Source organism: Streptomyces sp. SLBN-8D4 (genome assembly GCF_049739545.1).
GTDB lineage: Bacteria > Actinomycetota > Actinomycetes > Streptomycetales > Streptomycetaceae > Streptomyces > Streptomyces canus_C.
The window spans coordinates 10,144,021-10,257,918 of the sequence record NZ_JBMGQC010000001.1 but is presented as its reverse complement, the minus strand read 5'-3'; the positions used below and the strand labels follow the sequence as shown (position 1 = coordinate 10,257,918).

Annotated in this window: 100 protein-coding genes and 12 pseudogenes (2 of these 112 cut by a window edge); 59 read left to right on the top strand and 53 right to left on the bottom strand. The window is 69.2% G+C overall.

Annotated features, from left to right (window positions below; all coding sequences use genetic code 11):
- Together RKD20_RS46680 and RKD20_RS46675 are read right to left on the bottom strand one after the other, a co-directional pair.
- Positions 1-955, bottom strand: the start of a protein-coding gene (locus tag RKD20_RS46680; RefSeq protein WP_424883072.1) for an RICIN domain-containing protein. It extends 1,100 nt beyond the left edge of the window; 955 of the gene's 2,055 nt are visible here — the first part of the coding sequence; it begins with the start codon at positions 953-955; the stop codon falls past the left edge of the window.
- 208 nt (positions 956-1,163) lie between these two features.
- Positions 1,164-2,201, bottom strand: a complete 1,038-nt coding sequence (locus RKD20_RS46675; RefSeq protein WP_424883071.1) for a LacI family DNA-binding transcriptional regulator — start codon at positions 2,199-2,201, stop codon at positions 1,164-1,166.
- Between the two features lie 510 nt (positions 2,202-2,711).
- Between RKD20_RS46675 and RKD20_RS46670 the strand changes: the two genes are divergently transcribed.
- The 6 genes and pseudogenes from RKD20_RS46670 (at position 2,712) to RKD20_RS46645 (ending at position 12,321) form a co-directional block, all read left to right on the top strand.
- Positions 2,712-4,022 (top strand): ABC transporter substrate-binding protein, encoded by a 1,311-nt coding sequence (locus RKD20_RS46670; protein ID WP_424883070.1) that lies wholly within the window; start codon positions 2,712-2,714, stop codon positions 4,020-4,022.
- A 38-nt stretch (positions 4,023-4,060) separates the two neighbouring features.
- Positions 4,061-5,045, top strand: a pseudogene (locus tag RKD20_RS46665) (carbohydrate ABC transporter permease).
- A complete protein-coding gene (locus tag RKD20_RS46660) occupies positions 5,042-5,935 on the top strand; it encodes a carbohydrate ABC transporter permease (RefSeq protein WP_424883069.1) in 894 nt (297 codons plus the stop codon). The pseudogene RKD20_RS46665 and the gene RKD20_RS46660 overlap by 4 nt, the downstream one beginning before the upstream one ends.
- A 47-nt stretch (positions 5,936-5,982) precedes the next feature.
- The gene (locus RKD20_RS46655; RefSeq protein WP_424883068.1) at positions 5,983-7,998 is read left to right on the top strand and encodes a beta-galactosidase; all 2,016 of its coding nucleotides are present in this window, start codon (positions 5,983-5,985) and stop codon (positions 7,996-7,998) included.
- 1,097 nt (positions 7,999-9,095) lie between these two features.
- A complete protein-coding gene (locus RKD20_RS46650; protein WP_424883067.1) occupies positions 9,096-10,532 on the top strand; it encodes a ricin-type beta-trefoil lectin domain protein in 1,437 nt (478 codons plus the stop codon).
- 376 nt (positions 10,533-10,908) lie between these two features.
- On the top strand, positions 10,909-12,321 hold the full coding sequence (locus tag RKD20_RS46645; protein WP_424883066.1) for an RICIN domain-containing protein: 1,413 nt from the start codon (positions 10,909-10,911) through the stop codon (positions 12,319-12,321).
- 425 nt (positions 12,322-12,746) lie between these two features.
- Here the strand turns inward: RKD20_RS46645 and RKD20_RS46640 are convergent, their stop codons facing one another.
- Positions 12,747-13,394, bottom strand: a complete 648-nt coding sequence (locus RKD20_RS46640; RefSeq protein ID WP_424883065.1) for a TetR/AcrR family transcriptional regulator — start codon at positions 13,392-13,394, stop codon at positions 12,747-12,749.
- 142 nt (positions 13,395-13,536) lie between these two features.
- Here RKD20_RS46640 and RKD20_RS46635 point away from each other — a divergent pair, with 142 nt between their 5' ends.
- The 4 genes and pseudogenes from RKD20_RS46635 to RKD20_RS46620 all read left to right on the top strand — a co-directional run bounded on the left by RKD20_RS46635 (position 13,537) and on the right by RKD20_RS46620 (position 17,888).
- The gene (locus tag RKD20_RS46635) at positions 13,537-14,475 is read left to right on the top strand and encodes an MBL fold metallo-hydrolase (RefSeq protein WP_424883064.1); all 939 of its coding nucleotides are present in this window, start codon (positions 13,537-13,539) and stop codon (positions 14,473-14,475) included.
- Positions 14,476-14,601: 126 nt separating this feature from the next.
- Positions 14,602-16,203: an MFS transporter gene (locus RKD20_RS46630; RefSeq protein WP_424883063.1), complete on the top strand. Its 1,602-nt coding sequence runs from the start codon at positions 14,602-14,604 to the stop codon at positions 16,201-16,203.
- A complete protein-coding gene (locus RKD20_RS46625; protein WP_424883062.1) occupies positions 16,200-17,144 on the top strand; it encodes a fumarylacetoacetate hydrolase family protein in 945 nt (314 codons plus the stop codon). Before RKD20_RS46630 ends, RKD20_RS46625 begins: the two co-directional genes overlap by 4 nt.
- A gap of 65 nt (positions 17,145-17,209) precedes the next feature.
- Positions 17,210-17,888 (top strand): annotated as a pseudogene (locus tag RKD20_RS46620) (CoA transferase subunit A).
- 149 nt (positions 17,889-18,037) lie between these two features.
- On the opposite strand, the gene RKD20_RS46615 reads toward RKD20_RS46620, so the two are convergent.
- Positions 18,038-18,442, bottom strand: coding sequence for a DUF2202 domain-containing protein (locus RKD20_RS46615; RefSeq protein ID WP_424883061.1), 405 nt, complete (start codon positions 18,440-18,442; stop codon positions 18,038-18,040).
- 438 nt (positions 18,443-18,880) lie between these two features.
- On the opposite strand from RKD20_RS46615, the gene RKD20_RS46610 reads away from it, so the two are divergent.
- From RKD20_RS46610 to RKD20_RS46600, 3 genes are read left to right on the top strand one after another with little or no spacing between them, the layout of a single operon-like run.
- Entirely contained in the window at positions 18,881-19,036 is a 156-nt protein-coding gene (locus tag RKD20_RS46610; protein ID WP_424883514.1) for a hypothetical protein, read from the top strand.
- Entirely contained in the window at positions 19,009-19,404 is a 396-nt protein-coding gene (locus tag RKD20_RS46605) for a response regulator transcription factor (protein ID WP_424883494.1), read from the top strand. Before RKD20_RS46610 ends, RKD20_RS46605 begins: the two co-directional genes overlap by 28 nt.
- Positions 19,350-19,568: an ATP-binding protein gene (locus RKD20_RS46600; RefSeq protein ID WP_424883493.1), complete on the top strand. Its 219-nt coding sequence runs from the start codon at positions 19,350-19,352 to the stop codon at positions 19,566-19,568. Before RKD20_RS46605 ends, RKD20_RS46600 begins: the two co-directional genes overlap by 55 nt.
- Positions 19,569-19,721: 153 nt before the next feature.
- On the opposite strand, the gene RKD20_RS46595 is transcribed toward RKD20_RS46600, so the two are convergent.
- Entirely contained in the window at positions 19,722-20,378 is a 657-nt protein-coding gene (locus tag RKD20_RS46595; protein ID WP_424883060.1) for a DUF1707 SHOCT-like domain-containing protein, read from the bottom strand.
- 505 nt (positions 20,379-20,883) lie between these two features.
- Here RKD20_RS46595 and RKD20_RS46590 point away from each other — a divergent pair.
- A complete protein-coding gene (locus RKD20_RS46590; RefSeq protein WP_424883059.1) occupies positions 20,884-21,693 on the top strand; it encodes a DUF1963 domain-containing protein in 810 nt (269 codons plus the stop codon).
- A 145-nt stretch (positions 21,694-21,838) separates the two neighbouring features.
- On the opposite strand, the gene RKD20_RS46585 is transcribed toward RKD20_RS46590, so the two are convergent.
- On the bottom strand, positions 21,839-24,700 hold the full coding sequence (locus tag RKD20_RS46585) for a glycosyl hydrolase (protein WP_424883058.1): 2,862 nt from the start codon (positions 24,698-24,700) through the stop codon (positions 21,839-21,841).
- Between the two features lie 867 nt (positions 24,701-25,567).
- Between RKD20_RS46585 and RKD20_RS46580 the strand changes: the two are divergent.
- Positions 25,568-25,885, top strand: a pseudogene (locus tag RKD20_RS46580) (hypothetical protein); the annotation flags it as partial.
- Here RKD20_RS46580 and RKD20_RS46575 read toward each other — a convergent pair.
- From RKD20_RS46575 to RKD20_RS46560, 4 genes and pseudogenes are all read right to left on the bottom strand, one after another.
- Positions 25,776-26,735, bottom strand: a complete 960-nt coding sequence (locus tag RKD20_RS46575; protein ID WP_424883057.1) for an integrase — start codon at positions 26,733-26,735, stop codon at positions 25,776-25,778. The pseudogene RKD20_RS46580 and the gene RKD20_RS46575 overlap by 110 nt on opposite strands.
- A gap of 93 nt (positions 26,736-26,828) precedes the next feature.
- Positions 26,829-26,987: a hypothetical protein gene (locus RKD20_RS46570; protein WP_424883056.1), complete on the bottom strand. Its 159-nt coding sequence runs from the start codon at positions 26,985-26,987 to the stop codon at positions 26,829-26,831.
- A 413-nt stretch (positions 26,988-27,400) separates the two neighbouring features.
- On the bottom strand, positions 27,401-27,562 hold the full coding sequence (locus RKD20_RS46565) for a helix-turn-helix domain-containing protein (RefSeq protein ID WP_424883492.1): 162 nt from the start codon (positions 27,560-27,562) through the stop codon (positions 27,401-27,403).
- Positions 27,563-27,665: 103 nt separating this feature from the next.
- Positions 27,666-27,839 (bottom strand): annotated as a pseudogene (locus tag RKD20_RS46560) (transposase); the annotation flags it as partial.
- Between the two features lie 348 nt (positions 27,840-28,187).
- On the opposite strand from RKD20_RS46560, the gene RKD20_RS46555 reads away from it, so the two are divergent.
- Both RKD20_RS46555 and RKD20_RS46550 read left to right on the top strand, forming a co-directional pair.
- Positions 28,188-29,066: a glycoside hydrolase family 16 protein gene (locus RKD20_RS46555; RefSeq protein WP_424883055.1), complete on the top strand. Its 879-nt coding sequence runs from the start codon at positions 28,188-28,190 to the stop codon at positions 29,064-29,066.
- 168 nt (positions 29,067-29,234) lie between these two features.
- Positions 29,235-31,379, top strand: coding sequence for a glycoside hydrolase family 9 protein (locus tag RKD20_RS46550; RefSeq protein ID WP_424883054.1), 2,145 nt, complete (start codon positions 29,235-29,237; stop codon positions 31,377-31,379).
- 84 nt (positions 31,380-31,463) lie between these two features.
- Here the strand turns inward: RKD20_RS46550 and RKD20_RS46545 are convergent, their stop codons facing one another.
- Positions 31,464-31,703 (bottom strand): MFS transporter, encoded by a 240-nt coding sequence (locus RKD20_RS46545; RefSeq protein ID WP_424883491.1) that lies wholly within the window; start codon positions 31,701-31,703, stop codon positions 31,464-31,466.
- A gap of 110 nt (positions 31,704-31,813) precedes the next feature.
- On the opposite strand from RKD20_RS46545, the gene RKD20_RS46540 reads away from it, so the two are divergent.
- Positions 31,814-32,101: a hypothetical protein gene (locus RKD20_RS46540; RefSeq protein ID WP_424883053.1), complete on the top strand. Its 288-nt coding sequence runs from the start codon at positions 31,814-31,816 to the stop codon at positions 32,099-32,101.
- 160 nt (positions 32,102-32,261) lie between these two features.
- On the opposite strand, the gene RKD20_RS46535 is transcribed toward RKD20_RS46540, so the two are convergent.
- From RKD20_RS46535 to RKD20_RS46525, 3 genes are all read right to left on the bottom strand, one after another.
- A complete protein-coding gene (locus tag RKD20_RS46535) occupies positions 32,262-32,594 on the bottom strand; it encodes a hypothetical protein (RefSeq protein ID WP_424883052.1) in 333 nt (110 codons plus the stop codon).
- 432 nt (positions 32,595-33,026) lie between these two features.
- Positions 33,027-33,383, bottom strand: coding sequence for a hypothetical protein (locus RKD20_RS46530; RefSeq protein WP_424883051.1), 357 nt, complete (start codon positions 33,381-33,383; stop codon positions 33,027-33,029).
- Between the two features lie 204 nt (positions 33,384-33,587).
- The gene (locus tag RKD20_RS46525; protein ID WP_424883050.1) at positions 33,588-34,286 is read right to left on the bottom strand and encodes a hypothetical protein; all 699 of its coding nucleotides are present in this window, start codon (positions 34,284-34,286) and stop codon (positions 33,588-33,590) included.
- A 377-nt stretch (positions 34,287-34,663) separates the two neighbouring features.
- Between RKD20_RS46525 and RKD20_RS46520 the strand changes: the two genes are divergently transcribed.
- The 4 genes and pseudogenes from RKD20_RS46520 to RKD20_RS46505 all read left to right on the top strand — a co-directional run bounded on the left by RKD20_RS46520 (position 34,664) and on the right by RKD20_RS46505 (position 38,200).
- Complete coding sequence (locus tag RKD20_RS46520; protein ID WP_424883049.1) at positions 34,664-35,173, top strand: AMIN-like domain-containing (lipo)protein; 510 nt, start codon at positions 34,664-34,666, stop codon at positions 35,171-35,173.
- Between the two features lie 805 nt (positions 35,174-35,978).
- Positions 35,979-36,617 (top strand): LysE family translocator, encoded by a 639-nt coding sequence (locus tag RKD20_RS46515; protein WP_424883048.1) that lies wholly within the window; start codon positions 35,979-35,981, stop codon positions 36,615-36,617.
- A 281-nt stretch (positions 36,618-36,898) separates the two neighbouring features.
- Positions 36,899-37,057, top strand: coding sequence for a hypothetical protein (locus RKD20_RS46510; RefSeq protein ID WP_424883047.1), 159 nt, complete (start codon positions 36,899-36,901; stop codon positions 37,055-37,057).
- 97 nt (positions 37,058-37,154) lie between these two features.
- A pseudogene (locus RKD20_RS46505) lies at positions 37,155-38,200 on the top strand (hypothetical protein).
- A gap of 152 nt (positions 38,201-38,352) precedes the next feature.
- Here the strand turns inward: RKD20_RS46505 and RKD20_RS46500 are convergent.
- From RKD20_RS46500 to RKD20_RS46490, 3 genes and pseudogenes are all read right to left on the bottom strand, one after another.
- A complete protein-coding gene (locus tag RKD20_RS46500) occupies positions 38,353-38,574 on the bottom strand; it encodes a hypothetical protein (protein WP_424883046.1) in 222 nt (73 codons plus the stop codon).
- 166 nt (positions 38,575-38,740) lie between these two features.
- Positions 38,741-38,896: pseudogene (locus RKD20_RS46495) on the bottom strand (helix-turn-helix domain-containing protein); the annotation flags it as partial.
- Between the two features lie 246 nt (positions 38,897-39,142).
- Positions 39,143-39,298, bottom strand: coding sequence for a hypothetical protein (locus RKD20_RS46490; protein WP_424883045.1), 156 nt, complete (start codon positions 39,296-39,298; stop codon positions 39,143-39,145).
- Between the two features lie 451 nt (positions 39,299-39,749).
- Here RKD20_RS46490 and RKD20_RS46485 point away from each other — a divergent pair, with 451 nt between their 5' ends.
- From RKD20_RS46485 to RKD20_RS46470, 4 genes and pseudogenes are all read left to right on the top strand, one after another.
- The gene (locus RKD20_RS46485; RefSeq protein ID WP_424883044.1) at positions 39,750-40,652 is read left to right on the top strand and encodes a helix-turn-helix domain-containing protein; all 903 of its coding nucleotides are present in this window, start codon (positions 39,750-39,752) and stop codon (positions 40,650-40,652) included.
- Positions 40,653-40,874: 222 nt separating this feature from the next.
- Positions 40,875-41,075 (top strand): annotated as a pseudogene (locus RKD20_RS46480) (IS5/IS1182 family transposase); the annotation flags it as partial.
- A 445-nt stretch (positions 41,076-41,520) separates the two neighbouring features.
- Complete coding sequence (locus RKD20_RS46475) at positions 41,521-42,162, top strand: DUF4142 domain-containing protein (RefSeq protein ID WP_424883043.1); 642 nt, start codon at positions 41,521-41,523, stop codon at positions 42,160-42,162.
- Between the two features lie 1,066 nt (positions 42,163-43,228).
- Positions 43,229-46,069, top strand: coding sequence for an AfsR/SARP family transcriptional regulator (locus RKD20_RS46470; RefSeq protein WP_424883042.1), 2,841 nt, complete (start codon positions 43,229-43,231; stop codon positions 46,067-46,069).
- Between the two features lie 32 nt (positions 46,070-46,101).
- On the opposite strand, the gene RKD20_RS46465 is transcribed toward RKD20_RS46470, so the two are convergent.
- Positions 46,102-46,617, bottom strand: a complete 516-nt coding sequence (locus RKD20_RS46465) for an RICIN domain-containing protein (RefSeq protein ID WP_424883041.1) — start codon at positions 46,615-46,617, stop codon at positions 46,102-46,104.
- 657 nt (positions 46,618-47,274) lie between these two features.
- Here RKD20_RS46465 and RKD20_RS46460 point away from each other — a divergent pair.
- Entirely contained in the window at positions 47,275-48,099 is an 825-nt protein-coding gene (locus tag RKD20_RS46460) for an IclR family transcriptional regulator (RefSeq protein WP_424883040.1), read from the top strand.
- On the opposite strand, the gene RKD20_RS46455 is transcribed toward RKD20_RS46460, so the two are convergent.
- Positions 48,081-48,470: an RICIN domain-containing protein gene (locus RKD20_RS46455; protein WP_424883490.1), complete on the bottom strand. Its 390-nt coding sequence runs from the start codon at positions 48,468-48,470 to the stop codon at positions 48,081-48,083. The two genes, RKD20_RS46460 and RKD20_RS46455, sit on opposite strands and share 19 nt — an antisense overlap.
- 168 nt (positions 48,471-48,638) lie before the next feature.
- Between RKD20_RS46455 and RKD20_RS46450 the strand changes: the two are divergent.
- From RKD20_RS46450 to RKD20_RS46440, 3 genes and pseudogenes are all read left to right on the top strand, one after another.
- Positions 48,639-49,196, top strand: a pseudogene (locus RKD20_RS46450) (hypothetical protein); the annotation flags it as partial.
- A 143-nt stretch (positions 49,197-49,339) separates the two neighbouring features.
- Positions 49,340-49,768, top strand: a pseudogene (locus tag RKD20_RS46445) (hypothetical protein); the annotation flags it as partial.
- 191 nt (positions 49,769-49,959) lie between these two features.
- Positions 49,960-50,886, top strand: a complete 927-nt coding sequence (locus RKD20_RS46440) for a S41 family peptidase (RefSeq protein ID WP_424883489.1) — start codon at positions 49,960-49,962, stop codon at positions 50,884-50,886.
- A 66-nt stretch (positions 50,887-50,952) separates the two neighbouring features.
- On the opposite strand, the gene RKD20_RS46435 is transcribed toward RKD20_RS46440, so the two are convergent.
- Positions 50,953-51,351 (bottom strand): transposase, encoded by a 399-nt coding sequence (locus RKD20_RS46435; RefSeq protein ID WP_424883039.1) that lies wholly within the window; start codon positions 51,349-51,351, stop codon positions 50,953-50,955.
- Complete coding sequence (locus RKD20_RS46430; protein WP_424883038.1) at positions 51,348-51,908, bottom strand: helix-turn-helix transcriptional regulator; 561 nt, start codon at positions 51,906-51,908, stop codon at positions 51,348-51,350. The genes RKD20_RS46435 and RKD20_RS46430 overlap by 4 nt, the downstream gene beginning before the upstream one ends.
- 63 nt (positions 51,909-51,971) lie before the next feature.
- On the opposite strand from RKD20_RS46430, the gene RKD20_RS46425 reads away from it, so the two are divergent.
- Positions 51,972-52,358: a VOC family protein gene (locus RKD20_RS46425; RefSeq protein ID WP_424883037.1), complete on the top strand. Its 387-nt coding sequence runs from the start codon at positions 51,972-51,974 to the stop codon at positions 52,356-52,358.
- 383 nt (positions 52,359-52,741) lie between these two features.
- Positions 52,742-53,125, top strand: coding sequence for a WhiB family transcriptional regulator (locus RKD20_RS46420; protein WP_424883488.1), 384 nt, complete (start codon positions 52,742-52,744; stop codon positions 53,123-53,125).
- A 212-nt stretch (positions 53,126-53,337) separates the two neighbouring features.
- Here the strand turns inward: RKD20_RS46420 and RKD20_RS46415 are convergent, their stop codons facing one another.
- The 5 genes and pseudogenes from RKD20_RS46415 to RKD20_RS46395 all read right to left on the bottom strand — a co-directional run.
- Positions 53,338-53,718: a hypothetical protein gene (locus RKD20_RS46415; RefSeq protein ID WP_424883036.1), complete on the bottom strand. Its 381-nt coding sequence runs from the start codon at positions 53,716-53,718 to the stop codon at positions 53,338-53,340.
- 34 nt (positions 53,719-53,752) lie between these two features.
- Positions 53,753-54,954 (bottom strand): IS3 family transposase gene (locus RKD20_RS46410; RefSeq protein ID WP_424883035.1). Its coding sequence is split into 2 segments (ribosomal slippage): positions 53,753-54,663 and positions 54,663-54,954, totalling 1,203 coding nucleotides; the frame shifts between segments, so codons are not numbered across the junction.
- A 159-nt stretch (positions 54,955-55,113) separates the two neighbouring features.
- Positions 55,114-55,710, bottom strand: coding sequence for a hypothetical protein (locus RKD20_RS46405; RefSeq protein WP_424883034.1), 597 nt, complete (start codon positions 55,708-55,710; stop codon positions 55,114-55,116).
- A 132-nt stretch (positions 55,711-55,842) separates the two neighbouring features.
- On the bottom strand, positions 55,843-58,080 hold the full coding sequence (locus RKD20_RS46400) for an ATP-binding protein (protein ID WP_424883033.1): 2,238 nt from the start codon (positions 58,078-58,080) through the stop codon (positions 55,843-55,845).
- Positions 58,081-58,419: 339 nt separating this feature from the next.
- Positions 58,420-58,880, bottom strand: a pseudogene (locus RKD20_RS46395) (transposase); the annotation flags it as partial.
- 96 nt (positions 58,881-58,976) lie between these two features.
- Here RKD20_RS46395 and RKD20_RS46390 point away from each other — a divergent pair.
- Both RKD20_RS46390 and RKD20_RS46385 read left to right on the top strand, forming a co-directional pair.
- Positions 58,977-59,909 (top strand): transposase family protein, encoded by a 933-nt coding sequence (locus tag RKD20_RS46390; protein ID WP_424883032.1) that lies wholly within the window; start codon positions 58,977-58,979, stop codon positions 59,907-59,909.
- A 41-nt stretch (positions 59,910-59,950) separates the two neighbouring features.
- Positions 59,951-60,460, top strand: a pseudogene (locus RKD20_RS46385) (flavin monoamine oxidase family protein); the annotation flags it as partial.
- A 319-nt stretch (positions 60,461-60,779) separates the two neighbouring features.
- Here RKD20_RS46385 and RKD20_RS46380 read toward each other — a convergent pair.
- From RKD20_RS46380 to RKD20_RS46365, 4 genes are all read right to left on the bottom strand, one after another.
- Entirely contained in the window at positions 60,780-61,259 is a 480-nt protein-coding gene (locus RKD20_RS46380) for an AbfB domain-containing protein (RefSeq protein ID WP_424883031.1), read from the bottom strand.
- Between the two features lie 761 nt (positions 61,260-62,020).
- Positions 62,021-62,446, bottom strand: coding sequence for an arsenate reductase ArsC (locus RKD20_RS46375; protein WP_424883030.1), 426 nt, complete (start codon positions 62,444-62,446; stop codon positions 62,021-62,023).
- Positions 62,447-62,477: 31 nt separating this feature from the next.
- Positions 62,478-63,212: an aquaporin gene (locus RKD20_RS46370; protein WP_424883029.1), complete on the bottom strand. Its 735-nt coding sequence runs from the start codon at positions 63,210-63,212 to the stop codon at positions 62,478-62,480.
- Positions 63,209-63,583, bottom strand: coding sequence for an ArsR/SmtB family transcription factor (locus tag RKD20_RS46365; RefSeq protein WP_424883028.1), 375 nt, complete (start codon positions 63,581-63,583; stop codon positions 63,209-63,211). Before RKD20_RS46365 ends, RKD20_RS46370 begins: the two co-directional genes overlap by 4 nt.
- Before the next feature lie 107 nt (positions 63,584-63,690).
- Between RKD20_RS46365 and arsM the strand changes: the two genes are divergently transcribed.
- Positions 63,691-64,584 (top strand): arsenite methyltransferase, encoded by an 894-nt coding sequence (gene arsM, locus RKD20_RS46360; RefSeq protein ID WP_424883027.1) that lies wholly within the window; start codon positions 63,691-63,693, stop codon positions 64,582-64,584.
- A 215-nt stretch (positions 64,585-64,799) separates the two neighbouring features.
- Here the strand turns inward: arsM and RKD20_RS46355 are convergent, their stop codons facing one another.
- The gene (locus RKD20_RS46355; protein WP_424883026.1) at positions 64,800-65,357 is read right to left on the bottom strand and encodes a hypothetical protein; all 558 of its coding nucleotides are present in this window, start codon (positions 65,355-65,357) and stop codon (positions 64,800-64,802) included.
- A 216-nt stretch (positions 65,358-65,573) separates the two neighbouring features.
- Between RKD20_RS46355 and RKD20_RS46350 the strand changes: the two genes are divergently transcribed.
- The gene (locus tag RKD20_RS46350; protein ID WP_424883025.1) at positions 65,574-66,209 is read left to right on the top strand and encodes a hypothetical protein; all 636 of its coding nucleotides are present in this window, start codon (positions 65,574-65,576) and stop codon (positions 66,207-66,209) included.
- Positions 66,210-66,659: 450 nt separating this feature from the next.
- On the opposite strand, the gene RKD20_RS46345 is transcribed toward RKD20_RS46350, so the two are convergent.
- Together RKD20_RS46345 and RKD20_RS46340 are read right to left on the bottom strand one after the other, a co-directional pair.
- Positions 66,660-67,211: an RICIN domain-containing protein gene (locus RKD20_RS46345; RefSeq protein WP_424883024.1), complete on the bottom strand. Its 552-nt coding sequence runs from the start codon at positions 67,209-67,211 to the stop codon at positions 66,660-66,662.
- A gap of 618 nt (positions 67,212-67,829) precedes the next feature.
- The gene (locus RKD20_RS46340; protein ID WP_424883023.1) at positions 67,830-68,759 is read right to left on the bottom strand and encodes a helix-turn-helix domain-containing protein; all 930 of its coding nucleotides are present in this window, start codon (positions 68,757-68,759) and stop codon (positions 67,830-67,832) included.
- 515 nt (positions 68,760-69,274) lie between these two features.
- On the opposite strand from RKD20_RS46340, the gene RKD20_RS46335 reads away from it, so the two are divergent.
- The gene (locus RKD20_RS46335; protein WP_424883022.1) at positions 69,275-70,042 is read left to right on the top strand and encodes an ArsR/SmtB family transcription factor; all 768 of its coding nucleotides are present in this window, start codon (positions 69,275-69,277) and stop codon (positions 70,040-70,042) included.
- Positions 70,043-70,166: 124 nt separating this feature from the next.
- Here RKD20_RS46335 and RKD20_RS46330 read toward each other — a convergent pair.
- Positions 70,167-70,334, bottom strand: a pseudogene (locus RKD20_RS46330) (sulfotransferase); the annotation flags it as partial.
- 664 nt (positions 70,335-70,998) lie between these two features.
- Here RKD20_RS46330 and RKD20_RS46325 point away from each other — a divergent pair.
- The gene (locus RKD20_RS46325) at positions 70,999-72,120 is read left to right on the top strand and encodes an IS630 family transposase (RefSeq protein WP_424875765.1); all 1,122 of its coding nucleotides are present in this window, start codon (positions 70,999-71,001) and stop codon (positions 72,118-72,120) included.
- Between the two features lie 233 nt (positions 72,121-72,353).
- Here RKD20_RS46325 and RKD20_RS46320 read toward each other — a convergent pair whose 3' ends face one another.
- Positions 72,354-72,512, bottom strand: coding sequence for a hypothetical protein (locus RKD20_RS46320; protein WP_424883021.1), 159 nt, complete (start codon positions 72,510-72,512; stop codon positions 72,354-72,356).
- A gap of 693 nt (positions 72,513-73,205) precedes the next feature.
- On the opposite strand from RKD20_RS46320, the gene RKD20_RS46315 reads away from it, so the two are divergent.
- The 4 genes from RKD20_RS46315 (at position 73,206) to RKD20_RS46300 (ending at position 76,146) form a co-directional block, all read left to right on the top strand.
- A complete protein-coding gene (locus RKD20_RS46315; protein WP_424883020.1) occupies positions 73,206-73,643 on the top strand; it encodes a GntR family transcriptional regulator in 438 nt (145 codons plus the stop codon).
- A gap of 47 nt (positions 73,644-73,690) precedes the next feature.
- Positions 73,691-74,581: an ABC transporter ATP-binding protein gene (locus tag RKD20_RS46310; RefSeq protein ID WP_424883019.1), complete on the top strand. Its 891-nt coding sequence runs from the start codon at positions 73,691-73,693 to the stop codon at positions 74,579-74,581.
- On the top strand, positions 74,578-75,672 hold the full coding sequence (locus RKD20_RS46305; protein ID WP_424883018.1) for an ABC transporter: 1,095 nt from the start codon (positions 74,578-74,580) through the stop codon (positions 75,670-75,672). Before RKD20_RS46310 ends, RKD20_RS46305 begins: the two co-directional genes overlap by 4 nt.
- 237 nt (positions 75,673-75,909) lie before the next feature.
- The gene (locus tag RKD20_RS46300) at positions 75,910-76,146 is read left to right on the top strand and encodes a hypothetical protein (protein ID WP_424883017.1); all 237 of its coding nucleotides are present in this window, start codon (positions 75,910-75,912) and stop codon (positions 76,144-76,146) included.
- 529 nt (positions 76,147-76,675) lie between these two features.
- Here RKD20_RS46300 and RKD20_RS46295 read toward each other — a convergent pair.
- The 4 genes from RKD20_RS46295 to RKD20_RS46280 form a co-directional block, all read right to left on the bottom strand.
- On the bottom strand, positions 76,676-77,614 hold the full coding sequence (locus RKD20_RS46295) for a GNAT family N-acetyltransferase (RefSeq protein WP_424883016.1): 939 nt from the start codon (positions 77,612-77,614) through the stop codon (positions 76,676-76,678).
- Between the two features lie 412 nt (positions 77,615-78,026).
- On the bottom strand, positions 78,027-78,296 hold the full coding sequence (locus RKD20_RS46290) for a hypothetical protein (RefSeq protein ID WP_424883015.1): 270 nt from the start codon (positions 78,294-78,296) through the stop codon (positions 78,027-78,029).
- Between the two features lie 150 nt (positions 78,297-78,446).
- Complete coding sequence (locus tag RKD20_RS46285) at positions 78,447-78,779, bottom strand: RRQRL motif-containing zinc-binding protein (protein WP_424883487.1); 333 nt, start codon at positions 78,777-78,779, stop codon at positions 78,447-78,449.
- 354 nt (positions 78,780-79,133) lie between these two features.
- On the bottom strand, positions 79,134-79,367 hold the full coding sequence (locus RKD20_RS46280) for a hypothetical protein (RefSeq protein ID WP_424883014.1): 234 nt from the start codon (positions 79,365-79,367) through the stop codon (positions 79,134-79,136).
- Positions 79,368-79,487: 120 nt separating this feature from the next.
- Here RKD20_RS46280 and RKD20_RS46275 point away from each other — a divergent pair, with 120 nt between their 5' ends.
- Positions 79,488-81,941 (top strand): tetratricopeptide repeat protein, encoded by a 2,454-nt coding sequence (locus RKD20_RS46275; RefSeq protein WP_424883013.1) that lies wholly within the window; start codon positions 79,488-79,490, stop codon positions 81,939-81,941.
- 869 nt (positions 81,942-82,810) lie between these two features.
- Here the strand turns inward: RKD20_RS46275 and RKD20_RS46270 are convergent.
- Positions 82,811-83,683 carry a WD40 repeat domain-containing protein gene (locus RKD20_RS46270; RefSeq protein WP_424883012.1) on the bottom strand — a complete coding sequence of 291 codons (873 nt, stop codon included), beginning with the start codon at positions 83,681-83,683 and terminating at the stop codon, positions 82,811-82,813.
- 90 nt (positions 83,684-83,773) lie between these two features.
- Complete coding sequence (locus RKD20_RS46265; RefSeq protein WP_424883011.1) at positions 83,774-84,991, bottom strand: acyl-CoA dehydrogenase family protein; 1,218 nt, start codon at positions 84,989-84,991, stop codon at positions 83,774-83,776.
- Between the two features lie 119 nt (positions 84,992-85,110).
- Between RKD20_RS46265 and RKD20_RS46260 the strand changes: the two genes are divergently transcribed.
- From RKD20_RS46260 to RKD20_RS46235, 6 genes are all read left to right on the top strand, one after another.
- Positions 85,111-85,953 carry an enoyl-CoA hydratase/isomerase family protein gene (locus RKD20_RS46260; protein ID WP_424883010.1) on the top strand — a complete coding sequence of 281 codons (843 nt, stop codon included), beginning with the start codon at positions 85,111-85,113 and terminating at the stop codon, positions 85,951-85,953.
- Positions 85,954-86,047: 94 nt separating this feature from the next.
- Positions 86,048-86,680 carry a hypothetical protein gene (locus RKD20_RS46255; RefSeq protein ID WP_424883009.1) on the top strand — a complete coding sequence of 211 codons (633 nt, stop codon included), beginning with the start codon at positions 86,048-86,050 and terminating at the stop codon, positions 86,678-86,680.
- Positions 86,677-89,256, top strand: a complete 2,580-nt coding sequence (locus RKD20_RS46250; RefSeq protein ID WP_424883008.1) for a putative PEP-binding protein — start codon at positions 86,677-86,679, stop codon at positions 89,254-89,256. The genes RKD20_RS46255 and RKD20_RS46250 overlap by 4 nt, the downstream gene beginning before the upstream one ends.
- Positions 89,253-90,374 carry an acyl-CoA dehydrogenase family protein gene (locus RKD20_RS46245; RefSeq protein WP_424883007.1) on the top strand — a complete coding sequence of 374 codons (1,122 nt, stop codon included), beginning with the start codon at positions 89,253-89,255 and terminating at the stop codon, positions 90,372-90,374. Before RKD20_RS46250 ends, RKD20_RS46245 begins: the two co-directional genes overlap by 4 nt.
- Positions 90,375-90,392: 18 nt before the next feature.
- Positions 90,393-90,836, top strand: coding sequence for a Zn-ribbon domain-containing OB-fold protein (locus RKD20_RS46240; RefSeq protein ID WP_424883006.1), 444 nt, complete (start codon positions 90,393-90,395; stop codon positions 90,834-90,836).
- Positions 90,833-91,987 carry a thiolase family protein gene (locus RKD20_RS46235; protein WP_424883005.1) on the top strand — a complete coding sequence of 385 codons (1,155 nt, stop codon included), beginning with the start codon at positions 90,833-90,835 and terminating at the stop codon, positions 91,985-91,987. Before RKD20_RS46240 ends, RKD20_RS46235 begins: the two co-directional genes overlap by 4 nt.
- 162 nt (positions 91,988-92,149) lie before the next feature.
- Here RKD20_RS46235 and RKD20_RS46230 read toward each other — a convergent pair whose 3' ends face one another.
- Positions 92,150-92,815, bottom strand: coding sequence for a TetR/AcrR family transcriptional regulator (locus RKD20_RS46230; protein ID WP_424883004.1), 666 nt, complete (start codon positions 92,813-92,815; stop codon positions 92,150-92,152).
- Positions 92,816-92,958: 143 nt separating this feature from the next.
- Here RKD20_RS46230 and RKD20_RS46225 point away from each other — a divergent pair, with 143 nt between their 5' ends.
- Positions 92,959-93,564 (top strand): TetR/AcrR family transcriptional regulator, encoded by a 606-nt coding sequence (locus tag RKD20_RS46225; protein ID WP_424883003.1) that lies wholly within the window; start codon positions 92,959-92,961, stop codon positions 93,562-93,564.
- Positions 93,565-93,572: 8 nt separating this feature from the next.
- Here RKD20_RS46225 and RKD20_RS46220 read toward each other — a convergent pair whose 3' ends face one another.
- The 4 genes from RKD20_RS46220 to RKD20_RS46205 all read right to left on the bottom strand — a co-directional run bounded on the left by RKD20_RS46220 (position 93,573) and on the right by RKD20_RS46205 (position 97,485).
- Positions 93,573-94,913: a dihydrolipoamide acetyltransferase family protein gene (locus tag RKD20_RS46220; RefSeq protein ID WP_424883002.1), complete on the bottom strand. Its 1,341-nt coding sequence runs from the start codon at positions 94,911-94,913 to the stop codon at positions 93,573-93,575.
- On the bottom strand, positions 94,910-95,923 hold the full coding sequence (locus RKD20_RS46215; protein WP_424883001.1) for an alpha-ketoacid dehydrogenase subunit beta: 1,014 nt from the start codon (positions 95,921-95,923) through the stop codon (positions 94,910-94,912). The genes RKD20_RS46220 and RKD20_RS46215 overlap by 4 nt, the downstream gene beginning before the upstream one ends.
- Positions 95,924-95,928: 5 nt before the next feature.
- Positions 95,929-96,933 carry a thiamine pyrophosphate-dependent dehydrogenase E1 component subunit alpha gene (locus RKD20_RS46210; protein ID WP_424883000.1) on the bottom strand — a complete coding sequence of 335 codons (1,005 nt, stop codon included), beginning with the start codon at positions 96,931-96,933 and terminating at the stop codon, positions 95,929-95,931.
- Positions 96,934-97,029: 96 nt separating this feature from the next.
- Entirely contained in the window at positions 97,030-97,485 is a 456-nt protein-coding gene (locus tag RKD20_RS46205; RefSeq protein ID WP_424882999.1) for a VOC family protein, read from the bottom strand.
- A 155-nt stretch (positions 97,486-97,640) separates the two neighbouring features.
- Here RKD20_RS46205 and RKD20_RS46200 point away from each other — a divergent pair, with 155 nt between their 5' ends.
- From RKD20_RS46200 to RKD20_RS46185, 4 genes are all read left to right on the top strand, one after another.
- The gene (locus RKD20_RS46200; RefSeq protein WP_424882998.1) at positions 97,641-98,945 is read left to right on the top strand and encodes an aromatic ring-hydroxylating oxygenase subunit alpha; all 1,305 of its coding nucleotides are present in this window, start codon (positions 97,641-97,643) and stop codon (positions 98,943-98,945) included.
- A 26-nt stretch (positions 98,946-98,971) separates the two neighbouring features.
- Positions 98,972-99,763: an SDR family NAD(P)-dependent oxidoreductase gene (locus tag RKD20_RS46195; RefSeq protein ID WP_424882997.1), complete on the top strand. Its 792-nt coding sequence runs from the start codon at positions 98,972-98,974 to the stop codon at positions 99,761-99,763.
- A 52-nt stretch (positions 99,764-99,815) separates the two neighbouring features.
- A complete protein-coding gene (locus tag RKD20_RS46190; RefSeq protein WP_424882996.1) occupies positions 99,816-101,552 on the top strand; it encodes a PEP-utilizing enzyme in 1,737 nt (578 codons plus the stop codon).
- Positions 101,553-101,644: 92 nt separating this feature from the next.
- Complete coding sequence (locus tag RKD20_RS46185; protein WP_424882995.1) at positions 101,645-101,959, top strand: putative quinol monooxygenase; 315 nt, start codon at positions 101,645-101,647, stop codon at positions 101,957-101,959.
- A 55-nt stretch (positions 101,960-102,014) separates the two neighbouring features.
- Here the strand turns inward: RKD20_RS46185 and RKD20_RS46180 are convergent, their stop codons facing one another.
- Genes RKD20_RS46180 through RKD20_RS46165 form a run of 4 tightly spaced genes read right to left on the bottom strand, consistent with a single transcriptional unit; the run spans position 102,015 to position 104,985 of the window.
- Positions 102,015-103,040: an NADP-dependent oxidoreductase gene (locus tag RKD20_RS46180; protein WP_424882994.1), complete on the bottom strand. Its 1,026-nt coding sequence runs from the start codon at positions 103,038-103,040 to the stop codon at positions 102,015-102,017.
- Positions 103,041-103,045: 5 nt separating this feature from the next.
- On the bottom strand, positions 103,046-103,261 hold the full coding sequence (locus RKD20_RS46175; protein ID WP_424882993.1) for a transposase: 216 nt from the start codon (positions 103,259-103,261) through the stop codon (positions 103,046-103,048).
- 6 nt (positions 103,262-103,267) lie between these two features.
- Positions 103,268-103,594 (bottom strand): 2Fe-2S iron-sulfur cluster-binding protein, encoded by a 327-nt coding sequence (locus RKD20_RS46170; protein WP_424882992.1) that lies wholly within the window; start codon positions 103,592-103,594, stop codon positions 103,268-103,270.
- The gene (locus RKD20_RS46165) at positions 103,579-104,985 is read right to left on the bottom strand and encodes an aromatic ring-hydroxylating oxygenase subunit alpha (RefSeq protein ID WP_424882991.1); all 1,407 of its coding nucleotides are present in this window, start codon (positions 104,983-104,985) and stop codon (positions 103,579-103,581) included. Before RKD20_RS46165 ends, RKD20_RS46170 begins: the two co-directional genes overlap by 16 nt.
- 368 nt (positions 104,986-105,353) lie before the next feature.
- Here RKD20_RS46165 and RKD20_RS46160 point away from each other — a divergent pair, with 368 nt between their 5' ends.
- From RKD20_RS46160 to RKD20_RS46145, 4 genes are read left to right on the top strand one after another with little or no spacing between them, the layout of a single operon-like run.
- The gene (locus RKD20_RS46160; RefSeq protein WP_424882990.1) at positions 105,354-106,496 is read left to right on the top strand and encodes a substrate-binding domain-containing protein; all 1,143 of its coding nucleotides are present in this window, start codon (positions 105,354-105,356) and stop codon (positions 106,494-106,496) included.
- Positions 106,493-108,004, top strand: coding sequence for a sugar ABC transporter ATP-binding protein (locus tag RKD20_RS46155; RefSeq protein ID WP_424882989.1), 1,512 nt, complete (start codon positions 106,493-106,495; stop codon positions 108,002-108,004). The genes RKD20_RS46160 and RKD20_RS46155 overlap by 4 nt, the downstream gene beginning before the upstream one ends.
- A gap of 1 nt (position 108,005) precedes the next feature.
- The gene (locus tag RKD20_RS46150) at positions 108,006-109,076 is read left to right on the top strand and encodes an ABC transporter permease (RefSeq protein ID WP_424882988.1); all 1,071 of its coding nucleotides are present in this window, start codon (positions 108,006-108,008) and stop codon (positions 109,074-109,076) included.
- Positions 109,036-110,079, top strand: a complete 1,044-nt coding sequence (locus RKD20_RS46145; RefSeq protein WP_424883486.1) for an NAD(P)-dependent alcohol dehydrogenase — start codon at positions 109,036-109,038, stop codon at positions 110,077-110,079. The genes RKD20_RS46150 and RKD20_RS46145 overlap by 41 nt, the downstream gene beginning before the upstream one ends.
- Before the next feature lie 41 nt (positions 110,080-110,120).
- Here the strand turns inward: RKD20_RS46145 and RKD20_RS46140 are convergent, their stop codons facing one another.
- Genes RKD20_RS46140 through RKD20_RS46130 form a run of 3 tightly spaced genes read right to left on the bottom strand, consistent with a single transcriptional unit; the run spans position 110,121 to position 112,951 of the window.
- The gene (locus RKD20_RS46140; RefSeq protein ID WP_424882987.1) at positions 110,121-110,891 is read right to left on the bottom strand and encodes a ThuA domain-containing protein; all 771 of its coding nucleotides are present in this window, start codon (positions 110,889-110,891) and stop codon (positions 110,121-110,123) included.
- Between the two features lie 3 nt (positions 110,892-110,894).
- Positions 110,895-111,659: an SDR family NAD(P)-dependent oxidoreductase gene (locus RKD20_RS46135; protein WP_424882986.1), complete on the bottom strand. Its 765-nt coding sequence runs from the start codon at positions 111,657-111,659 to the stop codon at positions 110,895-110,897.
- Between the two features lie 53 nt (positions 111,660-111,712).
- Positions 111,713-112,951, bottom strand: coding sequence for an acyl-CoA dehydrogenase family protein (locus RKD20_RS46130; RefSeq protein WP_424882985.1), 1,239 nt, complete (start codon positions 112,949-112,951; stop codon positions 111,713-111,715).
- A 197-nt stretch (positions 112,952-113,148) separates the two neighbouring features.
- Here RKD20_RS46130 and RKD20_RS46125 point away from each other — a divergent pair, with 197 nt between their 5' ends.
- Positions 113,149-113,898: the 5' portion of an AMP-binding protein gene (locus RKD20_RS46125; RefSeq protein WP_424882984.1), read on the top strand. The gene runs 789 nt beyond the window's last position; only the first 750 of its 1,539 coding nucleotides appear in the window; the start codon lies at positions 113,149-113,151; its stop codon lies off the right edge, out of view.

Below are 113,898 nucleotides of genomic sequence, written 5' to 3'. Positions count from 1 at the left end.
TCGGACCGCCGGTGGGCAGCCACGTGATGTACGGGGTGCTGGTGGGTATCGTGCCGTCGGTCGCCTGCAGGGGAATGCCCGTGACGGAGTTGAAGGCCTCCGGGTCGGCGGAGATCTTGTAGTAGACGGCGAAGTTGCCCGAGGGCGAGCCGCCGTACTCGTACGTCATGACGTACTTGCCGTTGGGCAGCTTCGCGACGGTGGGCATGCCCGGACGCTGGCTGTAGGTGGGCATCGCCACGTCGTCCACGACCGGACCCCAGGTGTGGAGGTCGGCGGTGACCTGGTGCACGACCTTCTGGCCGTGGGCAGGGTCCCGCTGGTCGGAGTAGTAGACGATCAACTTGCCGTTGGCGTAGAGGAAGAACGGCTCCCATACGGGGGTATTGCCGTTGGTGTCGTACGCCTGGCCGCCGGTGGCGATGTTGCCGGCGAAGGTCCAGGTCTGTCCGCGGTCGGTGCTGGCGTAGACATCGATCTTGATGGCCGAGCGGTCGGAGGGAACCGAGGCGCCCGCGGCCAGGATGGTCCCGGCCGGGAAGTCGCCCACCGCTGCGGGCAGTTCGAACAGCTCGGGCTCCCAGCGCATGCCCCAGCCGTTCTGCGTGTCGGCGACCTCGGAGATCTTCGACCAGGAGTTGCCGTTGTCCGTGCTGCGGTAGATCGGGAGGACCGGCGTGCCGGTGGTGTACTGCTCGAACGTCGCCAGGACGGTGCCGTTGGCGGAGCCGTTGTGCTGCATCCGCACCGCCCGCGGATAGAGCGACCCGGGCGAGGGTGCACCCGAAGGCGGGGTGTACATCGTCTGCGAGGGACGGGCCAGGGCGTCCGCCCGGCCCGTGGGCACCACCATGGTCATCACCGAGACGAGCAGGATGAAGGCCAGGGACAAGAAGGAGACGGGACGGGAACGCGGAGCGACGCCGGGTCTGGCGCCTGTCTGCGCAGGGGACATTGCGGCTCCCAGGGGAAGGTGTGTTTCGGGGTCCGCCGGCTCGGAACGGCTCGGAGTGACGCGGCGGGGTTTGTGGGACGCGTGGCCCGGAGGGCAGCCGGGCACGACTCGCACGCGCAGGGCGCGCGGCGCGACAAGCGCGGAACGAAGGAGGTGGAGCGCCCCGGCGTGTGGGTGTGCCGGAGCAGTGGCACGAGGGTGGAGTGGGTCAGAGGGAGGGCGGGGGTGCCGTCGAGCCGCGGACGACGAGTTCGACGGGTGGGTCGTTCGCCGGCGGCAGTTCGGTGTCAGGCTTCTCGATGGCGTGCAGGAGCAGCCGGATTCCTTCGCTCGACGCGGCCTCGAAGGGCTGACGGACTGTGGTCAATGACGGGGAGACGTAGGCGAAGACGGGGTTGCCGTCGAAACCGACGACACTGACGTCTCCCGGCACCCGACGACCGCTTTCCCGCAGGCCGTGGATCAGCCCGATGGCCATCTCGTCGCCCGCGGCGAACACCGCGGTCACCGAGCGGTCCGAGGCCAGCCCGAGGCCCGCGGCGTACCCGGAGGCCGCCGACCAGTCACCGTTCAGCACGGGCGGTTCGTGCACGCCCCGGGCCGCCAGCGCCGCCTGCCATCCCTCGATACGGTCTTTGGTGGCGTACCACCGGCGAGGCCCCGCGAGGTGATGGACAGTCGAATGGCCCAGGTCGAGCAGATGTTCTGTAGCCGCCCGTGCCAGTTGATGGGCGCCCACACCGACGGTCAGTGTCCGGGCGGCGGTGAATGCGGGTGGCGCACCGACGAAGAGGACCGGCACGTCGACGCCGAGCGGGACGTCACCCTCGACGATCGGTACGGAGACGACGATGCCGTCCACGCCCTGCTCCAGGAGTGATTCCAGCGCGCCGGCGATGCTTCGCGGGTCGCCGTCCGGGGTGTTGACCACGCGCAGCGCGTAACCGGCGTCCCGTACGGCCTGTTCGATGCCCACCAGCAGGGAGGCGGTTCCATACCCGGCTGTTGCCAGAGCGACCACGCCGATGGACCGTGTACGGCCGGAGGCCAATGCCCTGGCCGCGTTGTTCAGCCGGTATCCGAGCTCCTCGGCGGCCGCCAGGACCCGTCGGCGGGCCTCGTCGGAGACGTATGGCTCGTCGTTGAGGACCCGGGAGACCGTCTTGCGTGAGACGCCGGCCAGCCTCGCCACGTCCTCACTGCGTGGCGCGGAGGAGCCCGCACCGCGCTCCAGCCCTGTTGTCATGAAGTCTCCCCATGGCCGTATGTTCTCCATCGAACGAGGTCAAATTACATGACCGCGCGGTCTGACCGCGCGGTCAATGTCTACGCACCCGCCGAACGCACGTCAAGAGCTCCCGCAACGTCGATTGCCTCCGGCGCGACAAACGCCGAGACCTGCGCCCTGACGTAGAGAGGCACCGGAAGCTTCCGAGGAAGACCCGACCGGAGTACATTTTCGCAGGTAAAACAGCATTCATCGGGAGCGTGACGGTTCGACGGCCAGCCATGTCAGCCCCATCCGTCCGGCGCGACTGCCGGCAAACGCGTGACGGATTCCCAGACGGAAAGCCTTGACAGCGCGCCAACGGAGCGTTCACGCTTCCTGGCGTCCGACGATCGCGCTTGTTTGGTCGTGTTGGATTCTGGTTCTCGACTGACCCTCAGATGGTCCCTCGACGACCCACCTCCCGTCACACCCCCGTCCCACTGACGTGTGCCATACCTGGGCACCGACAGCCCAGTAGGAGCCGAAATGCACCGTTCCTCCCCCGGTCAGTTCATGCCTGGAACCAGCCGCCGCTCCGTGCTCCGCGGACTCGGCGGAGCCGCGGTACTGAGTGCCGGCATCCCCCTGCTGAGTGCCTGCGCCGGCAGTTCCAGTTCGTCGGACACCAAGACCGTCACCGTCGGCTCCAATGCCTCCGACGCCGTCCCGAAGAAGGCGTACGGCGACGTCTACGCGGCCTTCACGAAGCAGTCCGGGATCAAGGTCGCCCTCAACACCAAGGACCACAACACCTTCCAGGAGCAGATCAACTCCTACCTCCAGGCCACGCCGGACGACGTGTTCCAGTGGTTCGCCGGCTACCGGATGCAGTTCTTCGCGGCCAAGGGTCTGGCCACGCCGATCGACGACGTGTGGAAGACGATCGGCGGCAACTTCCCGCCGGCGATGCACGACCTGAGCAAGGGCCAGGACGGCAAGTACTACCTGGTGCCGCTGACGACGTCGCCGTGGGCGGTCTTCTACCGCAAGAGCGTCTTCCAGAAGTACGGCTACGAGGTCCCGACCACGTGGGACGCGTTCGTGGCCTTGTGCAAGCAGATGAAGAAGGACGGCCTGGTCCCGATCGCGTTCGGCGACAAGGACGCCTGGCCGGCGATGGGCTCCTTCGACCAGATCAACTTCCGCCTCAACGGCTACGACTTCCACGTCGAGCTGATGGCGGGCAAGGCGTCCTGGACCGACGCGAAGGTCCGCAAGGTCTTCGACACCTGGGCCGAGACCCTCCCCTACCACCAGGAGGGCGCGGTCGGCCGTACCTGGCAGGACGCCGCCCAGACGCTGGTGGCGAAGAAGGCCGGCATGTATATGCTCGGCATGTTCGTGGCCCAGCAGTTCACCAACAAGGCGGACCTGGACGACCTCGACTTCTTCGCCTTCCCCGAGATCGACCCGGCGTACGGGCAGGACACCGTCGAGGCGCCGACCGACGGCATCATGCTCAGCAAGAAGCCCGAGAACCACGCCGGTTCCGTCAAGCTGCTCGAGTTCCTTGGCACGCCGCAGGCCGAGGAGACCTACCTGAAGGCCGACCCGAGCCTCATCGCCGCCTCCTCCAAGGCCGACACCTCCGCCTACAGCGCCCTTCAGAAGAAGGCGTACGAGATGATCAGCGGCGCGAAGCACCTCACGCAGTTCATGGACCGTGACAGCCGGCCGGACTTCACGTCGACGGTCATGCAGCCCGCGCTGCAGAAGTTCGTCCGCGACCCCAAGGGGATCGACAGCCTGCTGTCCTCGATCGAGCGCCAGAAGAAGACGATCTTCGCGTCCGGCTGAGACCGACCCTCCTTCCGAAGCGGATGAACACCTACACCATGAGCTCCGAAACGACCACGAAGACCCTGGAGGCGGCCGCGATGCCGCCTTGGGGCACCACCACGACACCGAAGAAGCGGCCGCCGCGCGGTCACAAGCGCCTGCTGACCCGCCGTGACCGCATCACGCTCGCCTTCATGGCGGGCGTGCCCACGGTCCTGCACGTGGCCCTGGTCTGGGTCACCGCGCTGGCGTCCATCGCGCTGGCCTTCACCAGCTGGGACGGCATCGGTTTCGGCTCCATCAAGTGGGTGGGGCTGGACAACTTCAAGCAGTTGTTCAGCGACAACCCGCAGTTCTGGCCCGCGGTCGAGCACAACATCATCTGGTTCGTGGTGCTCATCCTGATCCCCACGCCGTTCGGTCTGTTCCTGGCCGTCCAGCTGGACAAGAACATCCGCTTCTCCCGCGTCTACCAGACGGCGTTCTTCCTGCCGGTCGTGGTCTCCCTCGCGGTCACCGGGTTCGTGTGGCAGCTGGTCTACAACCCCGACACCGGCCTGATCAACAGCCTCATCGGGGCCAACAAGCCCGGCCACTACATCGACTGGATCGGCGACCCCAAACTCAACCTGTGGGCCGTGCTGATCGCCGCGTCCTGGCGGCACACCGGCTACATGATGATCCTCTACCTGGCCGGCCTGAAGGGCGTGGACCCCTCCCTGCGGGAGGCCTCCTCGCTGGACGGCGCGAACGAGTGGCAGACGTTCAAGAACGTCATCTTCCCCACCCTGCGCCCCACCAACACCGTCGTCCTGGTCGTCACGATCATCGAAGCGCTGCGCGCCTTCGACCTGGTGTTCGTCTTCAACAAGGGCGCCCCAGGGCACCGAACTGCTGTCGATCCTGATCACCAACAACATCATCGGTGAGTCCAGCCGGATCGGTTACGGCTCGGCGATCGCCGTGGTCCTGCTGGTCATCTCCCTCGCGGTCATCATCCCGTACCTGATCGCGACCTTCCGCAAGGAGCGCCGCGCATGAGCACCCTGACCGCCGGCGCCCCGGCGAAACAGCGCACCCCCATCCGCCCCGCCCGCGTCCTGCTGCACACCTTCCTGGTCGTGACGGCCCTCGCCTGGCTCGCCCCTCTCCTGTGGGCTGCCTTCTCCGCGCTGAGGCCCTACTCCGAAACCAGCGAGAAGGGTTACGTGTCCTGGCCCGACCAACTGAGTCCGGACAACTTCACCAACGCGTTCGAGCAGTCCGACATGCTGCACTACTTCGGGAACACCCTGCTCATCGCGGTCCCGGCCGTGCTGATCACCCTGGTGCTGTCGTCGATGGTCGCCTTCTACGTCAGCCGTTTCGACTTCCGCCTCAACATCGCGCTGCTGCTCGTCTTCACCGCCGGCAACCTGCTGCCCCAGCAGGTCATCATCACCCCGCTGTACCGCCTGTACCTGCTCATCGACCTGCCCGGCATCACCATGAGCGGCAAGCTCTACGACTCCGCGCTCGGCCTGGTCCTCATCCACGTCGCGTTCCAGTCCGGGTTCTGCGCCTTCGTGCTCGCCAACTACATGCGCTCGCTCCCGCACGAACTGACCGAGGCCGCCCTGGTCGACGGCGCCTCCGTATGGCGCCTGTACTGGCAGATCGTGCTGCCGCTGTGCAAGCCCGCGATGGCCGCCCTGGCCACGTTGCTGTCCATCTGGATCTACAACGATTTCTTCTGGGCGCTCGTGTTGATCTCGACCGGCGAGAACATGCCGATCACCTCGGCCCTGAACAACCTCTCCGGCCAGTACTTCACCGACCCCAACCTGGTCGCCGCCGGCGCCCTGCTGACCGCGATCCCCACCCTGATCGTGTACTTCGCGCTGCAGCGGCAGTTCGTCAGCGGCCTCACCCTGGGCGCCAACAAGGGCTGACGCACCACCACTTGCCCCTCCCCTACACCCCTCCCGGAGCACCACCAGTGAGTACCGCACGCCGTCTTCGCATTCCTGGAATCACCTACGGCGGTGACTACAACCCCGAGCAGTGGCCCGAGGAGGTCTGGGCCGAGGACATGCGCCTGATGCGCGAGGCCGGGGTAAGCATGGTCAGCGTCGGCATCTTCTCCTGGGGGCTGCTCGAACCGGCGGAGGGCGTCTACGACTTCTCGCGCATGGACAAGATCCTCGACCTGCTCCAGGAGAACGGCATCGCCGCCGACTTGGCGACACCGACGGCGGCCCCGCCGGCCTGGTTCTTCCACCAGCACCCGAAATCGCTGCCGGTCGACAGGGACGGCAGGAGACTGTCGTACGGCAGCCGCCAGACGTTCTGCCCCAGCAGCCCCGCCTACCGCCGAGCGGCGCTGCGTATCGCCGGCGCACTCGCCGAGCGCTACGCCGACCACCCGGCCGTCGCCATGTGGCACATTCACAACGAATACGGCTGCCACAACGACGCCTGCTACTGCGACACCAGCGCCGCCGCCTTCCGCACCTGGCTGCGCGCCCGCTACGGCGACGACCTGGACGCCCTCAACGACGCCTGGGGCACCACGTTCTGGAGCCAGTGGTACTACACGTGGGACCAGATCCTGCCGCCCCGCACCACCGCGGCTCCCCCGAACCCCACCCACCAACTCGACTGGCGCCGCTTCTGCTCCGACGAACTGCTCTCCCTGTGCACCGCCGAGCGCGACGTACTGCGCCGGGCCTCTCCGGACACCCCCGCGACCACCAACTTCCTGGTCCTGCGCACCATCGACGCCCTCGACTACTGGCGCTGGGCACCGGAGCTGGACATCCTCTCCAACGACCACTACCTGCTCTCCGACGACCCGGAGGCCGAGGTCGACATCGCCCTTCACGGCGACCTGATGCGCTCGCTCGCGGGCGGACCGTGGTTCCTCATGGAGCACTCGACCGGCGCCGTCAACTGGCAGCCCGTCAACCGCGCCAAGCTCCCCGGGGAGATGCGCCGCAACGCGCTCGCACACGTGGCGCACGGCGCCGACGGCATCGCGTTCTTCCAGTGGCGGGCGGCAAAGGCGGGCGCCGAGCAGTGGCACTCGGCGATGCTCCCGCACGCCGGAACCGACAGCCAGATCTGGCGGGACGTCGTCCAACTCGGCGCCGACCTGCGGGCGTTGGCCGAAGTACGGGACTCCACCAGCACGGCACAGGTGGCGATCGTATGGGACTGGGACGCCCGCTGGGCACTGGAACTGCCCTCCCAGCCCAGCGGTGAACTGCGCTACCAGGACCTGGTACGGGACTGGTACACCCCCCTGTGGCGGGCCGGGGTCGCCGTCGACTTCGTACGCCCCGACGACCCCGGACTCGACCGCTACAAACTCGTCCTGACACCCTCGCTGTACCTGGTCGGCGAGGCAGCCGCGGCGAACCTCACCCGGTTCACCGAACGCGGGGGCACGCTGGCCGTCGGCTTCCACAGCGGCATGGTCGACGAGAACGCCCATGTGTACCTGGGCGGCTACCCCGGCGCATTCCGTGATGTCCTCGGCGTGGTCACCGACGAACTCTTCCCCCTGCTGCCGGGCGAGACGACCGGCCTGAGCGGCGCCGTCACGTCGGGCGCCACGGCCGACCTGTGGTCGGAACGCATCCGGCTCACCGGCGCACAGGCCGTCGCCTCCCACGCCGACGGCCCACTGGCCGGCCTCCCCGCCGTCACCCGCCACCGGCACGGCGACGGCACCGCCTGGTATCTGGGCACCCACCCCGACCAGGACACGCTCGCCACCCTGCTCGACCGCATCCGACAGGAGGCCGGCGTGACGCCAGAGCAGGAGGCACCCGCCGGGATCGAAGTCGTCAGGCGCCACGGCACGGAGGCCGACTACCTGTTCCTCATCGACCACACCGGAAACGGCGCCGAAGCGCCCGCCGAAGGCGTCGAACTCCTCACCGGCAAGCCGATCTCCGGTACCGTCAGCATCCCACCAGGAGGCGTCGCCGTCATCCGAGAACCACACTGACCAGAACGCAGGTTGTGGGCCCGACAGCTCCGGAATGCGAAGGGTCCGACCTGACGGGATACACGGTCGTGCTGAACACGGTCTCCGGCACCACCACACCCCAGTTCTGGCCCGACGCTGCCCACCCGGCCTCCACCTTGGAAGTGACCAACACCGACGACTGGCTGGCCGCCATCGCCGCCGGTCGAGGCGTCGGCGTGAGCAGCGCCGCCACCGCCGAGCTACACCCCTACCCCCACGGGGTCGCCTACCGCCCGCTCGCCGACGCCCCCGCCTTGCGCTCCACCTGGTCTGGAACGAGCCCCCCGCCCATGCGACGATCACCGAACTGGCCAGCTTCATCAGCGAGTCCATCCATCAGCCGCCTGCAGCACCCAACACTTCGGAGTAGGACTCGCTCCCGCATTCGACCACGAAGCGGCCACGGCGTGTCCGGCTGGGGTCAGCCGGACGCGAACCCGTCCTCGTCATCGTCCAATTCCGGCGCGCCCGGGTCCCGCAGCGGTGCGGGTGGCACGGCATGGTGCGGGCGGCCACGACAACGACGGCGGCCCCATCGCGCAGAGCGTCACTTTCGAGGGCGAGCTGCCCTTTGGCCGTGACGTTGGGGTGCGGGGTTTCGGCCGGTTTATTGGCGGCAGCCGGTTGTCCGGCAAGGCTGTTCTCGATCGGGGTGCCGGAACACCACGTTGCGGTTCGGGGCGATGCTGACCTGCGGCGTCTCACGTCGCCCGCCTGACGTTCACATCGAGCCGTTCGGCACGCCCGCAAGGGCGGTGCTGCGGCCGCGGCTCAGTGACGGTGCTCTCAGGGCACCATCGGCCATGACATGGGATCTCCGTGGGGCAGATCGACTGTCCTGATCGCCTTCCTCGTTTCACTGCGAGTGTGAACAGTCCATTGAAGTCGACGCATTGCTATGGCATCTTCACCCCGCAGTGGACACGGCGCGCTATACATCCCATCACTGACGTGCTTGTTCAGACACTCTCGCCATTCCCATCGGGAGGTTCACCATGCCGATGTCGAGATCAACGCCAGGACGCGCCGAAGCGGGGAGGGCGGGAACGAGGCGGTGGCCGCCGTGGATGGCGGCGGTGGCAGCCGTCGCGGCGGTCGTCACTGCGATGTTCTTGGCAGCACCGGCGTCAGCCCTGCCGGCGTCAGGCGCCGCCGCGCCGCGGGCTGCCCAGAGCAATCCGTACCAGCGCGGCCCTGATCCCACCCTGACCGGTATCGAGGCGTCGCGCGGTCCGTTCGCCACGGCGCAGATGGGTGTGGCGCCGGGCAACGGGTTCAACGGCGGAGTGGTCTACTACCCGACGGACACCAGCCTGGGCACGTGGGGAGCGTTGGCGATCGTGCCGGGGTACACGGCGCGGTGCGCCGACGAGGAGGCGTGGATGGGGCCGTGGCTCTCCTCATTCGGGTTCGTGGTGATCTGCATCGAGACCAACAGCCGTACCGACGGGGCCGACGCCCGGGCCGCCGAACTGCTGGCGGGGCTGAAGTGGCTGACCACGCAGAGCCCGGTCAAGGCGGAGATCGACCCGAATCGGCTGTCCGTACTGGGGCACTCCGCGGGCGGAGCCGGAGCGATCATCGCGGCGGAACGCCAGCCGTCGCTGAAGGCGATGATCGGCCTTGCTCCGGGGTTCCCCGGCAATGGCCTGAGCATGGCCACCGACAGCGTGCCGAGTCTGGTCATCGGCGGCCAGAACGACACGGTCGTCACCCCGTCGTATCTCAGCGGTCTGTACGCCACGCTGCCGGGCACCACGCAGAGCGGTTTCGCCCAGATCGCCGGAGCGGACCACGTGTACTACACCCGTCCGAACAACGTGGAGATGAAGCTTCTGATCCCGTGGCTGAAGGTGTTCGTGGACAACGACACCCGCTACACGCAGTTCCTCTGCCCGGTCCTGCCGGACCCCTCCACCGTCTCGGTCTACCAGCCTAAGTGCCCCTACGTGCCCCCGAGCGGCCCGACGCCGCCGCCTGCCGGCGGTGAGCCTGTCCACGCGGTGGGTGCGGGCAAGTGCCTGGACGTACCGGATCAGCGCACGACAGCGGGCACGCAGGTGGCGATTCACACCTGCGACGGCGGGGCCAACCAGTTGTGGACGCGTACTCCCTCCGGTCGGCTGACGGTGTACAGCGGTAGCTCGACCATGTGCTTGGACGCCGACGCGCAGGGCGCCAGTCCGGGTACGAAGGTGCAGATCTGGCCATGCAACGGCGGGTCGAACCAGCAGTGGAACGTGAACGCGAACGGCACGATCACCGGGGCACAGTCCGGGCTGTGCCTGGACGTGACCGGCGGGGCCACCGCGAACGGCGCCTTGGTCGAACTGTGGACCTGCAACGGCGGGGCGAACCAGCACTGGACACTCGGACAGCCCGATAATCGGCGCCGCTTCACCCAGGCAACCCAATGGCCCGGGCAAGTTCCTGAAGACATCACGACCCACGACCGGCAGAGACCTGCGGCCGTACTTCGACAACCAGCGCGCGCTTTCGTGGGTTCCGCCTGAGTGACTTCTCGGCGGCCAACACCACGACGGTCCGCGACGGGTCGATCGTCGCCGGGCCGGCCTCCTTGGTGGCCGCGGCGATCAGCCCGACGCAGACACGGGCCATCGACCCTGCCGCGGGCCGGGGGGGGCGAGATGTGTGCGTTCGGTGCGGGAAAGAGGCCTGGCCATATCAGGTGCGGTACCACGGCGGGCACGCTGCCGGCCCACCTGGAACTGCAATGTACGGACCAAACAGATGTGGACCCTCGGGTGGACCGCGGGAGACACGGATCCGCCCCATGACCCGGCGGCAGGCCTCCGAAGGGACTACACGCGCAGAAGGGAGAACCCGATGGGAAACCCCATCGCCAATACACGTGGAAAGCCGGCCACGATGACCAGACTGCTGGCGGTGTTCGCACTCGCCGCAGGAATTCTGGCGGCCGGTCCGAACCAGGCACACGCTTCCACATCGCAGTTCAGAGGAGTGAACTGGGCCGACCAGAGAGACAACTTCGTCAACGGCGTACTGCACCCGTCCGGGCTCGGTGCGTCGGACACCTACTCATCGGCTTCCACCGTGGCGGACCAGGTTGTTGGCCAGATGTACGCGGCGACGGGCGCCAACACCGTGCGCATGCCTATCAACGAGCCCACTGTCGCCGGCTACTGGAACACCTACACCGGGGCGATCGACACGGCCCTCACCAAGGGAAACGTGATCATCGCCTACTGGGCGTACAGCGGCGGCAAGCCGGCGAGCACCGCCGGGTTCAACCAGATGTGGGACAAGGTCGTACAGAAGTACGGCTCCAATCCCAACGCCTACTTCGAGGTCATCAACGAGCCGTACGGTTACAGCACGACCAGCCTGGACGACTTGTACAGCGGCTGGTTGGCCAGGTACGCCTCCGTGCCGCGCTCCAGGGTGATCCTCGACGGCGCCGGGCTGGCCCAGGACGTCGCGGCAGTCGGTCGCGACAGCCGCCTGGACGGCACTTTCCTGGCGGTGCACGACTACTCGTTCTTCGCGGGATACGAGGACGAGACCGAGTGGGCGAACCACCTCGCCGGCTACATCGGCGGATACGCCGCCCGCACGATCGCCACGGAGTGGGGCGGCCCGATGGGCCCGGGCAGCAAGAACGGCGTCCACTACAACACCATCGACTACAGCATTCCCAGTGGCTCGTTCTTCGCCGACTACGTCCGGGGTGTCAGCAGCGAACTGCGCAGCCTCGGCATGGGGAGCGTCTACTGGCCGGGCCTGCGTGACGGCGACTGGTACAGCATGACCAGCAAGAGCGGCACCGGCTCGGGCATCAAGCTGTCTTTGGTGAACGCCTCGGGACTGACCCGCCTGCAGTACGCCTGGGGGATCGGCAACGGCGGCGGCACATACGTGCGGATCACCAACGCCGCCACCGGCCTGTACATCGACGGAGAGGGCCGCACGGCCGGTGGGGCCACCGTCGGCGAAGCCAGCGGCAGCAGCAACCGGTACGAGCAGCAGTGGACCGTCGAGAACGATGGGCCTTACGTGCGCATCAAGAACCGGGCAACCGGCCTGTACCTGGACGGGGCGGCCCGCACCTCGGACGGATCCGCGCTCACCCAGTACGGTGACAGCAACAGCACGAGCCAGCAGTGGTCGGTGGTGACCGTCGCCGACAACGTGCGCATCAAGAACCGCACCACCGGCAAGTACATCGACGGCATGGGCCGCACCGGCAATGGATCTGATCTGGGCCAGTGGAGTGACAGCAACAGCACAAACCAGCAGTGGCGGATCGTAGCCGCCGGTTGACCACCACCCGCATCGCCTGCCGCGCACCAACGGCGAGCGCTTCAACCGGCGCCGGTACGTGGCAGGCGATGAACGCATACCACGCAGGCTTGTCCATGATCAGCTTGATCCTCGCCCGGTGAGCCGCACGCCCGTACGTGGCCGGTGTCCTTCCGACCGCACGACCGACCCCGAGCGCACTACGCGTAGCGCGCTCGTCGCCGGGCTGACAGCGGCACGGCGCGGCGGCCCCGGGGCGGCGCGCAACCGGCTGAGCGCGCCCCGATCCCCGGCCGCGGCCGTGCCGCCCATCCCGCCCGTCCCTTACTGGCCCTGACAAAGCCTTTGGACGTGGCGGACGCAGAACGATCACGCAGGAGCCACGAGCTTGCTTGATTGATGGGGCCCACCGGCCTTCTGCCTCAAGGCGGCGATGAGGGGAACCGTCAGGGTTCCCCGGCATGCGCTTCGTCGGCAAGAAGGCCCAGCAGGATGATGTCGAGCGCCCCGGCGAGGCGCTCGTGCAGGTCGAACGGGGCCGGTTCCTCGCGGATCCAGCGCAGGATCGTCGAGAAGTAGCAGGCGGCCAGCAGTTGGCCGGCCTGGTCGCAGTCGACGCCAGCCCTGATCTCCCCGCGTTGCCGCCCTTGCTCGACGATCCTGGCGAGTTCGATTTCCAGGGATGGGTCCTGCAGGAGGTGCCCGTACCGGGCTGAGGCGTCCATCAGGACGGTGGTCTCCGCGCGGGAGGCGACGTTGAGGTCGCCCATCTCCTTCAGGTAGCGGCGCAGCCGGTCGCCGACCGGCAGGTCCTCGGCGTGCTCCGCGCCGAGGATCTGAGCGACGCGGGCGCGGCGGCGGACTCCCCATTCCTCGAGGAAGCCGACCTTCTGCGTGAAGTGGTTGAAGACGGTGGCCCGGGCGACATCGGCGGCCGCGGCGATCTGCTCCATGGTCGTCGCCTCGTATCCCTGGGCGACGAAGAGACCGACCGCCGTCTCATACAGCTGGTCGTGCAGCTTCCGACGCCTGCGCTCCTGGCGCCCGACGGCCGCGCCGCCCTCGGAGGCGGCTGCCGCGTCCCGGATCTTCATGGCCCCCAGTACAACACAGGGCCGCACGACTCTTGACCCCTTCCCGGCATCTATCTAGATTCCTCTCCATCACTGGACTCAAGTCCAACAGTAGATGAAAGTCTCGCGCTGCTTGATCGCGGGACTCGGACGAGGAGGCAACGTGGCTTCCGTGACCTCCCGGACGGGCTGTGTCGAGCTAGGACACGGCTGTTACGCCTGGATCGCGGGCGATGTCGGATGGGGCATGAGCAACGCCGGGCTGATCACCGGCCGGGGCGCGTCACTGCTCGTCGACACCCTCTACGACCTGCGGCTGACCAAGACCATGCTCGACGCGCTGACGCCCCTGACCGCCCCGGCACCGATCTCCACCGTGGTCAACACCCACGGCAACGGCGACCACTGGTTCGGCAACCAGCTCGTGGCCCACGCCGAGATCATCGCGGCCCGCGGGTCCGTGGCGGACATGCGGCAGGTGGGCCCCGCCGAGATGCGGGCGCTGACCAGCATGGACAGCCCAGCTGGACACTTCGCCCGCCGGCTCTTCGGCCGCTTCGACCACACCGACATCGAACCCGTCCTCCCGAACCGGGTCTTCGACGGCGAGACCGTCCTCGACATCGGCGGGACGGAGGTCCGCCTCATCGACGTGGGACCCGCGCACAGCGCCGGCGACACGATCATCCACGTGCCGCAGACCCGGACCGTCTACACCGGCGACATCGTCTTCGCCGGAGCAGCGCCGGTCGTCTGGCACGGTCCCTTCGCCCGCTGGCTCGCCGCCTGCGACCTGCTGCTGGGCCTCGACGCCGACATCGTCGTACCCGGCCACGGCCCCGTCACCACCAAACAGGCCGTCCGCGAGATCCGCGACTACCTCGAATACGTCCACGAGCAGGCCACCGCCCGCTTCACCGCCGGCATGCCCGCCATGGACGCGGCCCGCGACATCCGCCTTGGCCGCTTCGCCGACCTGGACGAGAGCGAACGCCTGGCCGTCAACGTGCACACCGTCTACCGGGAGCTCGACCCCTCACTGCCCCCGCTGGACGGCCCCGGACTGTTCGGCTGCATGGCCGAGCTCTGCCCCCGCGTCTGAGAGCGCTTCCCGCCTGCCCTGACGAGGCCCCACCCTCCGCCGACCGGCGCACCGCCCCTCCGGTACGCGCAGCTCCCCACCATCCCTCTCGGGCCGTACGTCCCGCCAACCCTCCAAGGAGAAGACATGGTCTCCACCCCTGCCTACGACCCACCCGCCGCCCCGCCGTCCGATGTCGCACCGGCCGCTACGGCACGCCACACCGGCACGATCATCGCCGGCTGTCTGACCGTCTGCCTGGCCCAGATCGGGCTGGTCCTGCCCGCCGCGATCAACGGCGTCATGCAGCGCACCCTCCACACGTCCGGCGGAGAACTGACCTGGATCAGTGACGCCTTCCTGGTTCCCGCCGCCGTCCTCGCGCTGACCTTCGGCGTCGTGGGCGACCTGTACGGCCGCAAGAAACTGCTGGTCGGCGCGGCGCTGCTGTCCGCCGTCGGCTACCTGGTGTCCGCCACCTCCCACTCGGCAGCCCAACTGATCACCGGGCAGGCGATCTCCGGCATCGGAGCCGCCGCGCTCTTCCCCGCATCCCTGTCGATGGTCACCGCCATCACGCCGACACCGGCCGCGCGAGCCAAGGCCCTGGCCTCCTGGACCACGGCCCTGTCGCTGGGTGCCCTGATCGCCCCGCTGATGTCCGGCGGCATCGTCGAGCACGCCTCCTTCCAGTGGGCGTTCGGGGTGACCGGAGTGCTCGCCGTGATCACCGCGGTGGCGGCCTGGCTGCTGGCCACCGAGTCCAGCGCCCCCCAGGGCCGCTCACTCGACTGGCCGGGGCAGGTCGCCATCGCCGTGGCCATGCTCGCCCTGCTGTACGGCATCATCCAAGGCCCCTCCGACGGCTGGGGCTCGGCACCCGTCGTCGCGTCCTTCGTCGCCTTCGCCGTGTTCCTCGCCGCGTTCGTGACGGTGGAGAGCCGCAGCGCAGCCCCGATGCTGCGCCTGGAGCTGTTCCGCATCCCGGCCTTCGCCGCGTCGGCCGCGATGGCGGTGATCGGCATGTTCGGCTTCCTCGGCGGCGCGTACGACCTGAGCATCCGCCTCGGCGTCATCCAGCACCAGAGCCCTTTCCACGCCGCGGTGCCCTTCCTGGTCATCCAGGGCATCACCCCGCTCATCTGGCCGCTACTTGTCCGGCTGCTGCACCGCATGGGCCCCGGCCCCATGCTGGTCACCGGGTTCGTCTCACTGGCCGGCGCCCAACTGTGGCTGCGGGCGGTGCCGATCCACGAAACGGGCCTGGTGCCCCTGCTCGGGCCGCTGGTGCTCAACGGTATCGGCTTCGGTCTGGTCGTCGCCGCCCTCACCGCGGCTGCCGTCAACGTCGTACCGCCCACCCTGACCGGCATGGCCAGCGCCACCACCAGCCTGGTCCGCGACCTCGGTCAGACCCTCGGCCCGGCCATCGTCGGCGCCGTCGCCCTCGGCATGGCAGCCAGCCAGCTCACCAAAAGCCTCGCCGCCGCGGGCCTTACCCCCAAGGAGCACGGCATCGCCTCCGCCGTCCTGCACGAGGGCGGCCCGCTCGCCCTGCACACCGCCGACCTGGGCCCGTTGAGCGCCAAGCTTGCCCCGCTCACCGAGCACGCCCTGGCAAGCGGCTACAACAACGGGCTGATCCTCACCGCCGCGGCCTGTGTGGCCGCCGCTGTGATCGCCGCCGTCTTCGTCGGCTTCCGACACAGCGGCACCGCTCCGGCCGAGGCGGAGGGGAGCTCGGCGTGAAGTTCGCAAGCTTCGTCCACGACGGGAAACGGCAGTCGGCAATCGTCGCCGACGGCCAGCTCCACCCCTTCCAGCACCCCGCCGACCTCCTGGACCTCATCGCCGAAGGCGAGGAGGCCCTGCGCGGGGCAGGAGAACGCGCCCTCACCGCCTCCCTGCCCGTGCCACTGGCCGACGCGTACCTGCTGCCTCCACTGCAGCCGCCCACCGTCCGCGACTACATGACCTTCGAGAGCCATGTCGCGCGCGTCGCCCGGGGATACGGCGACACCGTCCCCGAGGAGTGGTACGCCGCACCCGCGTTCTACTTCACCAACCCCTACGCGATGATCGGCGCCCACGACGACGTGCCGGTACCGCCGGGCTGCAGCCGCTTCGACTTCGAACTCGAAGTCGCCGCCGTCATCGGCAAGGCGGGCCGGGACCTGACGCCCGAGCAGGCACACGACCACATCCTCGGCTACACGATCCTCAACGACTGGTCCGCCCGCGACCTCCAGGGCCGCGAAATGAGGGTCAAACTCGGCCCGGCCAAGGGCAAGGACACCTCCACCACCCTCGGCCCCTGGCTCGTCACCGCCGACGAACTCGAACCCCACCGTGACGCTGAGGGTTTCCTCGACCTCGCCCTCACCGTCGCCGTCAACGGGAAGACGGTCGGACAGGACCGACTGTCCAACATGGCCTGGACGTTCGAGGAGATGGCCGCCTACGCCTCCCGCGGCACCTGGATCCGCCCCGGCGACGTCCTGGGCTCCGGCACCTGCGGCAACGGCGGCTGCCTGGCCGAACTCTGGGGCCGCCACGACATGCTCGAGCCACCGCCCCTCGTCCCCGGCGACAGCGTCACCATGACGGTCGAGGGCATCGGCACCATCAGCAACACCGTCGTCGAGGGCGTCGCCCCGATGCCTCTGCCACCTGCCCGCCGCAGGCGATGACCACCGTGCGATGAGCTCTGGCACCACCCCGGTGCCGGACACCGCGTCCGGCACCGGAGAAAGGCATGGACAACGCGGACAAAGTCATGGCCTCGGCCGCCGAGGCGGTCACCGACATACCGGAAGGGGCCTCGCCGGCGGTGGGCGGCCTCGGGCTGTGCGCCATACCCACCGTGCTCATCGACGCCCTGCACGCCCGAGGCGCCGACGGACTGCGCAGGTCTCACCTTTACACCCCGCCGGGTCGGCACCCAGGTCGCCGACGGTGGCCTGCCCCGGCGCTACGGCCCCGACGGCAGCGTAGCGGTGGCCTCCCCGCCCAAGGACCCACGCATCTTCCGCAGCCGGGCGTACGTCCTGGAGAAGGCCATCACCACCGACTTCGCCCTGTTACGGGCCGCCCACGGCGACCAGCACGGCAATCTCGCCTTCCACCGCAGCGCCGCCAACTTCAACCCCCTCGCGGCCATGGCCGGACGGACCACCATCGCCGAGGTCGAGGAATTCCTCGAAACCGGCGCCATCGACCCCGACGCAGTCCACCTGCCCGGCATCTACGTCGACCGGGTCGTGGGCCCCGTCCCCTCCCACGACAGTCTGCACGACGGCCTGCCCCGCTACCTCAACAAGGACCTGCTCCTCCAGCTGTGGCCGGTGCTGCACACCCTCGCCGGTCGCACCGCGCGCGCCGTATGGGAGGACGCCCTCCCCGAGCTCGCCTCGCGCACCCGGGCGGTCGCGTGACGGACATGCCGGAGCCGCACGCGCGGCTCCTGGCGGATGTGCAGGCGGCCCCGCGGCCTCTCTCCGACGAACCTAGGCGGTCCCGGCCGGATACAGGCCGGGACCGCCTCCCTTTGCTCGTCCCACTTGTCCCACTCGTCCTACTCGTCCTACTCGTCGGCGATCCAGTGCTCGAATGCCGTCAGGTGCCTCTCGGAGGCGGCGAGCAGGTTGGTGTACACCTGGCGCGTGTCCGGGGCGGTGAGTCCGGACAGCGCCTTGTTCAGCGCGGCGATGTCGTCGGTCTCGACCGTGCGGCCCGCCGTCAGGGCTCCGGACAGGCTCCCCTCGCCCTGCTTCAGCAGCCGGTCGTAGGTGGCCTGGACGGCCGGGTCGGCGAATTCGCCGGCCTGCGTGCCGGCGGTCGGGTCGGTCACGTCGTAGCGGTCGAGCAGGGTGCGCACGGCGCCCAGGTGCTGGGCCTCCGCCGCCGCGATCCGATCGAAGACCCGCGCGTCGTGGCGTGCCGCGAACGCCGTGTAGAGGTCGTGCGCGAGCTTCTCCTCCTCGGCCATGCCGGCCAGCGTGGCCTTCTGAGCAGCCGTCAGAGTGCCCCGCTCGGTCAGCGTGGCTCCGCTGCAGGCTCCGTCGTTCTGCCGACTGCCGTCCGAGGTGCAGCCATGGTGACGCGCCTGGTGCTGAGCGTCGGGTCATCATGACTTGGGATGTGGTTTGCCCGGCCGCCGAGCCGCCGCTGCCGGGGTCCGCGATCACCGGGCCGACCGCCAGCACGCCGCCGTGGCGAGCGCACCCGCAGTGACGGCCGTAGCGATCTTGATGTTGCGCTTCATGGCGAACCTCCTCGGTTCCGTAGGAGCTCTCCCGTTCCCACACCGTCACCGTCGCTCGGAGCCCTGCAGTCGCCGTGCGGTACGTGTGGAGACGGGATGGAGACATCGGCCGGGAGGTTGGCGCTGTTCGGCCCCTCCCGGGAGCGTGCGCATGGCGCGTAGGTGTGGGACAGGACCGCCACCGTGCTCGTCGTCGAGGACGAGAGGGAGATTCGCGAGCTGCTGCGCCGCTACCTGGAGCGCGCCGGCTACGGCGTGCTGACGACCAGGTCGGGTGCCGAGGCCTACGGCTGCTCGGCGAGCGTGGGATCGACCTGACGCTCCTGGATCTCGGGCTGCCGGACGTGGACGGTGGCGAGGTGCTGCGCGAGGCCTGCGAGCGCGGACGGGTGCCGGTGGTGGTACTGACCGCGCGCAGCACCATCGAGGACCGCATCAACGGGCTGCGGCTGGGCGCCGACGACTACGTGACCAAGCCGTTCAGTCCCACCGAAGTGGTACTGCGGGTGGGCGCGGTGCTGCAGCGTGCCCGGGGTGCGGCCACGGAGACGGCGCCCGTTGCGTCGTACGGCGAGGGACGGCTACGGATCGACGAGGCCCGACCGTATGCGCCGTCCCCGGCCCCGCTCCCCTGCTGGTCCGCGCGGACGCCGGCCGGCTGCACCAAGCCCTCGGCAACCTGCTGAGCAACGCCGCCCGCCACTGCCGTTCCGGCGACACCGTCACGGTCACCATCTCCGCCACGCCCTTCGAGGCGCTCGTGGAGGTGGCGGACACCGGTCCGGGCATCTGTTCATGGCCTGGACGTCGCCGCGGATGGGTCGGTTCAGCCCGCCCCATCGGGACATGACGGAGCGTCACGCCTGGCGTATCGCGGCGGGGCGTGCCCCGGCTCGTGATCTGGGATGGAGCGGGCCCTCAAGGGTCGTGACGGCACCCTGTGATCGCTGACGGAGCCCCCGCTCAAACCGCCGAGCCATCGTCGACAGGTCCCAACGAGGAGTCACTCGCCTTCGAGCCGGGAAGCGGGCTTGCGCAGCAGCCACTGTCCGAGCGTACGCCGTGGACGCCGTACCACGACGCGGCCGTGGGTCGTCGTGCCGACCAGCTCCACGCGCAGCGTGATCGGCGTCCCGTGGTCTGGAGCCTGACGAATCTTGATCTTGCTGTGTACGAGGCTGAGGGCGCCTGTATCGACCACGATGCCTGGCTTGGTGATCAGCGTCAGCCTCTTGCCTGCCGTGTTCATGTCGATCCGCAACGTTTCCTGCGTGATCACTGCCTGAGTGAAGTCGAGCGTCACCTCACACCACGCAGTGGCCAGCTCCAGCCTGCGCGGTACAACCCAACGCCCCTCTCGTTTGACCGCACCGCTGTGAAGCCCCTCGATCCGGAGTACGTCCTTGACCTCTGCTACGGTCGCGCCAGTCGAAGCGGACACGGGCGGCAGGTCAACGGTCAGCGCGGTGAGCTCCCTGACGGTACGCGCCAACAGGGCAGCTTCCAGGCGCTCATCCAACTCGTCCGCGGTCAGCAGGCCGTCCCCGGCCGCGATGCGCAGCACGTCCACCACCCGGTCCCGGTCCGCATGAGAGGCCCTCAGTTCGGGCGACGAGTGGGGGCCGGAGCGCTTCCCGGTGGGTGAGATCTCTCCCGACATACTTCCGTCCTGGTCCTGCCGGTCTTTGCGCGGCGCAGGCAGCGGCGCGAGAAGAAGACTAGCGCTGTATCGCGACACGGATCCCGGCTGGACCCAATCCGGAGAGGCAATGGTCAGCGTCGATTCACGGCATTCGGCATCCGCATTGCCGAGACCCGGTCTCGACGTACATGAGGCAGCGTCACATCTGGCGCTATCCCATTACGGCGCCCCCAGGCGTAGACACGGAATCAAACATTACTCTCACTACTCGTGTCGGCTCCCCGTGATCGCTTACAGAGCCCTCTTTTGGCCGCACCGTGACGGCTTCGTCCGGCAACGGTGACGGTGTGATCCGGGTTGCGGGGTGTCTTTTTCCGGCCTCGTCGTCTCGGCCAGCAGGGCGCGTCCGGGTCGCGCAGTGGACGTAGGCCGCGGCCGGGGTCCGTGGCACGCATATCCCGCGATCAACGCAAGTGTAACAACCACGCTTCTTGGAGCGCGAGTTGGGTGTCAGTGGATGTCAGTGGCGCGTGGCACGATCGCAATCATGACTACCTCGACAGTGGAAGAACTCGTTCTCAGAACAGCCGAGAAGCATGGTGTTCCCGGGCCGGTGACGCAGGAGATGCTCGCCGGTGCCCGGCCGTGCATTCACTTGGTGCCCTTCCCGTGCTTGACGTCCGCCCAGCAGGAAGAGGCGCGTCCCGCCGCGCGGACGGGAGGTCTCCCCTTGCTGCCGGACGGCGTCGACTGGCCCGACGAACGCGACCCTCTGGTGCTCACCGTCGACTGTGCGGCGCTTCCGCGTGAAGCCCTGGACATCGAACTGCCACCCGACGGGCACCTGTTGTTCTTCACCGAGATCGAGTACGAGCCGGAGTCGTCGGTGCTGCTGCACGTTCCCGCCGGCGTGCGGACCACGGAACGCTCGGCGGCGTACGAGTTGGACGGGGAACCGGAGCAGGTCCGGGTCTACGAGCCGGGTGACCTATATCCGGTGCTGGGACTGACCGTCTCACCCGACTGGCATGACGCCCCGGCGACCAGCGCGTTCCTCGAGAGTGGCCCGGGCCGGGAGGACATCCTGAACGATTTCGAGGACGCCGTGCGGGACGCGGCAGCGGGCGGAGCCTTACACGGAATCGACGTCCGACTGGGCGGTTTCTCCAGCCCCTGGCAGTTGCCACCGGACGAAGGCGATCTCGTTCTACTCGCGCAGATACACAGCCAGTCGATCGACTCGAAAGTCTTCACCCAGACCCTGATCGTCGGCACCCGCGAGGACATCGCCCGGCGCCGATATGAAGGCCTGGAGTTCGAACAGCAGGTCTGACCAGTCACCGCCTTCCTCGCCACGGTCCTTACTCCCTCCCTTTCAGTGAGGGTCTCTGTGCTCGGCAACACGGGCGATGAGGTCCGCCCGGCGCCACCGGCCTGCTCGGCCAGGGCACCGAACGGAACTCATGCTGATCACCTGTTCAGTTGTAGGGAAGCCGGACGCTGGACTTGGTGCCGGTGGCGACGATGCTGGGGGCGTGCCCGAGGGCGTTCCAGATCTTGACCTGCACGGTTCCGTTCTTCAGGTCGCAGGAAGTGCCGGTCGCGGAGGCCAGTCCGGCCTTGTCCGTGTAGTGCTCCCAGCCGGGAACGGGGTCGGTGGCGAAGTACCGATAGGTCTCGACTCGGTCCCACGTCCCACTGGCGGTGCAGTCGTAGGACATCTGTAGTTGGACTCCGTTGCCGACTGTCTCCTGCGCGTCGACGGCCAGATCGAACTGGGTGGTCCCGCCCGCGTACTTCATGTTCAGCCCGGTGGCAGTGAAGGTCAGCGGCTTGTAGGGAGTGCCGTCGTGATTGACGCTGTCGGCCGACGCCACGGTCACGCTGTCCGCGGTCCCGGGCGTACCCGGCAACGTCCCGTCGGTACTCAGATAGAGCGTGGGCGACGTCCCCGGGTCCCCGGTCGGTGTGGGTGTCGACGTCGGCGTAGGGGTGGGGGTCGGAGTTGGAGCGGGATCGGTGCCGCCGGGTCCGCTGCCGCCGGTCCAGGTGTGGGCGCCGGCCGTGACCGTCTTTCCGGCGGGCACTTGCACGGTGGTTCCGTCGGAGAAGTGCACGGTGGTGTCGGCGGCGGTGGTGTTGGCGGCGACGTAGGTGCGTTCGCCGTTCTTGACAAAGACCGCGGTCAACGGACTGTCGGCGGTGACACCGGTGTCCACGGTGCCCAGCGCGGCAAGGTTACGGATCCAGTGGAAGGTGTGGGCCTTGCTCTCGCCCTCCTCGGAGGTGAAGGAGCTGTTGGCGCGGACGTCGGCCAGGGCCGCGTCGCCGTCGCCCAGCGCCAGGTACTCGTACCAGATGTCGGGCCAGATGCCAGGCTGGGGCTTGCCTGCCTGGTCGAGCATCTCCTGGTAATTGGCCTTCACGTAGGCCGGGTTGTCGCCGAGGTAGAGGTGTCCGCCGGTCACCGGCAGCAGGTTGATGCCCTGGATCTGTTCGGGGGCGCTGGAGAACCAGGTGGAATAGGCACCCCCGTTGCTCCAGACCATGCCGACCTGCTTGTGCGGGAAATCGCCCGGGTAGACCTGGTCATGGGTGTCGAACCAGTATTCCTCGATGGCGGCGGCCTGCGTGGTGTACATGTAGATGCCCGCGTCCCGGACGGCCTTGTTCCCGGTGACGGTGCCCCACTGGATGAGCGCGTTGTCGAAGTTCATCCCCTCGGAGGACGACTCCTGGTTGTTGCCCGCGGCGAACGAGCCGTGGCCGGAGGCCCAGTCGTGGCCGGCGTAGATGTCGAAGTCCCGCAGGTAGGGGAAGCGTTTGTCGGTGCGGTCGTAGTTGTTGGCATCCCGGATGAGCACGTCCACCATGCCGCCGTAGTGGTCGGCGTCGGCCCAGGTGGGGTCGAACCTGGCCAGGGTCGCGGCCGCGGCGATGTAGTAGCCGTAGTGGAAGTGGTGGTCGTTCAGCTCCTGGTCAGACCCGTAGGAGGCCGGATATCCGATCAGGGTGCCCCACTTGTCGTCGTAGTAGAACAGGTGGCCCGTCTTGCCCGGCGAGGCGGTGAACCAGTCCGTGAGCTTGGACTTGATCGCGGACAGGGCGGCGTCACGGACGGCGGTGTCACCGCTCTGGTCGCCGATCTCCGCCAGTCGCGCGGCGCGCCCCAGGCCCTTGCCGGTCCAGTACGTGTCGTCGCTCTGCTGGCGCGTCGGGTCGGCCTTCTCTGCGTCGAGGTAGTTCCGCAGCGTGGTCGCGTCGGCGCCGGAGCTGTCGGCGACCCCCGGTATCTCGGGCAGCACCCCGTGGAAGACCATCGACGTCGAGAAGGACGTGATGCCGGTGAGCACCTTCAGCGGGCCCCGGGAGGAGATGTACGTCTGCGGCAGCGGACTGCCCTCGGCCAGGTGGCGCCACTGGTGCGGCAGCAGGGCCGCGACCGTGCCGGTGGCCGACCCCTCAAGGGCTGTGGTCGTGTAGTTGTAGGTGGTGGTGACCGTGCTGTCGGCCTCGTCGTACCGGTAGGAAACCGCGGTGCCGGTGACGTGGTCGTACGCGTACCTGGCGTACTCGGTCGCGAGCGCAGCCCGGTCGGCGCTCGCGGTGGACGGCGTCGTCGGCAGCACGGCGACGGAGAAGTAGTCCTTGCCCGCGAGCGAGAAGCTGAAGGTGGAGCCGCTGACCGACCAGGAGGCGCCACTCGGGGCGAAGGCCACGTAGTCGTGTCCGGCGACCGTATAGCCGATCGTGGGGCCGGAGTTGGACCAGACGTCCACGGTCGCGTCGGCGGCTGCCTTGATCTGGGCGGTGCCGCCCGTCGCACGGAAGTAGGCGAACGGCAGCCCCGAGCCGATGGTCGCGCGCAGGGTGTGCGCACCGTCGCTGAGGTACGGGCTGACAGTCCAGTCGGTCCAGTCGTCGACCTTCACCTCGGGGGCGGCCAGGCCGGAGACGCCGACGACGAAGTCCTCCTTGTAGTCGAAGTGGTACTCGCCCACGCCCTTGGCGCTGCCGGAGATCGTCGGCTTGGTGCTGTAGGAGATTCCCAGCCCTCCGGACTGGGCGCGGAAGCCGAGCGGCTGCGCGAACAAGGGCTCTCCGTAGGCGCAGTTGGTGCGCTTCCACAGGATCGAAGACCACCAGTCGTTGGTGGGTACGGCGCCCGAGGGGGCGTCGGACGTCACCCAGTGGCGCGGGTTGGCGGACAGGTCCGCGCATCCCGAGGGCAGCGGGCCGGGTGCCGAGGTGGTGTAGCTGCCGGCGCCCACCGTGTCGGCACCGGCCGACGCGGAGCCGAGCACTGTGAGGACGGCGCTGAGCAGAGCGACGACGGCCACGATTCCGGCCACTCGTCGCCAAGGCGCGGGCCACAGCGCCATTGCTAATGCTTGTGCTCTGTGCGGCTGAACTGCCTCTCTTGACATCGGTGCACCCTTCGGCAGGAGCAATGCGGCACTTTCGTTTCCCAGGTCCAGGCCATAGATGACCCGGGCTCTTTCAATTTGAGAGCGCTCTCAAGCCGGGAAGGCTAGGGTCACCTCGGGTGACCGTCAATACAATGCGCGATGATTCTTCGCCGCGACGCCCCTGGCGCCGACTGTTACGCCACTGCCTCCCCCGCGGCGATGTCCGTCCCGTCAGCGGTCTGCTACTCGAACCGCGTCTGGTACAACTCCGGGTGCCGCCCGCCGACGGAGAGCAACTTCTGGTGCGTCCCCGCTCGACGGCCGATCCGCCCTCGACCACCAGAACCACCTCCGCCGTCCGCGCGATGACAACCGCGGTACGGCCGGACAGACCCTCGCGGTCAGGGCCTCCCGGATGGCGGCCCCGAAGTGTTACCGAGGTGGGCGATGGCCTCGTGGAGAAATTCCCGGCACACCCGACCAACGCCACAGCACGACGTGCGACTGACGTCCGAGTCGCACCGGACTCCGGATCCGCTACGAGATGCCCGCCGACCGCCACCTACCGGCGAACCCGTGCCAGTCAGCAGCTGAACAGCATGGGTTCAAAATGGAGAGATGGACCACTGAGCTGGACGTATCCTGCGTGCTGTGACGGCGATATACGTGCTGGACGGCACCAAGGTGAGGACGCAGGAAGACTTCTGGCGGCTCATCGGCGAGGCGGTCAACGGCCCTGGAAGCTAGTTCGGCAAGAACCTCGACGCCTTCGCTGACTGCCTCAGCGGTGGCTTCGGGCAGCCCGACGACGATGACTACGTTGTTGAATGGCGTCACCACCACGCGTCTCGTGAGTATCTGGGCTATCCGGAGACGGCTCGCCAGCTGGAGATTCGCCTCTCACGCTGCCATCCCACGAACCGTCCTGCTGTCAGCGCGGATCTGGCTGCGGCGAGGATCGGGCCCCTGGCGTCCTGCGGCTTCAGTAACCATCAATGCCCGGTCTTCACCGCTCCGGCAAACGACCAGCATCGACGTGGTCGGCGAGATAGATCATGGTGGCTTCGGGGTCCATGCCGAAGGCTGCGGCGACGAGTTTGGGATCCATGGTGTTGACCAGGTCGAGCAGTCGAGTGCAGCGGATCATGCGGGGCGGGAAGCCGCAGGCGTCGAGGACGTGGCTGACATAGGCGGTGGACACCAGTCCCCGGTCGGACTTCGTCTGACGGGTGACCATCACGTGGTGACTGTCGGTCCGCTGGGCTTCGCGGTGAGCCAGGCAGCGTTCCAGCACTGCCCAGGACGCCGGGTCCAGGGGGACCGGATGCGGGCGGTCGCCGAGCCGGGTGGTCCGGGCATGAGGGTCGAGGTCAGCGGTCTGCAGCATCGTGACCTCACGACTTGAGGCGCCGTGCAACAGCGCGAGCATGCCCAGCAGGGCCTCGTGCGGGTGGACGGCCGGACCGGTGGTCCAGCGGCGGGACAACACGCGCTGCTGATCCAGTGTCAGCGTCGCTCCGGTGAAGCCGCTGGGACCTCGGGCGGTCAGACCGTGAGAGGGATCGACGAGCACGATCTTCCGAGAACGCGCGAATCGGAAGAACTGCCCGAGCACGACCAGCCGACGCTTGCGTGCCTTGGGCGAGCCGGCGAGGAAGGCTTCGACATCGTGGACGTCGGTCAGCGCCCAGTCCTGCTTGCCGCGTCCGCCGGCGAGGAAGCGGACGAGGTCACGCAGGATGGCCACGGTCGCATCGCTGCGAGGTCGTGTTCCGGCCCGGCGGACCCTCTTACGCGAGTGCATCATGAAGTCTGCGAACGCCTCCACCGATGGCCGCAGGTTCTCGGGGACGGCTTCGACACGACGCTGTCGGCGGCCGGCCGCGAGCCGCTCGGCCTGATCCGTGGCCATGGCCATGCCGTGACCGGTGAAGAAGGTCTCCAGCACGCGGGCGAGGGAGCCCATCGAGCGTCCGGAACGACGAGAGCGTTCAAGCAGAGCCTGCGGGTGGTTGGGCTGGTCATCCAGGAGGAGTCGCCCCAGGACGGTGATCATTGTTCAGGTGCGGCTGACGCAGTACTTGGCGGCGAGATCGGCGGTGAAGTCCCGCAGCCAGTAAGGAGGTTGTCCGAGTTCGGCGATCAGGCCCTCGACCCGGACGAAGGGCCGGTCGGGGGTGACGCTGCCAGCAGGCGGAGCACAGTCCCAGCCCGGCACGGCGCTGCACCCGGCCGCATTCGCGGCAGGTCCGGGGCGGCTGTTTTGTCTGGCGAGGACGCGAGCAATGGCCGCACCAGCCGGTGTCCTCGCACAGATAGCCGGGCCGATCGCACCGAGGACAGGGCGCCTTGGCGGCGTCGCGTTCCGTTATGCGTGAGCAGTCTCGGCACAACGTTGATGTCTTGTTTCTCACCGGGTGACCGCAGGTGGTGCACACGCGTGAGCAGGTGATGCAGCTGCCGGTGTCCTCCTGGAGGACGCGCTGCTGGCCGCAGCGGGGGCAGTCGGCCCTGGCCGCGGTCTCTTTCTGCCGGGCCGTGCAGCGGCAGCAGTACTGGCGGTCGATGAAGCCGACCGGGGCTCCACAGCCGATGCAGTCGCTCTGTTTCATGCCCACGATGTCGCCCGGGTCAGAGCGGCGGCATCGAACGGCCGCGGGCGGAGGCCGCTCGGGGCAGGTCAGCGACTGGCCGGGGTAGGGCGGCAGGACGCTCGACGGGGGTGGTGTCGATCTCGAACAGATCGTTGGGAGTGCATTCCAGCGCGGTGCACAACGCGATCAAGGTGGACATCTTCACCTGTGAGGGCTCCTTGGTTAACAGCACGGACACCGAGGCGGGTCGTCCTCGCGCGTGTTCTGTCAGCACCGTTCGAAGGGACGTAGACCCGGCCCCACGGCCCGTAACGTTCCGGCACGTCACGCCAGGGGGCGCCGGTCCGGGTCCGCCACCGGATGCCGTCTATCAGCTGCCGCCGCGTCCACACCCGCGGACGACCCGGCTTGATGCCCGTCGGCAGCAACGGCTCCAGCCGGGCCCACTGGCCGTTCGTCAGATCCCCACGTCCCACAGGACGTGATCATCAACGAACAAGATCCACTATCACAACAGACCCTGGGCACCGCGAAGACCATCACGGGGACCGCATTCCACCGATGCCCATCACGGGGGGGCACTGGACGGACGTGACCGATGCCGTGCCAGGCTGTCACCGATGACACCGGGTTCCGTGCTGTCCGACCCGAGAGTTCCCGGACGGTTCGGGGCGATGGTGGCGCCGTCCGGTCCCGGGGGCCGGCGGCACCTCTCCTGCGACGGGTGGCCGATCGGGAGGGTGGCCTTGCCCCGGCCCCGATCGGCAGGGCCTCGTGCCCATCCGCCCCGCGGACCGGTCCCCGTGCCCCGATCAGGAGCCCCCATGCGTCTTGCCCCCGGCCACCCGCACACCCCGGCACGGCTGGCCGTCGGTGTGCTGCTCACCGCACTGCTGCTGGTTTCCTGCTCAGCCTCGCCGTCCGGCGGCACGCGGTCGGCGCCAAAGGGCTGGCGGCTGACGTGGTCCGACGAGTTCACCGGAGCGGCGGGGCAGGCACCCGACCCCGACAAGTGGGTCCACGACACCGGCGGAGAACCGCAGTGGGGCAACAAGGAATGGCAGTACTACACCGACAGAACCCAGAACGCGGCAACCGACGGGGACGGTCACCTCGTCATCACCGCGCGCCGCGAGGAACTGCCGGGCATGGACCACTGCCATTACGGCACCTGCGACATCACGTCGGCCCGGCTGACGACGAAGGGCACCTTCTCGCAGGCGTACGGAAAGATCGAGGCGCGGATCAGGATTCCCCATGACGGCGCCTTTCTGCCCGCCTTCTGGATGATGGGCGACAACGACCGCACGACGCCGTGGCCCGGGAACGGCGAGATCGACGTCATGGAGGTCGCGGGCGGTGAACCGGACACCGTCTACGGCACCGTCCACGGACCCGGCTACGGTGACGAGGGGATCGGCGGACATCACACGCTCCCGGACGCAGAACACTTCTCCGACGCCTTTCACACCTACGGCGTGGAATGGGACAGGAACCGCATCACCTGGTCCGTCGACGGTCACGTCTATCACGCCGACAGGCGAGCCTCTCACGGCGCGGGGCGGAAGTGGGTCTTCGACCATGACTTCTATCTGGTGCTCAACCTCGCCGTCGGCGGCGTGTGGCCCGGCCCCGTCCCCAAGTCCACGCAGTTCCCCGTCCGCATGCTGACGGACTGGGTTCGCGTGTACGAACGCGCCTGAACGCGGCTGTCCGGAGCTCCCCTCCGCGCGCCCCCGACCACCAGGGACGCACAAGCAAAGTGCACCCACCTCCCTCCAACCGATTGACGCGTAGCCATGACCATGCCACGCTCGATTTCATGGGAGCGCTCCCATCCCGCTGGATTTCCATTCCCCCAGGAGCCGCTCATGTCCGCGTTCGACTCAGTACGTCGCCATGGCAGACCCCTCGCCACCGCCCTGCTGGCGAGTTCGCTCCTTCTCGGCGGCCTGCTGGCCACCCCGGCAACCGCCGCGGGGACCACGGCAGTCCGGGTCAACCAGGTCGGCTACCTGCCGGACGGCCCCAAGCGCGCGACGGTCCTCACGAGCAGCACCCAGTCCCTCACCTGGCAGTTGCGCGACGCCTCCGGCACGGTGGTCGCCTCCGGCTCCACGGTCCCGCGCGGCGCGGACGCCCCCTCCGGCCAGTTGGTACAGCTGGCGGACTTCTCGTCGTACCAGGGGACGGGCACGGGTTACGTCCTGTCGGTGGACGGCAGCGGCAGCGACCCGTTCGACATCCGCGCCAATCTCTACGACGGGCTGCGCTCGGACGCGATGGCGTTCTTCTATCACCAGCGCAGCGGCATCGCCATCAACGCCTCCCTGGTCGGCTCCGCCTACGCCCGCCCCGCCGGGCACCTCGGCGTCTCACCGAACAAGGGCGACACTGCCGTCCCCTGTCAGTCCGGGGTGTGCGACTACGCCCAGGATGTCCGGGGCGGCTGGTACGACGCGGGCGACCAAGGCAAGTACGTCGTCAACGGAGGCATCTCCACCTGGCTGGTCGTCAACTCCTTCGAGCGGGCCAAGCGCGCGGGCACGGACGCGGCGATGGGCGACTCGACCCTGCGCGTGCCCGAGCGCGGCAACGGCGTCCCCGACGTCCTGGACGAGGCGCGCTGGGAGCTGGAGTTCCTGATGCGGATGCAGGTGCCCGCGGACAAGCCGTACGCGGGGATGGCTTTCCACAAGATCCACGACGCTGCCTGGACCGGCATCCCGACCCGCCCCGACCAGGACGGCCAACCCCGCGAACTGCACCGGCCCTCCACCGCGGCGACCCTCAACCTCGCGGCCACCGCCGCGCAGTGCGCTCGTGTATTCCGGCCATACGACTCCGCGTTCGCCGATCGCTGTCTGGCGGCAGCCCGGCGGGCGTGGACCGCGGCGCAGGCCAACCCCGCGATGTACGCGCCCGATTCGGACAGTACGGGCGGTGGCGCCTACGGCGACAGCCAGGTCACCGACGAGTTCTACTGGGCGGCCGCCGAGTTGTACGCGACGACCGGGGAGAGCACGTACCGGGACGCGATCACCTCCTCCTCGTGGCACGCCTCCGGCGGTGCCTTCACTCCCTACGGCTTCGGCTGGGCGGACACGGCCGCGCTGGGCCGGCTCACCCTGGCCACCGTCCCCAACGGGCTGCCCGCCTCCGACCTGGCCCGTATCCGCTCCTCGGTGGTCACGGCAGCCGACGGCTACCTGTCCACGATGGCAGGGCAGGGGTACGCGGTGCCGATACCCAAGGACGGGTACTTCTGGGGCTCCAACAGCGAGGCCGCCGACAACGCTGTGGTCATGGCGGTCGCCGGGGAGTTGACCGGTGACGCGCGCTACCGCGCCGCAGTGCTGGAGTCGATGGACTACCTGCTCGGTCGCAACGCCATCGGGCAGTCCTACGTGACCGGTTACGGCGAGAGGTCCTCGCACAACCAGCATCACCGCTTCTGGGCCCACCAGTTGGACGCCTCACTGCCCAACCCGCCTGCGGGCTCGCTCGCGGGCGGCCCCAACAGCGCGCTGCAGGACCCGGTGGCACAGGAGAAGCTGGCCGGATGCGCGCCCGCCGCCTGCTACATCGACGACATCGGCTCCTACTCCACCAACGAGGTGGCGATCAACTGGAACGCCCCGCTGGCGTGGTTGGCCGCCTACGCCGCCGATCGCCCGGCCGGCGGCGGTCCGCAGCCGACGGCGTCCTGCGCGGTGACGTACAAGGTGGACAACGCCTGGAGCGACGGCTTCACCGCGACCGTCACCGTCAAGAACACGGGCACCTCCGCGGTGGACGGATGGCGGCTGGCCTGGAGCTACCCGGGCGGCCAGCGCGTGACCAGCGCCTGGAACGCGAACGTCACCCAGTCGGGCGCCGACGTCGTGGCGCGCAACGCCGACTGGAACCGGGCCATCGCGCCCGGTGCGACGGTGAGCTTCGGGGTGCAGGGCTCGCTCAGCGGAAGCAACCCGTCCCCCACGGCCTTCGCTCTCGACGGAGGCGCCTGCGACTGATGGGCGCCCCGTGGTCCACTGGTCCGCTGCCGGACACGACCGTTCCGTCCACCCCTCGAGGTGGACGCAATCGGCGTGCTCAGCTCAGCTCCTCGACACCCGGGCGGCCTGGGCCAGGTCCATGTCCGTGGTCTCCGGGGCCAGGAACTGCGAGACCAGCCCGTCGACGGCGAGGACACCCGCCCCGATCAGCAGCACGAACTGCGCGCCGAAGCGCTCCAGGCCCATCGGGAGCAGGAAGGTGCCGATGGCGGCTCCGACGCGGCTCATCGCAGTGGCGAAACCGACGCCGGTCGTGCGCAGGGCGGTGGGGAACGCCTCCAGGCGGTACGCGCCGCCGTGAGCGGCGCCCCCGCCGTCGCGGAGGTCCAGGCCGCGGCGAAGCAGGGCGCGACCAATCCGTTCTACACCCCGACCCCCGAGGTGCTCGCCCGATGAAGATCACCGACATCACGCTGGACCGGCTGCGCCTCGAACTTGATCCGCCGTTCCGCGCCGCCTGGGCCCCCGAGCCCCGCCGGCACTTCGACGCCACGATCGTCCGCGTCCACACCGACGAGGGCATCACCGGCATCGGCTCCGGCGACCTGATGGACGGCTTCGACACCTACAAGCACCTGTTCGTCGGCGAAGACCCCCTCGACATCACCCGGCACGGCAGGGCGATCGAGACCGCCAGCTTCCACGGCGCCCCCTACTGGCCCCTGAAGGCCGCGCTGTGAGACGTCATCGGCAAAGTGCCGTGCGTCGGGACCTGGGCGGCGACTTCGAGACCATGGTCGACCTCAACCAGTCCTGGCGCACGGCCGGCGACACGGCCAACGCCTCCGACTCGCCAAGACCCGCAAGATCATCGCGGGGCTCGCCGAAAGCGGCGCCGTCTCAAGGAGCTTGGAGTTCGAACTCCGCGCGGGCTGACGCCACACCGTTGATCTGCAGCGCGATGGCATGTGCTCCGGGGTGGTAACGGCGGGTGGTGATCGGCCGGAAGGAGTGTTCGCGGGTCACCTCCATCGCTTCGCCCGGGCCGAGGGTGCGGGTGCGGGTGCGGGTGCGGGTGGTGAGCTTGAACGTCTTGGCGCTCTGCGAGCCGTTGGCCTTGTTGTGGTGGACCACGTAGTCAATCGCCAGCCGGGCCTCCTCCGCACCGGCGTTGCGGATGACCGCGGTGAATCGGATGCTCCCGCCGAAGGCCACCCGGACACGGTCGAGCACCGGTCCGTCCACCTCGACCGTCGCCGGAGCGAAGCCCAGCACTTCGAGGGCGCCGGGATGACCACGTTTTGACCAGCGTCCGCAGGCCGTGGCGCACGAGTTGTCGGGTCATCGAGGCCGGGGCGTCCAGCCAGCGCCGCGCGGTCGCCACGACGAGGTCGTCGTGGTCACGGCTGAGGTCGTTGAGGTGGTTGGCGACGGAACGCTGGACGTACTCGCTCCCGTCACCGTAGAGCGCGTCGAGGACGGGCACCGTGGCGCCGGGACGAGCGATGAGTTCCGGCACCCGTGTCGACCAGGGAAGGTAGGGCCGGGTGCCCTCCGAGGCGAGGCGGCGCACGTCGGCGTCGGGCGACAGCGCCCACCCGGCGACGATCCCAAGGCCCCGGTCCACGTCATGTCGCAGCAGGACGCGGAGGGCGAACTCGGACGTCAGCCGCCCGGTGAGCTCGGCCAGGAGAGCCATGGCATCGTCGAAGGCATCGGCGGTGTCCTCGGCAACAGCCTTCGTGGCAACGGCACTCGTGACCGGCCAGATGAGCCATCCGGCGAACACCGGCGCGCTCTCCTTGGCGACGCGCAGGACGCGCGCCAGTCGGCGTAGTCGCCAGGAACGGCCGCGAGCAGGGCGTCTCTGAGCAGGTCGGCCCTCTGGCGCAGCGCGAGAGGGGCCAGTTGCTGCTCGGCAGCATGCAGCGAGGCGAGTTCGGCACCGGGCAGTGCGGTGCGGACGGCCAGGATCGGGGACTGCGCGGTGTGGCCGTTGATCAGTTCGTCGGCGAAGGGCATGGTCGTCTCCTCCTCGTGGTCGTCGGCGCGTCACGCGACGTGCTGGAACACGGTGTTGAACTGCCAGTCGACCGTGCTGTGGTCGATCATGTCGTGAACCGGCGAGTCGCCCATCTCGCCGGTGATGCCGACGGCTCCGGCGCGGGCGGGCTGCAGGCTGTCGTAGGCGACGATGTCGAGGATCGTGCCGTCGTCACGCAGGCCCTAGGGGCGGCACCTATGCCACCATGGCCGGCGCTTGGCGGGGGCTGCCGGGCGCTGCGGCATGCCGTCGCGAACACCGGACTGTGCCGTAACCGGTGTACCGTCCGGCACGGGCGGTTCGAGGGACGGGCTCGAAGGACCCGGCAGGGGCGTGCGGTCGATGGGTGCGCCTTGCAACCCTCGGCCCGCCTCCTGGTTGTCGAAATAGAAGGTGATGAGGTCCGCGAACTGCGGCATCTGTTGCCGAAGTCGGTCGGCCACCTCAGGTTCCAGTATCTCGCTGTTGAGGGCGATCCTGCCGTCGTCACGCAGCGCCGCACACAGCATCTGACCATCCGGTGTGCGGTGATATCGCTTTTTGGCACGGAACTCGGCCTCCCGCCGCTCACACTCCCGCTCGCTCATCCCTCGCTTCGTCGCCCATTGCCGATCGGCGGCGATCTCCTGCTCATGCAGCACCCACGCCCGCACCCGCACTGCGGCGGCGTACTCCTCCACGGTGAGGCGGGCACCGCCTTCCCACGGCTTGGGCAACGCCTCCAACTGGGCTACCTGATGCAGGTACTCACGCTGCAGGACCACGTCTCCGCGGGCGCCGGCGGCGTAGGCGTACTGCTGCAGACCTTCGACCTTCCTCGTGAAGTCCGCCCGCAGCACGCTCGCCCAGTTGATGTTGTCGTCCCTCTGGTCACTGACCATGAATTGCCCTCCGTCAGGCCCAGTCGTGCCGGGCACCTCGGCATCCGCTCGGCGCCGTCACCCCACGAGGACGGATGCCCATGATGATCCGTGCTCCCGGGCAGCGGCACCAGAGGGCGACACCGCCCCTGCCAGTGGGCCTGCACCGAGCAGATTGCGGCCGCGCCGTGGACGGATCCGCCGCCTGAGCTCGCCGCCCAGCCCCTCGACTGATCACGACATCACACAGGCCCCAGGACCTCTATGCCAGCCACCGTCGAGGTCAGCGATCGCACTTCAGTACATGAGAATCGTTCGCCAAAGCGTGCAACCGTATGCCCCTCACATATGTCTCATACTGTAACTATCAGTCCCCGACATCTCATATAGGGGGCGTCATGTACACCCGCCATCGCCTCATGGCCATCACCGCGAGCGCACTTCTCCTGGCCGGCACCGCGGCGTCGACCTCTGCCGCCGCCTCATCCCCGGCACCGTCCACGAGTCTCGTGGTCAACGCCAGGATCGCCGGTCACTGCTCCTTCGACCGGGTCGTCATCGATGTGAAGGGCAAACTGCCGCCGACCACCGTCACGCGTGTCAAGGAACTCCGCTACGACAGCTCGGGGAAGAAGGTCCTGCTGGCCGGGAAGCACTTCCTGGAGATCAAGCTCTCCCCCGCCGCAGCCCACAACAACGCGGGCAGCAACGTCTACAAAGGCCCGCGCCTGATCAAGCTGAATCTGCCGAAACTCAAGGGCTTCGCACTGACCGGCGACTTCGAGGGCGTCGTCACCTTCGGGGCCGCGTTCAACAGCAAGCCCTCCTACACCACCAAGCAGCTACACCGCCCCGAGCGCTTCGTCCTCGACATCGCCCACCACAACACCTGCCGTTCCCCGCACTGAGGTGCATTGACGGATCCCGGGGTCGCTCACCGCCTCACCCGATGGGCGGCACCGGGTCTATCTCGTCAGCGGCGAGTCCCAGCCCGCCGCCGGGAAGTGGCGTGGGTGTGTCAATTTAACGGCTCTGTCTCACATCCGGTGGTAGCGCAGAGTGAGTTCAGAAGCGCAGAGTAATAGCTGCAAGTCAGGCTGCAGTCAGATCTGCCGGAGGGTCCTGGATGGCCGTCGCCGGAGCGTTGCTCCGCTGTCCTGGAGAGATGGTCTCTGAGCTGCGAAATCGGCTGCGCCGCGGTCCTCTTGAAGTCATGACGCTCAGTTACCACCGGATGTGAGACAGAGCCGTTAGATTTACACTCCCTCGCCTTCCTTGGCCCTCCACCCGCCGACTGGCCCCGCCGTGGACCCTGTGCCCGTCGACCACCAACCCGGAGACCGTGGCGTTGGCGGATCGGGCAGAAGGCACGGAGGACAGGCCAACGGCCGTCCGCTCGGCACCCCGGAATCGGTCATGACCGGGAATGCGGATCGGCCCCCACGATCGCCGGCACGCGCCAACACATGAGAGTGCCGCAGCGACACGTACCGGATCGAACCGGGCACCGTCCTTCGCCACCCCGCTGCGTCCGGACTCACTCCGACCGATCTGCTGGCTCTGCTCTTCGGGGGCGAGAACCACCACTGAGTCGCCGTGACCGAGCCGGCCGCATGAAAGCCGGCATCGGTGGAACCCACGAACAAGGCGCGTCCGACGGACGGACGCGGAGCGGAGCGGACGATGTCGGTCGATCTCGCGGGGTTCCTCGGAGTGGTCCTGCTCGCCTACCTCGTACCCGGCCCCGACTTCCTGGTGATCGTGCGGGCCGCCGCACGGAGCACCTCGCTGGGCCGGGCAGCCACCCTGGGCGCGCAGACGGGATTGTGCGTCCACATGTGCGCCGCAGCGCTGGGTCTGTCGGTGATCGCCGCCCGCTCCGCCCTCGCCTTCACCGTCATCAAGCTCGCAGGCGCCGCGTACCTGGTCTACCTCGGTGTACGTGCCCTGCTCGATGCCCGTGAGCACGCCCGCGCGGGCCTCGGCCCGCAGAGGGCCCAACGGTGGCGACCACGGGACGGTCACGCACCGCGGTCAGGCGACGTTGCACCGGTCGGCCGCCGGACCGGCTTCACCCAAGGGTTTCTCACCAATGTGCTCAATCCGAAGGCCGCGTTGTTCTTCCTGAGCGTGCTGCCACAGTTCGTCGACCGAGGCGCTTCGCCGACGGAGCAGATCTTCCTGCTCGGCTCGCTCGACATCGTCATCGGCATCGTCTATTGGCAGGCCGTGGTAGGCCTTGCCGGCCGGCTGCGCGCCGTTCTGGGCCGTCCTGCGTGGCGCCGCCGCTGCGAGCGGATCAGCGGCTGCCTGTTCATCGCCATCGGGGTCGGGGTGGCCGCGGTCGAGTGACCGGTGCAACCGGTCGACGGGCAATCGGTCATCGGCCACGCCGCCCGGATCGGTCATGACCGATCTGGCCCGGCCCCGTCGGGCGCGCCTCTGGTGACATGTGCCGGCTTCCAAACGGACTTGAGTCAGGCCCGTACGAGCTGATCTGCGACGCCGACGAAGGCGTTGTACGCGGCACGCGTCGTACACGGCACGCATCGCACGCGGCACGCGGCCCAGGCACGGGTCCGCACGCTGGTCGCTTTTCTGCGCAGACGCCCAGCATGCGAACCCACGGGGCCATGGTGCAGAAGGTCGTTCAGAGCGACGAGTCCGCCTTCGGACCGGACGGCGCGATCTTCTACCGAGTGACGCCCGTCTACAACGACGACACCAGTACGATCCCGGTGGGAGTCACGATGAACGCTAATATCGAACGGGCTGACGGGGCGATCGAGTAGTTGTTTTCCAACGTCTATGTCACCAACACCCTGAAGAACACCGGGTTGTACAACCTCGGCAACTGATCACAGTCAGTTCGCGCCGTCGGGAGCCAGCATGAGTTTCACCACCCCGCCGCGGCCGCTCGACGTGACCGCGCTCTTCCCTCAACTGGCCCCGCTGGCCCGCACGGCGACCCGGCTGCATCCCCGCCCCGGGTCGCCCACGCCGTACGAGAGTTCCGTCGGCGGGCCGCTCCTCTGGCCCGCCGACGAACCATGGCCCCACTGCGAAGAGCCACACGACAGCGACGCGACAGACGAGATGCACTCTCCGGAGGACATCCGGCTTCTGCGCCGCATCCGTGCGAAAGCGGCCGAACGCCGGCTCCGCGCCCCCAGGCCCCCGCGATCACGCCCGAGGAGCAGGAGATCGAGCAGCGGCTCCGCACGGGCCACCCATGGTTCGACGGTCCGATTCCCATGATTCCGGTTGTCCAGCTCTACGCCCGTGACGTCCCCCTCCCGGGCAGCCTTCCCGGAGCCGATCTGCTCCAGGTCCTGTGGTGCCCCTGCGACCACTCGGACTTCGCACACCCTCGAACCGCCCTCCGGTGGCGTTCGTTCGCCTCCGTCACCGACGTCCTCGACGCCCCGCCCGAGCCGCCCGTCATCCAGTTCGACTGGTACCTCCCGAAGCCGTGCCTGCTGGCGCCCGAGCAGGTCACCGAGTACCCCAGCCCCATGGAGCTGAGCAAGGAACTGCAACAGCAGTTGGGCGACGTGAGTCGGTGGGAGGCAGCCGGATACGCGTGGGACAGCACCGGGGCGGAAACCCCGCAGGAGTTCTACTTCCGCAACCTGTGCCACGCCCCCGGGTGGAAGACCGGCGGCTGGACCCGCTGGGGCCTCACCGACCCCATGCCGCGCCCCTGCCCCGAATGCGGGACCGAGACGATCCCGCTCCTCACTGTCGCGAGCAGGGAATGGGACTCCGGCAGCAAGAGCTGGATGCCCGCGGAGGAACGGACGAACCCGACTCCGCTCCCCATCGGCATCCGACCCGCGAACGTCACTCTGCTCACCATCGCCGACGCCTACGACCTGCAACTCCACGTCTGCCCAGTGTCCCCCGAACATCCGCACATCGAACTTGTTCAGTGAGCAGGCCCCATGCCCAGGCACCGGGACGGCAGCCTCATACCCTCCGGGCTTTGAGCTCGGCGAGTTCGTCCTCGGTGTGCGGCTCTCAAAGGCCCACCTGTGCCCGGACGCCCCGAACACCTCATTGCTCGCCGGCTTGGTGCCCGACGCGGTCACATGCTCTCGCACGCCCGCCCCGCCTGCGAACGGTCATATGCAGGCGAGATGTCCGCTGGCCGGAACGCGGCGTGCCATTGAAGGAGGCGTTCGAGCGCGGCAAGTTCCTCGCGCTCGGCCCGCAGCTTCGTCAGTTGTTCGACCAGCTGTTCTTCGCGTTCGTCCCGTTCCGCGCGCCGAGCGATGATCTGTTTCAGCAGCCCGGACCCAGCATGCACCGGGTCGTAGAGATCCGTCCGGCCCCCAGCGGGTGGGCCCTGGAATGCCGTGCGATCCAGGGTGGAATGGCGACACGGCGGCTCGTCGTCAGTGCGCCCAAGGCAAACGAACCACCTCGGTCTCGGAGTTGGTCAGCGATGCGTTGATGAGAGCCGGAGATCCGGCGCTGGTGCAGGCGTGGGCGGTGGACTCGCTGATCCCGAATCCGGCGGCGGTCTTCGCCAGGGTGGTGTGTTCACGCAGGTACACCAATGTCACCATCGCGCGCTGGGATGGGCGGAGTTTGCAGCGTCGGTCATGCTCACGGGTGGCGACGAGCATGGTCACCCGTTCCACGAGCACATGCGGCAGGATGGATGACCAACGAGGCCCCGAGCAGCGTGGTTGAGACGACAGATGTCTCGATCAACAGCCCGGGAGCCTCGCTCGTCGCGGCCCGCGGACCGCCACCTGATCGGGGGCTTCTCGAAGAAGCTCCCATCCAGGCCGACCACGAAGGTGAACGGTGCGACCAGCTCCGCCCCACGTCCTCACGTGGGCCAACCTAGAGCACTTCCGACAGCCGCCTCAGCAATAGGCGTACTCGACGGTGCCGTCGCCGTCGTCGTCGTACGCGATGCTGCTGAAGTTGTCCAACGACGTCCAGCCGTAGTTCGAGCCCACCTCGGTCCGCAGGTACACCCACCAGTGCGAGGTGGCACTGTTCCACTTGAGGCACCGCACCCAGACCCAGTCGCCGGCCGAGATCGCGGCGCGGTTGTCACATCCGGAGTAGTCGCTGTTCTTGAGGTGGGTGGATATGTTGATGGAGCCGCCCCCCCTCGCCGTTCGCGCCCGGGTTCCAGGTGGTACAGGCTGCCGCTGAGGCCGACGGTGTGACGGCCACGGTCATGCCGAACATCATCAGGCCGGTGGTCAGGACGGACGCGAACAGCCGCAGCGGACGGCGGTGTGAAACGTTGCACAACACGCAGATCCCCTCTCACTCACGAACAGTCGAACGGTCGTTTGCCGGACAGAAGCTATGGCTCGGCGACACGTGCGGGCGTTATCAGACAGCGACGGCTGATTGGCAACGCGTGCCAGGCCGGATAACGCCTCACCACCAGATCGAACGGAGGGCCAGAATGTCGGCCCACGGGGGTGCTGCACGTGTTCGAGACGGTGTACAGCAGTGACGAGTGGCCGCCGGGCGAGAGTCGACCGCTGGCGCGAGATGATCACCCAGTCGTATCTGCCGTCGGCGGTCAGCTGCGATGAAGCCGCCGACTTCCACGGCGTCGCCAGGGTGTTGCAGGCTGGTCCCGTGCATGTGGCGACGCTGAGACTTCCCGCACTGCAGGTGCTGCGCACGCCAATCCATGTGCGCCGGTTCGATCCGGACCAGTACCAGCTGGCCGTGACACTGCAGGGACGGCGGACCATGGCGCAAAGCGGACTTGAGGTCGCACCAGAGGTGGGAGACCTCGTACTCAACGACTCGTCACATCCGTACGAGTCGTGGATGCTGCCTGACGGAGGCGTGGTCGAGACGATCACCGTGGGCATCCCGCGAGCCGCCCTGCCCCTGCCACGGGCAAAGGTCGACCGGCTGCTTGCGGCGCCGATGGCGGCAGGTACGGGGCTCGCGGGGCTCCTCGCGCAGTGCCTGGTACACCTGGTCGCCGAGTCGGAGTCCTACCGTCCGCAGGACACCGTACGGCTGGGCACGGTGGTCCTGGACCTTGCCACAGCAGTGCTGGCACATCGCACGGAGACCGGCGACGCAATCCCGCCGGAGGGCCGTCAGCGCGTACTGCTGGTCAGCATCCATGCCTTCATCGAGCGCCGGCTGGGCACCGTCCAGCTGTCGCCCGCCCTCGTCGCCGCCGCGCACCACATCTCCGTACGCCAGCTGCACCGGCTCTTTCTGCACCAGGGGACAACGGTAAGCGAATGGATCCGGCACCGCCGGCTGGAGTGTTGCCGCCGCGATCTCCTCGATCCCCGTCTCGCCGAACTGCCGGTCCACCCGGTGGGGGCACGGTGGGGATTCAGGTGTGCGGCGGACTTCAGCCGAGCCTTCAAGACCGCCTAGGGGACGCCACCGGGCGACTACCGGCGGCAAAACCGGCCGGGGCCGACCAAGCAGCGGGAACGCCCCGACCCGTCTGGTCTGCCCGCTGATCCAAACGAAACCGCCTAACGAAGGACGCGGGCCGGGTTCGGGTCAGCAGTGGGCCTTCGCACGCCTGCATCAGCGCGGTCGTTGACCTGTTCGCCGTACGAGCACCGGGTCTCCACACGGCCGGCCACCGGTGAACGACGGAACCTGCAGCACCTCGTCCTTACCGAGAAGGCCCCCAACCGCGCACTGGTCGCCGCGCGAGCGCCAGTCGAGCGCGGCGTCGCGCTCTGGAAGTTGTGGCGCATCTTCCGCAGAGCCCGGTGGGGCCCGGAGGGGCCGCTTCACATGATGTCAATCGCCAAGGACATCCTCACGCCGGAACGGCAACACTGAAGGAGCCCACTCATCCCGGCAGGTCAGCGCGTTCACTGCTCTCGTTTCGGACAATTGATACGCCGATGACAGCGTCGACTGACCGGGAAGGACCGTAAGTGCGGGATTGGACTGGCCCTTCCCGGCCGCCGCACCATGATCGACTTAAGGCACCGCGTTCGGATAGGACCCAATGGCCCCTTCATGGATCCACAGATAGGGTCCAACGGCCCCTTACCGCCTGACCCTTGGCGCTCCACACGCAACACGCGCATCTTCGATTCTCGATTCTGCGAAGTCGTTGCGATCCCAAAAGGTTCTGGTGGGCCCCGAGTTCGTATGTCCGTAGGTGCGGGATCCGAATGCCGGATCAGGAGACACGGTGCATTTTTCACGGACCGCGGTGGGATCGCTCTTTCTGGGTGGTGCACTCGCTGCCACCCTGGGGTCCCTCCTCTACCCCGCCATGCTCGGAGTCCAGAAGGTCAGTAGCGCGCCCGATCGGATCATCGCCGCGCCAGAGTCTGGAAAGGTGTCGGAAGCCGATCGGGATTTCGTCGTCAAGGTACGCGCCGCCGGACTCTGGGAGTATTCCGTCGGCCTCATGGCCCTACAGAAGAGCACGCCGCATGCCATCAGGGCTGCTGGTCAGCAGCTGGCCGCCGAGGACGCATCGTTGGACGCCGCCTGCCGCAGGACCGCCGGCCAGTTGGGCATCACGCTTCCCGACCAGCCGTCCCCGCAGCAACAGGGCTTCGTGGCCCGGTTGAACGCAGACAGCCCCGAACAGTTCGGCGCTGACATGGCGACCACCGTGCGCGCGGTGGACGGCCAGTTGCTCATGACGATCGCAAGTGTCCGCAGCACCACGAAGAACTCACTGATCCGCGCCCTGGCCGCCGAGGCCAACGACACGGTCCTGGACCACATCAAGGTCGTGGAGAAGACCGGCCTCGTCGACTTCGATCAAGCCGTCTTCCAGGAGACCTCGCCGCCCTCGCTCCCCGCCCATGACCTCACTTCGCCGCCCCCTGCCGCGGGCCAACTACAGGTCATCCTCACTCCCCCGGCCGGCAGCACGGTCTCGCCGCGTCCAACGGTGGAGTGATCCATTCATCGACGTCCGGGGCTGGGTGCGGATCTCCAATGTCCCAGGAGCTCGCGGTCTGCGCAGGCTCCTGGTCCACTTCGCGCCCGCCCCGGCCACCAAAGACTCCCCCGGCTTCGGCACACGGATACGTCGGCTGCCGGGCCGCGCGGACGCCGACCGCGGCCGCGTCTCCCCGCCTCGGCTCACCCGGATGATCCTCACCAGGACCGACAATCTCGAAGCCGGCTGAAGGAGGCCGGAACCGCCGGGGCGTCCCGGATCCGCGCCAAGAGGGCCCACGCTGTCGAACTCGCCGCTGTCCTGGGAAGCGACCGGGTCGACCAGGCACTCTGGCTCGCCGCCGCGGCCGGGCGCTTCGCCGAGGACGACTTGGTCTCCATCCTGGAGCACATCGCGGCCAGCAAGCCCGTCGGCCAGGTCGTCCGCGCGGACGAGGCCCACTCCGTTCAGAACCTGGCGGCCCACGCCTGCACCGACGTCGTGCGCGCGCATCTGTCCGCACTGCACCTGACCGGCGACAAGGCGGAACAGATCGAGGACATCCTGGTCACCTTCGACACCGAGCTCCACCTCATTCGCCCGCTGAACCCGCGTCCACGAAGGTCTCTTCCTCGTTCTCATCCTGGACCGCGAACGTGCGCGACCGGACCTCGTACGCAGGGAACTCCGTGGCATCGAAGTCCTGTTGTGAGCATGGGACGGGCCTGCACGAGAGCTACCGTCCCCGCTTCCCAGCACCGGCTGGACACGCCCCAACGTGCCCGTCCGCCCAGGAGGAGCCTCACGGCCTCGACCTGGGCGCTCGTCAAGGCCACGCCTCAGCAATGCGTCGTTGCCGGGCATCCGGGTCCCCAACGACCTGACGCCCCGGGAGGACCGACGCTCACCGCGACGGGCACCGCACGATGGCGACAGGTGTCAACTGCGCCGATTCCACGGCAGGTTGTCCCCGGTCGTCACCCCGGGGACTATGAGCCCAGGAACTCGCGTCCCAGCAGATGATGTTCACCCTCGCCGGGGTGTACGGCCTCTGCATGGACGCCGGAGGCGTTCGGAGGGCGATGTGGTGCAGTTGCGGCTGCTCGGACCGGTGGAACTCGTGGTACGGGGGAACCTGGTGGAACTGGGACCGCCGCAGCGCCGTACCGTGCTGGCGGCACTGGCGGTCGACGCGGGCAGGCCGGTCCAGGTCGACGTGCTGGCGGAGCGGGTCTGGGGAGCGGACCGGCCGGACGGCGCGCGACGCGCACTGTACGCCCACATCGCCCGGATCCGGCGCACGTGCGAAGCGACTGATGACGGCCCGGGCGACGCGTTACGGGTCGTGCGACGCTCCGGCGGCTACCAGCTGGAAGCGGGCCCAGACCAGGTGGACCTGCACCGGTTCCGGCGGCTGACGGCACTCGCCCGACAACGCGGGCAGGACCCCGGCATGCGGGCGTCCCTTCTGACCGACGCGCTGGCGCTGTGGCGCGGCGAACCGCTGGCCGGACTGGAAGGGCAGTGGATCGCACGGGTGCGGGAGACATGGCGGCGGGAGCGAGTGGACGCCGCCGTGAGATGGGCCCAGGCCGAGTTACGCGGCGGTGATCCGGACGCGGTCGTCGCACCGCTCACCGCACTGCTCGAGGAACACCCTCTGGCGGAACCGCTGGCGGAGGCGCTGATGTGGGCCCTGCACGCCACGGGGGACAGCGCCGGAGCCCTGAACTGCTTCGCCGCGTTCGGGCAACGGCTGGCCGAGGAACTCGGCACGGACCCCGGACCGCGCCTGAGGGAGGTCCATCAGACCGTTCTGCGGGGGCTGCCGGCCGATACGACCACCTTGACGAACCCCGACGTCAGGCCGGTCCGGATCCGTTCGGCTGACAGTGTGATCCCCGCCCAACTGCCCATGGGCGTTCGCGGATTCACCGGCCGGAGCGAGGAACTCGCCCAACTTCGGGACATCCTCGCCGCGGCCGGGCAGCAGCCCACGGCCGTCGTGATCTCGGCCGTGTCGGGCACCGCGGGGGTGGGCAAGACCGCGCTGGCCGTGCACTGGGCCCACCAGATGGACAACGCGTTTCCCGACGGCCAGCTCTATGTCAACCTGCGGGGATTCGACGACGACGCCGTGGTGACCCCGGCGCAGGCCGTCAGGGCCTTCCTCGACGCCCTCGGGGTGCCACCGCAGAACATCCCGCGCGGCCTGGACGCGCAGGCGGCGCTGTACCGCAGCCTGCTGGTCGGCCGCCGGGTCCTCGTCCTGCTCGACAACGCCCGCGACGCCGGACAGGTACGCCCGCTGCTGCCCGGGGCCCCCGGCTGTCTGGCGCTGGTCACCAGCCGCAACCGGCTGACCGGGCTGGCGGTGGCTGAGGGGGCCCACCTGCTCCCCCTCGACTTACTCGGCCCCGCAGAGGCGCGGGAACTGCTCGCGGTCCGGCTCGGCTCCGTACGGGTGGCCGCCGAACCCGCGGCGGTCGACGAGATCGTCGTCCAGTGTGCGGGACTTCCGCTCGCGCTCGCCGTGGTGGCCGCCCGCGCCGCGACCGAGCCACGTCGGCCGCTCGCCGAATTCGCCGAAGAACTGCGCACGGCCGACCGCCGCCTGGACCCACTGGACGCTGACGACCCGTCCGGCGGAGTGCGTGCCGTGTTCTCCTGGTCCTACCGAATGCTGAGCCCGAACGCCGCGCGGCTCTTCCGGATGTTGAGCCTTCACCCGGGGCCCGACGCCGCCACGTCGGCCGTCGCGGCGCTGGCCGGTGTCACCGAGGACCGCGCCCAAAGCCTGCTGGCCGAGCTCACCGACGCGCAACTGCTCACCGAGCACCGACCGGGTCGCCACACCTTCCACGACCTGTTGCGAGCGTACGCCGCCGAGTGCATCGCGGCCGAGGACGACGACGCCACCCGGCACACGGCGACCCTGCGGATGCTGGACCACTACCTGCACACCGCCTGGGCGGCGGACGCCCTGCTGACTCTGCGCCGTGACCCCCTGACCCTGGCACCGCCGCAGCCGGGTGCCCAGCCCGGCCGGCCGGCCGATCACCGAGCGGCGCTTGCGTGGTTCACCGCTGAGCGACTCGTCCTGCTGTCCGCGGTCGAGCGGACGCCGCCCGGCTTCGACACCCACACCTGGCAACTCGCCGCGACCCTCACCACCTTCCTCGAACGGCGCGGCGACTGGCAGGAGCTGGCGTCGGCCCATACCACCGCACTGAGAGCGGCCCGCCTCTCGGGCGACACGGCGGGCCGGGCCAACGCCCACCGCGGCCTCGGACTCGCCTGGGCCAGGCTGGAGCGTACCGACCGGGCCGAGCACCACTACCTGCTCGCGCTCGACCTCTTCGCCGCACTGGGCAACGAGGCGGGGCAGGCCCGCATGCACCAGAACCTCGCGGCCGTCGCCTCGGCCGACGGCCGCCACCCGGAGGCGCTCGACCACGCGCATCACACGCTCGAGCACTACCGTTGCGCGCACGACCGGGGCGGTCAGGCCATCGCGCTGAACCACATCGGCTGGTACCACACCAAGCTCGGAAACCATCGGCGGGCGCTCGCGTACTGCGAGCAGGCACTGGGTCTCGTCCAGGAGATCGGGGACCTCAGCGGCCAGGCCCACACCCTGGACAGTCTCGGTTACATCCACCGGCACCTCGGACGCCACGCGCGATCCGTCGAGTGTTACCGGCAGGCCCTCGAGCTGTTCCGCAAGACGGAGGACCGGCGCAGCGAGGCCATCGGTCACGCCTATCTGGGCGACACCCACGAGGACGCCGGTGACTTCACGGCTGCCCGTCAGGCGTGGGCGCGGGCGGTGGAGATCTTCGACGACCTGGGCCTGCCCGACGCCGAGCCCCTGCGGGCCAGGCTGGCCCACGGTCAGGACGGCCCGAAGCCCGGTCCCTCGTGAGGACATGGGACCGGGCTTCGAACCGTGCCCGGTCAGCGGATGAGCCAGGCCTGTGCGGCGTTGTCGCTGGTGCAGTGGAAGATCTGGATCGGGGTGCCGGGGTCGCCCGACCCCTGGGTGACGTCCAGGCACCGGTTGCCGATCGCCGAGACGATCCGGGCCGGAAGCGCGTTGGGTATCGCCGGCGAGAAGTTCCACCGCTGATTGCTGATGGTGCTGCACGGCCAGGTGTCCACCGGAGTCCCGTCGGTGTTGGACCCGTGGGCGTCCATGCAGCCGCCACTGCTTCGGCTGACGAACTGGTAGTTCCCGCCGCCCAGTGACACCGGGGTCCACTGCTGGGCCAGGCTGCCGTCGCAGACCTCCTGGGTCAACTGCACCCCGGTGCTGGTCGGGTTGCTCCGGCCGGGCTGAACGCACAGATCGCTGCCGAAGTTCCTGATGGTCACGAAGCTCGCGGCCTCGGCCGGCGCCGCCATCGCGGCCGTCCCGGCCGCAACCAACGCGCCCGAGGCCAGCAGCCCCGCAAGTGTCCTGCCGTAACTCATGGTTCCCCTTCCGGATGTCATCCCTGTCTCCAGAGCTGATGGTTGTTGCCGACCTCGCACGTCCAGATCTGGATCTGTGCCCCGTTCGCCGAGTAGCCGTCCCTGAGGTCGAGGCAGAACGACGACTCGCGCTGGCCACGGTCTGATGACCAGGGGCCCGGAGCCACATTCGGCTTCCAGCGCTGGAAGAGACCGTCGCCGCAGACGTGGTCTCTGCCCCCTGTCCATTCGCCGCCGGGCGAAGCCCAGGCAGAGACGGAGCGGGGGTTGATCAGACATCGCGTGGCCGGCCGCCGGCCGCGAACCGATGGCGGCGTGACCCAGCTGTCCGCGTCAGCGGTACCGCCGACGACCAGAACGGCCCGGACGACCATAAGCGCGGCCAATACTGCGCCGGTAACTGTGGGTCTCTCCTTCGTCCCCGCATCATCCTTCTTCCCTCCGGCGGTCGGATGCGGCTGTGTCGGGGCCGCGATCCAGAGCCTGGCAGTGCGCCCTGCAGCCGTCACCAGGGGTTCCGCTCAGCGGACCGCCCAGGGGTGCGCAGGCCTGATCGGGAGGGCGACAACCTATCGGCAAGCTCTCGGCCCAAACACCGGCCCCAGGCTGTGGGCGGGGGTCGACCTGAGCTCCCGGTGGCATGAGGAGGGGATGCGAGTGGACGCGAGACAACTGTGCGGGCCGTCCGTGGCGGATTGCGGCGGACGCAGCGTGCTGGAAGGCGCCTTCGCCCTGCTGGAGGTGCTGGAGCGCGCCGGGGAGGCCGGACTGACCAGGCTGTACTCGGAGAGCGGAATTCCCAAGACGACCGCGTACCGGTTGCTGGAGCAGCTGGTCGGCCTGGGCGCCGTGGAGCGGCGGGGCACGTGTTATCGGATGGGATCGCAGATCTTCCGGCTGGGCCGGCAGTGGCAGCCGCATCCCCGGCTCCGGTCCGCGGCGGCCGAGCCGGTACGCCGACTGGTGCGGGCCACAGGTGCGACGGCCGGGATCGCCGTACTGCGCCGCGGCCACACCCTCGTCGTGGACTGCACACCAGCCGCGACCGGGGACGCATGGGCCCCGCTGCTCGGCAGCGCGACCTGGCCCTGGTACACCGCCGCCGGCAAGGTGCTGATGGCCCAGACACCGTCCGCGGTGCCGCAGGACTCCCTCCCGGCCGCCTGGCCGCGGCAGGCTGCGGTGATCCGGGACCGCGGCGTGGCGTTCGACCGCGAGGAACTGGTGGACGGGGTGTGCTGTGCCGCGGTCCCCCTGTACGACCGGGGCCAGGTCCCAGTGGCTGCCCTGTTCGTCGTGACCGACCCCGCGCACTGCCTCGAACGGCTCGCCGAGACCGCCCGGGACATCGGCGGCGCCATCAGCACGGCCCTGCGCAGCCCGCGACCGGACGGGCACGACCCCGTCGCACAGCGCCGGTGGCACCGTGCGACGGGGTCGGACGCGAGCGTGCGGCAGCCGGTTCAGAAGAACCAGTGCTGAGCGATGTTCCCGTTGCAGGGCCAGACCATGACGGCGGCGCCCTTCTGGTCGTGCGCCGTGTCGAGACACAGGCCGGAGTATATGTTGACGATCTCACCGGTCGACCGAAGCTCCCAGCTCTGCGCCTGGTTGTACGCGTAGCAGCCCACCTGGGTCACCTGCGTCCCGGCACCGCCTCCGACGTACAGGCACTTGCCCGCGCTCTTCGACCGGATCGTCCACTGGCCCGGTACCGGGCCTTGGCCCCGGTCGGCGGCCACGAGGATGAACTTCTGCTCCGAGACGCCCCGTGCAGTTCCACAGTTGCGCGCGGGCGCCCTCCGCGGGGTCCTCCGACTTGATGTCCAGACAGTACCGATGGGCCTCCGCATTCTGAAGCTGCTCATAGGTTTGGGTGTTCAGGGCGGACGCCGACGTCGCGGTGGCCCAGAGCACGGCCAGCGCCGTGCAGACAACCACGACGAGAGTGCGCGGGTCCGTGCTCCGGCGGGAGCTCTTCATCGCTGACTCCTTGCTGTGTGAGGGATGCGGACGGGCCGATGATGGTCTCGGGAGACCCTCGTGTCGCGTTCCGGTCCGGTCAGCGAACCGATCCCGCCCGGCTCCGCCGAAGCGTTGCTCGGCAAGGTGTGGCTCGCGCCGTAGTGAGCGGCTGGTCGGAGCCTTGCTCCGGGCGAACTGGGGCTCGGCTCCCACCACGTACGCCTGTGGCAGGCGCCCTCGCACACGAGGTTCGGGGCCGACTCCTCGACGACCTGGCCCGTGTGCTCCACCTCAATGACGACCAGCGCGCCTACCTCGTCAACCTAGCCTCCAAGCCCAGCCCCTCCACGATTGCCCGCGACGAACGCCGGCAGGTGGACGCTCAGGTCCAGCGGATGCTCGACGACCTGACCACCGCCCCGGCCTTCGTCGGCGGCCGGTGCACGGACGTCCTGGCACGGAACAGCCTGGCCGCCGCCGTCTTCACCGACTTCGCGGCCCTTGCTGAAGACCAACGCTGCTACATCCGGCTGCTGTTCACCGGCCTCGCCCTGCCGGGCCTGTACGCCGGCTGGGAAGACGTCACCCGCCTGGCCATCGCCCAACTGCTCATGGAGGCAACCAAACCCGCTACCCCGACGAGCCGCGCCTGGCCGCGCTGGTCCGAGAACTCTCCGAAGGCGACGCGCGCTTCCGCCGGTGATGGAGCGAGCACGACGTCGCCACCAGAACCAAAGGCGCCAAGGCCCTCCACCATCCCGTCGTCGGAGAACTCGTCCTCGACTGGAGGCACTCATCTGCGGCCCCGACCCCGACAAGACCATCGTCATCTGGACGGCACCCCCGGATCAGCCTCACGGGACAAGCTGCAACAACTGCACAACACGACACACAGTTCCCGACGAGGAGATCAGAAACGGGCCGTACCCGGTACGGCTGGTCCGCCCCTGGGGCAGGTCACCTGGCGCTGCTCAGAGTCGATGCGGAGTCGTCGCACCGCAGACCAGGCGAAGACTGGCCCGGTTGCGCGAGGAAGGACTGGTCGACCGGATCACTCTGCGGAGGCCGGACGCAGGCGGGTATGGTTCCCCAACCGCTACGACGTACAACCTCACTGGCGAATGGCCTGAACTGCGCTGGCGCCGCCCCTCCGGGACGGCATCCGATGCACGCCTCACGGTGTTGAGTGCCTGTTTCTCATCTGGTAGTTGCTCAGCAGCTGATCGTCAACGTTAGGGTTGCTTCTTGCGCCAAGGGGCTGGGGGATGGATGGGGCTGGGACGGTCGCTGCGTATGTCGGCCTGTGTCGGGCTGGTGGGAGTCGTCGTCGCAGCGACGGGATGCACGAGCCGTTCGCAGGACTCATCAGGCAACGACATGGTGCCCAGAGCGCGGACGTATCTGTCGAAGGCGCTGAGCATCATGGAAGAACACTCTCTCCTTCGGCACCAGGTTGACTGGGCGGACGTGCGTAGCAAAGCGTTCTCGCAGGCACGCGGTGCGCAGAAACCAGAGGACACCTACGGGGCGATCGGCTCGGCATTGCATACCTTGGGCGACGGGCACAGCACATTCTGGGAGCCGGAGCAAGCCAAGGAGAACCTTGGATCCTCCGCGGTCCCGCTTGATGGCCTGCAGGGCCGTTCACTGAAGAACGGCCTCGGGTACATTTCTCTCCCCGGAGTGCAGGGATCTCAGAAGACGTACGAAGAGTACGTAGGGCAGGGCCGAGATGCCGTGGCGAAGGCAGATCGGACTGGGGCCTGCGGCTGGGTGGTGGATCTGCGCTCGAATACGGGCGGCAACATGTATCCGATGCTGGCTGTCGTAGGGCCCATCCTGGGTGATGGCAAGGTCGGCATGTTCGTAGATGCCGACGGCAAGAAGTCCGTTTGGTCTATCAAACACGGCGCCCCGTACGTAGACGGCAAGTCGGCCGGCTGGGGCGCCAGCCAACCCGTCGCCAGGAGCACCCCACCGGTCGCGGTCTTGACCGGCAAGCGAACAGCCAGTGCGGGCGAAGCGGTCGTGGTGGCTTTCCGCGGGCGTCCAGAGGCCCGTTTCTTTGGCGAGCCGACCTACGGCGTCCCCACGGGAAACAAGGCGTACCGCCTGTCCGACGGTGCCATGCTGATCCTCACGGGAGTCAAGGACGCGGACCGAACGGGCCGTACATATGACACAGCGATCCCACCGGATGAAGAGATCGTCAAGGACCCACGCCCGGTGGCACGTAACCGGGACGAAGTCCTGAAAGCAGCCCAGGACTGGCTTCTCAAGCAAACCGCCTGCCCACGAACGTGATGCTGTCTGACCAAGCCCCGCGGAGATCTCTTAGCTGTGTGACGTTTGTCGTCCTCATGGGCTGGTTCAGCCGGTGGGCGCCTGCTCCTTCGTCCAACTGGGTGCGGGCTTCTTTCGGGTCAGACGCCTGGTCATAAGGGTGATGAGCGCCCAGTTCAGGTGGGCTTCGGAGTGCTGGGGCAGACGTTCGTAGTCGCGTGCGTTGCGGCGGGCGTTCATGCACCAGCCGATCGTGCGTTCGACTTTCCAGCGGCGGGGCAGGACGACGAAGCCCTTGGTGCCTTTTGGCCGGGAGACGATGCGCAGGGTGAGCCAGAGGCGTTCGCGGGCCCAGTTGACGAGTTCACCGGCGTAGCCGCGGTCTGCAACGGCCGCGCGGTCGCACTCTCGTGGACGCCCTCTGGTCGGAAGCCGCTGCTGGCCTGTCCGGGGCGCTCTGCGGTGGTTGTGGCTGGATTTCGTCACCGGTGGGTCACAGGCCGGAGGGTGGGAGAACTGCCGGCTCCATGGTCAACACCAAGATCCGCTCCCTCCCAGTCGAGGTACGACAATTGGGCACGCTCGCCTCGGCGGCACGCGGCGGCCAGTTCCAGCAGCATGCCGGGCGTGATCTGCGGCTCGTCGGGTCTAAGGGTGTGCACGAAGACGTCGTCCATCTCGGTCAGCCGGTCCGCGATGCGCTGGGGCAGAACCTGCTGCAGTTTCAGCAACGCCGACAGCGCGGCCTGGTCGCCGCCGAGAGCACCGCTGAGCGCGGCCACGCGCAGTCCGACAGCAACGGCGAGTGCTTCTTCGTCATCGAGGATCAGAGGCGGCGTCCGGGCTCCGGCGCGGAGACGGTAACCGCCCCAAGGGCCCGGGTCGGACTCGATGGCGTAGCCGAGTTCCCGGAGCTTGGCGATGTCCCGCCGCACCGTGCGGTCGGTGACCGCCGTCCGCTCGGCCAGCTCGCCGCAGGTCCACGACGGCTTGGCTGCAATCAAGGAGACCAGTCGCAGCAGGCGGGCGGATGCGCTGATCACGTTCCCGAGTGTTCCACATGACCAGGACCGAATCTGTCCTGGTCCCGGCCTAGGGTCACCTTCATGACCACGGAAAACACCTCCGCACCCACGTTCCGCTACTCGGCCGTCACCTTCGACTGCCCAGACCCCGCCGAACTGGCCCGCTTCTACGGCGAGGCCCTCGGTCTGCCCGTCGTCTTCTCCACCGACAACTTCGTCCTCCTCGGCCAGGAGGGCGCGGCCGGACTCGGGTTCAACCGGCTGGCTGACTACCGCCGTCCCACCTGGCCGACTGCTTCCCAGGAAAAGCAGGCCCACATCGAACTGGGCGTCGATGACTTGGATACTGCGCAGGCCCGGCTGCTGGAACTGGGGGCTGTCAAGCCCGAGTTCCAGCCGGACCCCGACCGGTGGCGGGTCCTGCTGGACCCCGCAGGCCACCCGTTCTGCATATCCACCCTGGTCTGAGCACGACCTGCAAGCCGATGACCACCACCGCACACTTTCGCTGGGGCAGCGCTGTCCCCCGGAGCCGCGGAGAAGTTGCACGGCCTCCCAGGCAGCAGCCGTACGTGATCAGATAGCGCCTGCTTCTCCGGTCATGATCAGAGCCAGATAGGGACAGCAACGGCCGTGACGGTGCCCGGCTCGTGGCCCGGGATCACGATTGACGGTCGAGGCGAACAGGGGCCAGCCGATGGAACCGGCCTCCACCGCCGCCCGTCTGGCACTGCTTCCCAGATCCTCCATGATCGCAACAGGGCAGCGATCCGCGTCACTCGAAGGAGTTGGGCGCTCTGCCGCTGCTGAACGCTCAGCACCGGGCTCACGTATTGTCACGTGCCTGCCGCATTGGCCGGGCGTGGCTGCTGGCGGAATCGGGGAGGGGCGGTGCCGAGGTGATAACGGATACCGACTGGGGCGACCGCGGGCTGTGCAAGAGCGCCGACCCGGAGGAACTGTTCATTGAGGGAGCTGCGCAAAACCGGGCCAAGGCCGTGTGTACCGGCTGCCCCGTGCGCACCGAATGCCTGTCCTACGCCCTGGATCAGCGCATCGAGTACGGCGTCTGGGGCGGGATGACCGAACGCGAGCGGCGGGCGCTCCTTCGCCGCCGACCGACCGTGACGTCGTGGTGGCGCCTCCTGCACACCGCCCGCATGGAGCATGAGCAGCAGGCCTCTGTCGCCGTCCCGGCCGAGGACAGCATCCAGGTCTTGCACGAGGCCTGCTGACCGCGCGGGTGGGCACCATACGAAGCAGCACCGCAGGGAGCACCGCTGCGCGAAACGGACCGCACCCAAAGGTCGAAGTCGAAGCCCCTGCACTTGGTCAGAAGCTGTGTCCCATCCTCTTTCTGTCGGTCACGGTGTTGGGTACCTCAGGACACCGTGACCTGCAGAAGCGAGATGAGAGCTTCTCGGAGAGCGGGGCATGGGCTGAGTGGTCAGGACGGGTTGAGCCGGATCGAGTTGTACGGGGTCAGGTCGTAGTCAAAGTAGGCGGTTCGTGGGCTCTTGCCAGTGCAGTTGGTGCCGTCACTGTTGATGCACAGCTGTGACGTAGCGCTCCCGGTCTGGTTGTTGAAGATGCGGTGCTGCCCGTACTCGTTGTAGAGCTTGTGGACCCCGTAGGTGTAGTAGGTGTGCTCCGGAACACCGTTGTTCCAGCTGGCATTCGGGTAGATGCACACGTAGCCGGTAGGACAGCCTTGGTAGTCCTGGGCGCCGGTCTGTGCTGCCTGCGCGGTAGACGAAGTGGCGAGGCCGAGGCCGACCAGGGATGTGGCTGCGGCGAGGATGACGCCCAGTCGACGGATGTGCTGCATAGGTCGGGCCTTCACCCGGAATCTTGGACACGGGCTATGCGGCTTGGGCCAGGGTAGTTGATGTTGTGTCGAGTGCTGTCTCGTAGGCGATGGGACTGCGTTGTCCGAGGCGGGAGTGTCGGCGTCGGGTGTTGTAGCGGTTGAGCCAGCGGAACGCGTCGAGACGGGCCTCGTGTTCGCTGGACCAGCGCTTCCGGCCCTGAAGCGTCTCGCGTTTGAACGTCGCGTTGAAGGACTCGGCGAGCGCGTTGTCCGCCGAACTGCCGATCGCGCTCATGGACTGGCGGACGCCGGCCTGGCGGCAGGCGTCGGCGAAGGCCCGGCTGGTGTACTGGGCCCCGTGGTCGGTATGCATGACCGTCCCGGCGAGGCTGCCGCGGGTCCGTTCGGCGGCGGACAGGGCGTCGGTGACGAGGTCGGTGCGCATGTGGTCCGCGATCGCCCAGCCGGCCAGGCGGCGTGAGGCGAGGTCGATGACGGTGGCCAAATACAGGAACTTCCCGCCGTCCAGCGGGAGATAAGTGATGTCGCCGACGTACTTCGTGTTCGGCTCGGTGGCGGTGAAGTCGCGGCCGATGAGGTCCGGGGCCTTCGCCGCGGCCGGGTCCGCCACCGTGGTGCGGTGTCTGCGGCGCAAGCGCACGCCCGCCAGCCCGGCGCCCCGCATCACCCGCGCGATCCGCTTGTGGTTGACGCGCTCGCCCGCCTCGCGGAGCTCGGCGGTGATCCTGGGGACGCCGTAGGTGCCGTCCGACTCGCGGTGCACGGCCCGTATCCGGGAGGCGAGGCGGGCGTCGGCCGCCTGCCGGGCGGCCCGGTCCGCGGCCGTCCGACGCCAGTAGTAGAAGCTGGAGCGGGCGATGCCCAGGATGGCGCACAGCCGCTTCACGCCGAAACGGCGCTGATGGTCGGCGACGAACTGGAAGCGGTTCACCAGCGCGTCTCCCCGGCGAAATACTTTGCTGCCTTCCGCAGGATCTCGCGCTCTTCCTCCAGCTCACGGACCTTCTTCCGCAGAGCGGCGTTCTCCGCCTCCAACGGCGCCGGCGGCTCGGTCGGCACCTCCGCCCGGCGTCCACGCGGCCGGCTCGCGCCGGCTGCCCGCACCCAGTTCCGAAGGGTCTCGGGGTTGATCCCCAGGTCGGCGGCGACCTGCCTGATCGTCGCCTCGGGCCGCGACTGGTACAGCGCGACCGCGTCCGCCTTGAACTGCGGCGGATAGTTCTTCATGACCACGAGATGTCCGTTCGCAGATCCTCAGGATCCAGTGTCTCGTGTGTCCAGGATCAAGGGTCAAGGCCCGTCCTCCTGAGCAACGGTCTTGGTTCACGGCAGGGACACCGGTGGATCCGAGCGTCGGATTCTGCGGTGACGCGGGTGGGCTGTCAGGGCAGGTCAGCAGTTCCTCACCCAGTGAACCCAGCTCCAGTCGGCGTCGTCGTCCTCGGTGTAGGCGCCGGTGTCGTGCCATCGCGACACGTGGTCGCCGCTCTCGAAGTTGGCGACGGTGCCCGTTGTCTGGTTGTTTTTCCACGATCCGTGCCCCATGAACGGCATCGGGTTCTCCCGGCAGTAGTACCAGTCCCTGACGTTGCCGGTGAAGTTGGTGCCGCTGAAGGCACAGAAGTGTTCGTAATCGCAGGTGTATGACGCCAGGGCTTTGCCGTTCTCGTCCTTGCCGTAAGCGGGATGCCCGCTCGGCAAGGTCAGTACGAGCACGCCCCCGTCAGTGAGCCTGATCTTGTTGGCGGCGATCTGCGTTCCGCCCTCTTGGGCGAGGTACGTATCGACCCGGCTCTGCAGTGTCTTCGCTTCGACGGTGCTCAGCCCGAACGCGTTGGCCTGCGCGGCGAAGGGGGCGGTGGGCTTGCTCTGGTCGGCGCCGGCACTGCCGGCTGTCGCCATGACGGTGCTGAGACTCGCAACCACCGCCGCCGTCCCGTAAAGCCATGGACGGCGGCTTTTGTGACGCCCTGCGGCGGTGCTGGCCATGGGCCGGAGTTCAGGCATGGTGACCTCGATTTCTGAGGGTCGAAGTGTCGTTCTGGCCTGAACCATCGTGGTTGGAGTGCCCGGCGGGCGAACAGCTCACGAACCGTTCACCTGTGACCGGTCGGCTGGTCGTCACGCGCCTTGGTCGAGCTGCCGCTCCATCCGTTCGGCTTCCTGGTCGCGTCCTTGCTGCCGGTACAGGTCACGGGCTTCCCGCCACACCACGCGGGCCTGGTCGTGCTGGCCGAGGGCGGCGTGGGGATAGCCGAGCCGGTCGAGCGTTTCGGCAGTGTCGAAGGTGTTGTCAAGTTCGCGGTAGAGGCTGATGGCTTGGAGGTAGTGCTGGATGGCGTCGTGGTGGTGGCCACTGTGGTGGTCGATGTAGCCGAGGCTGTCGAGGGTTTGCGCCTGGCCGGCCACGTCGCGGTGGTGCTGGAAGAGGGCGAGGGCGGCCTGGCAGTGCTCGCGAGCGGTCTCGTCGTGGTCGCCGAGGAGCGCTGCGTACCAGCCCACGGCGTTGAGCGCGTTGGCCTCCGCGATCGGCTGGTCGAGGCCGCGGTAGAGGTCCCGTGCGTGTCTGGCGTGATCCAGCGCCTGACGGCCGTCCGGCTGGATCGAGGCGAGCGTGTAATGCGCCTGGGCCTGCAGGGCACGGTCGTTCTGTTGCTCGCTCAGGGCAAGGGCCTGGTTGAGGGCGTCGATTGCCTCCTGGTGGTGTCCGAGCACGACATGGGCGCGGCCCAGAAGCCGGTGGGTGAGGATCTGGGCGCCGAGGTCGGGCAGTTGGCTCGCGGAGTCGACTGCGATCTGCCACACGGCGAGCTGATCGTGACGGTGTCCTCGCCGGTAGTGGAAGTCGTTCAGCGCCCAAGCCAGCTTCCAGGCCGTGTCGTTCAACGCGCGTGCGGCGCAGGTGCGCTGGGCGGCGAGCAGATTGCGATGTTCGGCCTCGAACCAGTCCATCGCCGCCGGGATGTCGGTCAGGATCTGGGGGTGGCAGGCGGGTACCGGCGGGGCGAGCTCGATGGGCTCGCGGTGAGAATCCAGGAGATGGGCCGCGGCGTGCGCGGTGTGGGTGTAGAAGTCGAGCACCCGCAGCAGCGCTGCCGTGCGTGTGTCGTCGTCGGCCATGTCGGCGGTGGTGGCGTAGCGGCGGATCAGATCGTGCATGCGGTAGCGGCCGGTGGCGTCCAGGCTGATCAGCGATGCCTGTTCGAGCCGGCGCAATAGGCTCCTGGTCCGGCTTCGGCCCAGGCCGGTGAGGCTGCCGGCAGCGGACAAGCCGATGTCGGGTCCCGGTGCGATCGCGAGCAGCCCCAACACCTCGGCCTCGTCGTCGCTCAATGCGCGGTGGGACAACGAGAGCACTGCGGGCAGGCTCGCGGCGGGATCAGCGTCATCGAGTACGCCGAGTGCGTCATCGCGCAGTTCGTCGGCGAGCTCGGCCAGCAACAAGTGCGGGTTGGTGTGGGCCCGGCCGGCGATGATGCTCAACGCCAGCGGAAACCCGCCGCACAACTGGACGAGCTCGCCCACTGCCACGGGCTCGGCGTCGATACGTGCGGTGCCAAGCCGGGCGGCGAGCAAGGCGCGGGCCTCAGTGTCGGTGAGGGTGTCGAGGGAAACGTGGTGGGCGCCGTGCCCGGTGATCAGACCCGACAACCGGTTGCGGCTGGTGACCGCCACGGTGCACCTGTCGCCGCCCGGCAGCAGGGGAGTGATCTGGGCGGTGTCGGCCGCGTTGTCGAGCACCAACAGCATCCGCTTGTTCGCCACCAAGCTGCGGAACAACGCCGCCTGCGCGTGCGGGGCAGCGGGGATGCGGTCGGGCTCGACGCCCAGCGCGTCGAGGAATCCACGCACAGCCACTGCTGGGTCCATCGGGTCGCTATCCGGGCTGAAGCCGCGCAGGTCGACGAAGAGCTGCCCATCAGGGAACCGGTCGGCGTTGCGGTGAGCCCAGTGCAGCGCGAGCCATGACTTGCCTACTCCGCCAGCGCCAGCGATTGCCGAGATGACCACGGTGGTCGCCTCGCCTGGCCTGGCCCGCGATGTGGCGTCCAACCGGCCAAGTTCGAGGTTCCGGCCCACGAACGGTGCGGGTGAGGCGGGCAGTTGACGTGGCGTCGGGACAGCCGAGGGCTCGGGTACGCCCGTCGCCGCGGCCAGCAGTTCGTCCAGTTCGGCTGGCTGCAGTTCGAGCGCCGCTGCCAGCTGCCGCACCGACGCGAGCTGCGGGTTACGACGCCTGCCGGTCTCCAGGCCACGAATCGTGCTGACCGAGACGCCCGACCGCTCGGCCAGGACTTCCTGGGTCAGCCCCACGCGTAATCGCAACCGCCGAAGCGACGCGGCGAAGTGATCTTCCACAGAACCTTCCTACCAGGACGATCAGCAACGGGTGATTTCTTTTCGAATCTCATCGAATCGATGTGTGTTCTGCTCTGGGCCGGTAACCGGGCCATTAAACATCTGTACCGGCAGCGGAGCGCAACCGGCTGGCTCTGTGATCACGGTGATAATGGCCGGTCGGACGGCGCGTCTCCATATCGACCCGCAGGTGACGGTCCCGCGGTCGTTGGTGTCATCGCAGCCGGCGCGGACGCCTGGCTGAAGGAGATCACCGCTCAGGCCCGCACGTCGCCAGCCAAGGTGTTCTCTGTGAGCGTGCCGCTGAACCACCTCTACAGCCCTGATCAAGCATTCGAGATCGAGGTCCACGGTCACCGTCCCGCCCGCGTCAGGCGCTGTGCGGTCGGCCAACCGCCTGACACGTTCGCGGGATTTAGCCCGTGCGGCACGGACGGCCCGCAGGGCCCTCTCCGCGGCGGCTGCCGGGGAGTTGATGAGGCGGGAGACCGTTGGGTCGGAGGCCACCGGCCCGAACACGGCCGGCTCGGCTCGGCTCGGCTCGGCTCGGCTCGCAGCATGGCGACATCCGCGAGGCAGTCCCCGCCCAGCGCGACCGCCAGGGCCACGTCCAGCAGGATCTTGCCCGGGTCGTGCACCGCCCGAGCCTTCCGCCACGGCGTCAGTGCCGCTGATATCGCGGTGTCCAAACCGGTCTTGCGGACGGTCTCGACCAGCAGCACGCCCCCGGCCTGCGAGACCATCGCCCGGCCGTCGGCCTCGATGCGGACACGCGGGTAGGACCCGATACGCTTGCTCACCTGGAGAGTGCTTCTTTCCGTGCAGCCAACAGGACCCCAACGACCTCGTGCACGGTTGGCCGTGGCTCGTCGCTCAGGTGGCTCGTTGAACCGTGCATGGTGGGGGCTGGGGCGCGTGCGTTGATCGTGGCGGAGTACCGGGTCACCGGGCTGTCGCCGACGGTGATCGCTGAACTCATCGCTGAGGTGGGGCCGTTGTGGCACGACCAGCATCAGGCTCGCCTCACGGCCGGGCCACGGCGGCGGGCTGTAGGAGCCGGGGCGAAGCACAAGTTCGTCTTCGTCGACCGGCTGCTGGCCACACTGGTGAGTCTGCGCCATGGCACCACGCACGACGTGCTGGCCTGCTGGTTCGGCGTGGACCGCTCCACCACCACCCGCGCCCTCGGCGAGGTGCGGCCCCTGCTCACGCAGCGGGGCTGCACCGTCGCACCGGGCATCCGCCTGTGCACTCTCGCCGAGGTCATCGAGTACTTGGGCGCCGGCGGGACCGGCATCATCGACGGCACGGAGGTCCGCGTGCGACTCCCAGCCGCAGGCCGAAAGGACCGGGACAAATTCGTCTCCGGCAAGACCAAACAGAACGCCGTGAAGTCCATGGTCGTCACGGACGTCGAGGGGCTCCTACTGTTCTGCAGCCCGGTCGGGCCCGGCAGTTGCGCCGACATCACCCAGGCACGCCAGCTGGGACTGGCCCAGCTCCTGACCGACGGCCCGTTCCTGGAGATCCTTGCGGACGCCGGCTACCAGGGCATGGGCGCGCAGAGCGGCGGACGCGTGCTGACGCCACCACATCGCAAGTTCAAGAAGAACGCTCCAGCCTGGTACGAGGAGCGGCACGAGCAGCAACGCAAGGCACACTCCTCGCGACGCATCCGGGTCGAGCACGGCATCGCACATCTCAAGAACTGGCGGGCTCTCGCCCGGCACCTCGGCCGCCGCGAGCACATGAGTGACATCGTCCAAGCCGTCGCCGCGCTGCATTCACACCAGCAGACCGCCGCCCTCGGCCACGGCCTTCGAGCGTGAGCGCCGACCACGCCACACACCTCGACGAGCCACGGCCAACCGTGCACGAGGTCGTTAGGCAGAGCGATTTCACACTCCAGGGTCGCAAGGGCAGACCGGCCAAGGTCGTCGTCATCGGCGCGGGCATCGCCGGCCTCACCTCTGCCTACGAACTCGGCAAGGCCGACTATGACTGTACGGTCCTCGAAGCGCGGGATCGCGTAGGAGGCCGCAACCTCACCGTCGGCGGCGGCGACCGGCTGACCGACATCAACGGTGTCAGCCAGACCGCGGGATTCGGCAAGGGCCAGTACATGAACGCCGGCCCCGCACGCATCGCCCAATGGATGGTCACGCTCGACTACTGCCGCGAACTAGGCGTGCACGTCGAGGTCTTCACGAACACCAATGCCGACGCGCTCATCTACAACGAGACCACCGGTATGAAGGCTCCGGTTCAGTACCGCACCGCCAAGGCAGACGTCTATGGCTACGTCTCCGAGTTGTTGTCCAAGGCCACGAACTCCGGGGCGCGCTGGACGCCGAATTGACGGCGGACGACAACCGTCGTGTTTCCCAGGCCGTCGATCTCGCGGATGCCCATTTCGACCTTGATGCTCACGATCGGTATGCGCACGTCGACCACGAGGGTGCCGCCTTCCTCGATGTTCCCGTGGAAGATCTCTTCTTCGTCCACGCGAAGAACGATCGGTTCGAAGACGGCGGCCATGCCGGGGCAGTACACACTCGAGAAGTTGATGTGCGTCATCGCACTCCTCCTATGCCCGTCGTCGTCCACACTGTCCGTCGGGCGGTGGGGTGCCGGGCTCGCGGGGATCTTGTGGGCGGCGCGGGTGGGGGCCGGGCTCTCGGTTGCGTGGGGTGGCGCTCTCAGAACTCCTCGGGGTGGAGGGGCGGGGCGATTCGGAAGCACGCGGACTGGAGTTCGGAGGGGGTTGTCACCGGCTCGGCGAAGAGGGTGAAGTCCCGGTGCCGGATGAACCGGTCCGGGAACGCGACCGATCGAAACGAAGCCTGGTTCGGGTCGATCTCCGCCGCCTGGAACACGAAGGTCGACTCCTTGATGACCTGCGCCTTGACCTGCGGGTCCGTGATTCCGGTGAAGAACTTGCTCTCGATGCGGAAGTCATCGAACGTCGCGATGTGCAGGCAGAACCCCGGCGGGGCGACGGCCCTGACCAGCATCCCGGTCCCGCCGAACGTCGCCAGGCTGGGGCCGGTCCACTGGAACGTGGCGTCGCGGCGGTCTTCCTCGGTCTCGATCTTGGCGATGTCGACGACGCCATCGCGGTCGATGATGAAGAAGTCGGGGAGGTTGTTCGAGAACAGTGAGAGCTTGAGAACAGCCATGGTGTCCGTCCTTCCGGGAGGCGTCATGGGAATGCCCGAGTAGCCGGCCGTCCGGGCCGCTGGATTCGGCGTTCGACTTCAACCACCCCGTGCGTGGGGACGAACAAGAGAGCCGGAGAGGCGATCCGTTCCGGCGTAGGCGGGGTGGGAGCACTATGTCCATGATGCGTCGACGCGAGGACCGGCGCATCCGCATCACCACCGTTACCGCTTCCACCACTCGACGCTTTCGGCACTGCGGAGTTGACGACGCCCCTCGTCGACCAGACCACGCCTGCCGGCCAGGACCTGATCTCCAGTCGGGTCGCTGCGGGAGATCCGGACATGACGACGGCCTACCGCAAGGTCGCCGCCGCTCTGGGCTTGGACCTGCCTTCGGATGATGACGACCTAGGGGACGTTCTCGACGCTGACGTACAGCGGGTCCACCACCACTGGCGCCACCTTGGACATGCGCCAAGGTTGCCGCGCCAGCGCCCTCACGCGTCACTCGCGTGCATCCTGGAATGCCTCGCCGACTTGCGGCGTGCACACGGCTACTCCGGTCGCGACTGGGCGCACCGCCGAAGTTCGGAGAACCGGACTACTCACCAGGTGAAAGCGATGCTCCGCAGTGACTCTGGCTTCGCTGAGCTGGCTGTTCCAGAGGGGCGACTTTCCGATGCCTCGATGTTGTATCGGATCCAACAGACAGCTGGCCTTGTCCGACTACGCCGCTGTGCGGCTTGGCTCGTTCTTGGGCATGTGATCGCGTGCAGCGGTCAGATTGTGGTCGGGACGTTCATTTCATCGAGCAGGGTCCGCACTCGTGTCTCGATCGCGTCGCGGATGGGGCGTACGGCCTCCACGCCCTGGCCGGCCGGGTCGTCGAGCTGCCAGTCGAGGTAGCGCTTGCCGGGGAAGACGGGGCAGGCGTCGCCGCACCCCATGGTGATGACGACGTCGGATGCCTGGACGGCCTCCACCGTGAGGATCTTGGGGCGTTGGGCGGAGATGTCGATGCCGACCTCCTTCATCGCCTCCGCGACGGACGGGTTGACGGTTTCTGCGGGAGCCGAGCCGGCGGAGCGGACCTCGATGCTGTCGCCCGCGAGGTGGGTGAGGAAGGCGGCGGCCATCTGGGAGCGGCCGGCGTTGTGGACGCAGACGAACAGCACCGACGGTCGCAGCGGGGCGGAAGAGCTCATGAGCGGGGGCTTTCTCGGGAGGACGGATCAGTCAGGAGACGGCGGGCTCGGGGTCGCCGTGCGGGACGACGTCCTCATCCGGGGCGGGAGCAGGACGGCCGTAGACAAGGGCGACGGTCCCCAGCCCCAGCGCGGCCCCGAGTAGCTGGGCCGCGATGAACGGGGCGACGGAGGCAGGGGAGATCCCGGCGAAGGTGTCGGTGAATGCGCGGCCGATGGTGACCGCGGGGTTCGCAAAGGACGTGGAGGAAGTGAACCAGTACGCGGCCCCGATGTAGGCGGCTACGGCGGCCGGGGCGAGCGCGGCGCGGCCGACTCGGATCAGGCCGAAGATCAGCAGGATCAGCCCGGTCGTCGCGGCGACTTCACCCAGCAGCAGGTGCCCGGCGGACCTGTCATGGGCGGAGAACTTGACCAGCGGGTTGGCGAACATCGCGTCGGCCAGGACGGCCCCGCCGATCGCCCCGCTGACCTGGGCGGACACATAGGCCGCAACGTCCCGCAGGGCCAGGCCCTGCGGATCGCGGCGGCCGGTGAACCAGGCAGCGAGCGTGACGACCGGGTTGAAGTGCGCGCCGGACACAGGACCGAGCAGCAGGATGAGCACGCCCAGACCGAAAACCGTGGCGAGGGAGTTGGCCAGCAGCTGCACACCGGCGTCGTGCGACAACGCGGTGGCCTGGATCCCGGATCCGACCACCACCGCCACCAGCAGTCCGGTGCCGATCGCTTCGGCGGCGACCCGGCGGATGAGCGGTGCGTTCACGCGGTCACTCCGGCGGGCTGCTGGGTGGTCAGAAACGCTGCGAGCTTGTCGAGGACGCCTGGCAGTACCCAGTAATAGACCCAGGTGCCGCGGCGCTCGCAGTCGATGAGGCCAGCCTGGCGCAGGAGCTTGAGGTGGTGGGAAATCGTCGGCTGGGACAGGTCGAAGGCCGGGGTCAGCTCACACACGCACACCTCCCCGCTCTCACCGCGCGAGGCGATCATCCACATCAGGCGCAGCCGGACCGGGTCGCCCAGCGCCTTGAAGACCTTCGCCAGGTCGGCCGCCTGGCCTTCGTCCAGCGGCGCGGCGGACATGCCTGCGCAGCAGGCTGCATCCTGGCCGATCACCTCAAGCTCTTGTTTCGACATGCCTCTATGTTGACGTTTTTCAATTCAAGGCGCAAGGTTACATCAATGAACGTCAATACAGGCCGTTCCGGGGCCAGTCCTGGGGCCCCGTCACCGGGGAGAGAGTCATGCGCGAACAGACCACCGACCTGCGCGAAACCGTCCGCCAGCGGTACGCGGCGGCAGCCGTGAAGGTCACGGAGGGCTCCGCCGCCTGCTGCGGGCCCGAGCCGGTCGAGGTCGACGACAACTTCGGCTCCACCCTCTACGCCGCCGACGACCGCGACGCCCTGCCCGCCGAAGCCGTCGCCGCCTCCCTCGGCTGCGGCAACCCCAGCGCCGTCGCCGAACTCCGCGAAGGCGAGGACGTCCTGGACCTCGGCTCCGGCGGCGGCATCGACGTCCTCTTGTCGGCCCGCCGTGTCGGGCCGACCGGCAAGGCGTACGGGCTGGACATGACCGAGGAGATGCTCGCCCTGGCTCTCGCCAACACGGCGAAGGCGGGCGCAACAAATGTGGAGTTCCTCAAGGGCACCATCGAGGCGATCCCGCTGCCCGCGAACACCATCGACGTCGTGATCTCCAACTGCGTCATCAACCTGTCCACCGACAAGCCGGCCGTGTTCGCCGAGACCTTCCGTGTCCTCAAGCCGGGCGGCCGGATCGGTGTCTCCGACGTCGTCGCCGACGACACCCTCACCGCCGACCAGCGGGCAGAGCGCGGCGACTACGTCGGCTGCATCGCCGGCGCACTGTCCTTCGCCGAATACCGCACGGGCCTCGAAGCCGCGGGGTTCACCGCCATCGAGATCACCCCGACCCACCCGGTCGCCGACGGCATGCACTCCGCCATCGTCCGCGCTACCAAGCCGACGGCCGCCGAAGCCCCGGCGCAGGCGACTACGTCGGCCGACGCCTGTTGCGGTGTCAACGCCTGCTGCACCTCCGGCGAAACCGCTGCCGATCCCGCCCCGACCGTCGCCGAGGCCAAGACCGCCTCGGGCTGCGGCGCCCAGAACTGAGCCCCGCCACCTGAGCAGGACCTCGCCCAGGGGTCCTGCTCACGCAGGAATACCGCGGACTTCGCATACGTACCCGGTACCAGCTGCCCGTGCTGAGCTGTCCCTCACCGACGTGCCCCATCTGACCTCACCACCGAGCTGACGGCTGCTGCGATCGCACAAAGTACAGGCTGGGCGGCAGTACCTCGCCGACTAGCAACGGGCAGGCAGGCCCCTTACACGTGCGGGCCGTGTCCGTACGCGGCCTGCACCGCAGCGACCGCCTGCTCGTACGTGTCGGTCTGAGTGTCGATCGTCAACTGCGCACCGCTTCCAGCTGGCTTCCCGGAACCGGTACCGTGCTGCGGCTGCCGCAGGGGTCCAAGTCCCAGACGGCTGCGGCGAAAATCGTCCGCGGCGACCCGCACCTCCCGCGCGCCCTCCCACTCCTCCCGGTACTCCACATCCGGCACCCGCGGAAAGCACACCAGTTCCTCTGCCACGTCGGCCACCCGCTCCGGGTCCGCGATCGGCGTGCACAGGGCCGTGACCACGGTGTAGAGCAGCACGTCGAAGGCGTTCAGCCCGGTCAGGGCGTAGTGCCAGCCCTGACGTTCCTCCCGGTCGAGCCGGATGCCGCCGTGGCCGCTGCTGCGGGAGACGTCCCAGGCGAGCGTCATGCAGGTGGTCAGGCCGCGCTCGAGGCCGTGGTGGCCGGTCCGGACGGTGCCCGGCGGGATACCGCGGGCGGTCAGCGCGTCGTCCACGGCCTGGACGTAGGGCCACTGCGGCATCCCCAGCGGGCCGGGCTGATCGCGCCGCCACGGCCACGGCTGGTGCCCTCCTGGATGTCCACCGGCCTGGGCAGCTGTCGCGAGTGCCTGGCCTGGACGAACGAGCGGGACCAGCGGTGCACTCCCTGTCTGAACTGGGGCGTCGGCCGCCAGCCTGCCCCGTGTCACCGATGCGGCCGACTGCTGCCGTTGCGTGGCGACCACTGCCGTCGCTGCGTGCTCACCGTCGCGGAGACCGACTACGACCTCGACGGCATCCGCCTTGACGGCGGCGACCAGCTCTGGTTCGGCGGGCCCCTCGCCCCGCGCAGCAGGGAAGGGGACCTCTATGTGCGCCGCCGTCTCCAGCGCAAGCGCCGTGAAGCGATCCGTGCCTCGCGGGCCGCCCGCCCTGTTTCCGAACATCTCGCGCTGCCCGGACAGTTGGAGCTCTTCCACCTGCCGCGCGACCGGACCCGCCTGGACGAACGGCGCCTCCCGGCCCTGGCCCCGGCCGCCCGGATCCTGCTGAACGGGTTCGTCGCCCACATCAAGAGCCGCGGATGGGACGCCGGCCGCATGAACGGGAGCATCCACACCCTGCGCGTCCTGCTAGCCCACCTCGGAGCCGACGCCCCGCTGCCGGAGGAGGACGTGCGGCTGATCGCCCGCCGCAAGCACTTCCACGGCGCCCGCGTCATCAACTACCTGCGCCTGACCGGACGCCTCACCCCCGACCGACACGCGGACGCGGCTCTGGCCCGGGCCCGCCACCTCGCCGTTTGCGACCGTACCCGTGGACTGGTTATTGATCCAGGGAAACCGTTTTCCAGTCATGGAATGCGAAAGTTGCAGAAGGCGCCCACATGCTGATCTTGTCGCCCGTGTACCAGGTGTTCTTCCGCGCGCACATGGTGTTGCCAGGACAGAGCTCGGTTGTGGGCCTTCTCGGGGCTTCGCTCCGGACTGTGCTCTCGCCCGGCAGAGCGAGCAAAATCTCCCCGCGACCCCCGAGACGGATCTCGTTCACGGGCACATGTGTGCCACCCGTCTGTGACAGGTAGGAGTCCACGCGTCTCTGCAGTCCATGCGCCTGCGCGCTGGTCAGCCCTAGTCTCTGCCTGTACAGCGAAGTCGGTCCTGGCCGACCTGTTCACGGCGGTGGCTGCTCCCGTCGTGGTCGCGAGCGTGCAGAGTGCCGGTGCAACGGCCGTGACCGCACCGCTCCTTAACCGGTCTCGCCACGCCACCAAATCGTGCCCTCCCATCAGAGCAGCGGCGTTAAAGTCGACGCCGCCGCTCAGGACCTCGTGCTCGTGTGAGTTACCAGCTACCGGTCATCCACCATCGCTGATCCTGGTAGCTGGTGTTGTAGTTGCAAGGCTCCATGGTGATCGGGCCGCCATTGACGTTGGAGCTGTCCATGCACAGGTTGTTGGAATTTCGGAAGTGGCGCGGCTGATTGTCAACCGGGTACCACTTCTGGCTGAGATAGCTATCCTCGTAGTGGCAGGGCGCCATGATCACATGTGCGCCCACCGCGTTACTGCGCAGGTCCATACACAGGCCGTTGGCGTTCTGGATGTTGTACACCCAGCTGGCATCGAGCGTGCGATACCACTTCTGGCTCGAGTAGGTGTCCTCGTAATGGCACGGGTAGTGCAGCACGACTTCCGCGCCAGGCTGGTTGGACCCTAGGTCCCAGCATCGCCCGGTGTTGGCCACGTTGGCAGGCCCGCTGAGAGTGAGAATGCCCGCGTCGGTCGCCGAGCTGGTGCCCGGGGCACCAAGAAGCAACCCGGCCGCGGCAGACAGCCCAAGGGCTGACCGACCGAGAATGCGGCTGCCAATCGCGATTGCGATGGTTCTAGCCATTGAGTCCCCCTCTGAGATTGGTTCATTCCACCGCAAAGGGGTTGAGGCCCACAGGGCGGCGGGTCGAGTGGTGCGGAGGGGTGCCACTCCACCGCGCGGAATCCGTATCGCGCGGGGTGCACCCCGGCATGACGCGATCCAGCTTCGCCGCGCTGTGGACATCGGGGCAATCATTTCGATCCTCGTCGAAACTGACAGGTCGCCCAAGGGCGGGGCGGGGCCACGAGCCATCATCGGAGAGAAGGCTGGCGGCTGGCTCCCCCGCTTGCGGACCTGACCCGGCCATGCCGCGGCTGAAGTTGCGGGTCGGCCAAGGCGGTCCTGGGTACGCCCGCGTTGTCGGTGGCAGCTGCAACGCTGATCAGATGAACGGCGATGAGCAGCGGCTGAAGGGACGCGTCTACGGCGCGGACCACAACGCCCCAACCCCCGGCCCGCTCCCGCACAGGACCTGCACCGCACCCGACGGCCTGCTCCTGGACATCCACGGGCGGCGGACCGAGGATGTCGACGACCGCCGGACCCGGGTGTGGGCTGCCGTTGACGGGATCCTCACGAATGGTCATGGTTCAGATCCCGGCACGTCCTCGCCGGAGAAGTCGGGTAGAGAACGTCTACTCAACTACCTCTCTGCATACGGCGCAGGTCGCTCAGGGTTTCACCGAACTCGGATTTGAGTGCTCTGCCGAGGTGCTTGGCGTCGAGTACTCCCCACCGCCTCGCGATCGCGACCGTGGATCGATCGGCATAGGCGGGGTCGAGGAGGTCGTGGCGGATCCGCAGCAGACGCTCGTGCCGGACCCAAGCGGCAAAGGTGAGGTCAGCGCCCTGGAAGAGGGCGTGGAGACGGCGGATGGAGATGCCGTGCCGATGTGCGACTCGTTCGGCGCTGAGCCGGGGATCGTCGAGGTGGGCCAGTACATGGACGCGGATACGGTCGGTGAGGTCGCTGGCGACGGAGGCTCGCTCGGGGGTGGTGTCGGCGAAAGCTGCCAGTAACAGCGCGGTGAGCGCGTCGGCCAGATATGCGCGCGCCGGTCCTTCGCCCGGGACGTCCTCTTCGACTGAGGACAGTGCGTAGCGGAGAAGTCTGCCGATCCCGCCCTCAGCGGATAGAGGAAGGGCCGTGCGGCGGCCGATGGAGTCCGCGTGCCTGCCGAGGTTTGCTCGGGGAACACAGAGGACGGTCATGTCACTGGGGGCGGACCCGATGATCCGGTAGGGCCGGGTGTTGTCACAGGCGAACAGTTCGCCGGGTTTCAACGTGGCGGTCCGGTCGTCCTGCATCACCGCGACAGTGCCACGGTGATGCAGGGTGAGGTGCATCAACTCCTGGTCGTGGGAGGAAATGGTGCGGCGGTCCCGGGTCACCGTTGCGGCGTTGGCCTGTATCCGGGCCACGATCACTGGCCCGATGTCGACGTGGTCGACCACGGCACGAAACGCCGGCGGCCCGGGATCCGTTACCCGTAGGGGAGCGAACAGAGACGAGGCCGCGGCCTCGAAAGGCTCCGTTCCATTCAAGCGAGAGCGCTTACTGTCCAACATACCGGTCTCCCCCGATCCCGTCTGCGCTGCCACTCTACTGCTGCGTCGTGCACGGACTGGGGGGTCAAGGAGCACGTACTGGTGCTCTCGCGTCGTGGGCCGCGTCTACGCTCGTCGACCGGAACATCCACCACGGAGAACCGACGGCGTCGCCACTGGCGCAGTCTGTGACCAGGAGGAGCGGGCGACGCATGGTCCTGCTCCCAGCGGTCCTGGCCGCACTCTCACCGGGCAAAGCGAAATGGGCGGGCACTTGACCGGGCGGTTCCATGTATAGACACACCGAGCTGCGTCTCGGCTCACTTGACGATATCCGGATCTCACTCGCGCCTCATCAAGGTGCCACCCTCCTGTCGTTGGTGGCCGATGTTTTCGGAGGACGCAGCCATGGTGTGCCCCGGAGATGGCGGCAGTTGCTGCTCACCGCGGTGTCCACGGTCGGACCGGCCGTGCTCAGCCCCCTGTTCGCCCCTGGATACTCGGTTATCCCGGACTGCGTCACTCCGACAGCGTGTATGCCGGACGGCGACGCGGCTGCCCAGTTCACGCAGTTGGCCGATCTCTCGCCCGACACCCTCCTGGATGAGCTCGAAACAGAGTTCGGCGGAGCCGTTCCGCCTCAATGGAGGCCGGTCGTGGAACACCCGCAGCAGTGGATCTATGCCTATGCCCGTCTGCTCCAATGCGTGTGGCAGGAGTTCCATCCCATCTGGGAGCACGCGGAAGGGCTCATCCGCAGGGAGACCGAACGGGTTGGCGCCGCACTCGTGCAGGGCTGTGCCGAGGCGATACTCCAGGGTCTGAGCGAGCGCTTCCGTCTGATGGACGGCAGTCTCCGGCTGCCCGACCCACAAGGGGAAACTTACGCACTTGACGGGCGACGCTTGATCCTGGTCCCCATCGTGTCGGGCCCCGGCGCCTCCATGTTCGCGCTGGACCGCCAGGACCTGGTGTGGATCGGCTACCCGCTGCCCGGCATAGGCCGGTTGTGGGATACCCCCGCAACGGCTCCCGCGTCGCAGAGGGATCCACTTTCCTTGGTGGTCGGCCAGTTACGTGCGGCCATTCTGCGCGCGACAGCGCAGTCACTGACCATGGGAGAACTCGCGGTCCTGCTCAATTGCAGCCCGGCGAACGCCACCCATCACTGCCATCACCTCGTAGACGCCGGCTTGCTCGAACGTCACCGCGAGGGGCGGCACGTACGGATCAGCCGTACAGAACGAGGCGATGCTGTAGTGGACTTGCTGTCCCAAGCCCCCGCGATACCGGTGTGCAGCTGACCATCGGCACTCGGCCGGGAGATCCGGGGCCTGCCGTGAGGCCGCGTGGTTCGAGAACCGACTGTTTCCGCCCGCTACGAGCGCAATCCCCCCAACTACCTGGCCTTTCTCGGACTCGCTGCTACTACAGGCGCCTCGTCCGGGTGGCGCCGAGGCCGTCCAGGTCGACGAGGTCGAGGGTGCCGTTCATGCCCTGCTCGACCAGGCTGCAGAAGGAGGCGACGACGGTCGTCGGGTCCCGGTGGGTCCACACGAGCGTGGCGTCGGGGAAGACGGTGCGCAGCGCGTCGAGGTTCTCGGCGTGCTCCTACGGCCAAGGGCTACGGCGGCGGAATGCCGGCGCGGCCGGCCGTGATCCGTTTCTGGAGCTTCAGGTCTGTGATCCGGCCTTCGTTGACGCCGGGTCATCTTGGCCGGCCTGCGGCAGCCGGCCGCGGTCGGCCCTTCTCTCCTTGTAGAGATCGGCGTCGTGGCGTGTGGGCCGGCCGCCCCGTGCCGACGCCGGAAGACGTCCAGCTCAATCGCCTCCAGCGGCAGCATCAGCGGCTCCTCCGAGTCCGCGCCGCCCAGCACCGCGGTCTGGAACGGCTTTAACGCCGCACACAGCACCGGCTCACTCACGCCGCCCGCCGGCTTTGCGTCTACAACCGACCGAAGTACGCCGAAGCCGGCTTCGGCGTCTGCGGCGGTGTCAGGGCAGCCGTTCCTGGGCGGCGATCCACTCCCGGCGAGCGTAGGCGCGAACCGCGTCCCGCTCAGCATCAGTAGGTCTTTGGAGGAGATACGCCCGAAGGGCGCCCCTGCGGGGGCGCCCTTCGGGCGTATCTCCTCCAAAGACCAGGAGCCTGTGGTTGGGGCACATCCCTCGGCTAGTGCTGTGACCGGGTTGGTTCGCCGGGTTGGCGGTCGTGGCGGTTGGATGTGGGGTGTCGTCCGATCCGACCGCTGGAGGTCCGGTGGCCGAGCCTGTCCGTGTGCGCAGACTGACCGACCAGGAGGGGCAGAAGCTGCAGCAGATCGTGCGCCGGGGCAGCACCAGCACGGTGCGCTACCGGCGGGCGATGATGCTGCTGGCCTCGGCCGGCGGGAACCGGGTGCCGGTGATCGCCCAGCTGGTGCAGGCCGACGAGGACACCATCCGGGACGTGATCCATCGGTTCAACGAGATCGGCCTGGCCTGCCTGGACCCTCAATGGGCGGGAGGCCGTCCCCGCCAACTCAAGCCTGACGACGAAGACTTCGTCATCCAGACGGCCATCACCCGCCCCGCCAAGCTCGGCCAGCCCTTCACCCGCTGGTCACTGCGCAAACTCGTCGCCTACCTGCGCAAAGTCCACGGCCGAATCATCCGGATCGGCCGCGAGGCGTTACGGTGCCTGCTCGCCCGCCGCGGCATCACCTTCCAGCGCACCAAAACCTGGAAGGAGTCCCCGGACCCCGAGCGCGACACCAAGCTCGACCGCATCGAGGAGGTTCTGCACCGCTTCCCGGACCGGGTGTTCGCCTTCGACGAGTTTGGCCCGCTCGGGATCCGGCCCACCGCGGGCTCAGGCTGGGCCGAACAAGGACATCCCGACCGGCTGCCGGCCACCTACCACCGCACCCATGGAGTCCGGTATTTCCACGGCTGCTACTCGGTCGGTGACGACAGCTTGTGGGGCGTGAACCGCCGCAAGAAAGGCGCCGGGAACACGCTGGCCGCACTGAAGTCGATCCGTGCCGCCCGCCCGGACGGCGCCCCGATTTACGTGATCATGGACAATCTGTCGGCCCACAAGGGCGCCGACATCCGCCGCTGGGCGCGGAAGAACAAGGTCGAGCTGTGCTTCACCCCGACCTACGCCTCGTGGGCGAACCCGATCGAGGCGCACTTCGGGCCGCTGCGGCAGTTCACCATCGCCAACTCGAACCACCCCAACCACACCGTGCAGACCCGGACCCTGCACGCCTACCTGCGCTGGCGCAACGCCAACGCCCGCCACCCGGGCGTCCTGGCCGCCGAACGCAAGGAACGCGCCCGCATCCGCAGCGAGAAGGGCATCCGCTGGGGCGGACGCCCCGTCACCACCGCGGCCTGACCAACCCGGCGAACCAACCCGGTCACAGCACTAGTGAACACGTAGACATAACGGAGCTGGGGGCGGGCGAACGTGCGGTAGAAGGTCTCCACGGTCGGGGGCATCTCGTACTGCAGGCCGCACAGGGCAGTGCGATCATCAAGCGATGCGGGCAGAGTGTGTCGTCCGTCGCTGTCCTCGACGCTGCTCATCGGCTAGGCCTCCGCATCCCAGGGGGCCACTGCGGTGGACATCTAGTTGTCCGGGCGCTGGCCGGCCTGCTGGGTCTGCAGGAGTTCGGCGATGCCGATCCGGGCGCCGACACGCAACAGGCGACGGATGACCCTGTACAGGTCGGGAAGGAAGATGCGCAGCTCGGTGATCACCACCAGGAGCGCGAGCGGTTCGTTCACGATCAGGGACCTCTGTTCTCTCCTGCCAACACAGCGGCAACTCGCCCTGTCTGGCAGGGCGGTGGCGCTGGAGGACACCTCACTGGGTCCTCGACCGCAGGATTTCGGATCAGCCCCCCTGAACGCGCATACAACCTTAATCAATTTCGGGCATATCCGGTCCCGGGACGGACCGAGCGGCAGCCGGGAGACAAGAGAAACCCGGTGGGACCGCCCCGCTCTCAAACGGTCCCACCTCGTGTTCATCAGCTGCGTCGGAGTGACTTGATCTTCTGCTGGGCGGTGATGACGGCCCGGGCGAGCTCGGCTCGGGCGGCTTCCTGCTTCATGGCCTTGACGAGCAGGGTGCGGTACTCGGGGAGAGTTACCTTCAGGGTGGCAGGTGGTTCGGGCAGGGCAGTGGTCAGGTAGATTCCAGCGCCGCGCGCGCCCCCACCGCCCGCAACCCGTTGGGAGGCCGGCGGCCCTCACTCCGGTGAGCCGTACCGGTACGCGGCCCGCACCACCGATCGCATCCAACTGACCTGCGCATTGCTGTCCAACGGGCCTCTCTGGTCACCTCGGACACACCGGACCTCCCCTCCTCCTCTCTCTTGGTCTGTTTCCGGACCGTTCCCGGACCCCGTTGACAACTGCCGCCACTCCCTTCCATCATCATTCCACTAATCGAGTAGTGGAATAGTGATGTAGGAGGTGGTGGCTGTGGAGTACCGCATCGACAGGCGGAGCGGGGTCCCCGCCTTCCAGCAGATCGTGCAGCAGACCAAGCAGGCCCTGCGGCTGGGCGTACTGGTGCCGGGCGACCGGCTGCCCACCGCCAAGGACGTCGCCGAGACGAGTGCGGTCAACCCGAACACCACCCTCAAGGCGTACCGGGAGCTGGAGCGCGAGGGCCTGGTCGAACCGCGTCCGGGCCAGGGCACCTTCGTGCGCCGCACCTTGGGCCGCCCCGAGACGGGCACCGACTCGCCGCTGTACGGGGAGCTGTTGGCGTGGATGTCGAAGGCGGCCGGGGCCGGTCTGGAGCAGGAGGACGTCGCCGCGCTGGTCGCGTCGGCGCTGGAGAAGCAGTACGCCACCGGGACCACAGTGGTCACGGGGGGAACGACAATGAGGAGCACAGGTGAGTGACGTCATGTACGCGGGGGGGGCCGGCGCTCGAGGCGCACGGACTGGGGATGCGCTATCGGCGCGGCTGGGCGCTCAGGGACTGCACCTTCCGGCTTCCGGCGGGCAGGATCTGCGGGCTGGTCGGCCCCAACGGGGCGGGCAAGACCACGCTGCTGAACCTCGCGGCCCATGTCCTGAAGCCGACGCAGGGCTCGCTCAGCCTGTTCGGCGAGCCGCCGGGCTCGGTGGAGTCCGGCCAGCGCACGGCCTTCCTCGCGCAGGAGAAGCCGCTGTTCCGTCGCTTCACCGTGGCGGAGACACTGCGGCTGGGACGGGAGCTGAACCCCGGCTGGGACCAGCGCGCCGCGGAGGACATCGTCCGCGCGGGCAACGTGCCCTTCGACGCGAAGATCGGCACCCTCTCCGGTGGCCAGCGCACCCGCGTCGCCGTCGCCCTGGCCTTCGGCAAGCGCCCCGACCTGCTGCTGCTCGACGAGCCGATGGCGGACCTCGACCCGGTCGTGCGCCACGAACTCATGGGCACCCTCCTCGCCGAGGCCGGCGAGCGCGGCACCACCGTGGTGATGTCCACCCACGTCCTGGCAGAACTGGAGAACGTGTGCGACTTCCTTGTCGTCGTCTCCGGCGGCGGAGTGCGCCTCGCCGGTGACGTCGACGACCTGATGACGGTGCACGCCGTGGTCACCGGAGTCAGGGAGGGGGAGGGTCTGCCCGCCGAGCTCGGCTACCACACCCTGGTCGAGGCCCGGACCAGCGGACGGCAGTTCACCGCGCTCATCCGCCCGGAGGGCCCGCTCACCGGCCCCTGGGAGGCGACCGCCCCGGGCATGGAGGAACTCCTGCTCGCCTATCTCCGCTCCCCCGACGCGCCACCGCTGATCACTCCCACCGCCCAAGTCCAGGGCCAGGCGTTCGGCACCGGGACGGTGGCGGCATGAGCACCTTCACCAACCCCTCGACCGACGGCAGGAACGGGACGGCGAACCGAACGATGAACGGCACGATGAACGGCACCAAGAGCGGACCCAGGCACGGGGCCGGGAACGCGAGCACCACGGAGACCACCCGGCGTCCCCGCCTGAGCGGTATGACCTGGCTGGTCTGGCGCCAGCACCGGGCCGCGTTCTGGACCATGATCGCCGCCACCGTGCTCTGCGTGGCCTGGATGGTCTACCAGCGTGGCCAGATGATGGATTTCCTCGATGCCTACGGCTTCCCCGCCAAGAACCTCGACGACGCGGAGAAGGCGTTCGATCCCTACATCGGCGCGTTCACCACCGTCACCACCGGTCTCACGGCGATACCCGTCATGCTCGGGGTTCTCCTCGGCGCCCCGCTGCTCGCGGGCGACCTGGAGAACGGCACGGCCAAGCTGATCGCCGCCCAGTCCGTGAGCCGCAACCGCTGGCTCGCCACGAAGCTGGCACTGACCGGACTGGTGGTCACGGTGACCACGGTCGCGCTGTCGACTGTGTTCGCCTGGTGGTGGAACCCCATCAAGCTCTACTACCTGGACATCGACTGGGCCTCCAGGGAGTTCTTCAACACCACGGGCCCGTCGCCCGTCGCCCTCTCCCTCCTGTCCGTGTTCGGCGGCGTGCTGATCGGTGTGATCCTGCGCCGCACGCTGGCGGCCATGGTCGTGACCCTCGGATTCACCGTCGCCCTCCAGGCCGTCTGGGGCTACTTCAAGCTCTCGCTCGGCGACATCGTCACAGCCACCACCAAGCCGGTCAGTCCCGGCAGCGCGATCACATTCCCGGAAGTGCCCCGCACCGCGCACGTGCTCGACACCTCGTACGTCAGCGGCAGCGGGAAACTCTTCGACCTGACCACGTGTACGGACACGCTGTCGGCGGAGGCGACCACGCAATGCATGAAGAAAGCGGACATCGTCGGCACGTCGATCGACTACCTCCCCATATCGCAGATGAGCAGTATGCAGTGGCTCGGGGCGTCGATCCTGTTCGCCCTGACGGCCGGCATCGTGGTCTTCCTCTTCATCTGGGGTCGCAAGCGGCTTGTCTGAGGAGGCGGTCATGCCCCCACGGGGGCACTCGCTCTGCACAATCCCACCGAAGGAGGTGAGCGGGTGAGGCATCCCCGCCCCCGCTCACCTCCGCGGCCTTCACCGCGGCCCTGACGCCCGGGTGACGACCCCGTCGGACAGGCCGCGAACGCGCTGTCGACAACTGCCACAGCGCCTTCAACAGGCTCCCACCTGCCGCACGATGCCCATCAGCGCCAAACAGTCCCAGGAGGAAACATGCGCACCCGTACAGCTATCACAGCCGTCCTGCTCGCCCTCGCCGCTACGACAGCCGCCTGCAGCAGCAGCGGCGACAAGCCCGACCTCGCCGCCTGCAAGGCCGCCATGGAGAAGCAGTACAACGACGGCAAGAAGAGCGAACAAGGCAAGCGCCCCGACGCATGCGACGGCGTCGACACCAAGACCATGAGCCAGTACGACCAGGAAATCTTCGACGACCAGACGACCAAGTGAGTCGAGGACCTGGAGACCTCGACGCCAGCTTGGGGACCGTAAGGCCTTCGGTGTAACTCCCGATCATGGAAGATGCAGGTCGGATCCGCTCCCGTGGCGCGAGAGGTCGGAGCCCCAGCCGTTTGGGGCGGCTGTCGTCTCCGGCACTCCCTCCCCTGGGGCATGTGACCGCGCGCGCCTTCCCGGCCTGTCCGACCACATGAATCCGGTCAGGCGGTCGCGGGTCGCCATGACCGGCCGGACAATGCCCGGGCATACCCGCGGTCAGAACGGCGGGCAGTGTGCAGGAGGCGGGCACCAGAGGGCCGCGGCAGCCGGGGGCCTGCATCCTTCTGTCCGTCCTAGCCGCCAAAGACAACGAACTCCAACGGCTTCGCCGCGAGTTGAACACGTCCAGCAACACCCCGGCTACCGTCTCGGACCCAGGGCAGGGGGTCGACACCGGCGGCGACATCCCCTTGCCCTGCCGCTGACGGGGCTACTGACGAATTGCGGCTCGTGGTGGTAGAACGCCGTTCCCGTTGGCACGTCATACGGCCCCCTGAGCCTCCAGAACCATGCGGATCTCCGTCACCTCGTAGTTGGCACGGTCGAAGGCGGCGGCCATCGGGATGTTCGTAGTGTCCGTGGTCGCGGTGATGCGCTCGGCGCGTTCGGTCGCGTGGGAGCGGGTGATCTCAGCAAGGATCTCGTCGATCAGTCCCTTGCCGCGCTGCTCGGGTACGACACCGAGATACCCGACGTTGCGGTTGTACGGGGTCGCCGACGGGACGGCCAGGCCGGCGAGAGTGCCGTCGGGTAGCTCCGCAAGCCTCCACCAGGAGCGCTCGCCAGGGCAGTCGAGGTAGAACTTCATGTCCTCTTCGGCCAGCTGCCTGGCGCTCTTTGTGCGCAGCTCGTCACGGGTGGCCTGGTCGAGGCTGTCGGCCGACACCCGAACAAAGGCCTCCAGAAACTCCTCGTCGCTGCCCTCGCGGAACGTCAGCCGACCGCCGGCCTCGGGCAGTCCCGCCGCCGGAGTCCACTCGTATCGCAGGCGCTGAATCTCCCGGCTCAGCCCTGTACGCAGGCCCGCTTCGCGACGCCAGGCCACCGCCTCGCTCAGTTCCGGTCGGCTGCTCCAGTCCGCTGGGAGAGAGAGGTTGTACAGCGGGCGCGCGCCGAAGGCGGCATGCCCGGCGTCAACGAGCCTGGTGGCGACGGCGACCGGATCGGCAACGGTGGAGCGGACCTGGAGGCAATCGAGCGCTATGGGGCGCTCGCTGTCGGCGCGGCCCCACCACAGCGCACGGGCAAGGACGTGCCCGTTCTCGTCCTCGGCAAGCCAGACCCATTCCGGTCGGAACTGGTTGGCACCGAGCTCCTCGCGGATCCTCTCAGCGGTCAGGGCGGTGATGGGACCGTCGGCCGGGTATGCGGCGGCACGGTCCAGGGCGGTGGAGTCCGCAGTAGCGGGAAAGAATCGCATTCGGCACATGATCACGGCTGGAAAATGGCAGAGCAATGCATTTCTTGCTGGCGGCCGCTTACTGTCGCGGACAGCATCGCGGCGAGGACGGCTCCCGATGTACTGCCCTCGTCACCCCCAGGGATGCACCACGGGCCGAGGCGTTGACGCTGGACAACCGAGACACCGCCGCACGCCAGCGAGCACAGTTCAGGGTCTGGCCGGGCGTCGCCCCAGGCACGCAGCCGGTGCTGGCTGTCGCAGTCGCCGTCGCTGCTGTGGGAGAAGCGGCCGCCGGTGGCGCGCAGTTCGGTGAGGACCTCAAGTAAGTCCCGCTCGCCGTCCAGATCGGTGTCGATGTAGCCGTCTCCGCAGGTGCAGGGCGCGATGAGGGTGAGGACGGGCTGCTCCTGGTCGACGTCGTTGACGTGGTTCAGCCACAGACCGCCGTCCAGGTAGGCGACGGCACACGGCTGAAGTTCGGCGCCCGCGTGGGCGGGCCGGCCGGCCAGTCGTCTGCGTCCACGACCTTGGCGAGGGTGTCGGGGTAGACGTTCCACACGTGGTCCAGGGCCGCCGTCTCAGCGTCCTCGCACTGTTCGTCCTCGCCCTGTACTCCGATCTGGCTGGCGATGTCGAAGAGGAGGGCGAGCGGCGAGTCCGCGCCGATCGTGATGGTGGGCGGGGTGAGGGTCTCGGTCATGTGCCGTACCTTCCAGGAAGGGGCGACCGGGCTTTCCGGCCTTGGCGGTGTGGGGTGACCGGGGCGTTCCGGCTCCCCGTCACCGTCCGTCCCGCCGGGTGCCGGGACGGACGGATCAGGCAGCCGAACAGCGCTCAGAGCGCTGTCGAGTCAGGCCACGAGTCGGTGGGTGGCCGGGGCCGGGTAGGTCATGACGGTGTCGGGACTGGGCTCGTAGCCCTTGTGACACGGTTCGCACTGGCCCTGCGTGCGTAGAGGAGGCAGTGGTGGTAGCGGCGGCCACAGAGCGGGCAGGTCTGCTCGGGCGGCCATCGCCGTGTCGAGCGCGAGTTCTTTGGCGAGCGTCATCGGCAGCTTCGGCTTCGCCAGGTCGATCCGGTACGGGTAGGCGATGCGCCGGCCGCGTCGGCATTCGATCCGTACGGCGGGCTGCTGGCCGCCGGGGCGCAGCCCCATCTCCCGTAACTGCCGGCGGGTGGCCAGGTTCTGGTATCCGGCCTGCTTCCACCGGACGACCGGCGTCGAGCCGTCACCGGGGTCGTGAGGGTCAACATCGACCAGGTGTCGACGTCCTCGTGCCGCGGGGTGCTCATCACTGCCTCCAGGCGCCGGGCAACGGTGCGGGGCGCTGCGGGTAGCGAGTGCCGGGCCGGTGGGGGCGGGGCCGGCCGATCCTGCGGCGCGGGCGGGGAACGAGCACGTGCGATCTCCGCCAACAGGTCGTGGATAGCACCGCGCCCCGCCGACCTTCCTGGTCGGCAGGGCGCGATTTGGATGAACAGCAGGGTGGGGGCCGTTGCGTCTGAGCAGTAGGCGGCGCGTATGGGCTGTCGGTGGTCATCGGAGGGCTGCAAGGGCGGCGGCGACGGCGGCGGCGAGTGTGAGGGTGGCGGTGAAGGCGATCGCGGCGCGGGTGAGGGCGGTGGGGTAGCTGGCGCCGTCTAGGCGGGCGAGCTTGGCTGCTCCGGCGGCGGCCATGAGCGCGATGACAAGGATGAGGGCGATGGTGAGCAGGATGTTGGCGAGCACGGGTTCCTCCGCGGTGTGGTCGGCCGGGGTGCCGACGCACATGAAGGTCGCGGTTTAGGTGTTCACCGGTGTTCGCTGTGGACGGTGTTGAACAATGCGGTGCAATGCTGAACACACCGCGGTGCCGGGACGGCGGTGAGCACGACGCGGGGGGGCGCGGATATGACGCCTGAAGAAGCTTTGGCGGAGTTGCGGCAGCGGGTGGACCGAGCAAGGGTCACGGCCGGACTGACCAAGAAGATGTTGGCTGAGCGCACGGCTCAGGGGCGAGTGAAGGTCTCCCGGACGACGGTGCAGCAGTTCTTTCGTGCTGACGGGCCAACTCCGAGCATGGACACGGTCACCGCGCTCGCGACGGTGCTGAAGCTCGACGTCCTGAATCTGCTCAATCTCCGTGATGTGGCTGCGAGCAGCGTGGACGTGACCGATGAAGCACTGCCGCCCGGGCCTGAGGCTGAAACCGGCGGCGGACTGAGCGGGGTGCTCAGAGACGATCCAGGGCCTGAGCCGCGGTTAGTCGGGCCAATCCCCCCAGCTGCTTTGGCTTTCCAGCATCGTGTGGAGGCCCACCAGTTGCGGGCCATGTTGGAGGACGGCGGTACTGCCGTCCTCGAGGGCCGGTCAGCGGGGAGGATCCCGGCGGGGGGTGCGCTCGTTGGTCTGGGGGGTGTCGGCAAGTCCCAGCTCGCCGCCGATTACGCCCGCACAGTGCTCGCCGACGGTACGGTGGATGTGGTGGTGTGGGTGACGGCCACCGAACGATCCTCAATCATCGACCGCTTCGCGCAGGCCGGCCGTGAACTCTGCGCGAGCGCGCTGGAGGATCCGAACCAGGCCGCCCGCGCTTTCCTGGCGTTTCTCGCCCCGAAGCGGTCGGCTGCACCACTGCGGTGGCTGGTGGTGCTGGACGACCTCACCCTCCCCAAGGACATGGACGGACTGTGGCCGCCGGCCAGCCCCCAGGGACGCACCTTGGTCACTACTCGCCGCCAGGATGCAGCCCTTATCGGTCCTGGACGAAACCGCCTCCAGGTTGGTCTGTTCACCCCTGAGCAGGCCGTTGCCTACCTCGCCGAAGTACTCGCCGCGTACGAGCGGACGGAGCGTGCCGAAGACCTCGCAGCACTGGCTGCGGACCTCGGGCACCTGCCGCTCGCCCTGTCACAGGCTGCCGCCTACCTCGCAGACACCGGCAGCACCGTCGGCGCCTACCGCCAGGCCCTCGCCGACCGGGCGACCGCACTGCGCGACCTCGCCCCCGACCTGCTGCCCGACCAGCAACCCCACACCGTTGCAGCAGCGTGGGCACTGTCCATCGAACACGCCGACACCCTGAAACCCGAAGGCCTCGCACGCCCCCTCCTCCAACTCGCCGCCCACCTCGATCCCTACGGCATCCCCGCCACGGTCCTAACCAGCGAGTCCGCCCGCACCTATCTCGCCCACCACCGCGCCTCCCAGTCCAGGAACCAGCTACCAGCTCGAAGCAGCGCTAAGCCGGCAGCGCAGATTGAACCGGTTTCAGCAACGGAAGCGGAACGAGCAATCAGCGCACTGCGCCGACTCAGCCTCCTCACCTATACCCCTGACACGCCCGCAACCGCGGTACGCGTCCACCAACTCCTCCAGCACGCTGTCCGCGACACCCTCACCCCCGCGCTCTGGTTCGAAACCGCCCACGCTGCAGCCGACTCGCTGATCCATGCCTGGCCCAAGATCGAACGCGACACCAACCTTGCTCAGGCACTGCGTGCCAACACCGCCGCCCTCGCCCAGTGCTCGGGAGACAGCCTGCATCGAACGAAAGTGCATTGCGTGCTGTACCGCATGGGCAACAGCCTTGGTAAAGCCGGTCAGGCCGCTGCCGCCCACGATCACTACCAGCGGTTGGCTGAGGCAGCGCGCCGGAACCTCGGTTCGGACCATGAGGACACCCTTGTCGCCCTCGGCAACGTCGCCCTCTGGCAGGGGGAGAGGGGAGATGCAGTCGGAGCCTCACGAGAGTACGCCGACCTGCTGGAACGCATGATCCGGATACTGGGCCCAGACCACCCTGACACCCTCACGACCCGGCTCAACCTCGCCAGGTGGAAGGGAGAGGCGGGAGACGCGGCCGGTGCCGCAGCCTGCCTCATCGAACTGCTGGAACATGTGACACAAGTGCTGGGTAACGACCACCCTGACACCCTCGCCACCCGACACAATCTCGCCAGATGGCGGGGCCGGGCAGGGGATGCCGCGGGCGCTGCGGAAGCCCTCTCTGATCTGCTGCCTGACCAGCTGCGAGTGTTGGGCGAAGACCATCCCGACACCCTCAATACCCGGGGGTACCTTGCCTACTGGCGAGGTGCGGCGGGAGACCCGGTCGGCGCCGTGGAAGCTTTCGCTGCTCTGCTGCCTCACCAACTGCGAGTGTTGGGCGAAGACCATCCCGACACCCTCATCACCCGAGGCAACCTCGCCCGATGGCGGGGAGAAGCGGGAGACGCAGCCAGCGCCGCGAGCGCCCTGGCTGAATTGCTGGAGCACAAGATACGGGTACTCGGCTTCGACCACCCCCACACGGTCGCTACTAGGGAGCTCCTGAGCTACTGGCGGAGGCAGGCAGATCGGTAGATGCACTGGGCACGGGAGTTGAGATTGCCAGCCGGTGGGTGCCGCATGCGACGGTCGGGCCGCGAAAGGGGTCGCGAGCGCCGCTTCCTCCGGGCAGCCAGTCGCATTCGGTGTGCGTACGTTTCAGGCACTCGTATGTGCTCGCAACTACGAGGTGCTGACGCAGCCGAACCGAGGCCGCCCGGTCTCCCGGTCTCTGGGATTGGGTTCGTAGGTGGAAACGGACACCGGGGTGTATCCGGGTTTGGACACCACTTGTCGATCACAGAGTCCGAAAATGTCGGTGCGAAGTAACACCACTGCTTAGTGGAAGCGGTCGACTTATCGGAGGGTTCGGCAGGGTCAGGCGGTTCCGAGGACCGTGTGCGTGCTGTGCTTCGGGCCGGGCGTGTTACCTAGCGGGACCGTGTCGTGGTCCCGGGCGGGCGGGGTGATCAGGTGGCCGGCGCGGCGCCCTCGCTCGCGTGACTGCTTGGCCGTACCTCCCGGCGTCCCTGCCACGCCCCGTACGAGCGGCGCAATGCGGTTTCCCGCACAAACGCGACTGGCACCGGTGACTCATGGCGCATCCCGACCGAGGCCACCCTCCATGCCGTTGCGCAGGCTGCATCTGCCCGATCCAACCTGCCGCTCCTCGAATGACCATCATGTCGATGGGGTGAAATGACAGTCTCGACTGAGATCGGCCAGTGCAGGGACTGGCAGGCGTCGAGCCTTTCGGCGTTGCGACATAGCAGCTCCGCTGCGACGAGTTGGGCGCTGGAGGACGTGGAGCGCAGCACGGCGTCGATCACCAGAAAGGCTGTCTCATCCGCGGGTGGGCCTGAGGACGGAGGCAAGGGGTGGGTCCTCTGCTGAAGAGCCTGGCATCAGCCAGATGGGCATACATGGTCCGCTGATTCGCCGGGGAGATAGACCGCGCGTTCCTCCGGGGTGAGGTCGCGGTTGAAGGTGTGGCAGATCTGCTTGATGGCCCGGGCCGGGTCGAGAGAGGTGACGACGTCCCATAGCCGTACTGTCCCGGCGTAGCTGCCGGTGGCGAGTGTGCGGCCGTCAGGACTGAACGTCAGCGAGACGAGACCGTCGAATGCGCCGGTGAGTGTGGTGCGGTTCTTGCCGGTGGCAGTCTCCCAAAGCCGGACGGTTCCGTCGTCGCTTGCCGTGGCGAGGGTGCGGCCGTCGGGGCTGAAGGCCACCGCATTTACTGCTGCGGTGTGCTTGGTCAGCGCGGTGCGCAGTTCGCCGGTGTCTGCATCCCACAGGCGCGCTGTTACGTCTTCGCTCGCGGTGGCGACGGTACGGCCGTCGGGACTGAAGGCCACCGACCACACCTCGCCGTCGTGTCCGTTGAGTGTGGCGCGATTCTTGCCCGTTGCCACGTCCCAGAGCCGTCCGGTGGAGTCCTCGCCACCTGTGACGAGCGTGCGGCCATTGGGACTGAAAGCCACCGCGTTTACCTTTCCGCTGTGCCCGGTGAGCGGGACGCGGTTGTTGCCGGTAGCTGCGTCCCAAAGGCGGACGGTTCCATCCTCTTCGCCGGTGGCGAGAGTGTGGTCCTTGGGACTGAAGGCCATCGCCGACACCGCATCGGGGAGTTCAGCGAGGGTGGTGCGGTATTTACCCGTGGCCGGATTCCAGAGATCATCGCGCTGAACCGGGCAGGTAGTGCCATCGCGCTCCGGCATGTGGCCGAGGCCTCGGATGTCTGGGCCCCCATGCTCGCCAACCACCTGGTCCAGCAAGCGCGAATTGTTCCCACCGGTCAGCGGGATGGCGCCGCAAGCACCCAAACCGCTTGACCAAAGAGATAGGGACACCCCCCCGCATCGCCATCACCCGCCGGAGACGGCCTCTCCCCGCTGCCGGTACGGCCGGATCGCGCGCCGGGCTATGGCGAAACGGTGTGTCTCCGAGGGGCCGTCGTAGATCCGGAACGGTCGCACCTCCCTGAAGAGGCGGGCGAGTGGGGCGTCGGCGGCCGAGATGCCGAGGGCTCCGCAGATCTGCACCGCCCGGTCGACCACGCGGTTGACCGCCTCGGCCACGAACGTCTTGGACACCGAGGTCAGCTGGGAGGCGCCCGCCGACGCGGTGTCCAGCTCCCAGGCCGTTCGCAGGATCAGCGCGCGGCTCGCCTCGATGTCGATCTCCGAGTCGGCCAGCATCTGCTGGACCATGCCGAGGTCTCCGAGCACCGAGCCGAACGCCATCCGGCTTCCGGCCCGTTCCAACGCGATGTCCTGGGCGCGACGAGCCGCTCCGAGCCAGCGCATGCAGTGGGTCAGCCGGGCTGGGCCGAGCCGGACCTGGGCGCCGTCGAAGCCGCGGTCCACCTCGCCGAGGACCTGCCCCTCCCCCACCACGCAGTCCTCGAAGACGATCTCGGCGTGTCCGGCGAAGAGCGACTCGTCGAGGGTCTCGATGTTGCGGACAAGGCGCATTCCGGGCGTGCCGGCGTCGACCAGGAACATGGTGGCGCCGCCCGGGTCGCCGGGGCTGCCCGAGGTCCTGGCCATGACGATGGCGAAGCCCGCTCCGTGGGCGCCGGTGATGAACCACTTGTGACCGTCCAGGCGCCAGCCGCCCGGGACCCGGGTGGCGGTGGTGCGCAGGGAGCGGGGGTCGGCCCCGGCCCCCGGCGCTGGTTCGGTCATGGCGAAGCATGACCGGGTTTCCCCCGCAGCGAGGGGACGCAGGTACGCCTGCTTCTGTTCCTCGGTGGCCACCTTCTCCAAGAGGTGCATATTGCCCTCGTCGGGGGCCGCGCAGTTGAGCGCCAGCGGGCCGAGCAGGGAGTAGCCCGCAGCTTCGAAGACGGCCGCCTGTCCGCGCAGGTCGAGACCGTGGCCGCCCCAGCGCTCGGGCACGTGGGGGGCGAAGACACCCGCTTCACGGGCGGCCTTCTGCAACATCTCGCGCAGGTCGTCGGGGGCGTCGTGCACGGACCCGCCGCACTCGCGCTCGGCCTGGACGACCACCTCGCGCACGAACTCCGCGGTGGCCGCTGCGAGTTGGGCGACTGTCGGATCGACATCGAACTGGATGGGCACGGGTCCTCCCGCCGACGGGCGTACGGGCATCCGGCCCGCCGCGTCCTAGAAACTGTATAGCGTCTTCAGTATCTTGCCGGGAAGCACCCGGCAACGGGAAGACGCGAGGAGCACCAGCCATGACCCTTTCCGAGAGCACCGAGCCGGTCCGGATCGTCCGCCACCCCGACCATGTCGTCGAGCTGAGACTGGCCGATCCCGCGCACGGAAACGCCCTGAATCTACGAACCGCCGAGGGGCTGCGGGACGCGGCCCGGCAGGTGGCCGCGGACCCGGGCCGCGCGGTGCTGCTGCGGGCGGACGGCGGCAGCTTCTGCGTGGGGGGTGACCTGCACGCGTTCGCCGGCCTGGGCGCGGCGACGGGCCCCTATGTCCGGGCCGTGGCGGACGCGGCGCACACCGCGATACAGGCCCTGTACGACCTGCCGGTGCCGCTGGTGACCGCGGTGCGCGGCGCGGCCGCGGGCGGCGGGGTCGGTCTCGCCCTCGTGGGAGACATCGTCCTGGCGGCCCGGTCGGCACGGTTCCGGCTGGCATACACGGCGATCGGGCTCAGTCCGGACTGCGGGGCCTCGTGGTTCCTGCCGCGCCTGGTGGGCCCCCGCAGGGCGGCCGAGCTGATCCTGACCAACCGGACCCTGACCGGCGACGACGCCGAACGATGGGGGCTGGTCTCCCGGTCCGTGGACGACGGACAGCTGGACGACACGGCGCTCGGGACCGCGTCCGCACTGGCCGCCGGAGCCGGTGACGCGCTGCGCGCCGCGAAGTCGCTGCTGCGCTCCGGTGCCGGCGACGGCGCCGGACTGAGGCAGCGCCTCGCCCAGGAAGCGGAGTCGATCGCCACCCTGGCGGACGGCCCGCAGGCGCAGGAACTCATGGCGGCGTTCCTCGCCGCGCGAGGGCGTCCAAAGACGGACGGCGGTCGCACCGCAGCCCTCGCACCGGAAAGTGTTTCTTGAGTCACTCTTCACTAACCCGCCCGTGAAGGCGTAACCTCCGGGCAACACAGAACCGAGGAACCGGTCACCACAGAACCGGGGAAATGGTGTGGCGATGCAATCTGCTGCCGTGGACCTTCCGGACGCGTCCGACGAGCCCCTCGCCGAGGCTGTCGTCGATCTCGTTCTGCGCGGTATGTGGCGCGGCCGGCCGGAGTCCGAGCACCGTCCACTGGTCGACGCCGGGCTGGCGATGGTCAAGGGCCCGGTGGTCCTGCCGACCGAGCAGGCGAAGGCCGTCGCCGCGCAGGCCCTGCGGGTTCCCGCCGGTTCCGAGCGGGAACAGCGCATCACCGCGGCCTACGAGGCGTTCCTGCCGGTCAACCGGAAGATCCGCGATGTGTGCACCGCGTGGCAGTGCCGTCCCGACGGCACCGCCAATGACCACTTGGACGACGTCTACGACGCCGGGGTGCGCGAGTCGCTGGAGGACGTCCACGAGGCCATCCAGCCCGTGCTGCGCAGGCTGGAGCAGGTGCTCGAGGGCAGCGGACGGTATGTGACGGCCCTGGAGGACGCCCTCGACCGCTTCGACGACGGCGCGCCCGAGTGGCTGGCCTCACCGCTGTGCGACTCGTACCACACCGTGTGGATGCGGCTGCACCAGGAACTGCTGCTCGTCCTCGGCATCAGCCGGGCCGAGGACGAGGCCCGGGAAGAGGAACTGGTCACCAGGAGCCGGGGGTGAGCGTCACCGACCGCGAGGCCGGCCCGCTCGCACCCTCCGCGACGGCCGGCCCCGGCCGGGTCCTGGTGCCGTACGGGCAGGGACGGATCCGCGGTCTCGGCGCCGGCGAGCTGGGCTCCCACGGCGCGGCCATGGACCGGCTGCTGGCCCTGGGCCTGCCGGTCGTTCCGGGGCTCACCGTCCCCGCCGGCGACGCCCCGTCGCTGTGCGAGACCGACACCGCCGAGGCCGCCGTGGAACTGGTCGAACAGCTCTCGGGGCGGCGCGTGGGCGACGCGGCCCGGCCGCTGCTGCTGCGCCTGTCGGCCAGCGCGCCCACCGAGGTCGCGGGACTGCCGCCCGACCTCGCCTGCATCGGCGCCTCCCCCGTCGGCGCCGATGCCTTGTCCCACGTCATCGGAAGCGCCGACGCCCTGTACGAGGTGTGGGCAGGCACCGTGCGCATGATCGCCGAGTACGCCCTAGACGTGCCCGCCGCCGTGCTCGACGACGCCCTCCTGGACACACCCGAGCCACGGGCACGCGTGGAGGCGCTGCTGTCCCTGACGGCGGAGCACGGCTCGCGCCCCTTCCCCGACGGCCCGGCGCAGCAGCTCGCGCTGGCCGCCCGGGCCCTGCTCGGCCGGTGGGACTCCCCCCGTGCCCGAAGGTCCCGCCGCGCCCAGAAGCTCCCCGCCGAGCTGGCCGTCGCCCTGCATGTGCAGGCCCTGCGCATCGGCCCCGCCGACCACTCGGGCTACGGCACGGCGGTCAGCCGCGATCCCGAGAGCGGCCACTTCTCGCCCCGGGGCTCCTTCTTCCGCGGAGTGCGCCGCAGCGCCCCGCCCCCGCACACCGGTGAACCCCTGGAGCGGCTCGCGGGCGGCACCGCGCTGCTCGAACACTCCCTGCTCACCCTGGAACGCCATCTGCGCACCCCGGTCACGGTCGACTTCGAGGTGCGCGACGACGAGATCTCCCTGCTCGCCGCCTCCCCGCAACCGCGCCCACCGCTCAGGGCCTCCGTCTGCCTCGCGGCAGACCTGGCCCGCGACGGAGCCCTCGGCCACGAGGAAGCCGTACGCCGGATCAGCCCCGCCCAGGTACAGGAACTGCTGCACCCCCAGCTGCGGCTGACCGGCGGAGAGGAACTCCTGGTGAAGGGACTGCCCGCGTCCCCGGGGGCGGCGACCGGAGCGGTCGTGCTCTCCAGCGAACGCGCCCTCGAAGTGGCCTCCGACGGCACGCGGGTCGTCCTCGTGGCCGCCGAGACGAACCCGGCGGACGTCCCCGGGATGCTGGCCTCCGCCGCGGTGCTCACCGCCACCGGGGGCATCGCCTCCCACGCCGCCGTCGTGGCCCGGGGCGCCGGCAAACCCGCGGTGTGCGGCGCGGAGGGACTGCGCGTGGACCGGGCCGCCGGGACGGTGCACTTCGGCGAGCGCGTGCTGCGCGAGGGCGACCCGGTCTCGCTGGACGGCCGTACCGGCGCCGTCTACGCCGGCACTCTGAGCGTCAGCGTCGCCGGACCGCCGCCCGAGCTCTCCACCCTGCTGGAGTGGGCGGACGACGTGCGCCGGCTCGGTGTGCGGGTCAACGCCGACACGGCCTCCGAGGTGGACACCGCCCTCGCCCTGGGCGCGGAGGGCGTCGGGCTGTGCCGTACGGAACACCAGTTCCTCGGCGAACGGCTGCCGCTGATCCGCCGGGTGCTCCTGGCCGCCGACCCGTCCGCCCGCGACGAGGCGCTGGTGGCGCTGGAACGCGCCCAGCACGACGACTTCCGCGCTCTGCTGGCCGCCGTGGGGAGCCGTCCGGTGACCGTACGCCTGCTGGACGCCCCGCTGCACGAGTTCCTGCCCGCACCCGGACAGGCCCTGGACCCGGCCGAGGAGCAGCGGGCCGCCGCCCTGCGGGAGGCGAACCCGATGCTCGGGCTGCGCGGGGTGCGCCTCGCGCTGCTGCACGAAAGGCTCTACCCGGCCCAGGCCGAGGCGCTCTTCACCGCCTGGGCCGACGTCGCCGCCACCGGAGTCCGGCCCCAGCTGGAAGTGATGATCCCGCTCGTCAGCCTCCCGGAGGAACTGGCCGCCGCGGCCGCCTACGTCCGCGGTGCTGCCGACACGGTCGCCGCCCGCACCGGGGTGCAGATCCCCTACCGGCTCGGCACCATGATCGAGACCCCGCGGGCCGCCCTGCTGGCCGGTGAACTCGCCGAGCACGCCGAGTTCTTCTCCTTCGGCACCAACGACCTCACCCAGCTCACCTACGGGTTCTCCCGGGACGACGTCGAGCGCCAGGTGCTCGCCTCCTACCAGGAACGCGGGTTCCTGACCGCCAGCCCCTTCGCCCGGCTGGACCCGCACGGCGTCGGTGCCCTGGTCGCCCTGGCGGCCGAGCGGGCCCGGGAGGCGCGGCCCGACATCAAGCTGGGCGTGTGCGGCGAGCACGGCGGCGACCCCGAGTCGATCGCGTTCTGCGACAACCTCGGCCTCGACTACGTCTCCTGCTCCGCGCACCGCGTCCCGGTGGCCCGGATGGCCGCCGCGCACAGTGCCCTGCGGGAACCGGGCGAGAACAGCGGGAGCTCACGATGACGACGACCACCGTGACCGAGGGCACGGCCCTGTCGGACACCGAGCTGGAGGACCTGCGCGAGACCGTGCGGTCGGTGTGTGCGGACGCCGGCGGCACCGCCGCGGTCCGCCGGCTCTCCGAGGAGGCTCCCGGCATCGACGCCGGCTTGTGGGACGTGCTGGGCCGGCAGGTCGGCCTCGCCTCCCTCGGCCTGCCCGAGTCGGCGGGCGGCATCGGCGGCCTCGCCGAGATCACCGCCGTCTGCGAGGAGTTGGGCCGGACCCTGGCACCGGTGCCGCTGCTGTCCTCGACCGTGCTGGCCGGACAGGTGCTGGCCGGTTGCGGAACGGCCGACAAGGCGCTGGCAGAGCTGGCCGAGGGCGCCGTACACGCCCTGGCGGTCGCCGCGCCCGACGGGACCTGGCGGGCCGACGCCTTGCCGGTGGCCGTCTCCTGGCAGGGCAGCGTGCCGCTGCTCGACGGCACCGCGCCGTTCGTCCTGGACGGTGCCGACGCCGAGGCGCTCGTGGTGGCCGCGGCCGGCGCCGACGGTGTGGACCTCTTCCTGGCCGACCCGCACGAGGCGGGGGTCACGGTGCGCCGCGTGCCCACGCTGGACCTCAGCCGGGGCCAGGCCGTCATCACCTTCTCCGGCTGCCGGGCCCGGGCCCTGACCGCCGGCGGCGAGGGGGCGGACATCGTCTCCCGCGCCCTGGACGTGGCCCTGGTGGCCCTGGCCGCCGAGCAACTCGGCGGGGCACAGGCCGCGTTGGACCTGACGGTGGCCCACGTGCGCGACCGTACCCAGTTCGGGCGGGCGATCGGCGGCTTCCAGGCGGTCAAGCACGCCTGCGCCGACATGCTGCTCCAGGTCGAGGCCGCCCGGTCGGCCGTGGTGCGCGCGGTCCGCTCGGACTGCACGCCCGAGGCGCTGGGCGAGGCGGCGGCGGTGGCCCAGGCCTGGTGCGGCGAGGCGTTCACCGCGGTCGCCGCCCAATGCGTGCAACTGCACGGCGGGATGGGCTTCACCTGGGAGCACGACGCGCATCTGTACTTCCGGCGCGCCCAGTCCGACGCGGTCCTGCTGGGCGGCGCCGCACACCATCGGGAACGGCTGGCCGGGCTGCTGGGCTGGTGACGTGGAAGGCAGGACGGCATGACCACCAGACTCATCGACGAGTCGTTGTTCGAGAGCCCGGAGAACCGGAAGCACGACGACGGAGGCCCACGGCGTCTCGTGGGCGCCCGCTGCTCCGGGTGCGCCACGGTCGTCTTCCCCCGGCAGGACTCGTGCCCCCGCTGTTCGCACGGGACGATGTCGACGCACGTGCTGCCGGTGAGCGGGCGTGTGTGGTCGTGGACGCTCCAGGCGTTCCCGCCCAAACCGCCCTACCGGCCGCCGGCCGGTAGCCATCGTCCCTACCACCTGGGCTATGTGGACCTCGGAGAGATCTTGGTCGAAGCACGCCTGGCGGTCCCCCGCGAGGAGATCCGGATCGGTCTGCCGGTCCGGCTCACCACCGTGAGCGCGTACCAGGACGACGACGGCACCGAGGTCATGACCTTCGCCTTCCGTCCAGAGCGGGACGAGGAGCGATGAGCCGGCGCGAGGACGTGTACGTGGTCGGATGCGGGATGACCCCCTTCGGCCGCGACGAGAGTGTCAGCGGGATGGACATGGCCGGGCGTGCGGTACGTGAGGCGCTCGCCGATGCCGGGGTCGCCTGGCACGACATCGGCTTCGCGGCCGGCGGCTCCGACGTGTCCGGCAAGCCCGACACGCTCGTGGGCCGGCTGGGCCTGACCGGAGTGCCGTTCGTCAACGTGCAGAACGGCTGCGCGACCGGCGCCTCCACCGTGCTGACGGTGGCCGACGCACTGCGCGCGGGCGAGGCCCCGCTGGGACTGGCGGTGGGCTTCGACAAGCACGAGCGCGGCGCGTTCCACGTCTCCCCCGCCCGCTACGGTCTGGGCGACTGGTACGCGGAGACCGGCATGATGCTCACCACCCAGTTCTTCGCGCTGAAGACGCAGCGGTACCTGTACGAGCACGGGATCTCCGAGCGGGCGCTGGCGCTGGTCGCTGCCCGGGCCTTCCGCAACGGCTCGCACCACCCCCTGGCCTGGCGGCGCAAGTCGCTGACAGAACGGGAGATCCTCGACTCGGCCGAGGTCAGCCCCCCGCTCACCCAGTACATGTTCTGCTCCCCCGGGCAGGGCGCGGCCGCCCTGGTCCTCGCGCTCGGCGACCGCGCCTTCGACCTGTGCGAACGACCCGTCAAGCTGGCGTCGCTGGCCTTCAGAACCCGCCGCTTCGGATCGTTCGAGGTGTTCTCGCCCTGGCTGCCGCCGGGACCGCATCGCAGCCCCAGCGTCGACGCCGCGGAGGCGGCCTTCCGTACGGCGGAGGTGCGGCCCGCGGACGTGCAGGTCGCCCAGCTCCAGGACACCGACAGCGGCTCGGAACTCATCCACCTGGCTGAGACCGGACTGTGCGGCCACGGCGAGCAGGAGGAGCTGCTGGCCGGCGGGGCCACCGATCCCACGGGCCGGATACCGGTCAACACCGACGGCGGCTGTCTGGCCGGCGGTGAGCCCGTGGGCGCGTCCGGGCTCCGCCAGTTCCATGAGGTCGTACGGCAGTTGCAGGGGCGCGCGCCCGGGCTGCAGGTGCCGGGCTCTCCCCGGGTGGGCTTCACCCATGTGTACGGGGCGCCCGGGATCAGCGCGTGTTCGGTGCTGACGGTGTGAAGGGCGGCGGTGCGGTCCGGAGGGCGGCGCTTGGGGAAGGGCGGTGGTTCGCGGGCCGTGGGTTGCGGGTTCCCGTGAGGGTTGGGCGGTCCCGGAGTTCCGTAAGACTTCGCCGGTCCGGCCGTTCGCGTAACGGTTCGCTGCCAGGGTGTACGTTCGGCCTCAGCTCCCCGACGCCGCCGGCTTCGCCGAGGTCTGCTCGGCGGCGACGATGCGCAGCGCGAGGCTCCGGACCGCCTCCAGCACGGACCTGGAGGGGAGCTGGGACAGCGGTCCGCCCTCCGCCCGGAGCGCGGTGACGAGCATGGTCGTGCTGATCAGGGTGCGCACGGCGAGGGCCTGCCCCGCGTGCCGGGCCTTCGCGGCGCGGGGGCTGCGGGTGGTGCCCTCCGGCAGGTAGTCGTAGCCGCGCTGGATGTGCCGCTGCTCGAACTCGTCCCGCAGCACCTTGACGCTGCCATTGGCCGAGGCGACCTGGACCTGGTAGAGGCGCGCCTCGTCCGGGTTCTTCTCCACCCACTCCCACACGGCGTCGATGACGCGCACCAGACCCTCCGCGTCACCCGGCTCGGACTCCGGCCGGGCCGCCTCCACGACCGCGTTCAGCTGGTCGAAGACCCTGCGCATGGCGAGTTCGAGCAGTTCCTCCTTGCCGTCGAAGTGGTAGTAGACGGCGGTGGGGACCACCTGGGCCTCGTCGGCGATGTCCTGGACGCTGGTCTCCGCGAATCCGTTGCGGCCGAACACCCGTACGGCGGCGGTGATGATGTGCTGCCGCCGCGAGGGCCGATGGGCGGGCTGCTTGCCGTTCTTCGCCGTGGCCGCCATCATGCTCCCTGCCCGCCGCCGTGAACCCGCGTCCCGGGTCCTTCCGTACTGCCCAGTGTATCCAGTAACTCCGATCCCCCGTCGGCACAATTCCTGCTGCACACTGGCATCCGGGGCACCGGCCGCCCGGCATACTTGACAGCATGACGACATCCGGAACCCGCGCAGCTCACCGCCCCTCGCGCAAGCAGTGGGTGATCGAGGCTGCCACGGAGTTGTTCGCCAACCAGCCGCCGGACGAGGTGACGGTGGCCGACATCGCCGCTCGTGCCGAGATGACCTCGGCGGCGGTGTACTACCACTTCTCCTCCAAGGACCAGGTCCTGGCGGAGAGCATGCGGGCCTTCGCCGCCGCGCTGCGCGAGCAGCTGCAGGCGATCACCGAGGCGCACGAACCCGGGGCGGACATCGGTTCGTCGGTCACGACTCTGCTGGCCTGGATGGGCGAGCACCGCTCCGCCGCCACCGTGTTCTTCGTGTCGTCGGCCGGCATGAGCCAGGACGCGGAGGCACTGCGTCAGGAGAGCCGTACCGAGGTGCTGGACGAGCTGGTGCGGTTGATCCGCAAGGCCCGCGTGTCCGTCTCCGACGCCGAGGCGGCGGTGATCGGCCTCGGCCTGCTGGCGCTGCTGGAGACCGCGGCGATCTCACAGGTCCGGGGCGACGACGTGTATCGGTCGCTGGGCCACCGCGCGTTCGTCCGCGAGGTCGGCGAGCTCGCTCAGCGCATCGCCGACCCTGCCACCTGAGCCGCGGCTCACACCAGCAGACGAAGGGGCTTGCTCAGCAACTCCCCCAGCGTGCGCAGGTATTCGGCAGCCGGAGCCCCGTCGACCGCGCGGTGGTCGAAGGTCAGGCTCAGCGTGAGCACCCGGGTCCGCAGCGGTCTGTCGTCCGCCCACTCGACGCCGTCCCTGAGCCTGCCCACCCCGAGGATCGCCACATTGCCGGGGTTGATGACGGGGGTGAAGAAGTCGACACCGTATCCGCCGAGCGAGGTGACCGTGAACGTGGCTCCTTCCAGCTGCGCGGGGGAGATCCGCCCCGTCCGCGCGGCCTCGGCAAGGGCCCTCGCCCGATCGGCGATTCCGGTCAGCGGCAGTACCGCCGCGTCCCCGATGACGGGGACCATGAGACCGCCGGGCACGGCCACCGCGAAACCCAGGTGGATGTCGTCGAGCAGATGGATGCCGTCCTCCCGGACCGTCGCATTGAGCAGCGGGTGCTCGCGCAGGGCCAGCGCCGCGGCCTTCAGGAGGAAGTCGTTGATGCTCGGCACCGGCAGGTCGCTGTCGGCCCACTCCTCCTTGAGCCGCTCCCTCAGCGACACCACGGCGTCCATCCGTACCTCGTAGCCGTGCGTCAGCTGGGCCATCTCCTGGAGGCTGGCATGCATCCGGCGGGCGATGGTGCCGCGCATCCCGGTGAGCGGGATGACCTCGCCGGACCGAGCGGGGGCGGCGGCGGTGCCGGCCGCGGGGGCGACCGCCTCCAGGTCCGCCCTGCGGATACGGCCGCCCGGCCCGGTGCCGTTCACCCCGGAGAGGTCGATGCCCCGCTCCTTGGCCAGTTTGCGGACCAGCGGCGAGGAGGCGCCGCCGCCCGGAGGCAGGGGTACGGCGAGCGCAGCCGCGTGCTCCTCCACGTCCTCGGAGACGATCCGGCCGCCCGGCCCGGTGCCGCGTACGACGGTGAGGTCGACGTCGGAGGCTGCGGCGACCCGGCGGGCGTTCGGGGAGGAGAGCAGCCGGTCACCCGCATGGTGAGCGGCAGGGGCGCCGGCATCGGTGGCGGCGGCCGTAGGAGCACCCGTGAGCGGCGCAGGCTCGCCCGCGCCCTCTGGTGGCCGCTCGCCCTCCGCCAGCAACCACCCGATGAGTGCCCCGGCAGGGACGGTGGTGCCCGCCGGGACCAGCGGGTGGAACAGTCCCCCGGCCTCCGCCTCGACGTCCACGTCCACCTTGTCCGTGGCCAGCCGCAGCAGCGCCTCGCCCTCCGCGACGGCCGCACCGGTCGGCACGAGCCATTCGTCGATCGTGCCTTCCTGCATGGTCAGGCCGATCTTCGGCAGCAGAACCTCGACCGCCACGTCGGTCACGACCTTTCGAGCAGGCGCCGGCAGCCCTGGGCGATGCGGGCGCGATCGGGCACGTACGCCTTCTCCAGGACGGGTGAGAAGGGCACGGGTGAGAAGGGGGCGCCGATGCGCAGGACGGGCGCGTCCAGGTAGTCGAAGACCACGTCCTGGATCTGGGCGGCGATCTCAGCCCCTAGCCCGCCGAAGGTGACGGCCTCGTGCACCACGAGCACCCGGTTGGTGCGGCGGACGGACGCGAACATCGTCTCGGTGTCCAGCGGCTGCACGGTGCGCGGGTCGATCACCTCGATCTCCACGCCCTCGTCGGCGAGTTCGTCGGCCGCCGCGAGGGCCTCGCCCACCATGCGGCCCAGCGCGATCACGGTGACGTCGGAGCCCTGGCGGGCGGTGTGCGCCTGGCCCAGCGGGATGCCGTAGATCTCCTCGGGCACCTCGCCGGTGCTGCCGAGCAGGACCTTGTTGAGCATGACGACCACCGGGTTGTCGTCCCGGATGGCCGAGACGGTCAGGCCCTTGGCGGTGTAGGCGTCGCACGGCATCACCACTTTGAGGCCGGGCACGTGGGCGAGCCAGGCCTCCAGGGACTGGCTGTGCTGGGCGGCGGCGCCGAGGCCCGCGCCGGAGGCGGTGGTGATGGTGAGGGGCACCGACAGCGCGCCGCCGAACATGTACTTCATCTTCGCGGCCTGGTTGACGATCTGGTCGAGGCAGACGCCGATGAAGTCCATGAACATCAGGTCGACGACCGGGCGCAGGCCCTGGGCGGCGGCTCCCACGCCGAGACCGACCAGGGCGGCCTCGGAGATCGGGGTGTCGATCATGCGGCGGGGCCCGAACTCGTCGAGCAGGTTGTCGAACATGCGGAACACTCCGCCGTACCCGGCCACGTCCTCCCCGGCGACGAAGACGTTCTCGTCCTCGCGCATGGCCTGCGCGAGCCCTTCGTTGAAGGCCTTGACGTAGGTGAGCTTGCGGGTGCCGAGGGCCGGCGCTTCGGTGGTGGTGGTCATGGCGCTCATCCCGAGTAGACGTTCAGCAGCAGGTCGGCCGGGTCGGGCAGCGGGCTCGCCTCGGCGTACGCGATGGCGTCGGCGATCTCCTCGCGGGTGCGCTGCCATACGTCGTCCAGTTCGGCGCGGGTCGCGGTGCCGTCGGCGAGGGCCCGGGCCTCGATGAGGTCGATGGGGTCGCGGGACTTCCACTCGGCGACCTCCTCGTCCGAGCGGTAGGGGTGGCGCAGGCCCTTGACGCCCTGATGGTCGAAGAAGCGGTAGGTCTTGGCCTCGATCATCATGGGGCCCGCGCCGGCCCGGGCCCGCGCGACCGCTTCGGCGGCGGCGCGGTGGACGGCGACCGCGTCCATGCCGTCGACGATCACGCTGGGCATGCCGTAGGCGGCGGCCCGGTCGGCGACGTCGGTGAGCAGCATGTGCCCGGACTGCGGGGTGAACTCCGCGTAGCCGTTGTTCTCGCAGACGAAGACCACCGGCAGGCCGAGGATCGCGGCCATGTTGGCGCCCTCGTGGAAGGCGCCGATGTTGGTGGCTCCGTCGCCGAAGAAGGTGACGGCGACGCTGTCCTGGCCCTTGTAGCGGGCGGCGAAGGCGGCGCCCACGGCGATCGGGACACCTGCCCCGACGATGCCGTTGGCGCCGAGCATGCCGCGGCTGAGGTCGTTGATGTGCATGCTGCCGCCGCGGCCGAGGCAGGCGCCGGTGACCCTGCCGTACAGCTCGGCGTACATCTCGCGGAAGCCGACCCCCTTGGCGACGGCGTGTCCGTGGCCGCGGTGGGTGGAGGTGATCTGGTCGTCGTCGCGCAGGGCCGCCATCACGCCGGCGGCGACGGCTTCCTGGCCGACGTACAGGTGCAGGAAGCCGGGCAGTTTGCCCGCCTCCATGAGCTTTCCCGCCTCGGTCTCGAACAGCCGGATGCGCACCATGCGTTCGTGCAGGTCCTTGATGACCTGTGTGCTGACCTGCGCGGATTTCTTCGATGCCGTCGATGCTCGTTGAGCCATCGTCCGCCCCTTCGTCCGAGGGAGGTTGCCAAGCAATCGGACTTACTTGTGCCGGTCTACAGTAACCGGCTGGGGGCACCTTACTGAAGAGCGTCTCTAATTACTATGCCCGGGACCCGACCGGCGGCCGCGCCCGTCCACCAACTCGACGACGTTGCCCTCCGGATCGGCCCAGAAGCTGATCCGGCGGCCGTGCGCGGGGACCACGACGGGGTCCGACAGGGGCCGGGCGCCGACGGCCGCCAGCTCCGCCACCACCGGGTCCATGTCGTCGACATGGAAGGTGAGATACGACAGCCCCGGACGCCCCGCCGACCAGGGCGCCGCAGGTGCCGAGACCGGCACCGACCGGGGAAGGATCAACTTGACGCACCCCCCGGAGGGCACCCTGAGCCAGACCACCTCCAGCTCGCCGCCGAGCCCCGCGGGGCCGCCCACGGACTCCGGCACACGGGAGCGATGCTCGGGACGACAGCCGATCACGTCGCAGTAGAAGCGCTCCATCGACGCGAGGTCGCGCACCACCACACCCACCTCGAACGGCAGGGTCATGACCATCACACCCACCCCCACGGGACGCAGAGCGGCGACTTCGACACTTTCTATTGACAGACCACACTAAGTCCTGTTGCAGTTTCGGACACAGCCCAGCTGTCGCGTTACGAAGCCGGTCACCGGCTCGCGGCTGGGAGGATTGTGAGGACATCGTGGTCCAGACCAGTTCGCCGGAGCTCCGGGAGACAGCCGACGGGCGCGGCTCACCGGCCTCGGCCCCGCCGGCTGCGCCGACCCCCGAATACTCGTCGTGGATCAGCCAGGACCGGTCCACCGACCCGGCATCCGAGACGATGCGCCGGGAGGCGGCCGAACTCGTCGAGCGCGTGATGGCGCACTACCGCGACAACACCACGCACGAGGTCGAGGGACAGTGGACGGAACCCGTCTCGAACTACCTCGACGCCGGCCGCTGGCGGCGCGAAACGGACGCGGTCCACCGCAGCGTCCCGCTGCCGCTCGCCATGTCCAGCGAGCTTCCCGGACCGAACACCTACAAGGCGATCGACGTGCTCGGCATCCCCGTGCTGATCACCCGTGACCGGCAAGGCACCGTACACGCGATGATCAACGCGTGTCGGCACCGCGGGGCCAAACTCCTCGAACCCGGCTGCGGGGTGTCGAAGCGGCTCACCTGCCCCTACCACTCCTGGTCCTACGACCTGGCCGGGCAGTTGCGCGGGGTGTACGCCGAGAAGACCTTCGGCGAGGTACCCCGCGAGGGCCGCAGTCTCGTCGGGCTGCCGGCCGGGGAGCGTGCCGGAATCGTCTTCGTGTCCCTCGACCCGGCCGCCGAACCAGACCTGGACGCCTGGCTCGGGGATCTCCAGCCGCTCCTGGAGGGCATGCGCCTCGCGGAGTGCCACCACTACTCCACCAGCGAGCTGACCAGCCCCAACTGGAAGGTCACCCTCGACGGGTACCTGGAGACCTACCACTTCGCCTCGCTGCACCCCAAGACGGTGTTCGAGACGAACCTGTCGAACATGATGGCCCACGACACCTGGGGCCCCCACCAGCGCATCGCACCGGCCCTGCGCCCCATCGCGCGGGCGGCCGAACTGCCGCCGGAGCAGCGCGATCCCGGGGACTGCGTCGGACCCATCTACTGGCTCTTCCCGGGCCTCGCGATCGCCGGCGGCTGGCGCCAGAAGATCGCGGTCTCCCTGGTCCTGCCCCGCACGGCGACCGAATCGGTGACCCAGCAGATCATCCTGCTGCGCGAACCGGCGGTCACCGACGAGGAACGCCAGGCCGCCGACCGGTTCGGCGAATGGTTCCACGAGGTGGTCCGCGACGAGGACTACGCGACCACCTACGGAGTCCAGCAGGGCCTGAAGGCCCTCGACGGGACCGACTTCGTCTTCGGACGCAACGAGCCCGGACTCCAGCACTTCCACCGCACCATCCACGCACACCTGGAACAGGGCGCCACCGGCGCGAGAGCCGCCAGGTGAACTACCAACCACACTCGGAGAACACCATGGTGGCTACGGGCAGCCTCGACGGACGTGTCGCGGTGATCACGGGCAGCACGCGCAGCATCGGCCGCGCCATCGCCGAGGCCTTCCTGGCCGACGGCGCGACGGTCGTCGTCAGCGGTCGCAGCGAGATCAAGGGCAAGCAGGCCCTGGAGGAGATGGACGCCGGGGACCGGGCTGTCTTCCACCCCTGCGACGCGGGCCGCCAGGAGGACATCGAGGCCCTTGCGGACTTCGCCGCCGAGCGCTTCGGCCGACTCGACATCTGGGTCAACAACGCCGGCGGCAGCTCCGGCTTCGCGCCGATCCACCAGCTCAGCGACGAGGCGTGGCACGCAGCCCTCGACCTGAACGTCAACAACTACTTCTACGGCACCCGCCGGGCGCTGCCAAAGATGCTGGACGGCGGCTGGGGCCGCATCATCAACATCTCGTCCGTGGAGGGCAAGCAGGCCAACAAGCCCGCGATCAGCCACTACATCACCAACAAGCACGCCATCCACGGACTGACCAAGGCGACCGCCTTCGAGTACGGCACCCAGGGCATCACCTGCAACGCCATCTGCCCCGGCGCCGTGGACACCGACCTCATGCGGTCCGCGGGTCCCGCGGCGGCGGAGGCCGAGGGCATCTCGTACGAGGAGTGGCTGGGCCGGTTCGCCGAACATGCCGCCACCAAGAAGATCACCACCGTGGAGCAGATCGCGGCGGTCGCCTCGCTGCTCGCGAGCGAAGCGGGGGCGGGTATCACCGGCACGCTGATCAGCGTCGACGGCGGAACAGCGCAGTGGTAGGCGCGGCACGGGCACGGGCAGGCGCGGGTACGGACAGCGGGAGATCTCGGTCATGAAGAGCTGGATCACGGACTGGCAGCGCAGTGAGCGGCTGCCGCACTACACCCGGGCCAACGCCGGCGAGACCCTGCCGGACCCGGCCAGCCCGCTGGGCTGGACCCTGGTCTGGGGGCGGGGCCTGCAAGGGTGGCGCAACGGCTTCGTCGGGTTCGGCATCTACCGCGAGGAAGAAGTGGCCGGGCCCCGGCCGCCGTTCGTCGGGATGTTCGGTGGGCACTTCTATCTGAACCTGTCTCACATGCGGCTGTTCGGTATCCGCATGGGCCAGACCGCGGACCAGATCGACGCGGCCTTCGTCGGTCAGCGCTCCGACACGCCGGTGTACGTGGCGCACCCGGACGACCAGGACGAGGAGCTGACCGCCAAGGCGGGCGCGACACTCCAGCGGATGCTCGGCCAGGCCGGCTTCCCGGAGGCCGACGCCGACCGCGACCGGCTGCGCGCCCTGCGCCGCTCACGCCCCGACCTGAGCGCCCTGTCCGACGCCGAACTGGTCGCGCACGCAAGGTCGTTGCTGGACGAGGTGGAGACGACCTTCCAGCGGCACGTGGAGTCGTCGCTGCCCGCGTCGGTCGGACCGGCGATCCTCGGCCCGCTCTGTGTAAGCGTGGACCGGCCCGGTGCCATGCTCGACCTGATCGGCGGGCTGGGCGACGTCGACTCCGCCTCCCCGTCGACCGGGCTGTGGACGCTGTCCCGTCAGGTGGCGGCCTCGGCCGAACTGGGCACGCTCTTCGACCAGGGTCCGGCTGCGGTGGAGCAGGCGCTCGACTCCGCGACCGGCGATGTGAAGGCATTCCGGGACTCCTTCGAGGAGTTCCTCGCCGAGTCCGGCGACCGCGGCCCCAACGAGTGGGACATCCACGCTCGGTCCTGGGAGGCGGCCCCCGTCCAGGCACTGGCCCTGGTCGACCGGATCCGGCACAGCCCCGACGACGACTCCCCCGCCGCCCGCCGCACGCGCCTGACCGAGGGACGCGAGCGGACGGCACGGGAGGTCCGGGCCCTGCTGCCCGAGGAGACCCAGCCCCTGTTCGACGCGGGTCTGCACGCCTCCCAGGTGTGGATCCCGGCCCGCGAGCGCACCAAGGCGAACTGCGTCACCGTCGTCAACGAGATCCGCATGGCGATACGGGAACTCGGCCGTCGGGGTGTCGAGGCGGGACTGTTCGCGCGCCCCGAGGACGTGATGATGCTGCTGGACACCGAGCTCGACGACTATGTCGGCGCCCCGGAGTCCTTCGGCCCGGTGATCGCTAGGCGGCTGGAGGAGTACGCGGGGCTGCACGAGCTGGAGCCGCCGTTCTTCGTCTCCGCCGACGCGCAGACCGACATCGACAGCTGGCCGCGCCGCGCCGAGGAACGCACCCCGGCCGCAGTCGAGGGCGATGTCCTGGCCGGGGTGGGCGGCAGCCACGGCACCTACACCGGCACGGTCCGGGTGGTCACCGACCCGGCCTCCTGCGAGGCACTGGAGCCGGGCGAGGTGCTGGTCGCGCCGATCACCGACGCGGCCTGGACCCCGCTGTTCCTGGTCGCCGGGGCGGCCGTCGTGGACGTGGGCGCCCTCAACAGTCACGCCGTGGTGGTGTGCCGCGAGCTGGGCATCCCGGCGGTGATCTCCGTCGAGGGCGGGACGCGACGGCTGCGGGACGGCATGGTGATCACGGTCGACGGCGAGCGGGGCACGGTCACCGTGGACAGCGTCCCGGTACCGCTCAGCAGTTGAGTACGCCGCGGGCCCGTCACCATCTCCCCATCGGTGGCGGGTCCGCGGTCACGACCGCGAAAAGTCGCGTGAAAGGGAAACATGTGACGGGCATGGCTGAGGCAATCATCGTCGCCGGCTGGATGGACTACGAGCCCGGCGACCGCGACACGATGCTCAAGGCTCTCGCCGAGCTGGGCCGGCAGACCCGTGCGGCCGAGCCCGGCTGCCTGGACTACGCCATGACCGCCGATCCCGACGACGAGCGGCGCATCCGGGTGTACGAGCACTGGACCTCCCCACAGGCCCTCGACGCGCACTTCGCCACCCCGCACATCAAGGACTTCCGGGCGGCCGTTGCGGGGCTGACGCGGGTCGGGGTCTCGTTGACGGCACACACGGTCGCCGCTTCCCGCCCCATGCGCTGACGCACAGTGAAAGCGGCGCCCACCGCGAGGGGGCGCCGCTTCTGCCTTCGCCGACTCAGTCGTCCAGCCGCACCAGCATCTTGCCGACATTGCCGCCCCCGAGCAGCGACAACAGGGCCCCCGCGGCGTTCTCCAGTCCGTCCACGACCGTCTCGCGTGCGGTGACGCGGCCCTCGGCGAGCCAGCCCGCGACCCGTTGCTCGAACTCGGGGCGCAGGTCCTCGTGGTCGCGGACGATGAAGCCGCACAGGGTCAGGCGCTTGAGGACGGCCTGGATCAGATGGTTGATGTCCACGGTCCGCCGGTCTCCGCCGAACTGCGACATCATGCCGCACAGGGCGACCCGGCCACCGTTGCGCAGCGCGTGCAGTGCGGCGGCGAGCTGCTCGCCGCCGACGTTGTCGAAGTAGACGTCGATGCCGTCGGGCGCGATCCGGGACAGCGCGTCACGGACCGGCTCGGCGCGGTAGTCCGCGGCCGCGTCGTAGCCGAACTCCTTGACCAGCAGGGCGCACTTGTCCGGGCCGCCGACGGTCCCGACGACGCGGTCCGCGCCCAGCAGGCGTGCGAACTGTCCTGCGGCGGTGCCGACGGCCCCGGCCGCCGCCGAGACGAAGACGGCGTCGCCGGGGCGCAGCGCCGCGATGCGGGTCAGGCCCACGTAGGCGGTGAAGCCGGTCTGGCCGAGCAGGCCCAGCCAGGTGGGCAGCGGGGCGAGCCGGGGGTCGATGCGCCCGGCGCCGTCGGTATCCGCCGCGTCCAGTACGGCCCGGTCCCGCCAGCCGAGTTGATGGCGTACGTATGTGCCCGGCGGCACCGAGGCGCAGCGGCTCTCCTCCACCACGCCGAGGGCGCGGCCGTCGAGCGGTGAGCCCGGGGTGAAGTTGTGCGTGTAGTGCTTGTCGGTGCTCTCCAGGCGCCCGCGCATCGACGGGTCGACGCTCATGTAGAGGTTGCGGACGAGCAGTTGTTCCTCCCCCAGGGGCGGGAGCGGGCGGTCCTCGACGGCGAAGTCACTGGAGAGCGGCTCTCCGTCGGGTCTGCGCACCAGAGTGACCACCCGGGTGGTGCGGGGCGTCACGGTGTTCACCGCTCCGGCTGCGGGGGCGTACGGCGCTGGGCGAGGCGGCCGACCCAGCCGGCCATCTGCAGGTCGGCGTGGCGCAGTTCGCCCGACTGCCAGCGGGCCTGGAAGTCGAAGAGGCCCTGCGCGCCGGTCGCGGGGTCGGTCACCTCGACCAGGCCGTCCTCGGTGAGCCGGTACACCTGCCCGGTCAGGGGGTGGATCACTTGCTTGGACATGGGGCCTCACTCCTGCACTCGGCGGCGCACGCCGCGCTTGGTCACGGTCACCGGGCCCTCGACCCGGAGCCGGCAGGCGAGCCGGGTCAGGCCGTCCACCGGCCTGCGCAGGGCTTCGATGCCCTCGCGTTCCAGCGGGCCCACGGGGGAACAGTTCGCGGCGCCCTCGTCGACCTGGACGAAGCAGGTGCGGCAGGTGCCCTTGCCGCCGCAGACGGTGGGCCAGCGGTAACCGAGGCGCTGGGCGGCGGTGAACAGGTCCTCGCCGTCCAGGACGTCGAGCTCGATGCCGGACGGTCTGACCGCCACCCGGTGGCTCACGTGTCCATCCACCGGTCGAGGGTCCGGTTGAAGTGGCGGATGCGGCTCTCCTGGTAGTTGGCCAGGGTGATGCCCGGCTTGCGCATCGCCTTCAGTCCCTGCTGGACGTAGGGGAGGTTCTCGCAGTCCTGGTCGAAGACGGGTCCGAGCACGCCCAGTTCGGGGATGTCGGCGAAGAGCATGTCCTCGGGCACCCAGCGGATCCTCGCGGGGGCGGGCATCTCGCCGGGCTGCTTCGGGGACGACATGAAGATGATCTCGGCGGTGCAGGAGTCCGGGTCGAGGCCGTGGGGCCGGAACCGGTAGATGATGTTGGACTTGGCGCCGCCCCACGGGTTGAAGTTGGGGAACAGCAAGTAGTTGATGGCGTCGAGCAGTTCGGTGTCCGGGGTCTGTGAGAAGTCCTGCGTGGAGGTAGCCGCGAGCTGTGCGCGCATGCGCTCGGCGAGGACCTGGCGGGCGGTGCCGCCGGGCGGGATCGCAGGGAGTTCGTCGCCTTCCTGCATGACGAGGTCACGGCCCTGCGCGGCGGCGTAGAAGGCGCGCGAGTCGTAGAAGGTCTCCAGGACGTCCTCCTCCGTCACGGAGTCGGCCACGTGCGGGCTGGGCGCGCCCTGGATGTTGATCATCCGGTTCCAGTTCGGCTGGTCCGCCATGACGTCGTACTGCGAGTTGGCGTCGGCGAGCCACGGCAGCATCTGCGGGTGGGTGGCGATCACGTGGAAGGACTCGATGAACGCGTCCTGGGCGACCTTCCAGTTGCAGGGCAGCACCTTGGCGATGTGGAGCGACTTGTAGCGGTTCTCCAGCGGCCAGATGTAGTAGTCGTCGAAGGTGCCGCGGTAGCTGTCGAAGGATTCGGCGTACGGGTCCATGTTGATGAACACGAAGCCGCGCCAGGTGGCCACCTGGGCCTCGGGAAGGGCGAACTTCTCCGGGGTGACGTGCGGGAAGTCCCAGGCGCAGGGCGGGCTCTGCATGGTGCCGTCGAGGTTCCAGGCGAAGCCGTGGAAGGAGCAGCGGAACTCGCTGACGTTGCCGCCGCCGGTGCGCAGCTTGCGTCCGCGGTGCAGACAGACGTTGACGAAGGCGCGGATCTCCTCGGGGGCGGTGCGCACGACGATGAGGGAGTCGTCGCCGATCTCGTAGACCTCGTGGTCGCCGACCTCGGGAATCTCGCTCTCCAGGCAGGCGAACTGCCACACGCGCCGCCAGACCTGCCGCATCTCGCGTTCGGCCCATGCGCGGGAGGTGAAGCGGGCCGTGTCGATGTCCTCGCTGCCGAGGTGGTCGTTGTGCTCGTACCTCAGGGCGGCGGGCACGGGGCGGCTGTCCTGGTCGAGGTAGTCCTGGACGCTGGGCCCGGGGCATCGGGCAGTGGCCGGCTCCGATGTTTCGTCCATCATCTCTCCTCCGGCAGAAACTTTAGAAGGAGTGTAGTTACCAGTTACGGCCAGGAGCAACAGTCGAGCCGGTCAGCGACCCAGCGCTCTCCCAGGTCGTACCTCTTTCGGATGGGGAACCAGCAACTTTTTGCGACGACCCTCTCCCCACGACCGCCGAGGCGTGTCACACTCCGACCCACTTGAGGCTGTAGTGCCTCAAAAGTTTCTCGCGCCCGGGACGATCTCTGAGCGTCCCGGACCGGTGCCGTGGCGTTCCCGCCCGGCGCGACACGCCATCCATTCGCCTGACCGGAGCCGACCACCGCGGAAGCGGGGCGGCCCCGGCCCTCGACAGCACAGGCGACACACCACGGGAGTGCTCAACGATGAGTTCCAGACCCCGTCGCGCGGCCCGCCGCGCCCTGACCGCGCTCGTCCCCGTCACCGCGCTGCTCACCCTGGCGGGCTGCGGCAGCGGGACGACACCGGCCGCCGACTCCGCCAAGGCCGCGGCTCCGGACTCCCCCGGCCTGATCGCCGCCCGCAAGGCCCTGGCGACGTACTCCAAGCACCCGGACACGATCCCGGTCACCCAGCCGGTGGGCCGGAAGATCCCCGCCGGAAAGACCATCGACTTCATCCTGTGCGGCGTGCAGTCCTGCCAGGACCTGGCCAACTTCTTCACCGCGGGCGCCAACGAACTCGGCTGGCACGTCCGCCAGATCGCCACTCAGGGCACGCCGGAGTCCGTCCAGAGCGCCTACGAACAGGCACTGCGCGACAAGCCCGACGCCGTCGTCTCCTCCGGGTTCCCGCGCGCGGTGTACGCCAAGCAGCTCGCCCAGTTCAAGGCGGCGGGCATCCCCGTCATCCAGTCGAACGCCGACGACGTCGTGGGCGACGGTGTCTCCCTGCTCAAGAACGGGCCCGAGGACGTCGCCGTGCAGGGCGAGATGCTGGCCTCCTGGGTGGTGTCCGACAGTGACGCCCAGGCCGACACCGTCTACTTCGACCTGCCCGCCTACACCATCCTCAAGCCGGTCAAGGACACGTTCGCCGCCAAGTACAAGCAGTGGTGCGCGGGCTGCGGGCTGGACACCGTGGACGTGCCGATCACCGCGATCGGCAAGGACATGCCCGACCGCGTGGTGTCGTACCTGCGCTCCCACCCGAAGGTGACCCACGTCGTCTTCTCACTGGGCCTGCTCAACGTGGGCGTCCCGGCCGCGCTCAAGACCGCCGGCATCACCGGTAAGCATCTCGCCGTGAACGTCGGGGACGGGCAGAACTACCAGTACATCCAGAGCGGGCTCAGCGACGCCGCGATGGCCCTGAACTCGCACGAGACCTCCTGGCTCCAAGTCGACGCGCTGGCCCGCCAGTTCACCGGCCAATCCATGGACGTGGACCAGAAGGCGGTGCTGCCCAACATGCTCATCACCAAGGCCAACCTCCCCAAGACCCTCGGGGACTTCCCGATCGTCGAGGACTACCAGGCCCAGTTCAAGGCGCTGTGGGGCGTCAGTTGAGCGGGCCGCTGCTGCGGGTGGCCGCCCTGTCGAAGCGATTCGGCGGCACCCGGGCCCTGACGGACGTCGACCTCGAGGTGGCGCCCGGCGAGATCCACGCCCTCATCGGGCCCAACGGCTCCGGCAAGTCCACCCTCATCAAGATCCTCGCCGGGTACCACCACGCGGAGCCGGGGGCGGTGGCCGAACTCGACGGTGAACCCTTCGACCTGAGCCAGGTCGCGGCCTCCCGCCACGACCGGCTCCGCTTCGTCCACCAGGAGCTGGGCCTGGTCAACGAGTTGAGCGCCGTCGACAACCTCGCCCTCCGTCACGGCTTCGCCCGAACCGCCTTCGGCAACATCCACTGGCCGGAGATGGAACGGCGCACCCACGCCCTGGTCGAACGCTTCGGCCTCGGCATCGACGTACGCCGTCCCCTCGCGGCGGCGACGCCCGTCCAGCGCACGGTGGTGGCCATCGCCGCCGCCCTGCAGGGCTGGGAGGGCCGACGCGGCGTCCTGGTCCTCGACGAGCCCACCGCAGTGCTGCCGCCCGGCGAAGTGGCCCGCCTGTTCGACATCGTGCGCGAGGTCCGTGACGCGGGAGCCGGTGTGCTGTACGTCTCGCACCGCATGGACGAGATCTTCGCGCTCGCCGACCGGGTCACCGTCCTGCGCGGCGGACGCCGGATCGCCACCCGCCCGGTCGCCGACCTCACCCCGCGGTCGCTGGCCGAACTGATGGCGGGCGAGGAGATGGACACCGACCACCGTCCGCCACCCCCTGCCGGCGCCGGCGACCCCGTGCTGCAGGTGCGCGGCCTGTGGGCCGGGCCGCTGCGCGGAGTCGGCTTCGACCTGGCCAGGGGCGAACGCCTGGGCGTCACCGGACTGGTGGGCTCCGGCCACGAGATCGTGCCCTACGCGGTCTGCGGGGCCCACACCGGGAGGGTGAGCGGCAGACTGCGCCTCCCGGAACGCTCCGCACGGTGGACCGAGGCGCGTGACGCCAGAGCCCTGGGCCTGCCCCTGGTCCCGGCGGACCGGGCGGCCGAAGGCGTGATCGGCGACTTCTCGGTCGGCGAGAACCTCACCCTGCCGCTCCTCGACCGGCTGCGCACCCGCTCCGGTCGGCTGCGCCGACGCCGTGAGGCCGCCCTGACGGAGGACTGGATCAGCCGGGTCGACGTCCGCACGTCCGGCCGCACGGCCAGGATCACCACGCTCAGCGGCGGCAACCAGCAGAAGGTCGTCATGGCCCGCTGCCTCGCCCAGCGCCCGCCGGTGCTGACCCTGTGCGAACCCACGGCGGGCGTGGACATCGCCACCCGCCTTCAGCTCTACGACCTGATCGAGCGGCAGGCCGACGAGGGCACGGGCGTCATCGTGTCCTCCTCCGACACCCAGGACCTCCTCGCACTGTGCACCCGTGTCCTGGTGGTGCGGGACGGCCGGATCGCGCGGGAGATCAGCGGGCCGGACATCACCGAGTCCGCGCTCGTGCACGCCATGGAAGGAACCGAGTGAGATGACGTCCGTCCCGACCCGGGTGAAGACCACCCTGTCGTTCCGCACCATCGGCGCGGTGTACGTGTGGCTGGTGATCGTCGTGCTCTTCTCCGTGTGGGCGCCGGACACCTTCCCGACGGCCATCACGGTCAAGCAGGTGCTCAACGGCAACGCGGTGGCAGGCCTGGTGGCGCTCAGTGTCGTGCCGCCGCTGGCCGCCCGCGTCTTCGACCTGTCGGTCGCCTACACCATGTCCCTGACCAGCGTGCTGACCGCCCACTTCGTGGTCTCCACGGGCCTCGGTCCCTTCACCGCGATCGCCTTGGCGATGGCCGCGGCCCTGCTGGTCGGGGTGGTCAACGCTCTCGTGGTGGTGGTGCTGCGGGTCGACTCGTTCATCGCCACGCTCGCCACCGGCGCGCTGATCCAGTCCCTGATCACCATGGTCACCAACGACAGCTCGATCACCGGGGTGCAGTTGCTCGCCAAGCCCTTCGCGAGCCTCGCCCAACTGGACGTCGGGGGCATCACCCTGCCGGTGCTGTATCTGCTGCTCGCCGCCCTCGCCATCTGGTTCGTGCTGGAACACACCGCGACCGGACGCCGCCTGTACGCGACCGGGTTCAACGCCGACGCGGCCCGCCTGCAGGGGGTGCGCACCGACCGGCTGCGCTTTGTGACGCTGGTGACGTCCGCGGTGCTCTCCGGATTCGCCGGAGTGGTCTTCGCGTCCTCGGTGGGATCCGGATCGCCGACCGCGGGAAGCCCGTATCTACTGTCGGCCTACGCGGCGGCCTTCGTCGGCGCGACCCAGCTGCGCGCGGGCCGCTTCAATGCCTGGGGGACGGTGATCGCGGTGCTGCTGCTCGGCACGGGGATCACCGGGCTCGGGCTCGCCACCAGCGCGCAGTGGGCCGCGAGCCTGTTCACCGGTTCCGTCCTGATCGTCGCGCTCGTTCTGACGGGCGGGCGGATCGCCCTGCCCACCGTGCTGCGCCGCCGGGCCGGGAAGCCGCCCGCCCCCGCACAACCGGAAGGAAGTACCGATGATGAAAGCCGTGCAGTACCTGCGGGTGGGACACGCGCCTGAGCTCGTGGAGGTGCCGGTGCCCGAACCCGGCCCCGGCCAGGTGCTGTTGAAGGTGACGGCGGCGGGCCTGTGCCACTCCGACATCGCGGTGATGGGCTGGCCCGAGGAGGCCTTCCCCTACGCCCTGCCGATGACCCTCGGCCACGAGGGGGTGGGCACGGTGGCGGCCGTGGGCGCCGGCGTCACCGAGGTGACGGAGGGCGAGGACGTGGCGGTGTACGGCCCCTGGGGCTGCGGACGCTGCCACCCGTGCGCCGAGGGCAGGGAGAACTGCTGTCCGCACGCGGCGGGCCTCGGCATCGTCCCGCCCGGGCTCGGCCGGCCCGGCGCGCTCGCGGAGTACCTTCTGGTGGACTCACCGCGTCACCTGGTCCCCCTGCACGGCGTCGACCCCGTGCAGGGCGCGCCCCTCACCGACGCAGGACTGACCCCGTACCACGCGATCCGCAGGTCCCTGCCGAAGCTGCTGCCCGGCAGTACGGCGGTGGTGATCGGCGTCGGTGGCCTGGGCCATCTCGCCGTGCAGCTGCTGCGCGCGCTGACCCCCGCTCGGGTGGTCGCCCTCGACACGAGCGAGGACAAGCTCCAGCTGGCGGGCAAGGTCGGTGCCCACGAGACACTGCTCTCCGACGGCGAGGCGAGCGCGCGGATCCGCCGGCTCACCGGCGGTATCGGGGCGGAGGTGGTCCTGGACTTCGTCGGCGCCGAGGCGACCCTGGCCGTCGCGGCCGCCTCGGTGGCGGTCGCGGGCGATGTCACGGTCGTCGGTCTCGGCGGGGGCACGCTGCCCGTGGGCTTCGGCGGCGGGTTGCCGTTCGAGGTGTCGGCCGCCTTCCCCTACTGGGGCAGCCGCACCGAGCTCATGGAGGTCCTCGACCTCGCGCGCCAGGGGCTCGTCTCCTCGCACGTCGAGACGTTCACGCTGGAGCAGGCGCCCGAGGCGTACGCGCGGCTGCACGCCGGGGACATCAACGGCCGTGCGGTGGTGCTGCCGCACGGCTGAACCCGGTGGCTCGAGGGCCGGCGCCCGAGGGCGCCGGCCCTCTACGGCCTGTCCGTCATCCGCCGCACGCACCGGCGCAGCACCGTCAGGAACTCCGGTGTCTGCCACGGCCCCACGTCCACCCGCCCGGTGTCGGCCACGCCGAGGTCCTGTATGTCGTAGCGGCCGCGGCAGTGTCCGAGGGTGAAGTAGCAGACCTCGCCGCGGCCGTGCGGCTTGAGGTACAGCACCGGTCGGGGGGTGCTGTCGCGGGCCGCCGTGTCACCTTCGGCGAAGCCGCGGCACGGTCCCGTGTACTCGGCGTGCAGCAACACCTCGAGCTCGCCGTGCAGTTCGCACACGTACAGCTCGTCGGTGACCGTGAACGGCCCGATCCCGGCGACCAGGGGATGCTCGGGCCGGGTCACCTTCACCTTGTACGGTTCGATCGGCGGGTGGGCCAGGAACTGGCTGCCGAGCACCTGCGCCAGGTCTCCGAGGAGCCGTGGGGTGGTGAACTCCCGGGGCCCGGCGCCCGTGGACGGCTCGATCACCGCGTTGGTGCCGTGCAGGGCCAGCCAGCGCCCGCCCCGCTCGACGAACCGGGCCAGCGCGGCCCGCTGCGCCGGTCGGGGCCGGACGTCGCAGGTGTAGGTGACCAGCAGGTCCGCGCGGTCGAGGGCGTCCAGGCAGTCGTAGTCCTGGTACACCCTGGTGCGCACCCGCGGCTGCTCGGCGAGCAGTTCGAGCAGCCTGAGCCGGGCGTGGTCGAAGTCGTGCCAGCGGCCGCCGCAGACCAGTACGGCGTCAAGGCGGCCGGCCAGGCCCGCCACGGCTCAGTACTGGACGCGGGTCAGCAGCCCGCCGTCCACCACGAGGTTGACGCCGACGCAGAAGGAACCGGTGCGTCCCAGCAGGAACGCGACCGCGGCGGCTACGTCCTCGGCGGTGCCGTAGCGTCCGATCGGCAGCTTTGCGAGGACCTCCTCGTACACCTCAGGGCGGCTGGTGCGGATGGTCTCCCAGGCGCCGCCGGGGAAGTCGATCGGGCCGGGCGAGACGGTGTTGACGCGGATGCCCTTCGGGGCGAGGGAGTGTGCGAGGGCCGAGGCGTGCTGGACGACGGCCGCCTTGAGGGCGGAGTAGGAGTTCGCGCCGGCCGGGCGCGCGGTGTCGGAGGCGTTGGTGGTGCCGATGGCGACGACGGCGGCCCGCTCTGAGCCCTCCAAGTGGGGAAGGGCCGCCTCGACGAGGCCGGCGAAGGGGATCAGGTCGCCGCGCAGGCTGTCCTCCCAGGACGTGGGGCCCTTCACGTTGCCCGCCGACACGTTGGACACCAGGAGGTCGAGGCCGCCGAGTTCACCGGCCGCGCGCTCGACGAAGGCCGCGAGTGCGGCCGGGTCGGTGACGTCGACCGGCTCGGCGAACACGGTGGCGCCTTCGGCCCGCAGTTCGGCGGCCGTCTTGGCGAGGCCTTCCTCGCCGCGGGCGCAGAGGGCCAGGGTGCAGCCCTCGGCGGCCAGGGTCGCGGCGATCGCCCGGCCGATGCCCCGGCTCGCACCGGTCACCAGTGCCTTCGCGCCTGTCAGTCCCAGATCCATCGTCGTCACTCCTTTGTGAGAAAGCCTGTGGGAGGTCTGTCAGTTGCCGTCTGTCAGTTGCCGGGAAGCTGCGAGAACGGCGCCCGGTCCGTGCGCGGTTCCGGCGGCAGGTTCAGCACGCGTTCGCCGATGAGGTTGCGCTGGATCTGGTCGGTGCCTCCGGCGAGGCGGTAGCCGGGGGCGCCGAGCAGGTGCTGGGTCCAGGCGAAGGTGCCCGGCTCCCCGGTGTCGGCGGTGATCCGCGCGCCCATGAGCTCGGCGGCGACCTGGCCGGTGCGGGTGAGCAGTTCGGAGGCCATGAGTTTGGTGAGGGAGGCCTCAGGGCCCGGCCGGCCGCCGGCGGCGCTCGTGCGGGCGACCCGCTCGACGGTGGCCGCGCGCAGGGCGGTTCGCACGTACAGGTCGGCGAGGAGCTGGCGGGCCAGGGGGTCGCCGGTGCGGCCGAGGGAGCCGGCGAGCGCGAGGACGTCCGAAAAGGTACCGCCCTTGCGGCGGTTGCCGCTGCCGGACGCGGTCCGCTCGAAGGCGAGGGTGGTGGTGGCGACCTCCCAGCCCTGGCCCGGCCGCCCGATCCGCAGTGCGTCCGGGACACGGACGCCGCTGAGGAAGACCTCGTTGAAGGAGGCGCCGCCGCTCATCTGCCGGATGGGGCGCACCTCCACTCCGGGGGCGTCCATCGGGACCAGGAAGGCGGTGATGCCGGCCTGTTTGACGACGTCCGGGTCAGTGCGGGCGAGCAGCAGGCCGTAGTCGGCGAACTGGGCACCCGAGGTCCACACCTTCTGGCCGTCGATCACCCAACCGTCGCCGTCCTGGCGGGCACGGGTGCGCAGGGCCGCGAGGTCGGAACCCGCGCCGGGTTCGCTGAAGAGCTGGCAGGCGAGCCGGTCGGTGCGCAGGAACGCCCGGGCGTACTCTTGGCGTTGATCGTCGGTCCCGAACAGGGAGACGGCCATCGCGACCAGGCGCACGGTGACGCTGATCAGCTCGGTGGACGGCGGCACCTCGAACGCGGACTCCTCCTGGGCGAAGACGGCCACATGCGCGGCGGTCAGTCCCGCACCGCCCTTGTCGGCGGGGAGCGTCAGCGCCTGGTAGCCGGCGTCGAAGCGGGCCCGCTGGTAGGCGCGGCAGCGCTCCAGCAGCAGGCGTTCCTCGTCCTGCGGAAGGTTGTGGAACACGGCGAGGTCGGCGTCCGCTCCGGCGGACTCGGGCGCCCGCGCCGGTTCCAGCACGGTGGCCAGCCACTGCCGGACCTGCCGGCGCCATGCGTCCGGATCGGGCTGGGACATGGCTCCTCCTCGAGTACTTACCAGACGATGGATTGAGTAACGGCGAGCGGATCGCATGTCGTCCCTGCGGCTGAAACATGCGGGAATGGCTTCATCCGGGATCAGAGTGTTCCGTACTTTCTTGATAAACGCTACAGTCTCAGCATCCCTCTCTCCCGTCGGCATCGGGAGAGGACCGCGGAGCCGCCGGAGGAGCCATGTCGCTGCTGCCACTCGACCGTCGTGCCCAGGAGACACCCCACGAGCCCGCCCTGGCGGACGACCTGGGCATGCTCACCTGGTCCGGCCTCGCCGACCAGGTGGCCCGGGCAGCGGTCCGGCTGCTGGAGTTCGCACCCGGACCGGACGACCGGATCGCCGTCCTCGGCGACAACGCGATCCCGACCCTGGTGGCCCATCTGGCAGGTCTGCGCGCCGGAGTGGGGACCGTGGCCACCTCCCGCAACCTCACTTCGCGAGAACTGGTCGACCAGGTCATCGACGCGGGCGCGACCGGGATCGTCGCCGGACCGGTGGGCGCCGGTGCCGCCCTCGACGCGGCCCGGGAACTGGGCCTGCCCCTCGTGACGCACGGAACCCCGGCCGCCGGCCACGCCTTCGACTGGGACCTGTGGCTGGCCGCCGCTCCCACCGACCTCGCCCTCCCCACGGACCGGCCCGCCCGGCCCCCGCTCGTCTACACCTCCGGAACCACCGGCCGGGCCCGCGGCACCGAGGTGCGCTGGGTCAGCGCCCCGGTCGCCGACAGCGCCGCCTACCTCGCCGCGATGTCCGCCCGGCCCGGCTTCCCACCGGGACCCCACCTGGTGTGCGGCCCCCTCCAGCACAACGCGCCCTTGACCTCGCTCCGACACCTGGCGGCCGGTGAGCCCGTGGTCGTCCTCGGCAGATACGACGCGGAGACCTTCCTCAGCCGCGTGCAGAAGTGGCAGGTCACCTCGACGGTG

Bases quoted from the DNA above. Each gene is read 5' to 3' on its own strand.
- RKD20_RS46675 (WP_424883071.1), bottom strand. From the start codon at position 2,201: ATGACAACAGGGCTGGAGCGCGGTGCGGGCTCCTCCGCGCCACGCAGT.
- RKD20_RS46670 (WP_424883070.1), top strand. From the start codon at position 2,712: ATGCACCGTTCCTCCCCCGGTCAGTTCATGCCTGGAACCAGCCGCCGC.
- RKD20_RS46660 (WP_424883069.1), top strand. From the start codon at position 5,042: ATGAGCACCCTGACCGCCGGCGCCCCGGCGAAACAGCGCACCCCCATC.
- RKD20_RS46645 (WP_424883066.1), top strand. From the start codon at position 10,909: ATGACCAGACTGCTGGCGGTGTTCGCACTCGCCGCAGGAATTCTGGCG.
- RKD20_RS46640 (WP_424883065.1), bottom strand. From the start codon at position 13,394: ATGAAGATCCGGGACGCGGCAGCCGCCTCCGAGGGCGGCGCGGCCGTC.
- RKD20_RS46630 (WP_424883063.1), top strand. From the start codon at position 14,602: ATGGTCTCCACCCCTGCCTACGACCCACCCGCCGCCCCGCCGTCCGAT.
- RKD20_RS46615 (WP_424883061.1), bottom strand. From the start codon at position 18,442: ATGGCCGAGGAGGAGAAGCTCGCGCACGACCTCTACACGGCGTTCGCG.
- RKD20_RS46595 (WP_424883060.1), bottom strand. From the start codon at position 20,378: ATGTCGGGAGAGATCTCACCCACCGGGAAGCGCTCCGGCCCCCACTCG.
- RKD20_RS46575 (WP_424883057.1), bottom strand. From the start codon at position 26,735: ATGGGCTCCCTCGCCCGCGTGCTGGAGACCTTCTTCACCGGTCACGGC.
- RKD20_RS46565 (WP_424883492.1), bottom strand. From the start codon at position 27,562: ATGTCCACCTTGATCGCGTTGTGCACCGCGCTGGAATGCACTCCCAAC.
- RKD20_RS46555 (WP_424883055.1), top strand. From the start codon at position 28,188: ATGCGTCTTGCCCCCGGCCACCCGCACACCCCGGCACGGCTGGCCGTC.
- RKD20_RS46550 (WP_424883054.1), top strand. From the start codon at position 29,235: ATGTCCGCGTTCGACTCAGTACGTCGCCATGGCAGACCCCTCGCCACC.
- RKD20_RS46540 (WP_424883053.1), top strand. From the start codon at position 31,814: ATGAAGATCACCGACATCACGCTGGACCGGCTGCGCCTCGAACTTGAT.
- RKD20_RS46530 (WP_424883051.1), bottom strand. From the start codon at position 33,383: ATGCCCTTCGCCGACGAACTGATCAACGGCCACACCGCGCAGTCCCCG.
- RKD20_RS46525 (WP_424883050.1), bottom strand. From the start codon at position 34,286: ATGGTCAGTGACCAGAGGGACGACAACATCAACTGGGCGAGCGTGCTG.
- RKD20_RS46520 (WP_424883049.1), top strand. From the start codon at position 34,664: ATGTACACCCGCCATCGCCTCATGGCCATCACCGCGAGCGCACTTCTC.
- RKD20_RS46510 (WP_424883047.1), top strand. From the start codon at position 36,899: ATGGTGCAGAAGGTCGTTCAGAGCGACGAGTCCGCCTTCGGACCGGAC.
- RKD20_RS46475 (WP_424883043.1), top strand. From the start codon at position 41,521: ATGCTCGGAGTCCAGAAGGTCAGTAGCGCGCCCGATCGGATCATCGCC.
- RKD20_RS46465 (WP_424883041.1), bottom strand. From the start codon at position 46,617: ATGAGTTACGGCAGGACACTTGCGGGGCTGCTGGCCTCGGGCGCGTTG.
- RKD20_RS46455 (WP_424883490.1), bottom strand. From the start codon at position 48,470: ATGCGGAGGCCCATCGGTACTGTCTGGACATCAAGTCGGAGGACCCCG.
- RKD20_RS46440 (WP_424883489.1), top strand. From the start codon at position 49,960: ATGGTGCCCAGAGCGCGGACGTATCTGTCGAAGGCGCTGAGCATCATG.
- RKD20_RS46425 (WP_424883037.1), top strand. From the start codon at position 51,972: ATGACCACGGAAAACACCTCCGCACCCACGTTCCGCTACTCGGCCGTC.
- RKD20_RS46415 (WP_424883036.1), bottom strand. From the start codon at position 53,718: ATGCAGCACATCCGTCGACTGGGCGTCATCCTCGCCGCAGCCACATCC.
- RKD20_RS46405 (WP_424883034.1), bottom strand. From the start codon at position 55,710: ATGGCCAGCACCGCCGCAGGGCGTCACAAAAGCCGCCGTCCATGGCTT.
- RKD20_RS46390 (WP_424883032.1), top strand. From the start codon at position 58,977: ATGGTGGGGGCTGGGGCGCGTGCGTTGATCGTGGCGGAGTACCGGGTC.
- RKD20_RS46380 (WP_424883031.1), bottom strand. From the start codon at position 61,259: ATGGCTGTTCTCAAGCTCTCACTGTTCTCGAACAACCTCCCCGACTTC.
- RKD20_RS46375 (WP_424883030.1), bottom strand. From the start codon at position 62,446: ATGAGCTCTTCCGCCCCGCTGCGACCGTCGGTGCTGTTCGTCTGCGTC.
- RKD20_RS46365 (WP_424883028.1), bottom strand. From the start codon at position 63,583: ATGTCGAAACAAGAGCTTGAGGTGATCGGCCAGGATGCAGCCTGCTGC.
- arsM (WP_424883027.1), top strand. From the start codon at position 63,691: ATGCGCGAACAGACCACCGACCTGCGCGAAACCGTCCGCCAGCGGTAC.
- RKD20_RS46355 (WP_424883026.1), bottom strand. From the start codon at position 65,357: ATGCCGCAGTGGCCCTACGTCCAGGCCGTGGACGACGCGCTGACCGCC.
- RKD20_RS46345 (WP_424883024.1), bottom strand. From the start codon at position 67,211: ATGGCTAGAACCATCGCAATCGCGATTGGCAGCCGCATTCTCGGTCGG.
- RKD20_RS46340 (WP_424883023.1), bottom strand. From the start codon at position 68,759: ATGTTGGACAGTAAGCGCTCTCGCTTGAATGGAACGGAGCCTTTCGAG.
- RKD20_RS46335 (WP_424883022.1), top strand. From the start codon at position 69,275: ATGCCGGACGGCGACGCGGCTGCCCAGTTCACGCAGTTGGCCGATCTC.
- RKD20_RS46310 (WP_424883019.1), top strand. From the start codon at position 73,691: ATGCGCTATCGGCGCGGCTGGGCGCTCAGGGACTGCACCTTCCGGCTT.
- RKD20_RS46305 (WP_424883018.1), top strand. From the start codon at position 74,578: ATGAGCACCTTCACCAACCCCTCGACCGACGGCAGGAACGGGACGGCG.
- RKD20_RS46300 (WP_424883017.1), top strand. From the start codon at position 75,910: ATGCGCACCCGTACAGCTATCACAGCCGTCCTGCTCGCCCTCGCCGCT.
- RKD20_RS46295 (WP_424883016.1), bottom strand. From the start codon at position 77,614: ATGCGATTCTTTCCCGCTACTGCGGACTCCACCGCCCTGGACCGTGCC.
- RKD20_RS46290 (WP_424883015.1), bottom strand. From the start codon at position 78,296: ATGACCGAGACCCTCACCCCGCCCACCATCACGATCGGCGCGGACTCG.
- RKD20_RS46280 (WP_424883014.1), bottom strand. From the start codon at position 79,367: ATGTGCGTCGGCACCCCGGCCGACCACACCGCGGAGGAACCCGTGCTC.
- RKD20_RS46275 (WP_424883013.1), top strand. From the start codon at position 79,488: ATGACGCCTGAAGAAGCTTTGGCGGAGTTGCGGCAGCGGGTGGACCGA.
- RKD20_RS46260 (WP_424883010.1), top strand. From the start codon at position 85,111: ATGACCCTTTCCGAGAGCACCGAGCCGGTCCGGATCGTCCGCCACCCC.
- RKD20_RS46255 (WP_424883009.1), top strand. From the start codon at position 86,048: ATGCAATCTGCTGCCGTGGACCTTCCGGACGCGTCCGACGAGCCCCTC.
- RKD20_RS46245 (WP_424883007.1), top strand. From the start codon at position 89,253: ATGACGACGACCACCGTGACCGAGGGCACGGCCCTGTCGGACACCGAG.
- RKD20_RS46240 (WP_424883006.1), top strand. From the start codon at position 90,393: ATGACCACCAGACTCATCGACGAGTCGTTGTTCGAGAGCCCGGAGAAC.
- RKD20_RS46235 (WP_424883005.1), top strand. From the start codon at position 90,833: ATGAGCCGGCGCGAGGACGTGTACGTGGTCGGATGCGGGATGACCCCC.
- RKD20_RS46230 (WP_424883004.1), bottom strand. From the start codon at position 92,815: ATGGCGGCCACGGCGAAGAACGGCAAGCAGCCCGCCCATCGGCCCTCG.
- RKD20_RS46225 (WP_424883003.1), top strand. From the start codon at position 92,959: ATGACGACATCCGGAACCCGCGCAGCTCACCGCCCCTCGCGCAAGCAG.
- RKD20_RS46215 (WP_424883001.1), bottom strand. From the start codon at position 95,923: ATGACCACCACCACCGAAGCGCCGGCCCTCGGCACCCGCAAGCTCACC.
- RKD20_RS46210 (WP_424883000.1), bottom strand. From the start codon at position 96,933: ATGGCTCAACGAGCATCGACGGCATCGAAGAAATCCGCGCAGGTCAGC.
- RKD20_RS46205 (WP_424882999.1), bottom strand. From the start codon at position 97,485: ATGACCCTGCCGTTCGAGGTGGGTGTGGTGGTGCGCGACCTCGCGTCG.
- RKD20_RS46195 (WP_424882997.1), top strand. From the start codon at position 98,972: ATGGTGGCTACGGGCAGCCTCGACGGACGTGTCGCGGTGATCACGGGC.
- RKD20_RS46190 (WP_424882996.1), top strand. From the start codon at position 99,816: ATGAAGAGCTGGATCACGGACTGGCAGCGCAGTGAGCGGCTGCCGCAC.
- RKD20_RS46185 (WP_424882995.1), top strand. From the start codon at position 101,645: ATGGCTGAGGCAATCATCGTCGCCGGCTGGATGGACTACGAGCCCGGC.
- RKD20_RS46175 (WP_424882993.1), bottom strand. From the start codon at position 103,261: ATGTCCAAGCAAGTGATCCACCCCCTGACCGGGCAGGTGTACCGGCTC.
- RKD20_RS46165 (WP_424882991.1), bottom strand. From the start codon at position 104,985: ATGGACGAAACATCGGAGCCGGCCACTGCCCGATGCCCCGGGCCCAGC.
- RKD20_RS46160 (WP_424882990.1), top strand. From the start codon at position 105,354: ATGAGTTCCAGACCCCGTCGCGCGGCCCGCCGCGCCCTGACCGCGCTC.
- RKD20_RS46150 (WP_424882988.1), top strand. From the start codon at position 108,006: ATGACGTCCGTCCCGACCCGGGTGAAGACCACCCTGTCGTTCCGCACC.
- RKD20_RS46145 (WP_424883486.1), top strand. From the start codon at position 109,036: ATGAAAGCCGTGCAGTACCTGCGGGTGGGACACGCGCCTGAGCTCGTG.
- RKD20_RS46135 (WP_424882986.1), bottom strand. From the start codon at position 111,659: ATGGATCTGGGACTGACAGGCGCGAAGGCACTGGTGACCGGTGCGAGC.
- RKD20_RS46130 (WP_424882985.1), bottom strand. From the start codon at position 112,951: ATGTCCCAGCCCGATCCGGACGCATGGCGCCGGCAGGTCCGGCAGTGG.